The organism is Corynebacterium tuberculostearicum, from assembly GCF_032821615.1.
Lineage (GTDB): Bacteria > Actinomycetota > Actinomycetes > Mycobacteriales > Mycobacteriaceae > Corynebacterium > Corynebacterium tuberculostearicum_H.
Genome location: NZ_JAVBIF010000002.1, coordinates 1 through 110,525 on the forward strand (window position 1 = coordinate 1; position 110,525 = coordinate 110,525).

The following is a 110,525-nucleotide window of genomic DNA, read 5'->3' on the forward strand; positions in this document are numbered from 1 at the left end:
GTCATCGAGCTCATCAACGACATCCCCCACACTCAAATCCTGCTATCCATGCCAGGAATCGGACCAAAGACGGCAGCACAAATTCTCATGACCGCGGGCGATATGTCCGACTTTCCGTCAGCTGGGCACCTAGCCTCTTACGCTGGTTTATCGCCCCGAACGAATCAGTCCGGGACCTCGATCATGTCGAACTCACTGAACCGAGCCGGCAATAAAAAATTAAAGAACGCCCTATGGCAATCATCTTTTGCATCGATCAGATTCCACGAGCGTTCCCGGCAATTCTATGAACGAAAGCGCCGTGAAGGCAAGAGACATAACGCCGCAGTAGTAGCACTAGCCCGCAGACGACTCAACGTCCTCTACGCCATGATGCGCAACCACGAGCACTACCACGATCCCACACCATCACAGGAAGACCTAGCCGCCTAGACACTAAGAGTAAAGATAGCCGACCGGGTAAAATCCCAGTCGGCTAGCAGCCATGCCCGAAAACAACACGACCAAACAACCCCGCAGAGAGAATCCGCCCCCAATTTCTCCACCCGCTAGGTTGACAACCTATATAGGAACACCCCCCCACGTAGGACAATCTACAGCGAGATCATGGTCAACTGAGATCGGATGCGGCGACTGGCACACAATCGCAGTTCGACGCGACGGCACAGCCCTCGCAACTGGCAACAATCAGCGAGGGCAGACCGACGTCGCCCGGTGGACACACGTGTCCGGGGTCTTTGCCGGCTACCTGCACACCGTCGGCTTACACGAAGACGGCACCGTCGTCGCCGTCAGCGACGACAGCAGAGGCCAGTGCGAGGTGTCATCGTGGAGAAGCATCACCTCAGTGGCGGCCGGCTCCGTCCATACGCTCGCACTGAGCCAGACCGGAAGGGTCTTCGGAACGGGCGACAACCAGTTCGGCCAGTGCGATGTCCAGTCATGGACCGGCATCACAGCGATCGCAGCCGGAGCGAGACACTCGCTCGGGCTGCGGGCGACCACACCGAGCAGCAATGCAATGTCGACGCCTGGGCCGCTCGACCACAGATGAACTGAAGTCCAGCGTGCCCGATAATCGGCGGTCGATCACACGTTGAATCTAAACTCCACCGAGTTCCGGCACATAGGTACATCTGAACACGGGGTTCACGTGCTCCCCCTCCCCACGGTCAGTGCTCGCCACTGATCAGGGGACACAGGCTCACCCTCGACGTGGGTCAGCCTGCAGGACGCCACGAAGGAGGTACCGCGCCATCACGCCGGCAGGGAACCCGGCTGAGACGCCACATACTAGGGATCTGAAGAGGGCTCGACATGCCAGCGGTCGGCCCCTATTCCTTCGCGAGCACGGCGTTATCCGTCAGGCAGAAGTCATCGTTGATCTTGATGACCAGCGCAACGAGTAGGCGGAGCGCTGTTAGATACGTGTGGCGGTGAACGCGGTCGTCGTCACCGTCTGCCTGTGATCCATGGAGGTAGCGGTTGCGCAGGCTAGGTCCGTTGCTGAACTCCTTATCGTTAAGGAAGTAGTTGAAGTAGCTGACCTCCGCGGCGCTGAGCAGCGTTGATCGATGCGCCAGCCATCCGGCGCTCACCATCTCGTCAATGGCTTTCTGGCCGGCCGCCGAATGATGGAGACAGCTCGTCACCTCGTACTCCCAGAGTTCCTTGAGCACATGCAATTGTGGCGCGCTTGCAAACGCAATTCGGTCACGATCTCCGGTCAGGATGCCCTTCTCGACCAGGAAGTCGATGTTGCGCTGTTGGTACTCGTGGAACTGGTCGTAGGCGATGTCATTGGCGATGACCAAGTGGAGGAAGCTCTCTGCCTCCAGATCGCTGCTGATGTGCACCAATCCGGATTGGTCCGAGAAGAGCAGGTGCTGAATTCCTTGGATGTCCGCGTTGTTGGCAACGTAGGCGTACTTATCCACAACCTGACTCGGGATGTCGCCGTAGGAAAGCTGCTCCGATGTGATTGTCAACAGCTCCGGGTCAACCTCGCCGTAGTCGACATGCAGCGTGAACTGCTTGAGGACGCTCTCCATCTCTGAGAACAGATGGCGGCTCTTCTCAAGGTAGGTAGCGGTCGGGCTGGAGGCGCGGTACTTCAGCCCCTTGGCACCGAACTCCTGCTCAAGGTAGTCCGTGAAGAACCAAGCGATGACCGACTCGAGCTCTATACCTTCGGAGCTGAGGAAGCGCTCGTACATCAAGGTCTGGAGCAAGGACGCCTGATCCTTGAGCCTGAACACCGCCCCCGTCCGGTAGTCGCCCTTGCCCGGCGTACCCATGAACCGCTCGAAGACGCCAAGTTGCGCTCCGTAGGAAGGGAGTTCCAGGAGCATGTGGTCGTTGGCGAACTGGAACAGGTGAACAAAGTTATTCAGGATAGTCGGGTAGTCGAGGTTCTCCGTGAGCCAGGTTCGACTGTAGGAGTACTTGCCAACCATGCCGTCCAAAGACTGGACGACCTCTTCGACCTGATCGGCCGAGATGCCCACTTCGCAGCCGGTCTTGATCCCCTCCGTGGACTCGAACATCTTCTTCGTGAGCGCATCTGCCTTGCGACGAGCCTTTAGCTTCAGTCGTGCATCGACGCCGGTGTTCTTGTCAGCTCGTGCGGATGCGATCAGCTTGACGAAGTTGAGGTTGGGCTCTTCCTCATCGAGGTAGCGGTCAAACAGGCCACGCTGATCCGCGGGAGTGAAGCTCTTCGGAAGATGGATTGGATCCCGCCCCTCGGACTGGAGGAACTTCCGCGCAAGCAGCTCAGCATTGCGCGGCTCATCGAGTAGCAGGGCCCGAATCTCCTGGTCGTAGGCACGCACGAGTGCCTGGCATGAGAGCAGATCGTGCGGGTGGAAACTCTGCTCTTGAAGTGCAGCAAGCACGATCGAGTCAGTGCAGCGCTCGAAGACCTTGTTTTTTCCGAGGAGATCGAGGACGTCTGTGCGGTACTGAAAGTCAACGTCCTGAACGAGCGTTGAGAAGGTGGCGTCAGTCACTTTGCCGAAAAACCTGCCGATGACTTCCCGGATCTCGGGGACGTGCGCCAGAGGCGCGTCTCGCTCTGCTTCGGCCAGGTCCTTCGGGAGAACTTTGTGTTCTAGGAACAACGCGAGATGATGCAACTCAACGATGTCGTTTATGCCTTGATCGCCACGAGTAGCATCGAATTCACGGACGAGCTCTAGGAGGCGGTCGGCCTGCCAGAAGGTTCCGTAGTCGCTGAGGCCGAAGAACTTCAGTCTCTTCTCTGGTCCGCTTTCCGACACTCGAATCTCCCTCCCGGTAGGCGTCACTCTATACAGTTCGGGGGCGCCTAGTGGCACGAATTTGAAGTTGTTGCCTGATCGTACAGCAGTCCCCTTGGGCGGAGCCGTCGTCCACGTCGATCGTCGCGCCGGCTCCTCGTTCTGTCGTGGAAGCGAGCCGAACTAGCGGCGCATCACCCCGAGGCGGACACGACCTACGTCTCGATGGGCATAGTCCCGCGCCCCATCGGGCTCCTCCCCACCGCGGAGCGGCGCACGACGGACGATGTACAACTACGCGGGTAGGCCCCTTGCAAAAGCGCCGGGCACTAGTCCTGACTCAACACTCGACGAGAATCATCAACGAATCTCACTAGTTATTGAAACGGAACTCCACTTGGTTCAAGTCATCCGTGTGACCCCGCGGGCGACCCGCGCCGGGTTGATGTGTGCGTTGGGGTGTGCAGCGGCACAGAGTTTTGGGTGACAGCATCCTTGGCTGGCGCTCCGCGGTGATCACTGCACGGCCTAGTGTGTTGGGTGCGCTGCAACTCATTGGGGGGCTTTTGTCCCTATGAGCGTGTCTTCGATTCGTTCCGGTTTTAAGTCCGCCGCGTACCCACCGTGGTGGTGGGCACTGAGAATTACACGGAACAGGCCATTGCGGCCGGCAGCATTGATGACATGACTGGGTGGCGCGCCTATAAGCTCGGGGTGGTTACGAACCTGTCCAATCCGAAAGCACTCGTGTTCTTCGGCGCGGTTTTCGCGCAGTTTATTCGCCCCGATATGTCGCCCACGTGGACTGTTGCGGTAGCGGTGATCCTCTTGGCGATGTCTGTGACGTGGTTTTCTACCTTTGCGCTCATTGTGCGCGCGGCTTCGCGCTGGATTGCGCATCATTCCGCGGCCATCGATATCGTTTCCGGTTTCATTTTTGCGGTGCTGGGACTCGTTATGGCCGTGGAGGGCATCATCGAGCTCTTTGGTTAGTGCAGGTGGCGGATTTCTATAAAAGAGTTGATATAGGAGCTACCTAAATCACAGAACTTACCTGTTTCGCTGCAGGTGAGAGCGTCCTTATAGTGGCATGCGTTGATCCAATGGCATGCGAGTATGGAGGTGTTAGGTGGCTATTAGCGCCCTCGTGACCTTGATGGGCGTGTGGTTCGCGGCGATGGCCTCGCCGGGCCCAGACGTAGTGCAAATCATTCGCTTAGGTGCGCGTTCTACGCGTGCAGCCGTATGGGCGGCGCTTGGTAGTACCACCGGCCTTACCATTTGGACCGTGGCCTCCTTGGCGGGGCTGTCCGCGCTGATTTCTGCGCATCCTGGGATCCTCGTGGCGCTGCAGGTTCTCGGTGGTTGTTACCTGCTGTGGATGGCCTATACCGCCATTACCGGTGGCATCAAGGAGCGTCGCGCGCCCGCAACCGTCGTGGGCACCGAAACCCGCGCCCCGCAGCCGCGCGGGTTTACACCGGACGGCATCATCAAGGCGGGCACTGCCTATCGCATGGGATTTATCTGCGATCTTTCGAACCCCAAGGTGGTCATCTTCTTTGGCGCCATCTTTGCCAATTTCATCGATCCCGGCATGGGCATCGGCGCCAATCTCATGGTGGGTGCCGTATTGATTCTGGAAAGCCTCGTGCTTTTTGTCGGCGTGGCCTTGAGCACCCGCGCGGTATCGAAGTGGATGGCTAAGAACTCCGCCTGGGTGGATATTGTCAGCGGCGTGGTCTTCCTTCTGCTGGGTGTCATCATCCTTTTTGAGGGAGTGCGTGGACTTATAGCCATGTAATCTGGGGCCATGATTTTTACCACTACCAATACCGTTGATGGCTATGAGATTACGGATTATATCCGCATTATTGCCGGGGAAACGGTCATCGGTATTAATATGCTCAAAGATTTTGGGGCATCCCTCCGCAATATCACTGGTGGGCGCTCCGCCGGGTACGAAAGCGAGGCCATCAAGGCGCGTGAGGCGGCGCTCGATGAGCTGTGGCGCCGCGGGCAGGAGCTCGGGGCCGATGGCGTGGTGGGCATCGCCTTTGATTATTCGCCCATGGGGACGTCGAATGACATGCTGATGGTCACGGCTACCGGCACGGCGGTGAAGCTGCGCGCTAGTGATTAAGGTCGGCAAGAAGACATTGGCCCTGTGCGCTGGGCTATGCGCGGCCGCCGGGCTCATGGCCGGGTGCGAGGACGAGCCGCCGTTGCCGGGAAGCGTGCCGAATGAATCGCACGGCGCGGCCGACGGCTATATCACCACGCTGCCGGACCAAGGCACAACGGCCAATGGACGCTACCAGATCATTAACCTGCAAAATAACCGCAGTTTTGTGGTGCATGTGCCGTTTAATGCCGACAAGCACCATCGCTTGCCCGTGGTCGTGGCTATGCACGGCTATGAGATGGATGCCGGCAATATGTTCAAAGGCACCGATCTCTCCCAGGGCGATGCCATCACGGTGTTCGTCCAAGGCGCGGGCAAGGCGTGGGCACCGGCACCCTATGCGGTAACCAGCTTGGAAGATGACCTCAAGTACGTGGATGACACGATTGATTTCGTCCGGCGCCATTATCCCGCCACGGACACCACCTATGGCGTGGGCTTTTCCAATGGCGGCGGATTCGCCCGCGCGGTGACCTGCAAGCGGCCGGGCCTATTCGATGCGGTGGCCACGGTCTCGGCGGCAAAATATGACCGCGTGGAAAAAGACTGCGCCAGCGAGCCCACCGATTACCTGGATATCCACGGCACCGAGGATGTGCTGATGAAATATGGCGGTGGGCGCCAACACGGAGCGCACTACCACTCGGTCAAACAATCGCTGCGCGGGATTGCGAAAGAGAATGGGTGCAATCCGTTTCCACAGAGGCGTCGGAAAGAAGCAGTGGAGCACTTCACCTGGCGGGTATGTGATGCGCGCACCGAGCAGTACACCATCCACGGCGGCACGCACACGTGGAACGGTGGGGCCACGGACCATTCCGGTTTGGTGAAAGCGGAGTGGACCACCGATACGGTCCTGGATTTCTTCCATATCGCCCACCCGTAGCCAGCGCGGCGCGCGGGCTGGGTAAGCTGGGCGGCATGCTAGACATTCCTATCAACGGCGACTCCATCAAACTGGGCCAGTTCATCAAGCTGGCCAGCTTGGTGGCTACCGGCGGCGAGGCCAAAGAGCTCATCGCAGAAGGCGTGGTCACGGTCAATGGCGAACCCGAAACGCGCCGGGGCGCCACGCTCCACCCAGGCGATGAGGTGTGCATCGAGGATGCCTGCGCGCGCGTGGGCGAGCCGGACGATGACGATGATTACTTTGATGAAGCCACGGCCGACGATGACTTTGATCCGGAAAAGTGGAGGAATATGTAGATGCCAGCATTCGAAGCTGAAGTGGGCATGCCCTACTGGATTGACCTGACCACCTCGGATCCGCGCAAGTCCGCACACTTCTACGAGCAGGTGCTGGGCTGGGAGATTTCCGCCGAGTCCGCAGAGGAAAAGCCCTATCAGATGGCGCGCCTGCAGGGCCTGCCCATCGCCGGGCTTATCCCGCAGCCGGAAGAGGCACCCATGCCGGATACCTGGGTGACCTACTTCCTCTCCAAGGACATTGCGGGCGATTGCCAGCGCGCCGAGAGCCTAGGCGGGCGCATCCTGGTGGAGCCGCAGCAGGTGCAGCTGGGGCACATGGCCCTGCTTGTCGACGCCGCCGGGGGCATGTTCGGCCTCATCCAACCTGCCGGCCCAGAGCACTTCGTGGCCGCCGGCGAGCCCGGCACCCCGGTCTGGCACGAGCTCACCGCTACCTCGGGCTTCCAGAGCGCGATGGATTTTTATGGCGAGCTATTCAACTGGGAGATCCGCGCCATGCAGTCCGAGGATGAGAACTTCATCTATGCCACCGCGGAAGAAGACGGTGCACCGTTTGCCGGCCTGTGGAACGCCGAGGGGCAGTTCCCGCCGCAGGTCCCGAGCTTCTGGCAGACCTATTTGGGCGTGCGCGATATCGACGCCGCTGCGAAGAAGGCCGTGGAACTGGGTGGCGAGGTTATCCGCGAACCGTGGGATTCGCCCTTCGGCCGCATGTGCCTTTTAGCCGATTCCACCGGTGCAACCATCACCCTCGCCGAGGTCGAAGACGCCCCCGAAGAGGAACCGACCGAATCGGATGATGTGCTCGGCCTCGACCCGCAATAATTGCGATGAGTGAGTCGCCACTGGTCAAGCGCGTATTGGCGGTCGTTGCTGTAGTCCCACCCGGCAATGTCACCTCCTATGGCGAGGTGGCCAAGGTGGCCGGCTGCGGTGCGCGCAACGTCGGCACCGTGTTAAAGCGCCACGGCGGCGGTGCTGCATGGTGGCGCGTGGTCCGCGCCGATGGCGCCTCCCACGATCCCGCCCGCGCCGCGGAGTTCTGGGATCGCGAGGCCATCGCGCACGCCAACGGCCGCGTTAAAATGCACGAGCACGGAATCGACGCCCGCGAATTACAGGAGCTGATGGGGTGAGGGCCTGGGTCATTCTCTTTCTTGCGATTGCCAGCGAAGTCGTGGGCACCGTCGCCCTGAAATTCGCCGTGGATCATTTTTGGATCTATGGCGTGGCCGCTTTTTGCTTCATCCTTGCTTTCGTGCTGCTGCACCGCGTGATGCAAGAAGGTGTCAACGTGGGCGTGGCCTATGGTCTCTGGGCATCTGGTGGAGTTATTTCCACTGCTCTGCTTTCCGCCGCGCTCTTTGGCGAGCCGCTCGGTGCAGTAAAACTCGCTGGCATCGCGCTCATTATGGCCGGCGTATTCTGCGTGGAAATGGGCGCGAAACCGCACGAGGATGAAAACCGCACGGTGGAGGTGGCACCGCAATGATCTGGTTCCTGCTTTTCCTCGCCACCGCCATTGAGGTCACCGGCACGTTGTGCCTGCGCATGTCCGCGGTGACCGGCCGTCGCTTCTGGGTTGTGCTCGTCGCCCTGTGTTATGTCAGCGCCTATGGTTTCTTGGCGCTCGTGCTCAAGGCCGGCATGGACCTGGGCGTGGCCTATGGCATCTGGGCGGCTACCGGCGTTGCGCTTACCGCCATCGCCTCATACCTCCTGTTTAAGGAGCCGTTTACCTGGCTAAAATCCCTGGGCGTGGTGCTGATTGTCGGGGGAGTGCTGCTGGTAGAAGCTGGTGCGTAGCACTGACAAAATAAGCACGTTTCGTCTCTCACGGGGGGTGAAAAGGGCGAAACGTGCTTGTTTTGCACAGTGGTCGGTGGCTTTAGCGCACGAAGGCTAGCGCGTCTTCGGTGGTGCTGTGGCTGTAGCTCTCGTCAGCCTTGGCGAGCTTATTGCCACGCAGTACAAGCCACACGCTGGTGGGGTAAAGAATAAGCGCCATGACAACGGCTTGGATGATCGAGGCCGCCTCGGAATCGTGCAGGTAATTCCAGCAAAAGTGCAGGGTGAATGAGGCGGCTAGGGCGCCGAGGAAGACTCCGATGCGCCACCACCCGGGTTTGGCGGCGGCATAGAGCGCCCAGCCGATGCCCCAGCCGGCCAGCGCGGTGAGCAATACGTGTAGGCCAGGGCCGGCGATAAGGCGCAGCCCCCACATTTCAAAAAGCCCCTGGATATCGCTATCAGGATGCATGGTGGCGCCCATGGCGCCGTAGAGGATATTTTCGCAGGCCTCGAAGCCAAGGCCCACCACTGCGCCCACCATCCAGCCATGCCATGGGCGGTTGAGCTGGCGGAAGGACATGAGCACGAAGATCACGCCGGTGGCCTTAGAAATTTCTTCCGGATAGGCACCGCTCCACGACATCATGGCGTCGACCCAGCCGGAGCCAATGGCGAGCTGCATGACCGGCCCAGCGCTGATAAGCGCCAAGGCAACGGCTACTCCGCCGCCCCAAAGGAAAGCCAGCGTGGCCCATAGGCGCGCCGGGCGGGCCCACATGGGGCTGCGTTGCAGCAGGTAGATGACCAGCGCCACGAGTATGGCGGCGATGAGCAGGCTGAGCAGGCCCATCAGGGGAGAAATCAAAAATGTGCTTAGCGTCTGGAAAAAGAAGGCGATGAGTCCGATGCCGGATAGGATCCACAGCGTGGTGCGAAAGAGCTTAGACATCTAGAACATCAACTCCCCGGAGAAGTCAGCGAATTCTGCATCGGCCGCAGCGGGTAGATCCTTTTGGCCGAAGGCATGCCAAATGCGAGAGGCGGTGGCGCGGGCTTGCTCACCCTTGCCGGTCACGGTAACCACCCAATCCTTGTTTTCGTCCTCGCCGGTGCCGTCGAGGGAGAGGGCGGCGGTGGAGGAGGGGGCGTCGGCAAGCAGGAGCGCTCCGTTGGTGCCGTCGAAGGTAGGGGCATCGGCCGGCAGGGGAGCCATGGCGAGGGCGCGAACCATGCGGCGCAAGGTGGTGGCATCGTCTTTGGCATCCTCGGTAAGGGTGGCTTGTACGCTGACATCGCCGCAGTTCCAGCCGATGCTGGCGAGGGATTCATAGTCGCGCTCGCAATAAAGATCGGGAACGTCAATCTCCCAGTCCTGGCTGGGCTCGGCCAGGGTGACCTGCTCGACGTCTGGGGAAGAATCCCCCAGCGCCGCCTGCACGATCATGGGCAGGGCAAGAACCACCGCCACGAACGCAATGACGGCGCAGAAAAGGCGCCGCGGATGCGCTGGAGGAAAGCGATAAAAATTCATGGACCACACCTTATCTTGTCGCTTTGCCCTAGAGTGGCAAGCATGAAAGATCTTTATCAACTAGTCAATGGACCCTGGCTGGAAAGCCACGTTATTCCCGATGACCGCGGCGTGGACGGCACCTTTCACGCGCTGCGCGACGAAGCCGAAGAACTCGTCCACGAAATCGTGGAAAAGGACACCGGCCGACCGGGCAAGCTCTATGCCTCCTTTATGGACATCGAGGGAGTCAATGCGGCCGGCATGGCTCCATTGGATGCGGATCTGGACCGCTTGAGCGCGGCCGACCCAGAGGAATTAGCGCAACGCCTGGGTGAACTCGAGCGCACCGGTGTGGGCTCCCCGGTGACCTTTTGGGTATCCAAGGACTCTGGTTCCGAGGACGCCATTGCCTATGTCATTCAATCCGGCCTGGGCCTGCCGGATGAAGCCTATTACCGTGAGGAAGCCCACGCCGAAACGCTGGCCGCCTATGAAAAGCATGTGGCAGAGATGCTGGAGTTCCTCGACCCAGCCCGCCTTTTCGGCCTGGGCGCCGAGGTAGCCGCCCAGCGCATCGTGGGCCTGGAAAAGGAACTTGCCGCTGGCCATTGGGATGTGGTCTCTACCCGCGATGCGGTCAAGACCTATAACCCGTGTGAGTTTGGTGAGCTGCCCACCATGGCTCGCGCCGTGCTCTCCGGCGGCAACCTGCCGGAGCACCGCGTAGTCAATATGATGCCGTCCTACCTCGAGCACTTCGAGAGCCTTTTTACCTCCGAGCGCATGGCCGATTGGCAGCTGTGGGCCACCTGGCACATCCTGCGCTCCCGCGCGGCCATGCTGCCGGAGGAAGTAGGCGCGAAGAACTTTGAGTTCTACGGCACCAAGCTCTCCGGCGCCACCCAGCAGCGCGACCGGTGGAAGCGCGCGGTAGGCCTGGCTGAGTCCCTCGTGGGCGAAGAGATTGGCCAGGTATTCGTGGATAAGCACTTCCCGGCTTCCTCCAAGCGCGAGATGGATGAGCTGGTGGCCTACCTCATTGCTGCCTACCGCGAGCGCATCTCTCAGCTGGAGTGGATGACCCCGGCCACCCGTGAGCGTGCCTTGGAGAAACTTTCCCAGTTCAAGGCCAAGATTGGCTTCCCGGATTCCTGGCGCGATTATTCCGGCCTCGAGGTCTCCGGCAAGGGCGGGGACCTGCTGGCCAATGCGCGTGCCGGCTCCGCCTTTTCTCATGACTTTGAGCTGGCCAAGATTGGCAAGCCGGCCGATCGCGATGAATGGGTGACTACCCCGCAAACGGTCAACGCCTTTTATAACCCAGTGGTCAATGACATCACCTTCCCGGCGGCAATCCTGCGCCCGCCGTTCTATAACCCGAAGGCCGATGCCGCAGAAAACTTCGGCGCCATCGGTGCTGTCATCGGCCACGAAATTGGCCACGGCTTTGATGACCAAGGCTCGCAGTTTGATGGTCAGGGCAACCTGAACTCCTGGTGGTCCGATGAGGATCGCGCCGCCTTTGAAAAGCTCACCGCCAAGCTGGTGGAGCAGTTCAATGGCCAGGTACCGACGGTGCTCAAGGAGGCCGGCATCGAATCTACTGGGGTGAACGGCAGCTTTACCCTGGGCGAGAACATTGGTGACCTGGGTGGCTTGGGTATCGCCGTGGTGGCTTTTAAGAACTACTGCGCCGATAAAGGCATCGACCTGCAGGGCAAGGAGGAAAAGTTCGAGGTAGACGGTGCTGAGCCAGAGCTGGCTGAGCACACCTACAATGGCCTGCAGCGCTTCTTCCTGTCCTGGGCCCGCGTATGGCGCACCGCCATCCGTCCGGAGATGGCTACGCAGTACCTAGCCATTGACCCGCACTCGCCGGCGGAGTTCCGCTGCAACCTCATTGCGGCCAATATTGCGGAGTTCTACGAGGCCTTTGACGTGGCAGAGGATTCTGCCATGTACATTGCGCCGGAGGATCGCGTCACCATTTGGTAGACCTTTCCGCCGGTAGGCGGTGCGCGTAGGCTCGGTGGCATGACTAACGCAGATGCTAACCAGGATCCGCACCGCCCGCTGGAGCCCGGCCAAGAGTGGCACATCGGCGGTCAAGACCGCCAGATGGGGGAGAAGGAACAGCTCGAGCAGCTCGTTGCCTATATCGACGCCCACTATGACACCCCGGATTTCCGCCCACCGTGGGCTGGGGGTGGCTCCCCCGAGGCGGATCAGTATTGCGCGCTTTTGCCGGATCGCATTACCCATGCGGCAATGATGGTGCTCGGCACTGCGGTGGACCATGCGCTGCCGGGAACTGCGTACACGGATGGCATTACTGTAGAGGAATCCGGGGTGGGCGCTATTTTTCGGCCCACACAGCCCACCGGCCGCTGGGCGGTGTCGCTCCACTCGGGCGGCTGGTGGCGCGGTGCTGGCCAGGCACTAGAGATGCAATGGCGCCCCGAGGTAGCAGCCGCCGCGCAGCTATCTGGCACCACCATCATCGATGTGGACTATCCGCTTGCCCCCGAACACACCGTGGCGGAGATGGTCACTGCCGTGCAGCACGCCATCGACTATGCCCGCAAGCAGGGTGCTTCCAGCGTCACCACTTGGGGATATTCTTCCGGCGCGGCATTGGCGGCGCTTGCGCCTGCCGACGCCCTCCTGCTCACCTTCCCCGATTTCGGCGCCCTGGAAAATCTGCCGGAGGACCTCCGTGCCGGCTATGCAATTCCGGCGGACCTTTCTAAGCTCTGCCCGGATATTTTCGTCCAGACCGCGACCGAGGATGAGATTGCTGCGCGTGTTTCTGTGCCCGGCGCCGTGGCACGCGATTATGTTTCCACCCACCGCGTGTCTACCCCGGCGGTTGCCCGTCAGCGCGTGCGGGATGCGGCCGCGTTCCTGGCAAGAGAGCTAGAAAAATAACAATTGCCTGGAGGTTCCATGCTAAAAGGGAACTAGTTTCAATAGGATCGCGACTAGTTCCGCATGACCATATCCACTCATGGCGCGCTATCGCGCCTGCATAAATTCGCCGGCGTAATCATTGCGCCCTTTCTCATCGTCGCAGCGTTAAGCGGGTTTCTCTATGCCTTGGCGCCCACCTTTGAACCGTGGATTTACCACGATGAGGTGACAGCCACCGCGCAAGGCAGCCCGCGCAGCCTTGATGAACAGATTGCCGCCGCCCAGCGCCAGCACCCGGATGGGACGGTGGTTCGGGTTGAGCCTTCCGAAGACCCGCAAGAGACCACCCGCGTGCTTTTCGACGACCCCACCGCCCCCAATTCCAGCTATACCCACGCTGTCTTTGTAGACCCGGTGGACCTGCACATCACTGGCGAACTACAACAATATGGCGGCTCGCGGGCGCTGCCTTTCCGTACGTGGGCCTCTAATGGCCACCGCACCCTATGGTTGGGCGAGCCTGGCCGCCTCTATGCCGAACTTGCGGCCTCGTGGCTCGGGGCGCTGAGCATCCTCGGTCTCTACCTGTGGCTCAAGCGTAAACAAAGGAATAAGAAGAAGCGCTCCACGGTACTGGCGTTGCACGCCCGCGTGGGTGCCTGGTTGTTGCCGGGCTTCCTCTTTCTTACCGTTACCGGCCTGACATGGTCGCTGGTGGCGGGCACAGGTATTGGCAAGGTGCGGGAGGAACTTAATTGGAAGGAACCGTCCGTGGCGACCTCCGTTGCAGAAGCGGGGGCTAGTACTGGGGCGGGGGAGCATGCCAACCACGCCGGGCACGCGGGTCACGCCGGGCATACGGGACACCACGGTGCCGCAGAACTCGCCGGAGCTCAAACTGCAGAATCGACCGCCCGTAGCCAGGGTTTGACCGGAGTGCTGGAAATGACTCCGCCGGAAAAGCCCGGCGATGCGTGGGGCGTGCGGGAGGCTCGTGCGGCCTTCAAATTACGCAGCGACGCCGTGGCGGTTACTCCGAACGGGGAGGTCATCGACCGCATCAATTCGGCCGATTGGCCGCTTGCCGCGCAGCTTACTTCGTGGCTCATCCAGCTGCACATGGGTACGCTTTTTGGAATCTATAGCCAGGTTGCATTGGCGGTGCTCGCCCTCGGCCTGCTCGTGGTGAGCATTGCGGGCCTGTGGATGTGGTGGAAGAAACCGCGCCGCAGCCTGCCCGAGCTAAAAATTACCCCCGCCGTGCTGGCGGGGGTGGTGGCCTACTCAATCACCGCGCCTCTCTTTGGCGCTTCGCTATTGCTCTTTTTCGTAGGTGATTGGATCGTGCGGCGCCTGCGCGCCCCGAAGCGGGATCGGGGCGCGGCCGCTGGGGAGGTTACTCCTCGCCCTCGGGGCGAATCTTCATCTCGGAGTCTTTCCACAGTCCGGAACGGGTAACGTCCTCATAATCAATCTCGGCTGGCACTGGGGCATTGCCCTGTGAATCGGTACGCAGTTCGTACTTTTCAATGGCACCCCAGTCGCGGGCCCAATCATTATTGAGGTAGCTCGGGATCTCATAGGAGTAGTTGACCGCCTCCGCGGTGGACATGGCACCACCACCAGAGAAGGATTGGAAGTCCGTCAGCGAGGTCTGTGCCGAGGAGTCCGGCAGGATGCGATACTCCGGGATTTCCGTGACGCCGGCAAAGTGGTCAAAGGTGCGCTGGCACGGGAACTGTAGGGCTACGGCCCAGTCCAATAGCGCCGGGGTGTCCTTGGAGAACTGGTTATTGATGGTGTCCAGCTCTGGGACGCGCGGCGGAGTAAAGGCCAGCCAGTCATCCTCATCGGTGGAATCATCCGTTGCTACCAGGCGCACCACGTTGGCATCCTTTGGCAACTTATCCAGCGGTAGGCGCAGGTTGCGCCACTTGGGCGTGGCGCCGACGGCGGAGAGTTCTTCCTCGCCGGTGTTGGTGACCTTGCCGGAGTCATCGATGGTGCCGTACTCGAGGCTAAGCTTCATGCCTTCCTGCTCTACCCCGTTGACATCGTGGTGGTAGATATTGCCGGCTGCAGATACGGCGAGAACCGGGGTATTGTCCTTGACCTCTGGCAGGTTGTACCACTTAGTGGTCACCTCAGAGGTGGAGTCTTGGTCTTCGTTATAGGAACCGAGCACCGGCACCTTGGTGTAATCCAGGTTGAACGGCAGGTGCATGGTGGAACCATTGACGCCCTGGGTGCCGCGCACGCCGCCCTCAGAGGTATTGGTGGTTTCCTTGGACTTCTTTTCCTTCTTTTCCTTCGACTCCTGGGAATCGGCGGAACCGCTCGCGCCGCCGGATTCAGCATCCGCGCCGGAGGTAGCGGTCTCGGCGCTATCGGAGGAGGAATCGCTGGAGCCATCGGCGATGGCACCCACGGAGGCGGAGTTCTGGTTTTCCGGCTCGATGGATTCGGGGATGAAGTTCGGATCGAAACCAGTGTGGGTTTCGTCCTCATCCACCAGGGAATCGCCCAAGTCGCCATCCACCGGGGTCAGGAAGGAATCATTGGTATTGGTCTCCACCATGGTCTGATCCGCTAGCGCGCAGGTATTGCCGCGCAGGGAAGCCAGGTTGCCCTTGCCCACGGAGTAGGAATCCGCCTGGGAGACGGTGGCCTTGGCAAAGGAAGCACAAGAAAGCGCTACCACGATGGCGCAGGCCACGGCGATGGGCGCGGACATGATGCCGGCCGAACGCGAGACCTTGGCGGCGGCATTCTTTTCAAACTCAGCGAGCGCGCCAGCCTCTTCCGCCTGGGACTTGCGGTAGCTATGGCGCAGGGACTGCACCACGCCGATGGCGAAGATGATGAGGGCGATGGCGAGCAGCACCTTATTAGCCTCGATGGCCTTGAGCTGCACCGTGCGATCCCACCATGGAATGCCAAAGGAGGATACGTACCACCACGCGTTCCAGCCGGCGAAGGAGATGGCGAGCAAGAAGACCACCGCGGCGATGGCGAAGGTGCGAGCGCGCGGCGAACGCAGCGCAAACTGGGAGAGCACCACAGCACCGAGGGCGGCGATGACACCGGCCACGCCGGCGTAGATGCCAAAGTGGTGGGTCCACTTGGTGGGGGTGAACATGAGGAAGAACATGGACAGCGCCACGATGATGAGCAGGCGCTGGGTCGGGCCGACGGCAGCACCAACGACGCGACGGTTCTTGATAAAGGCCGCCACGATGAGCACCAGGCAGAAGAGCATGGTGAAGACCGCGAAGCGGCGGGTCAGCGAGCCATCCACGGATTCCTGGAAGAGGGTGGAGTAGCGCGCGTACTCGGCGTACCACGGCAGGGAGGGGCCGACCTCGGAGCGCACGCGGGTGGATTCCAGCACGGTGGAGAGCGTTTGGTCACCAAAGGCGGCGACCATGATGGCGGTGCCAGCGCTCAGGAACGGCGCAATGAGCGAAAGCCAGCCCAGGGCGCCACCGCCCATGGATGGCACGCGCTCGGCCATGGCGCGGAAGAGGTGCGGCAGGCTGACCAGGAAGACGCCCACGGCAAAAAGGCCGGTGGGGCCGGCGGCCAGAGTGATGGTTGCGGCGATGGTGCCCACGGCCGCGGGAAGCAGGCGGCGGGTGGCAATGGCGCGCTCGAAGGAAGCCCAGGTAAACATCACGCCGAGCGCCACGATGGGCTCCGGGCGAGTGCCGTTGTTATACGGCAGCCAGAAGGCCAGGAACATCAGCGCTGCGGTCCAGTGGGCGACCCGGCGGCCGTCGACAAGCTGGCCAAAGCGCGGCAGCATCTCGCGGGAGAGGATAAACCAGATAATGAGCCCGGAAATCAGGCCCGGCAGGCGCACGAAGACCGAGGCGGTAGAAATCTGGGAGAGTACGGCAACCAAGTCATAGTAAGGAGCGCCAAAGGGCGCCTCCGGCACGCCGTACCAGCGGTAGTAATTGGCCATGTAGGTCGCGTGATCGAAGACGCGGCTCATGGAGAAGATGAAGCCATCATCGGAGGTATTGGCGCCGAGGATGTACCAGAATCCCAAAATGGCGGCGACCACGCCATCGAGCGGGCGTACCTTCTTCCACGTCTCGGGCATGAAGCCGAAGCGGCGGCCATCGAGGCGGTCGATGCGCCACAGGCAGAACAGGGACACGACCACCATGGCGATGCCCAGCCACATGGCAATGGTCTTGAGCAACGTCGGGGACGAGGTAAAGCGGGAGTTGATATCGACGTGGACATTGAGGCCGTCGTCAAGCAGGGCTTGCACGTCAGCCTTATCGTCGATTTCGGTATAGACGCCGGTGACCTGCGGGCGCAGATCCTCCTCGGTGGTCTTTTCATGCTCGCCCACGCTCACGGAGGTGCCATCGCCCGTAGCGGAAATTTCAATCTTGGCGTCCTTGGGGAGCTTGGCTACCTCTTTGGCGTTGAGGGTAAGCAGCACCTCATCCAAGGACACAACGGACAGGCCCTCGTCATTCACGCGGACGAAAAGGCCGCGGTTGGAGGCCTTCTTGGACTCCGGCGGGACGGTGCCGTAGACCATCGACTGGCCCTCGCGCAGCTCATCGACTGCGGAGATGGGGATGCTGGCCTTTAGGTCCTCCGGGGCGACGGAAATGAGCGGCGCGTTGATGGACTGCACGGAATCATGCTGCGGCCAATCATAAGAGGACTGGGTTTGGGTCACCGGCAGTAGCGGGGTCGCTACAAAACACAGGAAACCAATCAGCCCGGCAATGATTGCGGTCCACCGCAGGCCCGCAGGGGCGGCGGTGAAGCGGGAGCCGTCAGCGGCAGGTCGCGCTTGGGTGGTATTCGTAGTGAGGCTATCTGACACGGCGATTAGTTTACGTCAGATAACCCCCTCGGCCCGCGGGCACACCCTGCCGCGGGCGGGAAGTGTGGGTGAACTTACTTGGTGCGAACGGCTGTTACAAAGGGGCCGGTTTGCTGCAACTTCCAGCCCTTATCAAAAACGTCGGCATTGAAGAAGACCGCGCGGTAGCGAATATTCGGCTGGTTGGGATAGATATCTTCTGCCAGGTGGAACTTGAAGCCATCGTCCTTGTTTTCCAGGTCGCCGCGGAAAATCATGACTTCCGGGCTGCGCCAGGGAGCAGAATCCAAGGCCTTGCGGAACTCATCCGGCTGCATATCCCAGGAATCATTGGCCCAAGTTTCAATCTGCTCGTTGCGGGTGCTGAACTCGCCCAAGGGATTGGCGTAGTGGCTGGTAAAGGCGTTAAAGCCCCAGTAGGGGTAATAAGACATGAAGGTCTTTTCATCCGTAAGCACCACCGTCTCATCCGGCGTATAGCCCTGGTCCTGAATGAAGTTGTGGATATCCAGGTAGTAGTGGGCGGAATCGCTGGTGAAGCGGTCCGCGCGCTCGCCATAGCCATCGGTATCGCTATAGGCGTGATCGATGGCGTCCTCGTTGGCCTCCGGGATCTGCTGCGCATAGAAGACGCCGGCCAGGGCCAAGATGATGCCAAAGACCGCGGTGATCTGCTTATTGGTGGTGTGGGAGAAACGCGCCGGGTAGAGGCGGTGCACGCCGAGTAGGCGAATCTCTGCCAGGGCCAGGATGCCTGCGGTGGCAAAGAGGAGCACCACAATCACCTCGAGGCGGAAGCTAAGCAGCGTGGTGCCGGCCAGCGTTGCCACCATAGACACCACGGTCCACAGGTAGGTGCCAAGGAGGGAGATGCCCAGCGCGCGTACCTCCACGTCATTGAGGCGGATGACGATGTAAATAAGGCCCATGAGGCAGAGGAAGCCCACAATGCTGAAAGACAAGAAAGGCACTGGAATTTGCGTGCCTTCCTCCGGCAGGTAGTGCTGCGCGGTGGTCTGCAGTGGCACCGGTGAGTGCATGACCGACCATACGTAGGGTCCCCAGGCGATGAGCGCGATGGCAATGGAGCCTACCGCCATGATCACCAGCCGCAGGATGGGGCGCCACGTATGCTCATAGAGCGCGGTAAATAGCGCGATGAGGCTGACTACTGTAAGTGCTGCGGCACCGGTGAAAAGGGTATAGAACGTAGCGGAAATTCCCAGGTAGAGCGTTATTCCCAGGGTGGCCAGCCAGGAGCCGCGGAAGGCGCGGGCGCTCAGTACCGCAATGGCGGGCAGCCCCATGGCAATGACCGCGGAATAGGGCTCCTCGGCCGCGATGGTGAGCGTAATTGCGGTGGTCACCAGGGCGATGGCGGTGGCGACCGGCAGGGAACTGGTCAGGCGTTGCCAGATGGGCACCAAAATACATCCGGCCACGGCAATGGAGATGAGCGCCCAGGGCTGGTAGACCTCCCAGCCCGGAATTCCCATGAGCGCACCCAAGCGGCCGCCCAACCAGAACCAGCCAATCGGATAGAAGGACGGCATGTCCTGGTAGTTCATGTCCGCATAGCCCATCTCATCCACGGAGCGGGTGAGGAACTGGGTGCGGAAGGCCTGGTCTACCTGCACGCCATCGAGCCACAAGCGGGAGGCGGACAGCGGCAGGCCCACGGCAGCCAGGGTCAACAGCGCCGGGGAGAGATAGGTGACCGCGTAGGTCAGCCAGGACCGCCAGCGCGGCCGGGTAAAGGACTCCTTGTAGTGGTCATAGAGCCACCACACGCACAGCCCGCCGGCCAGGGCCAGCGTGAGTACCACTCCCACCGTGGTCAACGCGCGGGTGACCATGGAGGTATTAAAGGACGGCAGCGAGACCGTCTTGAAGGCAAACCAGCCCAGCAGCGTTACCACGCCACCGGCCAGGGCGGCCAGCACAATACCCAGCAAGGTCGCGCGAGGGGTCAGCGCATCGGCGCGGTAGGCTTCGGTGCGGTTATCCTCGCTCACGGGCGTTGACTGGGCGGGTACAGCGGTGCTTGTCATGCCCATTAGTTTCGCATACCCAAGCCCCACAGCCCAGATTTGGCGCGGGCAGGACAGCACTTGCTTGGCGGCATCCCCCTGATACACCACCGCCCCCGTCACCTCCCTCGCCACTGGGTGCGGCGAGAGGTAGAGCGGGGGCGGGGCGGTTACGCCTACGCGGAAAGCTGCGGCGTTTAGAACGGCAGCTTGCGGAAGATGGCCTGCGGGATGAACTTGAATGCCAAAGAAACGTACTCAAATAGCGGGTGTACGAAGATGGACTGCTTGCCCTCGAGCACGGCCTTGACGGTGGCCTCGGCAACGTCGGAGACGTTGACGGTCAGTGGGGCGTCGCCAGCCTCGGCGGACATCTTGGTGCGCACCTGGCCTGGGCGCACAACCAGCACGTTGGCGCCGGTGCCGCGTAGGGCCTCGCCCAGGTTGATGTAGAAGCCGTCCACGCCGGCCTTGGAGGCGCCGTAGACAAAGTTGGAACGGCGCACGCGCATGCCTGCCACGGAGGACATAGCGATGATGGTGCCGTGGCCCTGGTGCTTGAACTTCTCGCCCAAGAGCACGCCTACGGACACCGGTGCGGTGTAGTTGGTCTGTGCGGAGGCAACGGCCTTGTCGTGGTTCTGCCACAGCTCTTCCTGGTCACCCAGGGTGCCGAAGGCAACGATGGCCACGTCGACGTCGCCGCGGGCCCAGGCCTTATTAATAACGTCCGGGTGGGAATCGAAGTCGGTGGCATCGAAGTCCAGGACCTCTACGTCAGCGCCACGGGATTCCAGGTCATCCTTGGCCTGGGCGATGCGTGGGGACTCCGGGCGGGCGGCCAGGGTGACCTTGGCCGGGCCGCGCTGCAGGAACTCGGAGACGACGCCGAGGCCGATCTCGGAGGTGCCGCCCAGAAGCAGGATGTGTTGTGCTTGGCCTACTGCATTAAGCATGGTCAGTAAATCTCCTTCAAGGTGTTATTTCCAGTGATTAGTGCAGCTCGAGGCGGCGGGACATATCGGAGGCAAAGACGCCGGTCGGGTCGATCTCGTTGCGGGTCTTCAGCCAGCCTTCCATGCCCGGGTACATCTTGTGGAAGTTCTCCGCGGAGGTGCGGGATTCCTTGGCCAGGTAGAGGCGGCCGCCGAATTCCATCACGCGGCGGTCCAGGTCATCCAGGAACTTGCCCAGGCCCGGACGGATGGGGAAGTCCACGCAGACGTTCCAGCCCGGCATTGGGTAGGACAGCGGCGCGCGGTTGCCTTCACCGAAGAGCTTGAACACGTTGAGGGCGGAGTAGTGGCCGGAGCGCTGCATATCGCGGATGATCTCCTTGAACGGCTCCACAGCCTCGGTCGGTACCACGAACTGGTACTGCAGGAAGCCCTTGGAACCGTAGCCGCGGTTCCACTCGCCGATGAGATCCAGCGGCTGGTAGAACTGCGTCAGGTTCTTGACCTGGTTCTTCGCCGGTGCACCCATGGTGTAGTATGCCAAGCCCACGGCGGAGAGGGAGAGCTTATTCATGGTCCAGGACGGGAAGATATCCGGCACCGTCATCAGCTGCGGCGCATTGAACTTCAGTGGATCCTTGGCCAGCTTCGGGGCGAGCTCTTCCAGCTGTGCCAAGGTGGCCAGCGAACCGCGGGAAATGGTGGAGCGACCCAGCTTTGGTTCTGGGGAAATGACATCGAACCAGGCGGAAGAATAAGTGTAGTTGTGCTCAGAACCATCGGAGTGGAACGCGATGGTCTCATCCAAGTTATCGGTGCGGTCCGTATCCGCGATGAAGTAGGCGGTTTCCGTCTTGGTCATGCGGATGGTGGCGCGCAAGATGATGCCGGTCAGGCCCATGCCGCCAACGGTGGCCCAGAAGAGGTCGCCGCTCGGGTCATCCGCGGAGCCCTCCGGGGTCAGGTGCAGCACGCGGCCATCGGCCACGAGCAGCTCCATGGAGACCACGTGGTCACCAAAGGAACCGGCGGAGTGGTGGTTCTTGCCGTGGATATCCGGGCCGATTGCGCCACCGATGGTGACCTGGCGGGTACCCGGCAATACCGGAACCCACAGGCCATACGGCAAGGCAGCCTTCATCAGCTGGTCTAGGGTGACACCACCATCGACGTCCACCAGAGCGGACTCCGGGTCGATGGAGTGGATCTTATTGAGTTTTTGCATGTCTATGACCAGGCCGCCGCCATTTTGGGCGGGGTCACCGTAGGAGCGGCCCATACCGCGGGCGATGACGCCGCGGCGCAGGTGGGCGGGCTTATCCGAGTTATCTTCTGCAACCTGGGCCACGGCCTTCTTGATGACGTCCACGTCTTCGGTGGCGAGAACGTGGGCGGTCGTCGGGGCGGTGCGGCCCCAGCCGTGCAGGGACTTTTCAGTAGTATGTAATTCCATCTCTTACTCTTTGCTCGACGGATTTATGTCGCTTCTCTAGCCTACCTAGCTCACAGGAGGGTGGCTGGAGTGGCGCGAGTGATATTCGGAACAAAACGGACGCTTGTACTGCCCGAATGTGACCGTTTACAGATCCATGAGCGCGCGGATCTCCTCCGGCAGTTCCTCCTGGGATTCAATAATCGGGCCGTCGTACTCCCGCAAAAGCCCATAGACGCGAGCGCGGGAGGAGGAATCCAGCATGGGCAACTCCTCTGCCATAAGCCGCGTCATGAAAGGGTTCAACGGCACATCGGTATGCTCCGTGGCCTCGAAGTGGCCGTTGCGCTTATCATCCTCTGCGCGCCCGTCCTGCGCTGCCTGCTGCGCCGGCGTCATATGCTTTGTCTTTTCCGAGTACATGCGCATTAGCTTACCGCCGCTTAAAGTAGTCGCTATGACCAACAACCGTGAGACGCACGATCAGCGCCAAGACAACTACGCCCTCGATGACACTCTGGCTGGCCGCATCACCCAGGCCGCCGCCGTGGGCATCGCGACCTCCTATCCGGATTGGATCAAGTCCAAGGGCGGTTTGATCACCGCGTATACCTTGTCTTTCTTTGGCTTTAGCGCCCTAGTGGCCTATACCAACGCGCACGCCGAGCAGGACGGCGATGAGCCGCGCTCGCCGCAGGATAGTGACGATCAAGGCCTCAAGCCGTGGGCCATTTTTGCCGCAGTGGTGCTGCTGCTCATCCTGGGCGGCTGGATGAACGTTGCCCTTTCCCGCCGCATGGTGAAGTTCCTGCGCAAGCGCGGTGCCAAGCGTCCGTGGACCCTCTTGGGTGCCATAGGCGCGGCGCTGACGTTCCTTATTAGTGAGCTGGAAGCTCGCGATATTGCAAAACTAGCTTCCTAAAATTTGCGTATGGTGGGGCTCATGAACGCAGGGGTCACCGATATCGCACAGGCGCGGGCCAAACGCGCCGATAGCGTGGTATCCCTCAAGCGCGAGCCCCTCACCATCATTTGCCAAGCCGCGAATATTCGCGCCGATGGCGAGGTGCACCGCCAGATTGGTTTTAGCGATGCCCTGACCTTCACCGAGCTGCACCGCGTACTGCGCATCTGCTTTGGCCTGCCGGAGGAGGAATCTCCCTGGCACTTTTATGAACACACCGAGGCCCGTGGCCCGCGCATCGATCCGGAGCGCCAGGCCTCCGAATTCCTCTGGCGCGAGGGCGATCAAATCGACTTCGCTTGGGGACTGTGGGACTTCGAGCTGGTAGTAGCCGAGATCTATCCCCGCGATAATGGCACCCCAGAGGCGCTGTGCGTAGGCGGCTCGGGCTCGCTCTTCCAGCCCTTTGAGCTGACCAGCGTGAACCGTGAATTGACCGGCCAAGAGGTTACCGATGAAGTCTTTTCCGCGGTATCGTCCCCCGTGCGCGATTTGATTGAGCGCACCAAACTCTATGACTTCGTCCCACTGCTGCAAGCGATGGACCTAGGCAGGGAAACCGACCTCACACCGCATACTTCCCGCGTGCTCGCCAGCTTGCCGCGGGAGGTGACCCATGAAGGCAAAGACGCCTTTTGGTCCATGGCGCTTGCCCTATCCTGCATGGGTGGCGCGGAGCTGACCGATTCCGTCGTGGAGACCACCATGGATGCGCTCGGCTGGGTCAATGACGATGGCACGGCGCTCTCCGGTGCCGACGTGCGGGAACTGTGTGCGGCGTCGTTGCAGCAATTGGCCGGGATAGGCGCCTATGGCGCCGAATCCGCCGCGCCGGTGGATCGGTTGGACATGTACCGAGCGCTCTTGCGCGGGTAGGCTACTCACTCGTGACTAATTCCGCTGACGACGCCGTAAAAGTAAAGCCCTCGTCCACCTCGCTGCACACCCAGCTGGTGCGTTTCATTTCCGTGGGCGTATTTACCGCCGCCATTGACTATGGTCTCACGCTGCTATTGACCTATCTGGGGCTGCACCGTTCCGCCGCCAAGGCCATCGGTTGGGTCTTTGGCACCATCGCTGCCTACCTAGCCAATGCGCGGTGGACCTTTGGGGCGAAGGTATCTGGCCGCACGGCCGCGACCGTGGGCATCTTGTACGCCTCTACCTTTGCGGTCCAAAACTTCCTGTACTGGGTGCTCAATGAGCCACTTATGGCCCTCGGCTTTGAGGGAGCGGTGAAAGACACCATCGCCTTCGTCATCGCCCAAGGCGTGGCCACGGTGACCAACTTTGCCATTCAAAGGGCCTTTATCTTTAAGGAAAAATAGATGGCAGCAGCCTCCCCACGGACGTGGCGCGGCGCGGCCCAGCGGGCTTCGCGCTCGACCAGCCTGCGCGCGCAAAGCGCCAAGTTCGCGGTGACGGGGGCACTTGCCGCGCTAATCGACGTCTCCTTAACCTGGTTCCTGCAGATCGGCTTCAGCCTGCTGAGTGCCGATCCGGCGCGGGCGGTGGGCTTTATCGTCGGTACCTGGGCGGCCTATCTGCTCAATCGCCGCTGGACCTTCCAGGCCAAAGCCACCGCGGTGCGCTTCGCCGGGGTACTTGCCACTTACGGGGTGACCTTCGTGGTCAATATGGTGGCCTATAAGTTCCTCTTTGAGCTTTTCGACGTCCGCTGGGAGTGGAACTCCACCTTCTCCCTCGTGGTGGCCTTTGCCATCTCGCAGGGCACCGCCACCGTGGTGAACTTTGCGGTGCAACGCTGGATTATTTTTAGGAAGGCGGGAGTCAGGGTCGTCGCCAAGCAGGATCCGTCCTAGCCCCGGTTAGGGCGGCGGAAATCTTCTTGGCGCCCGCGGTTGTGGAGTTTTAGCCATTCGATAAAGCCGGCTGGGTCGTGGCGCTGGACCAAGAAGAACCAGCCAAAACGGGCAAATTCCTGCGGCAGTAGCTTGCGCATGCCGCGCTGCCACAGCAGGTAGCCGCGATTGCGGTAGGTGAAAAAGCGCTTGAACTCACCTTCTGGGTACTGGGTATGCATTTTGCCACCCAGGATGGGCTTGAACTCATCCGATCCGTCCGGGTGCAGGTAGCTGGTGGTCAGCGCCGTGCCGAAGGAGAGCCCGGAATTAACCAGCCGGCGGTGGTATTCCACCTCATCGCCGCGGATAAACAGCCGGTAGTCCGGAACGCCAATGATCTCCATGGCCGCGGCGGAAATCAGCGCGCCGTTAAAAAGCGAGGCGATGCCGGGCAGGAAATCGCCCTCCAGCTCGTCCATCCGGCGGCGCCATACCAGCCCCTGGCGCAGGGGGAAGGCCAGGCGGCCGGGATCGTCAATATTGCATACCGCCGGGGAGACCTCATGCAGGCGGTTGGCTTCTGCCACTCGATACAGCTCCGCTAGTACCGCGTGATCGGCAGGGCGGCCGTCATCATCGGCGCACCACACGGCATCGGCGCCCAAAGACAGCGCGGTGAGAAAACCTAGCGCAAAGCCACCGGCGCCGCCCAGGTTGGTTTCCGAAGGCACGTAGACACCCCGGTCACCCGCCATGGATTCGACGAGTTCGCGCACCGCATCTTCCGCGCCATTATCCACCACGACTACCCACTGCACGGGGTGGGTTTGGTGGACTACCTGTTCAAGCGAAGCCCGCAATAGCTCGGCGCGCTGATGGGTAACAATGACGGCGGCGGTGGAACCGGTGGAAGTCAGGGTGGCAGTCATGGGTTCCATCTTGCCACCGGGGTAGGGGGACCAACGCAGAAACACTCCGTGCGGGTGAAGCGAAAACTAGATATGGCCGCAGCTTTGTGGATACTGTGAAATGTATGGAAAATATCTGGCCGCCTTTTGCGGTGACCATTCGGGCCAGCGATGATACTGGCCGTGGAGTCGACCTGCGCGTCATGCGCGATGAAGACATCGCGTGCGTGGCCACGGTAGGTGCGGCAGATATCTATGGCACCGACATTCCCGAGCACGCCTTTCCCTGGCTCTTTGATGAAAAGCGGAATACTCCCGCTGCCATGGCGCAGCACCGGTGGGAGCACCGAGCGCAGCTGCGCGCCAATAATTGGACCCTGGATTTCATTGCCCGCGACGCAAAGACCCAAGAATTGGTGGGGGTGGTGGACCTATCGGCCGAAAACTTTGCGGCCGCGCGGGAAGTGCAGACCGCATCATGGGTACTGCGCCGCTTCCAAGGCCAAGGCTATGGCACGCTTATCCGCCAAGCGGTGGTCGAGTTTTCCTTTACCCACCTCGATGCGCATTCGCTGCGTACTTGTTGGATAGAGACCAATCTTGCCTCGGCCCGGGTGAGTGAGAAGATGGGCTACCGCATAAGCACCGAGAAAAAGGAAGAGCCTGCCGGCCCAGAAAAAATTAACCGGCCGGTGGTCAGCGCGCGCCTTAGCGCCGCGGAGTATCACCGGCCGGATGGCTTGCAGCTGGAGGTAACCGGAGTGGGCGAGCAGCTGCTGCATATGCTCAGCTAGTTGCCGCTGGTGTCCTCATTTTCAAAACGCTCGCGCAGGTCGCGCACATACTCGCCCACCTCAGGGCCTTCGTATTCGCCGACGACCTCGGAAACCTCGCCCACCGAGCGGATCTCGCCATGGTCGATCCATAGCGCGGTATTACACAGCTGCGCCAAAAAGTCATTGGAGTGGGAAGCAAAGACCAGGATGCCGGAGCGCTTCACCAGCTCTTGTAGGCGTACACGGGCCTTGGCCATGAAAGCGGCGTCGACGGCGCCGATGCCCTCATCCAACAGCAGGATTTCCGGCTCAATGGACGTCACTACGCCGAGCGCCAAGCGCACGCGCATACCGGTGGAATAGGTGCGCAGCGGCATGGAGAGATAATCGCCGAGTTCAGAAAACTCCGCAATCTCATCCATCTTTTTCTTCATCTGCTTGATGGACTGGCCCAAAAAGAGGCCACGGATAATGATGTTGTCGTAGCCAGAGACCTCCGGGTCCATGCCTACGCCCAAATCAAAGACGGGGGCCACGCGGCCGCGCACATCGGCAGAACCACGGGTGGGTTCATAAATGCCAGACAAAAGGCGCAGCAAGGTGGACTTGCCGGCGCCGTTATGGCCCACCAAACCCACGCGGTCGCCCTCGCGCAGGTGCAGGTTAATATCCTTCAGCGCCTCCACCACGACGGTGTTCTGGGCATTTTTGCCAATGACGCCGCCGGCGGAAGAAAGCATGGCCTTCTTGAGCGAGCGGGATTTGGCATCAAAGATGGGAAAGTCCACGCACGCGTTATACGTATCAATCGAGACCATCAGTCTGTATCCTTTCGAGGAATCTCAGGAAGTGCAGGGCGTGGGCTTAAACCCAGTAGCTGACGCGGAAGCGCCACTTGCGCATGACCAAGCCGGCGATGAGCAGGCCAAGAACGGTGCAGCCAATAACGATCCACCAGTGGTAGGCGGCCACCGGCTCACCGATCATGGGCGCACGGACGATTTCCAGGTAGTGGTAGAGCGGGTTGATTTCCGCGATGCGGGCGCGGCTGGACACCGCACCGCCCTGGTCCTTCAAGGTATTGGTCATCCACACAATCGGGGTGACGTAGAACAGCAGCTGGGTCAGTGCTTCAAGCAGCGGAGCGACGTCACGGAAGCGGGTAGCGATGATGCCAAAGAACATCGTGACCCACACGCCGTTGACCAGCAACAAGGCCAAGCCGGGGAGGAAGAGGAAGAACTCCCATCCCAAGTTGCGCGGGAAGATAAGGATAAGCAGCAACCAGATGATGAGGTTATGGCCCAAAAACAGCGTCTGGCGCCACACCAAGCGGTAAACGTGCACCGACAGCGGGGCTGGGAGCTGTTTAATCAAGCCCTCGTTGTCAATGAAGACCGTGGAGCCTTCTTTGATGCAGCCCGAAATGAAGGTCCACATAATAAGGCCCACGGTGACGTGGGGGAGGAACTCCGCGACGGGAATCTGGAAGAGCATGGAATACAACAGGCCCAAGGCGAGGGCCATCACGCCGGTGGCGATGGTGATCCAAAACGGGCCCAGGACAGAGCGGCGGTAGCGCTGCTTAATATCTTGAATGCCCAGTTTGAACCACAGCTCGCGCTGCTGTGCACCCTGCACCAGGTCCGCGAAGGCGGCCTTGAGGGTCTCGGACTGGGACGCTGGGGTGGCCTCGCCGTCTGGCTGGGAGGTCATGCGGGCGATATCAGCGCGCAGTTGATTGTTATCTTGCACGCTCAACACCCTAGCGCGCGGGCTGGGCAAACGGGAACTACACGCCGCCAGCCTGCGAAAACAGCGATATCCAGCGAAAATTCAAATTTGGGAAACTTGGGCCAAACGCGTATACAGTAGGGAACCGACCGCCACTGTGTGGCGATGCCTAGCGCGATAAAGAAGGGGACCGTAATGCCAGCAGGAGCTTCGGCACACTACGACGTATTCAGTGTGCGCGGTTTATACACCGGGCTATCTGATGGTTGGACCTACCTCAACGCGCACGCGGTGCCCCAAATTTCTGAGCGCGTCGCCTCCGGCGTGGCGCGATCCTTCCGGATGTCCACCGCAGTGGCCACCCAGGAGGGCCCAGGCGGCGCCCACTCCGCCACGCCCGCGCCGGGCCGTTTGGAAGGCGATGGTAATTACACCGCCGCACGCATGGCTGTAGCGGATCTGACCGGGTCCAAGGCAGACCGCGTAGTGCTTGGCCCGTCCTTGCCCGTGTTGTACCAGTCCTTGGCGCAGACGGCCCGTCCGCTATTGGGCAGCAATTCCTCGGTGGTGCTCTCCAAGCTGGATCCGCCGTCTTTGTACTCGGCGTTTTCTGAGGTCAAGGCAGAAACCCGTTGGGCCCAGCCAGACTTGGGTACGGGTGAGCTGCCAGGTTTCCAATTTGCCGAGCTGGTCGATGGCTCCACGCGCCTCGTTGCCTTCTCCGCCGCGCACGAGCTTTTGGGTACGGTATCCCCGGCCGCTGAGATCATTGACACCGTCCATGAGCGCTCCCGCGCCTGGACGCTTCTCGACGTCTCTGCGATCGCTCCCTACCGCCCCATCAACTTCGATGATCTCGGCGCCGATATCTTAGGCCTCGACCTGGGATTGCTGGGCGGACCGCAGCTAGCGGCGCTTGTCTTCCGCGATACCCGCATGTTCCGCCGCCTCGACGCCCTCGATCCGGTGCATACCGGCAAGGGTTCTCGCAAGCTGGAAACACCCATTTCCTCTGGCTTGGCCGGCGGTGTCGGACCGCTCGTGGACCATCTTGCCGCCCTCGCCGGTGGGGAGAGCGGCTCGCGCCGCAAGCGCCTGCGCACCTCCATGGATGCGCTCAGCGTCTACTTGGAGGATCTGCGCGCTGACCTCTATTCCTTCTTGAGCACCCTGCCCGCCGTGCATATTCTTGGCGTGACCGGGGAGGCTGCCGCAGGCGCCTCCGACGATCGCCTGCCGCGCCTCACCTTCGCAGTAAAGGGTGTTCCGGCCGAGACCGTGCACAAGCGCCTCTTTGATAACGGCCTTGTTACCACGCTTGCCCCGCAGACCCCGTTGCTCACGGAGATGGGCGTGGAAGAAATTGGCGGTGCCGTTACTGTTGCGCTCGGCCCCTTCAACACCTATCACGACGTTGAGCATCTCATCCGCGTCGTAGCCTCGCTGGCTTAAACGGTAAGAACCAAGGTGCCGGTGACCTCGCCGCTGTCTAGGGCGGTGTGGGCCTGGGCGGCGTCGGCAAGCGGGTAAGTGGCGTGCAGCGCGTGCTTTACGCGGCCGTCTTCCAACATGGGCCACACATTTTCTACCGTGCCCGCCACAATCTGTGCCTTGTCTTCTAAGTCGCGGGCGCGCAGCGTCGTGCCCTGGACGGTCAGGCGCTTGGGCAGCATGGCGCCCAAGTTGATTTCCGCCTTGGTGCCACCCTGCATGCCAATGATGATGAGCTTGCCGTCCTTGGCCAGGCACTTCATATTCTTTTCCAGATATTTCGCGCCGATGATGTCCAAAATGACATCGCAGCTTCCCTTCAACTCTTCTACGAAGTCGTGCTCCTTATAGTTGATGAGAATATCGGCGCCTAGCTCGCGGCAACGCTCCAACTTCTCCTGTGACCCGGCCGTCACCGCCACCTCTGCGCCGAGGGCCTTGGCTACCTGAATGGCAAAAGTGCCAATGCCGCCGCCTCCGCCATGGATGAGGACGCGCTGGCCCTCGTGAAGGCCTGCCTCAATGCCCAGGTTGGACCACACGGTGCACCCGACCTCAACCACTGCTGCAGTTTCCTCGACGCTCAAACCCTTAGGCACGGGAAGCAGCTGGCCCTGCGGAACCGCGACGTATTCGGCGTAGCCACCACCGGCAAGCAGGCAGCCCACCTCGGTGCCTACCTCCCAGTTCGTATCTCCGGCATCGGCGATGGTGCCTGCTGCTTCTAAGCCCAAGATTTCCGACGCCCCCGGTGGTGGCGGATAGGCACCCATCGTCTGCAGGATATCGCCGCGGTTAACGCCTGCTGCCTGCACCTTCACAAGCACTTCGCCTGGACGCAGCTGCGGGACATCGACTTCGTGGAGCTCTAAGGACCGACGATCCTGCGGGTCGGTCTGAACGATGGCCTTCATGTGTGTTGTAGTCATGGATCCAATCTAACGAACCTGGTGTGTCCTGTGCCACGAAATTCGGAGCATCCTGCGGGGACATTCAGCACTGCAGGTGGCTTTTTGGGAAACCGGGCTATCTATTTAGTACACTGACCAAGTTGCTTCGTAGGCACGATGGGTGTTTTCGAAGAACATCATGGAGACGTGGCAGAGCGGCCGAATGCACCGGTCTTGAAAACCGGCGAGGTAATACCTCCGCGGGTTCAAATCCCGCCGTCTCCGCCGCAGGCGCAGTCCCTAGTCAGTGATGGCTAGGGACTGCGCTTTTTCTATTGCGTGCCGGCTTAATGCAGTGACGATGCCATAGCGCTACCAAATGGGAATTTCTATTACGTAAATTCTAGCCCGGTAGTTGAGCCGTCAACAGTCAAACTCGCTGTCGGATATGCGGTATTAGAATCCCCATTCGACGGCATGTATTAGTTCTTTAATACGTTTGTCTATTCAGTATTAGAAAGAGAAAGGGCCACCTAAGAGTCCTGTGAGATTATATGTCAAATCAAAGCCTGCACCACTAGGTACATTGGTGCTGGTGAACGTGCAATTAAGTGCATAGTTTGCGCTATAGAGTATGCAAATATGCAACTTAAATAGAGGGTAAGTTAAGTAGCCCTTAAGCCAATATTAGATAGAAGAGGAATAAAGGGCCTGCATACAGATCTGTAGTAGTGGCCTATGTGGCTGGTCTGGGTAGTCTGAAGTGCTTTCCCGGGAGGGGCATCTAGCTGTGGATGGTCGAGAAAATGCATAGAAAGAAATAAATTATACACTCCCCGTATGGGGGTAAAACTGCGTCTCAATATTCACAATTGTCACACGGACGGTGGTTCCAAATTTTCCAGGGGCTTCCAAATCTGTGTGTAGTGACCAGCACAAATGGAGGATTCTCCGTCCGGATTGCCTGAAAATTACCTGCCAACGCGATTGGATTGGGCTGGAAGCGAGCTTGCTTGTTGGATAGTGTCATTTCCAGCGACAAAAGCTGCACTAAATGTTGAGAATGAGAAGTTCATTCGTCGGAACATCGCTCGCGTCGCCCTACACGACGGTTATCGAAAGATAATTCTCACTGACCCAAACTCAACTCTCTTTAGGGGAAAATATGTTCAAGAACCGTGTTCGTACCGCCGCTCTCGCCGGCGCTGTTGCAGTTGCTACCGGTATCTCCGGTCTGGCTGTTCCTGCTTTCGCAGAAGACAACGCTGTTTCTAACACCATCGGTGGCGGCTTCAACGAGGCTGACAACTCCGCTGCTAAGGGTGTAGTTGCTAACAACGTTTCCGAGCGTGACCTGCTGAACAAGACCGACGCTACTGCGAACTACATCGTGAACCACAACCAGTGGTACGACCTGTACCACAACGCTGCACAGGCAGCTACCGACGGACTCGACCCGTCCGAAGAGGCTGCTTTCCAGAACCTGAAGCGCGAGGCTGAGAAGGCTGGTCAGCAGCTGGCACAGGCTGAGCAGAACGTCCAGGACGCACGTGCTTCCGTTGCTTACGCACTGGAGAAGGACGAGGCGGCTAATAAGGCTTGGGACAACGCAGACTCCAAGAAGGCTGCACTGAACGCTGCTGAGGCTGCTGCTGTTTCCGCTATCGCTCCGGCCGTACAGGCTGCTAACGCTGAGGGTCAGCAGGGCGGCCAGCCGGACCTGCAGGTTCCGGCAACCGGTTCCATTGCTGACCTCAAGGCAGCACTCAAGACCTACGAAGGCGCATACGACCACGCTGGTGAGCGTGACGCAGACCAGGCAGCAGGCGACTTCATTCCGCGCGACTACATCGGTCTGCTGGAGACCCTGATCTCCACCACCAAGGATGAGCTGGGCAAGGTAGAGGCAGCTCAGGCTGCTTACGACGAGGCTGTTGCAGCTGCTAAGGATGCTTCCCGCGAGGCTCAGAAGTCCGACGTTCTGGTTCGCCAGGGCTTCCTGAACCGTGCATTCGCTCAGGTTCGCGTTCTGCGCGCTCTCGAGGCTCGCTTCGCTGTCTCCACCCGCGAGATTGAGCTGCGTGAGTCCCCGGAGAACAAGAACGTTGTCATCGACGGTCAGACCAAGACCCTGCGTACCGCTTACGCTGAACTCATCACCGGTGGTCCTAAGGGCATCCTGAACGTAGCTATTGACGACACCACCGCTCGCCTGAAGAGTGCTGATGTCAAGGCTCTGAAGGGCTGGAACGGCGACCTGGATAACTTCGACGGCTCCCTGGCAAAGGAAGGCGAAGAGAAGGTCTACGACGCCATGAAGGAAGATGCACAGCGTAAGGCATACGAGGCCATCGACTCTGAGCGTGACTGGGAAGAGGCTGTCAAGAAGGTTTCCAACGAGGATGACAAGATCATCGCTCAGCAGCTGAAGGAGACCGCACAGGACGAGGCTCAGAAGGAGCAGGAAGAGAAGCGCGCTGAGGAGTCCGCTAAGCAGCAGGAGCTGCTGGAGCAGCTCATCGCAGCTATCAACAACAAGAACCAGGAAGACACCCCGGCTCCGGCAGAGACCGAGACCCCGAAGCAGGATCCTAAGGACAACGACAGCTCCTCCAAGCTGTCCCCGCTGGGCATCGCTGGCATCGTAGTTGGCGTGCTGGGCGCAATCGCTGCTATCTTCCCGTTCCTGGGCAAGCAGCTGAACCTGGAGCTGCCGCAGCTTCCGCAGCTGCCTAAGCTTCCTTTCTAAGTTAAAGGAGCATAGAAGCTTATAGCTTCTGAGTGAGGGAGTGCAGTATTGAGGCACCCTACCGATTCGGTAGGGTGCCTACTCACGTTTTGGGACGGATGCGCCGGGAGACAGTGAAGATTAAGTCAGGAGCCATAAAGCGTTTACATTGAGCTCCTACCTTGAGTTACGGACTTGCAAACACCGTTAACCTTGAGGCGATTATGACAAATTACATTTCCTACTTGGCCGAGGACCAGATACCGGCATCGTATGACTGGCTGTGGAGCGGGCTAGGAGCCGTCATCGTCATCGCCTTGTTGGTCTTTTGGGTGGCCTCGCTCATTTCCATCATCCGTTCGGGATATAGCGTAGGCGTCAAGGTATTGCTGGTGATGGCAGCATTTGCTTACCCATTCCTGGGGCCGCTTGTATGGTTCCTTTTTGCGCGAAATAAGGAGCATAAGACCAAAATCGACCGTTAGGCAGCGGTCCTTTCACGGAGCAATTGGCTAGTGCTGCTCGAGCCAGGAATTGATGCCGCCGCGCAAGGACACGACGTAGGGGAAGCCGCGCTTGCGGAGGACATCGACGGCCTGAGCGGAGCGGATGCCGCTGGCGCAGTAGATAACGGCCGCAGCATCTGGTTCGATGTGGGGATCTTCGCCGGCGAGGATGCGGTCGAGCTCAAAGTGCGTGGAATTGGGGATGGCGGATTGGGCACGCTCGGGGGAGGTGCGGACGTCGATAAGGGGGGCGTGTGGGGGAACCTCGCGGACCTCGGGGGCGTCGGCAGGCTGGGTGGGTTGTGCGCCGGTGGACCGGAGGGGAATGTATTCCCAGGTACCCGATAGGGCGTCGAAGTAGCCGAGCGTGCCGATGAGTGGGGTGCCTACGCCGGTGATGAGTTTGAGGGCTTCGAGCGCCATGGCTGACCCGACAACGCCGACCACTGGGCCGAGGACTCCGGCCTGCGAGCAGGAGGGAACCTCGCCGGGTGCGGGAGCTGTAGGAAAGACATCCTCGTAGACGGGGCCGTGGCCGGACCAGAAAACGCTGAGCTGTGCATCGAAGCCGAGGATGGAGGCCCATACGTGCGGGATGCCGAGCTCGTGGGCGGTCCAGGAGCTGAGGTAGCGGGCGTCGAAATTATCGGTGCCGTCGAGGATGAGATCGCAGCCGCGCAATTGTTTTAGGGCCGTCGCCGATTCGAGGCGGCCGTGGCAGGTGATGCCCACCTCTGGATTGAGCGCGCGGACGGCGGCCGCGGCGGAATCCGTCTTCGGTGTACCGATGGTGGCGGTGGTGTGGATGACTTGGCGGTGCAGGTTGGAGGGGGAGACCACGTCGTCGTCGAAAAGCGAAATGCGGCCCACACCCGCGCCGGCGAGGTAGAGCAGGGCCGGGGAGCCCAAGCCGCCGGCACCGATAACCGCTACGTGGGCATCGCTGAGCTTGCGCTGACCGTCCTCGCCCCAGAGCGCTTCCTGGCGGGCATAGCGGATGCTCATTCCAGGCCCACCCAATTGGTGGAGCCATCGCCGTGGCTTTGTTCCTTCCAGATGGGGACCTCCGCCTTGACGCGATCGGCGCATTCCTCGGCGGCACGGAAGGCATCGCCGCGGTGCGCAGCGGCCGCTACTACGGCAAAGGCCAGGTCACCGACCTTGAGGTCCCCCGTGCGGTGGGCGGCCCAGAGGCGCACTGGGTGGTTAGCCGCGACAGAATCGGTGACTTCCTGCAGCTTCTCCGGCGCGGATGGGTGGGCGCTATAGGAAAGAAGGGTGACATTCGGCCGGCCGCCATCGTGATCGCGGACGATGCCCTCAAAAGTGACGACGGCACCCATGGCGGCAGTGGCGGCCTCTTCCTTGGCAGCGGCAAGGAGGGATTCAAGGGGTTGATCGCTCAGAAGCGTGCCAATGGTGCAACCGGTTTGCTCGGCCACATAGGAGGGATCAGTGCTCATGTTTTCCTTCTAACATATCGACGATCGGAACGATTAATTCTTCCAAAACCGCGCAGCCGTCTTTTACCCCGCCGGTGGAACCGGGAAGCGTCATGGCAAAGGTGGAGTCATTGACGCCGGCGATGGCGCGGGAGGCTACCGCGGTGGGTACGCTTTCCAATCCCTTCTGCCAGAAGGCCACCGCTATGCCGGGCAGCTCGCGGGTGATATGTGGGGCGACGGCCTCTACCGTGCGGTCATCGTGCGTCAGCCCGGTGCCGCCGGAGGTCAGGATGACCGCGGGCTTTTCGGCGAAGGCGGCGGCAACGGCGGCGGCGATTTCGGCATCGGGGACGATGCGTGCGTCGGGACAGTCAAAGCCCTTGCGGCGCAAGAAATCCACCGCGATGGGGCCGGAGCGATCGTCGTAGATGCCCGCGGCGGCGCGAGTAGAGGCGACGATGACGATGGCGGTGCGCTGTGCGCTCATAGTGGGTAAACCTCCACTTCCTGGCCTTCTTCAAGGCGTTGACCGGCAGGGATGCGGATGAGATGGGTGGCGTCTGCCGCTTGGGCGAGCAGGTGGGAGCTGGCACCACCGAGGATATGGGCGTGGGAATCGACGCGCCCGCGGCGAAATTGGTCCTTGTGCGGGAGGCCCTCGATGCCCGCGGCCAGGGGGACGTGGAAAGGCTCTGGTGCCCAGCCGAGCGCAGGCGCGACGAAGAGGCGGAAACTTACCAACGTGGAAATGGGGTTTCCGGGCAAGCAGATCACTGGGGTGTTGTGGAAAGTGGCGATGCCCTGCGGGCCACCGGGTTGCTGGTCCACATGGCCGAACCAGCCATCGAGCACCTGGCGGACTACTTCAAATTTCCCGGCGGAGATTCCGCCTGAGGTAATGATGGCGTCCGGGCGGTGCTGCGCGATGGCTTCTGTGAAGGCTAGTTCTAGGGCCTGCGGGTCATCGTCGGTAGTGATATAGCCCGCGACGTCGATGCCGGCGCGGCGGGCCATTGCCGTTAAGAGTGGCGCATTGGCATCCGGAATGGCGGCGCTGCCGTGGCCGATTTCCGCGCCGCCGGTGCAGATGAGGATGCGGGCGGGGCGGTAGACCTCTACCTCGTCGATTCCTTGGGAAGCGAGGGCGGCCAAGCGCACCGGCGTGAGCTTATCGCCGCGGGCGGCGAGGAGGGCGCTTTCTTCCAGGTCCGAGCCGGTGCGGCGGATGAATTGGCCTGGCGACGTCTTTGGCACGGTGATGCGGCCGCCCGGGGAGAGGAATTCTTGTGGTTCGCAGCGCTCGATGGGCACGATTGCTGCAGTTCCATCCGGCACCTTGGCGCCGGTCATGATGGGGCAGGCGCTGGCAAGCGGGCCGTCGAGTACCTGGGCGGGCTCCGTGCCGGCCGCGATGGTGGGGCCCACCGGGTAGGTCCCGGCCGCGCACTGCGGGAGGGCGTAGCCATCCATCTGGGAGTTATCAAAGCGAGGGGAGGGGAAGCCGGCGTGTATGTCTGCAGCTAGAACCATATCCTGCGCCTGGGTGAGGGACACGGTGGTGGCTTGGCGTGCGGGCAGGGCCGCTGCGACCTCGCGCGCGTGAGTCTCGGGTGTGCGCATGGCGGCTAGTTTACCCGCGGTCTCGACATGGCATGGGCGTGCGGGGCATAGTAGAGGGCATGTTGACCGTTCACTATTTCGCCGCCGCCCGCGCCGCTGCGGGCGTGGCTTCTGAGCAGGTAGAAGCCCCCGCCACCTTGGGTGATCTGGTGGCGCAGCTGAGCGAGGAGCATACCGGCACCACCGAGGCCGGCATGAGCCTGAAAGAGGTCTTGGGGCGCTGTAGCTTTCTTATCGACGGCGCCGGGAACACCGCCATGGATTCCCCGCTGGCTGGTGTTACCCGGGTGGACGTCCTGCCGCCGTTTGCGGGCGGCTAGTCGCGCTGCCGCAGCGGGCTAGTAAAGAAGTTGATGACGCTGCTGACTATGGACAGCACGATGGCGCCGATGATCGCGGCGCCCCAGGAGTCGATGACGAGGTGGCCGATTCCCAGGTCCAGGGAATTGAGCGTCCACTCCACGATGATGAGCGCGGCGCCGTTGATGACGAGGGAGAAAAGTCCGAGCGTCAGGCAGGTCAGCGGCGCGCCGAGGACGCGCAGGACCGGCATGACCACGGCATTAATAATGATGAAGACGATGGCGATGGCGATGAAGTTGCCGGTCTCTGCTGGGGTGATGGTGATGCCGGGAATGACGGCAACTACCGCCCACAGCGCCACCGCGATGGCAAAGACATTCAGGGCAAAGTTGATGAGTGAGCGCATTTAGCCTCCTATGGTTGCGTTCCACGCCTGCAGCAGGGTGTCGGTTTCTTCTTCGGTGGTCACGGTAATGCGTATGCCTTCGCTAAACGCGCGCACGAGCACGCCGCGTTCGGCCAGGCGAGCGGCCACTTCCTGCGGGGTACCAAGGCGGGCCAGATTCGCGGCCGGCAGCCAGACATGGTTTGCCTCGGAATGTGGCACTCCCCAGTCCTGCAAGGCTTCTTCTAGGCGCTCGCGCTGGCCGACGACCTCATCGGTGCGCTCCCGCAGCGAATCCTGCGCCGCCAGTGCCGCGCGGGCACCAACCTGCGCCACGGTGCTGGCGGAGAAGGGGATGGCCACCTTATTGAGGGCCTCAATAATATTTTCCGGGCCAAAGGCATAACCGATGCGCACCCCGGCCAGGCCATAAGCCTTTGAGAAGGTGCGCAGGCACACCAGGTTGGGATAGGTGCCCACTAGCTCCGTACCCAGCGGAATGTTGGTGGCGCGGTTGTATTCGATATAGGCCTCGTCGAGGGCAACGAGGACGTCGGCAGGCACGGCATCCATGAAAGCGGCGAACTCCTCCTTGGTCACCGTGGTGCCGGACGGGTTATTGGGATTGCACACGAAGATAAGCCGGGTCTTGTCCGTAATCTTGTGCGCCATTGCCGGCAGATCCACGCGCTGGTCTGCACCTAGCGGAACCGGGATGGGGTGGGCGCCGACTACCTGGGCGAAGATGGGGTAGGCCTCGAAGGAGCGCCACGGGAAGAGGACCTCTTCACCAGGGGTGGCGGCAATTTCTACCAACTGTTGGCACAGCGCGGACGAGCCGGTGCCCACCGCTACCTGCTCGGGATCCACACCTAGGTGCGCGGCGAGGTCCTCGCGCAGCGCGGTGGCCGCAATATCCGGGTAACGGTTAGCCTTCGTCACGGCCTCCGCCATGGCCGCGGCCGCCTCCGGCAGCGGCGGGTGCGCGGCCTCGTTGGAGGAGAGCTTGAGCGCGTCATCGTTGCGCGCGCCGGCGGCGTAGGCGGGGATGGCTTTCAGGTCTGGGCGAATCATGCCTCCCACTTTAGGGCCTGCGTCTTTGCTGCGGGCGTGAAAGCAGGGGGCTAGTTTGGCAGCAGCGGGGCAGGCAGGTATTCTCAAACGAGGTTCCTTGAGAACCGTGGAGATGTGCCAGAGCGGCCGAATGGGGCTCCCTGCTAAGGAGTTGACCCTTCTGGGGTCCGGAGGTTCGAATCCTCTCATCTCCGCCATTTAATCCCGAGCGAGCGCGCTCGGGATTTTTTAATTCGCGTTTTCTATTCTCGTCGGCTCCGTGCAGCGGAGAAATCTGCTATTTGCGCTGGTACTTGGCGCAGCGGCGGAAGAGCGTGAGCATGCCAACGCCGAAGATGAAGCTTCCGGTAAAAGCCGCAGCGCGTAGGGAAGTGACCTCGTGGAAGAGGGCAGGCACCATGAGAATGGCGATAACAGAGCTAATGACTCCTAGGGCGAGGAAAGTAATCGTCACGATAGGTCCCGGTGTGGATTGCTGCGGCATGGGGGTCAGTCCTTTCATCACTCAATTCTGATGAAAATAACTCTAGGTTGCCCTCTTAAGAGCCGCAATAGGAAATTCCCAAGAGACTAAGCGGGGCCTTAGGATTCTAGGGCAGGAAAGACCTCGTCACGCAAGAGATGGGCGAGCTCGCGATCCGGGTTGGTCGGGTCTACCCACGCGATTTCGGCAATTTCTGCGGCAGCGCGGGCAAGGACGGGGCGCGGATAGGTAAAGATGCGTCCGCGCACGGTTTCTCCGGGTTCGTTGGCGGCCGGCGCGTCGAAGGTTCCGAGCGGGGAAAGCTCCGGGAGACGGACCTCCACACCGATTTCCTCTGCGACCTCGCGGGCTGCGGCCTGTGCGGGGGTTTCGCCAGCCTCAAGCTTGCCTCCAGGTAACTGGAACTTGGTGGAGGATTCCTTGCGTACGGTGAGAACATGCCCCAAGGAATTGCGGAAAACTACGGCAGCAACTTCAATCATGGGCCCGACTATAACCTCGCGGCGTGCAGGCGGTGAACTTAGATGTGGTGCCTGGTGGTGCTCCTTAATTCATGAAGCGGGGCACCCAGTCGCGTTCAGCTACGGTAAGGGCGGCGGCAATCTGTTCGTGGGTTAAGCCATGGCCGATGGTGCCGGAATCGATCGGGGCGCCGTCTATCACCGCGTAGAGGGTCCAGCCATTATTATGTTCAAAATCCACGCGTAGCTCATCCGGGTGGCCAGCTAGGCAGGTGCCGGAGCTTTCCAATTGAGCGGGACTCGGCAGGCCCGTGGCGCTCAGGCCTTCTACTATGTCGGTGCCGCCATCGGGGCGCAGCACCATGAGGCAGGTGCTGTACATATAGGTGGTCTTGCCGTTGCTGGTTTCGGAACCGCGTTTGACCAGGTTTCCTACTAGGGCCGGGTAGAAGACTAGCCAGTTATTATCCCAGGCCTGCTGGATTCGCTTGCGGTACGACAATGCGCGGCGGATACCCCAGATAGCTGCACAAAGGATTATCCCGAGCAAGGAGAATCCAATAAGGGGCGCACGGGCAGCCAGCAGCACCAGAGGAAAAGCGGAGGTGAGGATGCCAGTTAGCCCGAAGACCATCCCTACGACCATAAAGAGGGATAGGGAGGCATTGCGTCCGGGCGCCGGACCGGCGGCGGCAATGGCCTCACGCAGGGCCGAGCGCTTGGGGTGTGGGTGTGGTTTGTGTACGCCCGCGATGCGGGCGGCACGCGCGAAGCGCAGGCCCGGCGAGGTATCGAATTGCAGGGGGCTTTGGGGCAGGTACATAGCGAGGTGCTCCTTCGCGTAGGGGCTGGCCTGCACTGTTGAGAATACGGGAGGATGCTGCGCAGTGCGCCTTTATTGGGACTCAAACCGAAAATGAATATAAGGTGGTGGACATGAGTGACTCGAGGTTTCCCCGCTCGGTGTTTGCGGTTGGCACCGACCCTGATCCGCGTTTCACGCTCGCTAATGAGCGCACGTTCTTGGCTTGGATCCGCACCTCCTTGGCGTTGATTGCTGGCGGCGTGGCGCTCGAGGCCTTTGACGTTCCCCTGCCGGCCGAATTGCGCTCTGCGGTGTCGGTATTCATGCTGGTCGTCGCTATTATTCTGCCGCTGGTGGCATGGGTGCACTGGAAGCAGTCCGAACGCGCGATGCGCGAGGAACGCCCGTTGCCCTTTAGCTTTGCCATCCCGGTGCTCGTCGTGGCGATCGTGGTGGTCGCGGGTGCGCTCGTAGTAGGCGAATTCCTTGGCTAGCCCACTTTTTGATCCCGGCCTGCAGCCCGAACGCACCCGCCTATCGTGGCAGCGCACCCTTTTGGCGTTGTCTTTGGTGGTGCTGGGGGTTATGCGGGCGGTAAGCGTGCACGTCTTCTTGCCGTTGGTCTTTATCGCTGCGGGCGTATTGGCATTGGCCTTGGCGGTGTGGCAGCGTGCCTCGCTTGTCGACGCCGCCTTGTCCACCCACCGTTCCCTCCCTCACGCCATCATCCTTGCGAGCACCGCGGGGCTCGTGTCCCTGCTGGCTGCCTTCGCGCTCTGGGGGCTTTTCTCCTAGGTTTTCGCCCAGCTCGGGAAGCCGCAGCGCTGTATATTATGCCTATGTCTAAACCCCTATCTCTCCCTCTTGCCGTCCTCGCGGTGACCGCCGTTGCCGCCTTGAGCGGCTGTTCCAATTCCACTGACTCCACCGAGGCCGCGGATAAGCCGAATTTCACCGGCACTGCCCCGAGCTCCTCTGCGGCGGCCGCGTCTGAAACAGAGGCCGAGTCTCAGTCCTCGGCCACGGACTCCCCGGCAGAAGAAACCACCACCAAAGCCGCAGCGGATAAAGATGAAAACGATGCAGACAAGGACGCCGAGGGCGGCGGGGAAAATAAAATCATCCCGGTAGAGGCCCTCGATTCCCTGTGGGTTCCGGCGTTGTGCAATAACCAAGCGGGCAACTTGGAAGGCGGCCAGCTGCCACAGCATCTTAAGACCGGGATGCTCTTTGACGTCGCCGCGGCGGGCCTGAAGCTGAATCAGGACGATACGCCAAAGGGCGCCTACGCGGATATCAACGGCGATGGCAGGGACGAAGCCGTCATTACCTACGTCTGTAATCAGGGCGGTACGGGATGGCCGGATAACCTGCTTATCTATGACAACGATCTGAACTACATCACCAAGGTGGATGATTGGGAGCGCGAGGGAATGCCACCAGCGCGCGGGCATATCCAGCAGCTGCAGTGGACCAAAGACACGGTCACCGTTACCTGGCGTGCCTATGCTGACGATGACCCAGCCTGCTGCGCTACCCAAGAATTCACCGGAAACCTCACGCTGGACGGGGATACGCCGCACCTTGAGGTAACCGGTCACCGGCAGGTTGCCAGCTAGCGGCATTCCCTGCAGTATGGCGTAGTCTAAATGGGCTGTAATTAATACTCAGGGAGCTCAATCCCAGAGGAAAGAAAGGCAGGGGCAGCGCGATGGCGGAGACCACCGAGCAGGCTAGCGATATCGTCGAAGCGTGGCTGAAGCAAGAAGACGCCATCGATCCACAGAAGGCCCCGCGCCTGCAAGAACTTTTGGGTAGGGTGCCGCTGCAGGATCTTATCGCCGTCGTCGAGCGGCAAAATGCCATCCGCGCGGCGCTGGCCCTGCGCCTGTTGCCGCGCCAAAAGTCGATCGCCGTCTTTGATGCCCTCGATGCCAAGCACCAGGCGGATATCATCGATGAACTGGGCAATGCCGATGTTTATGAGTTCTTTGATGAGCTCGACCCGGAAGATCGCGTGGCCTTGTTGGACGAGCTGCCTGCGGAAATTGCGGACCGCCTGCTGCGCTCGCTGACCCAATCAAAGCGCGATGTCACGGGCGTGGTGCTGGGCTATGACAAGGGCTCGGTGGGCCGCCGCATGTCGCCCGAGGTTCCCGTCATCCACCCAGAGATGAGCGTGCGGGATGCCCTGTACAAGCTGCGGGAAATCGCGCACGAGCTAGAGACCATTTATACCGTGCCCATTACGCGCGAGGATCGGCGCTTGGTGGGCGTGGTCAGTCTGCGCGAGATTTTTACTGCCGATGCCGCTCTCACCATGGCCGATATTATGCAGGAACCCGTCTTTGCTCAGGCCGGCGATGATGCGGAGGAAACCGCGCGCTGGTTCCTGCCGTTGGATATGCTGGCGCTGCCCGTTGTGGATGAGTCGCACCGCCTTGTCGGCCTGCTGACGTGGGATGATGCTACCGATATCGTGGAGGAAGAAGATAGCGAGGACTCCGCTCGCGCCGGCGGTACCGAGGCCCTCCAGCAGCCGTACCTGTCCACGCCGCTGCTCAAGCTGGTGCGTTCGCGCATCGTGTGGCTGCTCGTGCTGGCCGTCTCTGCGCTGCTGACGGTGCAGGTACTCGATTCCTTTGAAGACACATTGGCCAAGGCCGTGGTCCTGTCCCTCTTTATTCCGCTGCTGACCGGCACCGGTGGAAATACCGGCAACCAGGCGGCTACCACGGTGACGCGTGCCTTGGCGCTGGGCGACGTCCGCACGCGCGACCTCCTCGCCGTCATGTGGCGCGAGCTGCGCGTCGGCATGCTGCTCGGCGCCGTGCTGGGACTCGCTGGCCTGGCGCTGGCCACCCTGGTCTATGGCCTAAGTATCGGCCTCGTCATCGGCTCGACGCTGTTTTTGATCTGTTCCATTTCCGCGACCGTCGGCGGGCTTATGCCCATCGTGGCTAAGACCATCGGCGCCGATCCGGCGGTCTTTTCCAACCCCTTCATCTCTACCTTCTGTGATGCCACGGGCCTGATTATCTACTTCCTGATTGCCAAAACCGTGCTGGGCATCTAGCACGCCTCCCTGCGGTTCGGGGGTGGGGAAGTGGTGGGGACATTTCCGGTTTCGGGCAGGTGCGATGTGTGCTCTATGGGGGTGCGGGGGTGCTTGCGTGTGGCGGGATATGGTTTCTGCGTCACATGTTTTGTATGGTCAGTGCATGCTTCGCAGTGAACTGGATAACTTTCGGTCTGCTGCCTCGGCCTAGCTAATAAACTGGGAAATACGGAGCATAACCCACAGCACAATCCCCTCTATGTGAAGGAGCGCGCGGTATGACCACCCCGCATACTCACGAATCTACCGCCCACACCGAAGGTGACGAGGCCCCCGGGGCGCCGCGCAGCGAGTGGCGCCGCCAGTTCATCGGCCTTTTCATCGGCTTGGGTTTGGCCGTACTGGTCTTCTTTATCTTTCCCTCGAATGCGATCGAGACCGTACAGGGCTCTGCGGGTGCAGATCCGGAAGCCGAGTACACGCTCAGCGCCATTCGCACCGTCGCTGCCGTAACCATCTTGATGGGCGTGTGGTGGATGACTGAGGCCATTCCGCTCGCCGCCACCGCGCTGCTGCCGCTGGTCATCTTCCCGCTCGCCGGTGTGGGCACGATTAAAGAGGTGGGTGCCCCATACGCGTCCGCCACCATTTTCTTGTTCATGGGTGGCTTCCTTATTGCGCTTGCCCTGCAGCGCTGGAATTTGCACCGCCGCCTAGCGCTGTACGTGGTGAAGATCATCGGTACCTCGCCCAAGCGCCTGATCTTGGGATTCATGCTGGCCACCGGCTTTTTGTCCATGTGGGTATCTAATACCGCTACGGCAGTGGTGATGCTGCCGATCGGCACCTCGGTGCTGGCACTGACCGCGGAAACTGTAGGCGGCTGGGATAAACAGAAGAAGTTTGCCACGGCACTGATGCTGGGTATCGCGTATTCCGCCTCCATCGGTTCGCTGGGTACGCTCATCGGCACCCCGCCGAATGCCTTCCTCAACGCATATATGGCCGATACCTGGGGCGTTACCCTTGGCTTCGGGCGGTGGATGGCGGTCGGTGTGCCGCTTGCAGCAATCTTCTTGCTGATTGCCTGGGCACTGCTCATCACCGTTTTCAAGCCGGAGATGAAGGATATTCCAGGCGGCCGCGAGCTTATCAACGACGAAATTGAAGCCCTCGGCCCCTGGACCCGCCCCCAAATCATGACCGGCATCATCTTCATCCTCGCCGCCGCAGCCTGGGTTACCCTGCCGCTGGTGCTCAAGGAATTTGAGAACTACGACGATGCCATCGTGGGCATTGCCGCCGGCATCCTGCTCTTTATCCTCCCCGCGGATAACCAGCGCCGCATCCGTTTGCTGGACTGGAAGACGGCCAATGAAATGCCGTGGGACGTCCTCCTGCTCTTCGGCGGTGGCCTGTCGCTGTCCTCGGTCTTTAATTCCTCCGGCCTGTCCCTGTGGATTGGTGAAATGGCCAAGGGGCTTAGCGTCCTGCCCGTTGTCCTCATCGTCTCTGCCGTGGCTGCGCTGGTGCTCTTCCTGACGGAGATCACCTCCAATACGGCGACGGCGGCTACGTTTATTCCGATTATGGGTGGCGTCGCCGTGGGTGTGGGGCTTACTGCCGATGGCGATATCAACGTCCTTCTCCTCACCATTCCGGTGGCCCTCGCGGCAACCTGCGCATTCATGCTCCCAGTTGCCACCCCGCCGAACGCCATTGCCTATGGCTCTGGCTACGTCAAGATTGGCGAGATGATCAAGGGTGGCCTTGGTCTCAATATCATCGGCATCGTCCTCATCACCCTGACGGTGTACTTGCTGGCAGTGCCAATCTTCGGCCTGTCCATCTAGTTCCAGAGCGGAGTCCGTAGCCATTCCCTAAAGAGCACCAGCGTCATTAGGGAATGGCTACATCCGTTACTGTGCTGGCTGAATTTTTAGATAGCGGGAAAACCGATCCTAACCGCCCTCATTCCAGCCAGGTAAACACCGGGTGAACAGGCGATTTGTTAGTTTTCCGTACCGTGGGTATAGTAAATTCTCGTTGCACAGCAGAGCACACGCACTGCTTACCAACGGTCTGCGCCCGTAGCTCAACGGATAGAGCATCTGACTACGGATCAGAAGGTTGGGGGTTCGAATCCCTCCGGGCGCACAAAATCAGCCGCCTTCGGGCGGCTTTTCTTGTATCTCAGCCCGTCCCACCCAGGTCTCGATCTATGAAGTCTTCCGCCCTCGTCTCCGGCCTCATCGCCGGTGTCATCCTTGGCCTCATGCTATGGCTGGGGTCCGGCATTTTCTGGCTCTTCCTGGTTGGCCTAGGCATTGGGGTCGCTGCAACCCCGCTCCTAAAACTGGCCGCCGATCCTTCTCGTTCGCGCAAGCGCCGCGATAGTTCCTTCCGCGACTAGGTCCGCACCACGCCGCTCCTCACGGCACCCGCATAAGTCAGGCACAAGTCTCACGCAATCCACTTATAAAATGCAGGACAAGTATAAAATATTCGCAGCAACCTTCCAGACAGACTTAGTAGAAAAAGAAAGTCTTTATTAACAAGGGGAGTGCGGCGACGCGTTCCCCTCCGTCTTGAAGGAGAACGCTAGGTGTTAGCACCCTCGCGCATTGTAGGGCTCGATATAGCCCGTTCACTTGCGATTATCGGCATGATAGTTCTGCATATGGCCTCCTTGGTGTGGCATACCAAGGTCATTTTAAATGGCCTGCCCGCTGCGCTTTTCGCCGTTCTAGCCGGCGTCACGTTGATGCTTATGTCCCGCGATTTCACGGCGACGACGTTCCTGCGCATCATCGCTCGCGGCTGCATAATTACGCTTATCGGCCTCGCCCTGCTGCCCGTGGGCGGCGAGATTCAGATCGTCCTCGTGGTCATCGGCATCACGATGATCCTGGTGTCCTGGGTCCCGCCGCTGCGCTGGTGGTGGAAGCTCCTGCTCCTCGCCACTGCCACCGCCGCCGCGATCATAAAATATGCGCCGCTGACCCTTCCGCAGGTCTATCCGCTGCTGGCCTATTGCGCCTATTTCCTCGCTGGCATGCTGCTCTATGAGGTCTATATCCGCAGCTCCCGTGCCGCTGCCCAGTGGGTGTCCACTGGCATCGCCGCCGTGGTCGCCGCTGCCGGCTTTTACTTCCGCTTTGCCCCGGACATGCCTGGCTGGCTGCGCTTTACCGGCCACACCGGCGTGCTGGGAGAGATTGTCCTATCCATCGCCGTCGCCGCCATCGTCCTGCACTTATGCCTGCTTATCGGTCGAGCAGTGCCTAAGCTGGCGTATCCCTTTGCTGCGCTGGGGGCAATGTCGCTGAGCATCTACATCCTGCATGTGCTCACCGCTTACTACTGGCAGAGCCACGTCTCCCTCCACAATACCGGCTGGGCCTGCGCGTTCATCGCCCTCTTCCTCGTCTTCGCGAGCCTATGGCGCCGCCTGATAGGGAAGGGGCCGGCCGAATGGGCCGTCGCCAAAGTTATCGCCATCGCCGTTCCTGCCGGAAAGAAGGACTAATCATGCAGCACAAAATCTTCCCTGCCTTGCTCGCCGCCAGCATCGTGGCACTGACTGCCGCCCCGGCCACTGCACTCGAACACGGCGAACCAGCTCCGGACTCCCCGGAAGCCCGTACCGTCGCCCAACTCAAGATAGGACGCGTGGGCAGCTTCGGCGATTGCACCGGCACCCTCGTGGCCGCCCAGTGGGTGCTCACCGCCCGCCACTGCCTCGAGTCCGTCAATAACGAGGGCACCCAGGCCCGCATCAATGGCACCACCTACGACGCCGATTCGTGGGCGCTATCCCCGCTTTCCGACGCCGCCCTTCTCCACCTCACCACCCCCGTCACCGATACAAAACCCGCAGAGATTTCCACCCAAGTTCCAGAACCTGGCCAGCGCGGCACGCTTTACGGCTGGAGCAGCAGTTCCTCCATGGCGCGCCGCGGCCAGCTGCCGCAGGCGGAGATGGAAGTGGCTGAGCTCCTCGGCGCCGGCCCTGCTGGCCCCGCTAGCTCCACCGAACCAGGCGCCGCAGACGCGGCCGAGGATGGCGCCGAGGACGCCGCTGGCGGAGAAAGCATTCCCGCGGCCGAGGCCATGCCGGGACTTAAAATGCCGGAGGGTACGGAAAGCGTGCCAGCCAGCGAGGCGATGCCGGGTGGGGCGCCAGATGGCCCGATGCCACTAATTGAAAGCGCCATCCTCGACGTACACTCCACCGACCGGGCCGGCATGCAGGGCGGCGACTCCGGCGGTCCTTTCTTCGTAGACGGTAAGCTCGCCGGACTCGCCACGGCGGGCACCGCGAACGGGGATCCGGACTTGCCCTCGCCAAGCGCGGCAATCACCACGCTGGCCGGCACCAAGGACTGGATCGAGGGAGTAGTGAGCGGACGCGATAAGGAAGCGATTCTCACCGCGGAAACCACTCCCAAACCGCCGAAAACCCCGCAGACCAGTGCAGATCGTGCGGGGCTCTATGTGGGCATAGCCGCCATCGGCCTGATCGCTGCGGTGGTGCTGGCGCGGATTCCCCGCCTGCGCAACCGCGGCCGTGAGGACTAGAAAATCTCGATGCGCCCGCCCAAGGACTCGGACTGGCGCAGCTGTGCTACCCACTTCGGGCCGCCTGGATGCAGGCGCAGCACCGGGCGGGAAGAAATCTTGATCGGGGAGACCGATTCCTTGCGCGCGCCGGAGCGGGCATCGATGCGGGTGCGGGCGCGATAGCCGGCGTCGGAAAGCTCAGCGATGGAAGGTTCGGGGGAGTCGAGCTTCTCGCGGGCATCGCGCAGCAAGTCCAAGGCTTCGTCCAATGCTTCCACCAACGCCGGCGCATTGGTCTCGCACATCTGCTGCACCAGCTCTGGGTGCGTGCCGGCCACGCGGGTAGCGTCCTTGAAAGAACCGGCAGACAGGGACTGTGCCAGGATTCCGCCGTTATCGCCCACCACGGCGAGGATCTCCGCAAAGACGTGCGGCAGGTGGGAAATGCGCGCCACCGCGGCATCGTGATTAGCCACGCGGATAGGAACCGCCTCTGCGTGCACCATCTGGGTCATGCGCACGACCTCGGTGAAGGTCTCAATCCACTGCTTCGGAATCTTTTCCCCGCGCGCCTCACACTCGGCGGCGTAGTCATAGGTAATGCCCCACGCCGCGCGGCGGAACAGGTCCTTCTGCGAGTTATCCCAACCGGACTTGGACGTGCCCGCCATCGGGTGGCCGCCCACGTAGCGCGACTCCATTCCGCGCTCCAGTACCTGCTGGCGTACGGCCGTCTTAACGGAAACGACGTCCGTAATGCCGCAGCTCGGCGCGTGCTCCTGAATGGCGTCGAGCACCTCGCCCACCGCGTTCATAGGCACGGCTATGACAATGAGCGCGTTCTCCGTCTCCGCGCGGGTCAAAATCGTCGGAAGATCATCGGTGACGTCAAAACCCTGCTTTACTGCAGTGCGGGCGCCAGAAGTGGAGTGGTTGTAGCCAAAAACGGGGTGATTGTATCCGGCGAGATCGCGCAGCAAAGAGCCGCCGATGAGGCCGAGGCCAATAATGCAGATAGGGCGTTGAACATCTTGAGAACTCACGATGACAATTGTGGCACAACACGACTAATCTCACGAGGTATGAGCAACGAAAATTACTCCTTCGCAGTAACCGTCGCCCGCAACGCGGGCCAATGGCTGGTGCGCAGCTTCAACGATGACTTTGAGGATCCGCAGGCCTCCATCAATGCGGTGCGCAGCCTGCGTTCCGAGGGCGCTGCGTTCGCGCTGCTGTGCGTGGAGGATGCCTATTTTATTGCCGTGCGCCCAGTGCCGGGCGGGGTAAAGATGCTCATCTCGGATGCCACCTACGGCGTGGACGATGACTTCGCCGCCGATTTCATGGATATCAACGATCATGAAATCCCGGATGTGGACCCCGAAGAGGCCGATCCTTATGGCGAGGGGGATTTCGATATCTTCGCCGACCTTGGTCTATCCGAGGACCAGGTGGGCTACATCATTGACAATGATGAGGACTGGCCTTCCGATATGTTGCTGCGCATCGCCGGCGAGCTCGGCTTTGGCGATGAGTTGGAAGACGTCATTGATAACGCCTGAGCCCTTGCTGCGCGCGGAGGCTCGGATGCGCCGCGCCCTCGACGTCGCCAAGCATGCGCCGGCCGGCGACGTCCCCGTGGGTGCGGTACTGTACGACGCCGCCGGAACCGAACTTGCCACCGGCGTCAACCGCCGCGAAGAGCTTGCGGACCCCACCGCCCACGCCGAGGTCGAGGCCATTCGCCAGGCCGTCCGCGTGCACGGCGATGGCTGGCGGCTTTCCGGCTGCGAACTCGTTGTCACCCTAGAACCATGCGCCATGTGTGCCGGTGCGCTGCAGGCCGCGCGGGTGTCTTCCGTGGTCTTCGGCGCCTTTGAGCCCAAGACGGGCGCGTGCGGCTCGCTTATCGATGTCCTCCGTGCCCCCACCGCCCCCTTTACCCCGCAGGTCCGCGGCGGCGTCCTCGAAGGCGAGTGCGCTGGGTTGCTCCGAAACTTCTTCGACGGCCTGCGCTAAACGTGCGTACACTGGTGGTCATACAACAACTGTCTACTCAAAGGAGTGATTATGGGCGATTTGGAAAACAAGAAGGATGGCCTCGTAGGCAAGGCAAAGGAAGCCTACGGCGAAGCTACCGACAACAAGGACGTAGCTAACGAGGGCAAGGCCGACCAGGTCACCTCCGAGGCTAAGGACAAGCTGTCTGACGCCGCTGAAGGCATCAAGGACAAGGCCAACGAGGTTATCGGTGGCCTGAAGGACGACTAATCCTCGTCCCTCGTTTCCGCATCTCGCTGCGCTGGCACCCCGCCGGCGCAGCGATTTTGTCGCTCGGGCCTACTCCCGTAATCTGGAACGCGGTGGCGTGTCCGAGCGGCCGAAGGTGATCGCCTCGAAAGCGATTGTTGGGTAACCCCCAACCGCGGGTTCAAATCCCGCCGCCACCGCACTTGTCATGAGTCGCGACATGTTTGACAGATGAGTCGCGACATCGTTGACAAACCGGCATCTCAGTTGCTTTTTGTTCTGGGGTGCCGGTTTCTTCGATCAGACGAACCTTTCAAGCACTCATCGTTCCGAGCAGCAGCGCCAAGTCGCCGCAATGAGCACTTACGATTGGCGGCCGGAGCCCACCCCTCTCAGACTCTAAAAGGTGCCTTAGGTGCTGCGTGGCCTCGCTTTGTATCGACGCCACCGGGCTGCAGTATTGATGGCGTACAGCTTTGACTATGGCCATATTGCGGTGGGGACTATTCGTAGTGTCAAACATGTCCCGACTCACCAGTCAAGCATCACCCGACACGGTAAGGTAGCCCTAAGCGTCAAATATGTCGCGGCTGATCTGTCAAGCATCACGACGATTCCCTCAGGCACAGACTGTCAAATATGTCATGAATTCAGACAGCGGGCACGGTGGAGGCGGGGGCGGCGTAAAGCATGTCCAAGTCGTACTCGACGCTGGTGGACATGTATGACCCGGGCGACGCGTTTCTGTACTCGGAGCTGGTGAAGGTGCATCCGCACGTGTTGGCTTGCCGGCTGTTTGCGGTCAAAAACTATGTGTTGCGCTTCACTCAACTCGCCTTTATTCTTAGCAAACCAATTAGTTCAGGCTCGCGGAGCCTAGTCGGCAATTCTTGGAGGTACTGATGACTTCTTCAATAACGTTGATCTCGCATGAAGGTGCTCAGTTCGCTTCACCGTATGGCGAAGGCATGATTCGTTTCGGTGACAGTGCTGAGCAGGTGGTAGCGGTTCTCGGGGAACCGGAGAACCACCGGAGCGAAAGCACCTTGTACTACTCCCAATCAAATATTCAGGTTCATTTCGGTGACAACGGTGTCGAATTCATCGAGATTGCCACCAACCCTGAAAAAGACGGTGTCACGGTGGAATGGGAAGGCCATAACCTCTCCCACATGAACGCGATCGAGTGCGCCGAGCTGTTGAAGGGGCTCAACGACGGGGCTCGGCTTGACGATGAGCGAGCTCCAGAGGCTTATGCTTTCGAGAAACTGGGGCTTTCCGTATGGCAACCGTACGCGCTTGCTGATGCTCGCGAGGAACTCGAGGAAGAGCGAGCTGGGGGCGCCGAGGGTGACGAACTTGAGTACTTTGAAGAAGAAGTCAAGATGGCAGAGTGCTTTGACGCGATCGGCCTGGGTTCTCGCGACTACATGAACGAGTACTTCTAGGCCGCTTTTCTCCAGGCCCACGTCCCGCTCCATGGAGGACGGCCAGCGAGAACGTACGAAATTGTTGCCTCACCTAACGTCGAACGCATGGTTCCACTGCGGGAAACCGATCTTGTGCTCGAGCGACTCTTGTAACTCGTCAAGGGAAATGAGCGATCACAAGTCGTTGGTGTTGAGCTCGCGTCAGTACAAGTGCTCGAGAACCGCAATCCGGAGATCCAACAGCAGTGAACGATGCGAACGCAGCGTGTTGATGAGCTCGTTAACAGCGGCCGGGCCTGACCCCCGACGTGTTTACTTTCCGGGGGTCAGGCCCGTTGGCGCTATTCATTTGTTAACAATGTCGCGACTTCGGACACCGCCGCCACCGCACCGAGATCCCGGTCTGTTTGCGCAGGCCGGGATTTTCTTTCGCCCGATCCGGCTCCGGGCGTGGGGGGAGGAGGCTGGCTGGCCGCCAGCTGTGAAAACTGGGACGCAGGTGGCTTCGCGATAGGGGATTAGAGGGTATGGCCACTACACTAGGGCAAAGTTCAACCCGTCCCCCACGCGAATGCGAAGGTACATCTACCCGTGGCTAAACTGCTTTATCGTCTTGGGCGCTGGTCTTTCCTCCATAAGTGGAAGGTCATCGTGGCATGGCTGCTGCTGCTCGCCGCCGTCGGCGGTGCCGCCGCCTTGCTGATGAAACCGATGACGAGCGAGTTCTCCATCAAGGGAACCCCGTCCATCGATGCCACCTACAAGACCATGGACCTCTTCCCAGAGGGCGGAAACCCTGCAAACTCGCCCTCGGTCAACGTGGTCTTCAAGGCCCCAGACGGCCAGAAGCTTTCTGATCCCGCCAACCGCGAGGCCATCGACGCCACCATCTCCTACCTCGAGGACAACCTGGAGATGGGCGATACCACGCGCTTTGGCAACCCGCTTGAGGTCTCGCCTCGCCTGCAGGACCAAGTGATCCACCAGTTCACGGACATGGGATTGCCGGAAGCATCTGCCCGCGCTGACGCGGATAACCTCGCCATGGTCAATGATGACGAGACCATTGCCTATACCACCTTTAATTTCGACGCCGAGTCGCCCTATAGCGTGGAGCAGGCCGATAAAGACACCGTTACCGAGGCAATGAATATTGCCCGCGACCGCGGCCTCACCGTAGAGGGCAATGGTGCCGGCTTTGGCGATGAAATCGCGGTCAATTCCACCTCTGAGATCATCGGCCTGGGCGTTGCCTTTATCGTGCTCATCTTTACCTTCGGCTCCCTGGTGGCCTCGGGCATGCCTTTGGTGTCCGCCGTCATTGGCGTGGGACTAGGCGCGCTGGGCATGCTCATTGCCACCCACTGGATTGAGCTCAACAATATGACCCCGGTCCTGGCCATCATGATTGGCTTAGCCGTGGGCATTGACTATGCGCTGTTTATCCTTTCGCGCTACCGCGCCGAGCGCCGCCGCATGGACGGGCCCGATGCCGCAGGCATGGCGGTGGGAACCGCCGGCTCCTCCGTGGTCTTTGCCGGCGCGACGGTCTTTACCGCGCTTTTTGCGCTCCTCATTGCGCGCATCGGCTTCTTGACGGCCATGGGCTTGGCCGCCGCCGGCACCGTCGCCATCGCCGTGTTGGTCTCGCTTACGCTCATCCCCGCGATGCTTGGTCTGCTGGGTGATAAGGCCTTCAACGGCCGCATCCCCGGCGTGGCCGGCAACCCGACCTGCAAGGGCAAGCGCCGCCGCGGGCCCACCATGGGCAACCGCTGGGTGCGCCTAGTCCAGAAGGTCCCCGGCCTGGCCATGGCGCTGGTTGTGCTCTCCTTGGGCGCTATGACCGCGCCGGTGCTCCACATGGAACTCGCCCTTCCGGCCGATACCACCTCCAATCCCGATACCACCCAGCGCAAGGCCGCCGACATCATGTCCGAGGGCTTCGGCCCCGGCGTCAACGGCCCCTTCCTCGCTGTGGTCGATGCCCACACGGTCAACGCGGAGGCCGGCGCCCTCGCCCCGCTTGTCGACGCCCAATCCCAGCCCGAACCAGCCCCCGCACCAGACGCGGAGGACGCAGCCCCTGAGCAGTCGCAGCCGGACCAGCCCGCGGCCGAGGCCGAGCCGGAGATTGCCCCGGCCGCCGAGATAGTAGACACCTCCGCAGACGCTGCGGACAATTCCTCGCCGGAGGATAAGGCTGCGCTCGCGTCCTTCCTATACACCGCGGACCAGCTCAAGGGGCTGGGCGGCGTGAAGCACGCGCAGATCGTCGGCCTGAGTAAGGACCAGCGCGCCGCGCAGATCATGGTCACCCCAGAAACCGCGCCGACGGACGCCGCGACGGTCAACGTCGCGCACGCGCTGCGCTCGGCCACCAGCGAGATCGAAGACGCCACCGGTACTGACATCGGCCTGACCGGCCTGACCGCCGTGCAGCTCGATATCACCGAGCGCCTCGAGGAAGCCATGGCGCCGTACCTGGCCATCGTCGTGGGCCTAGCCATTGTGCTACTGCTGTTGGTCTTCCGCTCCATCCTGGTGCCGCTGGTTGCGGGCCTGGGCTTCCTGCTGTCCGTCGGCGGCGCCTTCGGCCTGACCGTGCTGGTTTGGCAGGAAGGCCTGTGGAACCTGGTTCCCGCGCCGGGCCCGCTGATTTCCTTCATGCCCATCTTCCTCATCGGCGTGACCTTCGGCCTCGCGATGGATTACCAGGTCTTCCTCGTCACCCGCATGCGCGAGCACATTTCTCGCCACCCGGAGGGCACCGGCGGGCGATATAGCGCCGTCGACGAGGCCACCATCACCGGCTTTACCCAGGGCGCCCGCGTGGTCACGGCCGCGGCCATCATTATGATTTCGGTCTTCGTGGCCTTTATTAACCAGCCGTTGCCCTTCATCCAGATTTTCGGCTTTGCCTTGGCAGCCGGCGTGCTTTTCGACGCCTTCTTTATTCGCATGACCCTCGTCCCCGCCACCATGTTCCTCATGGGCCGCGCGACGTGGTGGATGCCGAAGTGGTTGGCGAAGATTCTGCCCACCCTGGATATCGAAGGCACCGCCCTGGAAGAAGAATGGGAAGCTAAACACGCCACCCCGGCCCCCACCCCTAGCTCTGCACACAAGGAAGAAGAATAATCATGGACTTGAGTTTCGACGTCGGCAAGCGCCTGCCCGAAGGCCCCGGCAAGCACGGCCGCAGCGGTGTCATCCACACCCCGCACGGTGATATCCAGACCCCGGCTTTCATCCCGGTGGCCACCAAAGCCACGGTGAAGACGCTTACCCCGGAGCAGATTCGTGCCACCGGTGCGCAGGCCATCTTGTCGAATGCGTACCATCTCTATCTGCAGCCGGGCCACGACATCGTGGACGAGGCCGGCGGCGTGGCCGAGTTTGAAAATTGGCATGGCCCGACCTACACCGACTCCGGCGGATTCCAGGTCATGTCGCTGGGCGTAGGCTTCAAAAAGGTCCTTGCGATGGACATTGCGGATCTCAGCGAAAAGGACATCCGCGCCGCTAAAAAGGAACGCATGGCGCAGGTGGACGAGGACGGCGTGGATTTTAAATCCGTTATCGACGGCTCCAAACACCGCTTTACCCCCGAGAAATCCATGCAGATCCAGCACGGGCTGGGCGCAGACATCATGTTTGCCTTCGACGAGCTGACCACGCTCGTTGATACGCGTACTTACCAGGAAGAATCGGTCGCGCGCACGCACCGCTGGGCCAAGCGCTGCCTAGATGAGCACGATCGCCTGACCCGCGAGCGCGCCCACCGCCCGAAGCAGTCGCTGTGGGGCGTTGTTCAAGGCGCGCAGTACGAGGACCTGCGCCGCCAGGCCACCCGCGGCCTGCTCGACCTCGACCGCGCCGCCCGTGAGGACGGCAAGCGCGGCTTTGGCGGCTTCGGCATAGGCGGCGCGCTGGAGAAGGAAAACCTGGGCACCATTGTCGGATGGGTCTGCGATGAGCTACCCGAGGACAAGCCGCGCCACCTGCTCGGCATCTCCGAGCCGGACGATATCTTCACCGCCGTCGAGGCCGGCGCCGATACCTTCGACTGCGTGGCGCCCACCCGCTTGGCGCGCCGCGGCGGCGTCTACACCCTTGACGGCCGCATGAACCTCACCAATGCGCGCTTCAAGCGGGATTTTGCCGGCGTCGACGAGGAATTCGGCGGCTACGTATCCGAGAATTACTCCCGCGCCTACCTGCACCACTTGCTCAAGGCGAAGGAATTCCTTGCCGGCACGCTGTGCACCATCCACAACGTGGAATTCATGATTCGGCTGGTGGATAATATCCGCGCCGCCATCGACGGCGGCTACTACGAGGCCTACCGCGATGAATTCCTCGGCCGCTACTATGCCGGCAAGTAATCCTCGCGCTTTTTCACCCATTTGATGACCGCGGCCGTCACCGGCAGCATGACGGCCTCCATCAGGGTCTTCCACACGAAGCCCACGATGACGTAGTTAATAAACCCGCCCACGGTGTCCACGCCGATGACCGGCGCGGCGATGGCGCAAAACAACAGCGTATCGCCGAATTCGCCCACCACGGTGGAGGCGATGAGGCGCGCAAAGAGGCCCTTTTCGCCGGAGCGCTTCTTCATCGCGGTCAGCGTCCAGGCGTTGAGGAGCTGGCCCACTAGGTAGCCGGCCAGCGAGGCGGCCAGGATCTGCGGCATCAGGCCGAGCGTGGCGGCGAAGGCCTCTTGGCCCTCGTAGAAGTCGGCCGCCGGCAGCCAGATGGCGATATAGAAGCACACGGCCGCCAAGATGGCCATCGCGAAGCCGATGTAGACCGCGCGCCGGGTGGATTTAAAGCCATAGCACTCGGAGAGCACGTCGCCGACGATATAGGCCAGTGGGAAGAGAAAGAAGGCACCGTCGGTCACCAGCGGGCCGAGCTGGACGCCTTTGGTGGCGTTGATATTAGAAATCAGGAAGGTCACCACAAACACGGTGACCAGCCAGGGGTAGAGAGTAGAGCGGACGGGAATGAAGCGCACTTCAGCGCCGTTCGTTTTTTCCATGCCCGCCATTGTGCCAGTCCGTAGACTATGGGCATGAATTCCGCGACCACCGGCGCCGGCCGCTACGCGCCGAGCCCCTCGGGCGATCTGCACTTCGGCAACCTCCGCACGGCGCTGCTGGCGTGGCTTTTTGCCCGCTCGACGGGCAGGCGCTTTGTGGTGCGCGTGGAGGACATCGATAAGCAGCGCTCCTCTCAGGAGTCGGCCGAGCGCCAGCTCGCGGATCTGCGCGCGCTCGGGCTGGACTGGGACGGCGAGGTCATCTACCAGCACGATCGCGACGCCGCCTATGAGCAGGCCCTGGCCCAGCTGCCCACCTACGAGTGCTATTGCTCCCGCAAGGATATCCGTGAGGCCTCCCGCGCCCCGCACGCCATTCCCGGCCAGTACCCGGGCACCTGCCGCAACCTCACCGAGGACCAGCGTGCGGCCAAGCGCGCCGAGCTTGCGGCCCAGAATCGCCAGCCCGCCCTTCGCCTGCTTGCCGACGTCCCCACATTCACCATCCACGACGCCCTCCACGGCACCTATACAGGCGACGTCGATGATTTCATCCTGCGCCGCGGCGGCCAAGACACCGGCTGGGCCTATAACTTGGCCGTCGTCGTCGACGATGCCTACCAAGGCATCGACCAAGTGGTCCGCGGTGATGATCTGCTCTCCTCCGCGCCGCGCCAGGCCTACCTCGCCTCGCTGCTCGGCATCGAACCGCCGGAGTATATCCACGTCCCGCTCGTGCTCAATGCATCCGGCGAGCGCCTGGCCAAGCGCGATGGGGCGGTGACCATGCGGGAGATGGGGGAGGAGGGGGACGTCGTCAAGCAGCTGGCGGCCTCGCTGGGGTACGAGGCTCACAGTGCCGCGGAGTTGCTCGCGCAATTCGCGCCCGATCGACTCAGCCCTGAGCCTTATATCTGGCGGGGGTAAAATCTGGGCCCATGGAAGTTCTACTGGTGCTCATTGGGCTCATGCTGCTGACCGTGTTCGTCGTCGCCATCGGTGACAAGATTGGGCTGCCGTGGCCGGCCCTGCTGACGATTATTACCGCCTGCGCGGTCTTCGTGCCCGGCCTGCCCCAGTTCGAGCCGCCCACCGAGCTCATCCTGCCCATCTTCCTGCCGCCGCTGCTGTGGGCGCTGGCCCGGCGCACCTCGTGGGGTGTTATCCGCGAGCAATGGGTGACCATCTTGAGCCTGTCCGTGCTGCTGGTGGTCGCTACCACGCTGGCCGTAGGTTTTACGGCCTATGCCTTCCTGCCCGGCATCAGCCTGGCCGCGGCCATCCTTATCGGTGCGGCCATCGCCCCACCGGATCCCGTCGCCGTCGATGCCGTGGCCGAGCCCGCCGGCATTCCGCGCCGCATCATCACCACCCTGCAGACCGAGGGCTTGTTTAACGACGCCGCCTCTATCGTCGCCTTCAATCTCGCGCTGACGGCCGTGACCCAAGGCGATGAGCTCTCCTTCGGCGGCGGCGTGCTCAACTTCTTCTACTCCGCATTCGTCGCGGGCGGCCTCGGCTGGGGCGTCGGCCGGCTGGTGGCGCTGTTTATTACCCACGTTCACGACGTCACCGCGCGCAACGCGTTGACCTGGGTGACGCCGTTTGCGGTCTACCTCATCTCGGAAGAACTCGGCGCCTCCGGCGTTATCGCCGTGGTCATCGCGGCCGTGGAGCTTAATTCCCGTGCCGATATCCAGGCCGAGGACCGCCTGTCCGGCCAGTCTTTTTGGGAGACCGTTGAGTTGCTTTTTACCGGCGTGGCCTTCGGGCTCATTGGCCTGACAGTCAGTACCGCCATTGGGGAAGTGGGTTCGGACCTGTGGCACTCCGTGGTGGTGGGCGTCATCTTGTCCCTTGTGGCCTTCGTCGTCCGCTTGGTGTGGATGTACATCTATTACCGCATCAACGTCTCCCGCGGCCGCCCGCGCGTGGCGCCGCTGCGCCTGCAGGAGGTGCTGCTGATGACGTGGTCCGGCATGCGCGGCCTCGTCACCCTGGCGCTGGTTTTGTCCATCCCGGCCGGCGTGTTCAGCTTCCACCACGAGCTCGCAGTCATCGCGCTGACCGTGCTGCTGGTCACTATGGTGGTGCCCGGCCTGCTCTTGCCGTGGCTGATGGAGCGCCTCGACCTCACGGAGGCCTCCCAGATTGCCAGCGATAAGATGCGCGCCGCCGTGGTGAGCCGCGCGCGTGCGGCCAGCATCGAGGCCTTGTCACACTTCCGGCCCGACGGCCACATTACTGCCGACGCCGAAAAGGTCGACCCCGAAATTTCCGCCAACGTGATTCAGTGGTTTGAGGACCGGCTCGGCGATGGCGAGGATGTTTCCGATGACTCCCGCAAGCAGCGCGCCTGGCAGGCCCGCCACGTGGCTCTGGAGGCCCGCCGGACCGCTTTGGCGGCGGCGCAGGAGGAGCTGCTACGCATGCGCGGCGATCGGGCTTATAACCCGGCCATTGTGGACGAGGTGCTCGAGGAGATTGACCGCATGGTTCTAGGCGCCAAGCGCCACTAGGCTGGGCGGCATGGATCCCTTCGATTATGCGCAGCTTGAGGACGCGCTGGATTACCTCTACGACTTCCTCGACCAGGACCTAGCGGACCGCGTGCGCGCCGAGCGCGAATATGTCCCGGCCGGGCTGGAGGGCCTGCTTGCCGACGACTCCCTCGACGACTACGTCTGGCTCTGGATCAAGGACCCAGGCCCGAATGGCTTCCGGCAATACCTGCGCGATGGGGGCTATTCCGAGGCCGAGGTCTCCCAGGCTTTCCTCTGGGCGCGCACCGAGTGGGGGATGAATACGCCGCCGCACGTCGAGTGGCTGAAGGCGGATGGCTACGAGCCGCCGGTCATCGATTAGCGGCCAGTGCGGCCGAGCGACTGTGCATAATAAAAATCCCGGCTCCGTGCGGTGAAGCAGGAGCCGGGATTTCCCTTGGCGGAGGATGTGGGATTTGAACCCACGAGGGGCGTGAACCCCGCACGCGTTCCAGGCGTGTGACATAGGCCGCTAGTCGAATCCTCCGAGAAGAAACATTAGCAGCCGTGGCAATTATTTTACCAATCGCCAGGTCAGGGCCTATTTCTGGCGATCTAATGCCGTTTGTGTCGGATGGTCCTTGGGTTGCGCGCCGGTGGGCGGTGGTAGCCCGTGCGACCGGAGGCCCATTTGGCTAAACCGGCGCGCGGGCGTTAAAGTATGGGACAGGATTCCGCGTGGCGTCCATCCTCTGAACTCCCCCAGGGCAGGAATGCAGCAAGGGTCAGGAGGCTCTGGCGGGTGCGCGGGGTCCCCTTTTTGTATGGCGTGCGTTACTATTGGGGGCTAAAAGTCGCCCTATACATGGAAGGTAGACATACGCATGTCGCTTCTTACTTTGGAATCGTCCGAACTCGCGGAGCTCGCCGCCCAAGTCCGTAAGGACTACGAGGACCTTAAGTCTAAGGGCCTGAAATTGGACCTGACCCGCGGAAAGCCGGCCAAGGCACAGCTGGACCTCTCCAATGATTTGCTGGCGCTGCCCGGCCTGGGCCACTACACCGATGCGGCCGGAAACGACCTGCGTAACTACGGCAACCAAAAGGGCATCAAAGAACTGCGCGATATCTGGGGCAAGCTGACCAACATGGACCCAGAGCTGCTGGTTGCCGCAGACTCGTCCTCGCTGAACATCATGTTCGACCTGATTTCTTGGGCGTTTCTCTTCGGCACCAATGATTCCGCGAAGCCGTGGAGCAAGGAAGAAAAGCTCAAGTGGATTTGCCCGGTGCCGGGCTACGACCGTCATTTTGCCATCACGGAGCAGTTCGGCTTCGAGCTGGTTACGGTGCCAATGGAGGAGGACGGGCCGGATGTAGAGGCCGTCGAAAAGCTGGTGGCGGATCCGGCAGTCAAGGGCATGTGGGTAGTGCCGATGTTCGCTAACCCCACCGGCGCCGTGATTTCTGAAGACAAGGCCCGCCGCCTCGCCCGCATGGAGGCCGGCGCACCGGATTTCCGCATCGTGTGGGATAACGCCTACGCGGTGCACACCCTGACCGAGGACTTCCCGGAAATCCTGCCGATTCTGGATATCGCTGCGGAAGAAGGCAACCCGAACCGCTTCTGGGCCATGTCCTCTACCTCGAAGATCACCTTCGCGGGCGCGGGCGTGGGCTTCTTCGGCACCTCGGAGGACAACCTCGAGTGGTACCTAGAGCACGCGGGCATCCGCGGCATCGGCCCCAATAAGATTAACCAGCTGGCGCACCACGAGTTCTTCGGCTCCGCCGAGGGCGTGCGCGCCGTGATGCGCCGCCACGCCGCGCTGATTAAGCCCAAGTTCGATGCCGTGCTGCGCATCCTAGAAAAGCGCCTCGGCGAGTACGAGGTGGCGCAGTGGACCAACCCGAAGGGCGGCTACTTCATCTCCCTCGACGTCGTCGACGGCACCGCCAACCGCGTCTGGGAGCTCGCGCGCGATGCAGGCATCCTCCTCACCCAGGCCGGCTCCGCCTTCCCTTATGGCCAGGACGACAATGACCGCAATATCCGCCTCGCCCCAACCCTGCCGCCGCAGGAAGAGGTCGAAACCGCGATGGACGGCGTTGCCACCTGCGTCCTGCTCGCCGCCGTGGAGAAGCTGGGGGCCTAAAATCAACGCCGACGAGTCTGCCCTGTGGCTGAGCGAGCTTATCCCGGCGCCGCTGGAGTTCCGCTACGTCGATGAGCGCCGGCTAGGCCTTGCCTCGCTTGCCGACGCCCAATCGCTCGCCCTCACCACCACCTTCAACACCACCGACACCGGCCTGCAAAGCCAGGACGACGGCACCGATGTGCGCTGCGAGCTGCTCACGGTGGCGCGCACCGGGCAGCCCGAGGTGGCCGCCGCCATCAACGCCGCGGCTGACACCTTCGAAAAGGCCGACGGCCTGTTGCCGGCGCAGCCGGGCGTGATGCTGCCGTCCATCCTCGATGTCCCTGATATCACCGTGCACCACGGCCTGTTCATCGCGCCGTACCTGTGGGGCGGGCAGACCCCGCAGTTTCGCGAAGAGGGCCGCCTGACCCTCATCTTGCAGCTGGTCATGCTGACGGATTCGGAATATGCGTTTGGGGTAGAAGAGGGCGTCGGCAAGCTGCAGGCGGCGGTGGCAGAGCAGGGCATTGACCTGCTGGACTGGTCGCGCGAGGGTTAGCCGGTAAACTGGCTAACCGTGGCTTTATACCGGAAATATCGTCCAGCAACGTTCGCGGAGGTCGTGGGCCAAGAGCAGGTCACCACGCCGCTATCCGCCGCCCTTGATGCAGGGCGCATCAACCACGCCTACCTCTTTTCCGGCCCGCGCGGCTGCGGCAAGACCTCCTCGGCGCGGATTATGGCCCGCTCGCTCAACTGCGAGCACGGGCCGACCTCGACGCCGTGTGGCAAGTGCGATTCCTGCGTCTCCCTCGCCCCCGGCGGCCCTGGCAACCTGGACGTGACGGAGCTCGACGCTGCCTCGCACAACGGCGTGGAGGACATGCGCGAGCTGCGCGACCGCGCCTACTACGCGCCGGCCGAATCGCGCTACCGCATCTTCATTATTGACGAGGCGCATATGATTTCGCCCTCCGGTGCGAACGCGCTGCTCAAGGTGGTGGAGGAGCCGCCCGAGCACGTCATTTTCATCTTCGCGACCACGGAGCCGGAGAAAATCATCGGCACCATTCGCTCGCGTACCCACCACTATCCCTTCCGGCTGCTGACCCCGCCGGCCATGAAGGGCCTGCTGCAGCGCACCGTCGAGTCCGAGGGCGTGCAGGTCGAGGACGCCGTGTACCCCATGGTCATTGAGGCGGGCGGCGGTTCCCCGCGCGATACTTTGTCCTTGCTGGACCAGCTGCTGGCCGGTGCCGGGCCCGATGGCCTGACCTACGACCTTGCCCGGCCGCTGTTGGGCGTCACCGATGTCTCGCTGCTTGACGACGCCATCGAAACCCTCGCCAACCAGGACAAACCCGGCCTCTTCGCGATGGTCGACCACGTCATCGAGGCCGGCCACGACCCGCGCCGCTTCGCCGTCGATTTGCTCGACCGTTTGCGCGATTTGATGATCCTGCAGGCCGTGCCCGGCGCCATCGATGCTGGCCTCGTCTCCGCGCCCACCGACCGCGCTTCCGTGCTCACCGCCCAGGCGCAGCGCTTTTCCGGCCCGCAGCTGACCTACCTGGCCTCCACGGTCAACGACCGCATCAGTGACCTCACAGGCGCGACCTCGCCGCGCCTGCTGCTGGAAATTATGTGCGCGCACCTGCTTATCGGGTCCACCGGTCCGGCTGCTGCCGCGCCTGCACCTGCAGCGGTTTCCGCTCCCGCCCCCGCCCCTGCTGCCAATGCTGCCGCGGTCTCGCCCGCGCCGGCTGGCCCTGCGACCCCGGGCGGTGCTCCCGCGGCCAACTCTGCCGTCGCCGGTGCCCAAGACCCCCAGTCCGCCGCTGCTGCCATCATCGCTCGCCGCCGCGCCAAGTCCCAGGAGCAGCAGGCTTCTGCCCCGTCTTCTGCTCTAACCTCTGCACCGGCCGCTCAGCCGCAGCCGCAGCCGCAGGCCCCGTCCCAACCGGAATCGCTGCCGGACGCGCAGCCGAAGGCGCAACCTGAGCAGCCGGAGGCCGCAGAGCCGCAACGCACGCAGAAGCCTCAGGACCAAGAGCCGCAACCGCAACGGGACGAAGCGGCTGTGGCAAAACAGCCGGCAAAGCAGGAACAGCAGCAAGAGGCTGGGGACCCGTGGCAGCGTGAGCGGCAAATCCCGCAAGCAGAAGCGCCCGCGCAGCAAACGCCGCAGCCGGCACCGGCCCAGCAGGAGCGTCGCGAGCCACTGGAGAAGCCTGTGCCGGCCCGCGCGGAGCAATCCGCCACGGAAACTGCGCCGGAACCTGCCGCGCAATCGCAGGCGGCGGAGGAGCCGGCGGGTGACTTCGCAGAGGCCGTGAGGGAGAAATGGGTGGCGTTGAGGGGGAGCGTCGGAAAGCGGAATAAGGTGGCCGAAATCATGCTGGCCGAAGCCCACGTGCTTGGCTTCCGCGATGGCACCCTGACGCTGGGACACACCACCGGTGCGCTGGCCGAGCGCATCAATGCGCCCGCGAACAACGCCGTCATAGTGGAGGTGCTCAAGGAGGAGTTCCAGCGCGATGTGGCCGTGAACTGCGTGGTGGGCACCGACCCGAAGACCGCCGGTTTCGATGCCCCGCGGCCGCCACAGCGCAAGGAAGCGTGGACGCCGAATCAGCCGGCGCGCGAGCCGGCCGACGACCAGGAGGCGGAGAGTAAGCCGGAAAGCGCGCCCGGGTGGCGCTCGCGCATCGCACGGGCGACGCAGGCGGCCAAGCAACGCGATGAATCGCAGTTCAGCAATGGCGTGCCGCTTCCGCCCGAGCCTGAGCCGGACTTTGGCGCTCCGCCCGAGGAGCCCCCGGCCTATACCCGCGACGACGAAGAGCGGGACATGATGGAGGCTGCGCAGTCTACCGGCGAGATGGATCATCGCAGCGCTACCGAGGTAGCTATGGAGCTGCTGGAGCGCGAGCTGGGCGCACGGCGTGCCTAACCGGCAAGCACGGTACACTCGGGCGGTAGCGAAATTTACAGTTGAATTAGAAAGGAAACGACATGGCTGACCAAGACCCAATGCAGCAGGCAAATGACATGAACGACCTCATCGCGCAGGCCGCGCAGGTGCAGGCGGACCTGCAGAAGGCGCAGGAAGAAATCCTCGCCACCAACGTCGAGGGCCAGGCAGGCAACGGCCTGGTTAAAGTGACCATGACCGGCGGCGCCGAGCTCGTGGACCTGCAGATCGATAAGTCCGTCGTGGACCCAGAGGACGTTGATACCCTGCAGGATCTGGTCATGGGCGCGTTCAAGGAGGCCCACGCTGCGGCCGGCCGCCTGGCACAGGAGAAGATTGGCCCGCTGTCCCAGGGCATGGGTGGCCAGGGCGGCCCGTCTTTTGAGGATGTCTTCGGCGGCAACCAGTAGCCCGCGCGATACGATAAAAGGCCGTTGCCCCGAGTTGGGGCCGCGGCCTTTTGCTGATTTTGGGAGTAATTGATGTTTGAAGGACCTCTGCAAGACCTCATCGACGAGTTTTCGCGCCTGCCGGGCATCGGCCCGAAGTCGGCGCAGCGCATCGCGTTTCACGTTTTGCACATGGAGCCTGAGGACATCGAGCGGCTGCAGAACGCATTGGGTGCGGTGCGCGATGGCGTGACTTTCTGCCGCATCTGCTGCAATATTTCCCGCGAGGATGTCTGCCGCATCTGCATTAACTCGCAGCGCGACGCCTCGACCATTTGCGTGGTGGAAGAGCCGAAGGATATCCAGGTCATCGAGCGCACCGGCGAGTATGAGGGCCGCTACCACGTCTTGGGTGGCGCGCTAGATCCACTGGCGAATGTGGGCCCGCGCGATTTGAATATTTCCACGCTGCTACAGCGCCTGGGTGGCGTGCTGCCGGATCGCGAGCTGGCGGATTCCACCCCTGAAGCCCCGCTTTACGACGCCACCCCCACCATCCACGAAGTCATCCTCGCCACCGACCCCAATACGGAGGGCGAGGCCACCGCCGCATACCTGGTGCGGTTGCTGCGCGACTTCCCTGATTTGAAGATCACCAGATTGGCCTCCGGCATGCCGCTCGGAGGCGATCTGGAGTTCGTGGACGAGCTCACCTTGTCCCGCGCGCTTTCTGGCCGCCTGACCATTTAGCGCGGGTGAGCGCGCGAGCGCGGACTAAGGCACGGCGGCCGTGGGCCCGGTTCGCCCGCGGCCGGTGAACACTGGCGGCCCGTGTGCTTTGCTTGCCGTCCCGTTATCTGCGCTGCTGTGTAAACCGCTGTGGCCGCTATGCATGCTGCTTGGCGAAGCGTTGTGCCGGCTGGCGGGCGGAAGCCAGGCGATTCGGCCGTTGACGCGGGCCATGCGTCCGCGGCCCGGCAGGCCGTTAATGGAGTTGTGATACGGGCAGAGCAGCGTCATGTTTTCAGGGTGGGTGAGGCCGCCGCGGGAGTATTCGAAGAGGTGGTGGGCTTGGCATTCGGAGGCGGGGCGTCGGCAAGCGGGCCAGGCGCAGCGGGCGCCTTCGGCCTCGAGCATGCGGCGCTGCTTCGCGGAGGCCTGCCGGGTGCGGTAGAGGTTGACGGGGCCGCGCTCGGGGTGGATGAGCGTGAAAAGGCCGGCGCCGGCTAGGGTGCGGCGGACGAGTTCGGCGCCGGTGATAGTCGCGCCGTTGGTCATGGCGAGGCGGATGTCGTCGCCGTCGCCGGCCAGGATTTTCAGGTAATCCGGCAGCTCGATGATGACATTGGTGGTCACGGTCGCGGGCGCGGCGGCGCGGGAACCGGTGAGCCAGGCCAGCGGGTCGGATTTGGCGGCGGCCCAGATATCGGCCATCTGCGCGGCGGGGCCGGTGAAACTCAGGGTGGTTTTCTCGCCGTGCATGATGCGGCGGCCGCCGTCTTCGCGCTCGGGCGGCGGGTTGATTTCGCGCAGCAGCCGAGTGGCCGCGCGCGAGACTTGCGCGGTGGTGCCGGCGGTGGCGCATAGCTTCTCGCGAAATTGCCAGCGTTTGGTGGGGTCAGAAATGCCGCGCGAGCGGCGGGCGATGAGCGCGAGGGTCTCCAGGCTGTGCTGGTTGCGGCGCGCGGCGGCCAGGGCGCGGGATTGGTAGCGCGAGTGGCTGGTGGGTGAGAGGAAGGCCGCGGCGGTGCGGCGCACGGTGCGCGCTTGGTCCGCGGGCAGGGGCAGGCTGGAGGCGGCGTGGGCCTCTTCGAGAAGGTCCACGCCGCGCTTTGCGATGTCGCCCAGCTGCTCCAATAGCGTCATGCCCCGCAGCCTATGGGTGGGGGCAAGCCGCTACAAGGGGAAGAGGCCGAGCCTGTGGATAACTTGGGGGTTGTGGGGCCGCCGGGCGAAGTTATCCACAGGTGTGGGCCTATCTTTGGGAGCGCGGGGGCTCGGAGGCGTTGAAACGTTCGACGCGCAGGCGGTCGACGGCCGGGATCTCAATCGGCTCGAGGTCCGCGAGGGCCACGCCCATGGCCTGGGCGAGGAGGAGATCCGCCAGCTGCGGGTTTCGGGCCAGCGCCGGGCCGTGCATATAGGTGGCGATGACGCTGTCTTGGACGGCGCCTTCGTAGGTGCGCTGGGCGGAGCCGTCGCTCAGATCGGCGGTGGCGGCCTGGTCGGCATTGCCATTGCCGCGGGTGAGCGTGCCGAGCGGCTGCGCGGAGGGGCCGAGGATGGTGGCGCCTAGGTGGTTTTCAAAACCGGTCAGCGGCTCGGTGAGGTCAGCGGTGACACCGGCGCGGGTGGGCTCGGAGGCTACCTCGCCGATGGCGCGGTCCTGCATGCCGGCCGTGGTGGCATCGAGCAGCCCGACGCCGTCGACGATGCGGCCGGAGGCGCGGAAGGATTCGCCCAGGACCTGCAGGCCGGCGCAAATGGCAAAAATCGGGCGGCCGGCGTTAGCGGCGCGGGTAAGGCCGCCATCGGAAATGAGGTGGTCCGCGGCCAGGATCTGCGCGGTATCTTCGCCGCCGCCGAGGGTGTAGATATCCAGTGTCTCGGGCACGGGTTCGTCCAAGCGGATGGGGTGAATCTCCGCCTCGAAGCCGCGCATGCGGGCGCGCTGGCGCAGGACGAGGGCGTTGCCGTCGTCGCCATAGGTGCCGAGGACGTCGGGAAGCACTAGGCCGATATTAAGCATTGGTGGCCTCCTTGGAAAGCGCCTTCTTCAAATCGCGGAAGGCGGTGTAGTTGGCGAGGACCTCGATGCGGCCCTCCGGGCAGGCGGCGAGCGCGTCCATCGGGTCCGGGATGAGCTCGTGGGAAATATCGGCGTAGACCAGGCGCACGGCCAGGTCGGTGCCGCGCTCGCCGGCGGCCTTGACGCTTAAGCCATTGAAGCCTTCGAATTTCACGTCCCACAGCCAGGACATGTCGATGCCATCGGCCACCTGGCCGTTGGTGGCGATGACCAGGCCATCGGCGCTGCGGTCCACCATGGACAGGGCTTCTTGCCAGCCGGCCGGGTTCTTGGCCAGCAGCAGGCGAATTTCGCGGCCCTTCCAGTGGATGGTGGAGTAGCGGCCGGCGACGTCGTCGATGCCCTCGGCGGCCGCAATGGCCTTATCGAGGTCCACACCGAAGCCCTGCACGGCCGCGGCGATGGCTTGGGCGGCGTTGCCCCGGTTCGCGCGGCCGGGCAGCGCCAGGTTCAGCGGGCGCTTGGCGGTCGGGGTGATGATGCCATGCTTATCGACGCCCCAGGTAGGCTGCGGCCGGCGGAACTCGCGGCCGTCGGCAAGCGGCTTAACGGCGTACCAGTCATCCTCGGTGCGCACGACGTGCCCGCCGGTGCGCGGGCAGGTGACGGAATCGCCGAGCCAGCCGGCGCCGGCCGAGACCCAAATGACATTCTTGGCGTCATAGGCCACGGAGGTCATGAGCACGTCGTCGCAATTGGCGATGACGAGCATGTCCGGGTGAGCCTCCACGGCGCCGCGCAGGGCGCGCTCAATCTTGTTGATTTCGCCCACGCGGTCCAGCTGGTCGCGGGTGAGGTTGAGCAGAACCAGCGCCTGCGGGTTGAGGTTATCGGCCACGTGGGGCACGTGGAGCTCGTCTACCTCGAGGACTAGGTGCGAGGCGTCTTTGCCGGCCATGAGCGCGGAGATGATGCCGGCGTCCATGTTGTCGCCGCCGTCGTTGGTGGCTACGGTGTGCTCGGCGCGGACCGCGGCGGCCAACATGCGGGTGGTGGTGGACTTGCCGTTGGTGCCGGTAACTAGCACGGCCGGGCGCCCACCGCCCAGGTTGGTCATGATGGAAGGGTCAATGGCATTGGCGATTAGACCACCGATCATTCCGCCGGCGCCACGGCCGGTGGCGCGGGAAGCGGTGGTGGCCAGCTTCGCGGCGGTAGTGGCGGTGGTGGTGCGCAACTTCTTCAGCGCACCCGGGACTCTAAAACTCATGTCCCCTAGGGTAGTCGGGCGGGCGGCTTAGTCGTTCTTTTTCGCCGCCGAGCCGCCAGAATTTCGTCGGCCTCTGCCGCGACCACCGCGGCCGCCGCGGCGCCGGCGCCGCTTGTTGTTCTTCCCGCCGCCCTTTTTGTTGTGCTGCGGCGAGCGTTGGGCGCGCGGCGCAGGCTTAGCGGATTCGGGTTCGGGCTCGGCGTCTTCGATGCGCGTGAGGGCGTCAAGAAACGCGGCGTCCGACATAAGCGGGATGCCCTTGCGATGGGCATGCATGGGCTTTCCCACCAGATCCGTGGTGACATTGCAGACCACCAGCGAGGACTCACGGGTAAGCTTTTCCGAATAATTGAGCTCCTCGCGCATGAGCGCGGCGATGATGGTGTCCGGGTCCTCGAGGATTTCCGGTGCGACGACGATTTCCATGCCGCGGCGCAGCTCCTTGCCCGGCTCGTACTTGCCGGGGTTGTGGTGCTGGACGGGGGCCTCGGCGGCGTCGACACGCACGTGGGAGCGTTGCAGGCCGAAGCGATCGGCGCGCACGTCCTCCGGTGCATAGCTGCGCACCGTGCCGCCTTCTTGCTTGCGGTAGAGCGCGATGAGCAGCTCGGTGTCCTCGCGCGAAGTCTCCGGCTCGGGGCGGGCGGCGCGCTCCACCGAAGCCTGCGGCGTGGCGTCTAGGCCGCTCTGCTTGGCGACGCCCCCCAGCCGCACATCATTTGCCCGCACCTGCTGCGCATAGGAGGTGGCCAAGGTATCGATAATGCGAACCGGCGTGGGGACGTGCCCGACCTTTTGGCGGCGCCGGCGGCCCTTATTGCGGCCGCGGTTGCGCGCACGGTTTTGGCGCGCGGCGGCCATCATGGCGCGGCGGGCCTCGGCGACGAGAAAGCCCCAGGTATAGGGGAGATCGTGGACGATGAGCGTGCGGCCGTCGATAAGCTTGTCCAGCGATTTAAGGATCTTGCCAAAAGCCGGTGCCTGCTCAATATCGGTGGTGCTCAGCCCGTGGAGGTGGCGCGGCCCGGCGTCGATATCGGGCTTGAGGACGGCGTGGAAGAGCTGGCCTTGTTCGCCGGCGTCGTTGAAAGCAACGGCGTCGATAGTCACGATGCGCCCGGTGCTGGGATGGATGCCGGTGGTCTGTAGGGTCAGCGCCACGTAGGGGTAGTCGGCCGCATCGGTGGATGAGTCGGCCTGCTGCGGCTGCTGCGGCTTCTTGTTAGCCGCTTCCGGCGTGGCAGGCCGCTCGTGACGGGCAGGTGGGTGCGGCTTCGGCTTCGGTTTTGGCTTGGGTTTTGCGGCGTCTGGTTCACCGGACGGCCGCACCGCGCGGCGCGGCCTAGCGCGTCGCTGTTCTGCGCCCGGTTTGGGCGCTGTGGACCTGGCCGCGTGGCGCGAAGCCACGGTCGCGGGCGACGGCGCTGGGGCCGGCGCCGGCGTGTGCTGCGGGGAGGGGCCAGGTGTGTTGTTCATTAAACTCAGTGTAGTATCCTGCATTTCGCGCAGGGGGACAGGGCGCGCTGCTTATTTTTCCAAGTCGATGACAATGACCTTCGGCGGGGTCGTTGGCTCCTCGGACTCCTCAGGGCGCCCCGGTGCTTCCGGCTCTGCGGGCTCTGCTGGCTCTGCCGGTTTCTCCGGTTCTTCCGGCTCTTCCGGCTCGGACGGTACCAGCGGCACCTCCGGTTCGAGCTCTACAGTGATCTCTGGTTCGGGGGTGGGGTCGATTTCTGAGCCAGGGATCGTCGTCGTAGGAGCAGTAGTCTCCGGCTCTGGCGTCGGCTCGAGCTCGGAACCTGCGATAGTGGTGCTTGGCGCGGTGGTAACCGGCACCGGCTTAGGCTCAGGCTCGGACTCCGAGGTCAGCAACGGAGACGTCGTGGTAGGTGCGGTCGACTCCGAGGGCTTTGAATCCGAGGACGCAGGCTCTGAAGATTCGGGCTCGGGCTGTGCCGAAGTGGACGTAGAGGACGCAGAGGTAGAGGTAGACGTAGACGAGTCTGCAGCCTGGGTCGGCTCAGACGTTGGCTCGCTCGTGGCAGAACTGGTGGCGGAGCTGGAAGGCTCTGCGGTCTGCTTTTCCGTCGAGGCTGCGGTGGTAGTTTCAGCTGTCGTTTTCTTGGAAGTTGTCTTTTCCGAGGTAGACGTGCTTGAGGTCGGCAGATCGGACGGTTCGGCAGGCGAGGATGCCTTAGAGGACGGCTCTGCAGATGTCGTGCTCTTCGTGGACTCGGTGGTCTGGGAAGGCTCTGCGGTCTGCTTTTCCGTCGAGGCTGCGGTGGTGGTTTCAGCCGTCGTTTTCTCGGAAGTTGTCTTTTCCGAGGTAGACGTGCTTGAGGTCGGCAGATCGGACGGTTCGGCAGGCGAGGATGCCTTAGAGGACGGCTCTGCAGATGTCGTGCTCTTCGTGGACTCCGTGGTCTGGGAAGGCTCTGCAGACTGGGAGGACGAGGAAGTTGCGGTCGGCGCCTTGGCCGCTACCTGGGGTGCGGGTTCAGAGCTGGAGGATGGCGTCGAGGCAGACGTGGTTTGAGGCGTTGCCGGTACCGGTGCCGGGGCTGAGGTTCGGGCTGAGTCGACGTTGTCGGCTGCGGCACTGGCGGCAGCAGCGGCGGCGGAGGCGGCGCGAGAAATCGCGTGGGAATTGTCGCCGTGGTGGCTGTCGCGGGGTTCGCTGTGGTGGCCACGTCGGTTGTCGGAGGCAGGGGCGTGGGTCTGGGCACGGTCAGCGTGAGGAGAGTGCGTCGCGCTGGTCTTTTTCGTGGTCTGCGAAGGGGAGGTGTGGTGGTGCGGTGCTGGAGAAGAGGGGGCGTCGGCAAGCGGGGGCTGAGCCGAGGTACCGCTGGTGGGGCCGGCGTCGTGGATGCGCGGCGTGGCGGGGTGCGCGGGGCGCTTGGGACCATTGCCGTCGAAGTGGGAAGAATCGAGGGAGGAATGGTTGTCTTCCGGAGCGGGCGCGGTGGAATGCGCGTTGGTGTCCGAAAGGGCTTCGTCGTCGCTCAGCAGGTTGGTGGCCACGGTGGCACCGCCACCAACGAGCACGGCGACGCCGGCTGCGGCCAGCAGGTTCGAGGTCACGGCACCGGATGCGCCGGCGGCAGAGGCGACGCTGAAACCGCCGGTTGCGGAGGTGCCGGCGGTAGAGGCACCGGCAGCGGGGCCGCCGGGCACAGTGGATGCGGCCTGAGCGCGGGCTGCGGTAGCGGCGGACATGACGGCGGTGCCACCGGCGACGACACCCAAAATTAGGCCGGCGTGGTGCCTATTGGCGGCGTTGTGTGCGTAGACGGTGGCGCGGGGCGGTCATCGGCGTTGTAGTGGAAGTAACCGTGGGCAATGGCGAGGCGGCCGGTCTTGGTGCAGTCGAGCACGGCAGGGGCGATCTCGCGGGCGGCCTCCCGGGGAAGGGAGCCCAAGAAGGTGCTATTGATATAGACGTCGACGGTATTGCGGCGCAGGAAACCGCGGGTGCGCAAAGAAACGAGGTAGTGCTCGTCGGTTTGCGGAAAGGCGGTGACGGCCTTGGAAAAATCCGTCATCGTGGCGGTGGTCTCGCCGGGCAGCATGGTCCAGCGCTGCGCCGGCGGGTTATTGGCGGGAATGCACAGGTGCGGCGCCGGCAGCAGCAGGTTGAGCGTGGGCCATTCTTCCCCAGCGGCATCCGTCATGCTCACATGGGCGGTGGCGCGCGGGTGCAGGCCGGCGCTGAGAATCCAGTCAAAGAGGGCATAGGCCTGGGAATCGGCGGCGCTGAGGTGGCCCACAAGGGAGTCACCGATCCGAACCGCGAAGCCTTCCTCGGCGGTGCGGGGGCCGAGCTCCGCGGAAAGGTAACCGTTTTCCGCGGCGGTGGACTCGAGCAAGTCGCTGAAAATCTCCGGCGACACATCCGCAATAGGCAGCTTATGGATCACGCCAAAACCGTGGTCAGGGACCACGTAGGTGGCGGAATCCAGCGAAGTCATTGGGGCCTTTCCATGCAAAACAATAGTTAATTTGCATTCTAAGCGTCTCTAGGGGCGATTTCCAATTTCCCAACCCGACGAGAAAGGGGTGTTATCCTGCCGAAAAGTTTCTAGAGAATAAAAATAAGTACGGCGATAAGCGCTGCAATTACCAGTAGGGCAATGAGGGTGGGCCACCACTGCCGGCGGCGCGGTGCGGCGTCATTGACGTTCACGGCGCGGAAGCTCGTGGTTTCGAAGGTTTCGGTGGCGGCGGGGGAGGTAGGGGTGGCGTCGGCAAGCGAGGCTTCCTTTGAATCCGGCAGCGGCGCACCCGCATAGATGCTGAGCACGCGGCCGGTGCTGCGCGGCGCATGGTAGGCATGGGCCAGGGTTGTGCCCTGCTTGGCGACGTCCACCCCATCCAGCCGCCCCACCCACTGCGGGCCCAAATAAGCATCGGCGCCGGATCCGGTGGTGCTGGGCGAAAGCGTCACCAACACGTGCATGCGCGCGTGGGCGGGAATATCCAAATCCGCGGGCAGGTCGGTGATATTGATGGGCGGGGCATAGCCCAGCATCGTCCACGGTCCGGCCGGCGGGTTATTGGCCGGCAGGCAGAGGCCCGGCCGGGGCAATAGCAAGGACAGGGATCCATCGGGCTGCCGCGCGGCCGTGGCTGCAGGGGTGAGCCCGGCGCGAAAGAGCAGATCTATCTCGGGGTACTCGGCGCGGTCTGCGCTGGTGATGTGCCCGATGGGGGAGTCGGTGCGCACCTCCAGACCACCGTCCTGGCGGGGTGCCAAGGTGACGGTGAACTCCTGGTTTTCCTTCGTCTGCGCACCATAGACGGGCAGGGCCTGCACGGCGCCCAGGCCGCGGTGCGGAATGAGGTAGGTAGAAGAAGGCATACCCACCCTTCTACCACGCCGAGGTCCGGCACTGGTGTGCAGTGCCGGCGAGCAGGCTTAGGCCAAGGCGCGATTGACGGCGGAGTTAATCGCGTTAATGGAAGCCCGCGTGGTGGATCCGGCGATGCCGGCACCCCACACCTTGCTCTGGTTGACGTCGGCAGCGATATAGCAGGCGGCCTCGGCGTCGTCGCCAGCGGAGCGGGACTGCTGGGAGTATTCCATGACCTCGAAGTCGATACCCAGGGATTCCAGCGCGTTGGCATACGCCGCGATGGGGCCATTGCCGGTGCCGGAGACGGTGGACTTTTCTCCTCGGAAGGCCACCGTGGCGGTCACGGCGACGTCACCGTCGGTGGTCGGGGAGTTGTCCATGTGGAAGGCCTCCACGGCCAGCGGGGTCTCGCGGTCCAGGAATTCGGTGGCGAAGATATCCCACATATTCTTGGAATTGACCTCGCCGCCCTCGGAGTCAGTGATTTCCTGCACCACGGTGGAAAACTCCGCTTGCATGGCGCGCGGCATATTGATGCCGTGGTCGGTCTTCATGATGTAGGCAACGCCGCCCTTGCCGGACTGGGAGTTGACGCGGATGACCGCCTGGTAGTCGCGGCCCACGTCCTTCGGATCGATGGGCAGGTAGGGAACCTCCCAGATGGCCTCGCGCAGTTCTTCCCACGAGACCTCGGTATTGTTCGCGCCGGGGCGGATGGTGGCCGCCAGCGCATCCAAGCCCTTGTTGATGGCGTCCTGGTGGGAACCGGAAAAGGCGGTAAAGACCAACTCGCCGCCATAGGGGTGGCGCTCCGGCACGCGCAGCTGGTTGCAGTATTCGACGGTCTCGCGGATCTGCAGCAGATCGGAGAAGTCAATCTGTGGGTCCACGCCCTGGGTGAGCATGTTCAGGCCCAGGGTGATGAGATCGACGTTGCCGGTGCGCTCGCCGTTGCCAAACAGGCAGCCCTCGATGCGGTCCGCGCCGGCCATGAAGCCCAGCTCGGCAGCGGCGATTCCCTCGCCGCGGTCATTGTGCGGGTGCAGCGAGAGCAAGATGTCCTCGCGGCGGGCCAGGTTGCGGTGCATCCACTCGATGGAATCGGCGTAGACATTGGGTGAAATCATCTCCACGGTGGAGGGCAGGTTGATGATCATCGGATTATCCGGGGAGGGGTCCATGATCTCTACTACCTCATCGCAAACCTCGCGGGCGAAGTCCAGCTCGGTGCCGGTAAAAGATTCGGGGGAGTACTCCCAGCGCCACGTGGTGTCTGGGTAGTCCGCGGCGATGGATTTGATGAGTGCGGCGGCGTCGGTAGCCAGCTTCTTGATGGCGGGCTTGTCCTTGCGGAAGACCACTCGGCGCTGCAGCTTCGAGGTGGAGTTATAAAAGTGCACGATGACGTTCTTGGCGCCCTCGCAGGCCTCAAAGGTGCGGCGGATCAGGTGCTCGCGGGCCTGGACTAGGACCTGGATGGTGACGTCATCGGGAATCCTATTGCCCTCGATGATTTCGCGGACGAAGCTGAAATCCGTTTGGGAGGCGGACGGGAAGCCGACCTCGATTTCCTTGTAGCCCATCTTGACCAGCAGGTCGAACATGCGGTGCTTGCGCTCTGGGCTCATGGGATCAATGAGCGCTTGGTTGCCATCGCGCAGATCCACCGCGCACCACTGTGGGGCGTGCGTGATTTTCTTGCTGGGCCACGTGCGGTCCGGCAGGTCGATGTCTTCCGCCTCGACGGCGAAGGGCTGGTAGCGCTCGTGGGGCATGGCGGAGCCGCGCTGCTTATTCCACGCGGGCTGTCCCTCGCGGCGTGGGCCGTTGGGGGTGGTGATATCGCGAGGGGCGCTGATAAAAGAGTCAGTGGGGGACATGGTGCGGTTTCCTTGTCTGTGGTGTCTATGGGGAGACGGCCAGCTGGGCTTGGGCAGCCGGACTCCGCGACGGGGCGCTGGCCAGTGCTTAGGCCGAAATCCCGCCGCGGCAGATAAGGAGTAGGTCAATCCGCTGTGTCATATCGGTCACACTACAGGCTCTCTCACTATGTGACAAGAGATTTCATTCAATGAGACACGGCGGCGGTACGGTACTATGCCTTTCGTGTCTACAGCCCGCCATGCCGCACCCACCTCACCGTCCTTACTGCGCTCCTTGTGGGCGCCTGCCGCGCTCGTTGCGCTCATCGGCGCCGCACTGCGCGTGGGCGTGCTCGCGGCCGTGGCCGCCGTGCAGGACGATAAGCTCTGGGGCCTGCTTAATAAGTGGGACGCCAAGCACTACGTAGAAATCGCCCGCGGCGGGTACTTCGGCGCGGATATCTCAACGGATGGGCCGGTCCATGAGACGACCATGGCCTTCTTCCCGGGCTTTCCCTTCCTGGTGCGTGCGGTGAGCGGCATCCTGGGAACCGGCGAGGCCGGCACTGCCATCGCGCTCAACGTGCTCTTTAGCATCGCGCTGGCCGCCGGGGTGATGACCCTGGCCGCGCAGATGGGCATGGGGAAGTGGGCCCAGGTACTCAGCGCCGTAGTGGTAACTAGCGCGCCGATGTCCATCGTGTTTTCTATGCCGTATACCGAGGCGCTTTTCGGGGCACTGGCTATCTGGGCGGTGGTGGCGCTGGTGGGCGAGCGCTGGTGGGCCGCCGCGGCGTATATCTTTGTGGCCGGGCTCGTGCGCCTTACCGCGGTGGACCTCGTTGCGGTCTTTGGGCTTATGGTGCTGCTGCGGGCCCGAAAGGACTGGCGAGCCTGGGCCGCGGTGGCGTTTTCGGTCGTGCCGCTGGTGGGCTATTTGTGGTGGTCGAGCAGCCACTTGAAAGATGTCGGCGGCTACTTTGGCATTCAGAAGGAACATTGGAATTCCGGCTTCGATGGCGGCAAAGCCACGGCCATTTGGCTGTGGGAGACACTCACCGGGGCCACCAATGGCGGCTACCTGCTCAGCGCCGGCGTAATGATCGCTGCTCCGGTATGCCTGGTGCTAGCGTGGCGCCGCCTGCCGCTGGCGGCCTGGCTATTTTCCGCCGTTCTCATGGCCAACGTGTTGCTTTCTGATGGCATCATGCACTCGCGGCCCCGGCTGCTCCTGCCGGCGGTGATCGTGTTGTTGCCGTGGGTGAAAAAGGGGGCGTCGGCAAGCGTGGCGGTTATTGCCTGGGCCCTGTTTGGCGCGTGGTTTTCGGCCTATATGCTCGGCGTATTTGAGTGGGCCATTTAGCCGCGCTGGCTCACCGGGCTGCGGGAGAGCACGATGGTGGACAGCACCATGACGGTCAGGGCGATGAGCATAATTGCCCAACCGACGGCCGTATCGATGAGGAATTTCTCTCCCAGAACCATGTATCCCAAGCCGAAGGCCACGATGGGTTCAAAGATGGTCATGGCCGGCAGGGAATGGGCCAGGGGGCCGGCGTTGAAGGAATATTGCTGGACCACCGTGCCGGTGAGCGCGAGGCCGATGAGGCCGTAGAACTGCCAGCTGGCTAATAGTGTGGTGAGGCCTTCGTGGGTGAAAATATCCACCACAGCCTTCGAGAGCAGGGCGACGAAGCCATAGATAACGCCGCAGGCCGTGCCCAATGCTAAGGGGCGCTGATCTGGTAGCTTTGCGGCCGAAGCGCCGAGGATTGCGAGGGTGGCCAACCCCACAAGGAGCGCCGGCCACCAGTCGCTCCATTCGGGGCGGGGATTGCCGGCAACCGGCCGGCCGTAGATGACCATGATGCCCACCGCGATGGTCAGCGCAATGGACCAGAAAACTTCGTGGAAGGGCATCTTGCGGCCGGAGTACCACGCCGATAGCGGCAGGGTAAACATCAAGGACAGCACCAAGATGGGCTGGACCACCAGCAAGGTACCGAAGCCGAGCGCGATAACCTGCAGGCCGTAGGCGCCAATTGCGGCCGCGGTGCCCACCCACCACAAGGGGTTAGACATGGCGGCGCGCATGACCGAATCATCGGCGTCGAGGGCGATGCGGTGGCGGATGACCGTGCCCCAAGCAACCGTCAGCGCGGATGCGAGCGCGAAAAAGATGGCGAGGAGGTTGCTTAACACCCGCTCAACGGTAGTAAAGATTCCTGTTATATGCATATTCTCCGCTGCGGGGCGCGCGTTTTCCTCTATGGGGGCGGCCGGCGCATGGCGCGCTTTATGCTCGGGGCGTGTGAATAAAAAGCAAGCATTGTCTAGGAATTATGATGAGGACTAGACCCCTGCGGGGTAGCATGGGTATTTGACTAGTGACCGACAGGTATTTCTGGCGGTGTGCAGACGCGCGCCAGGGGTGCCTTGAAAGACGAAAGGCGGCATCCTTACCGTGGCCCTGATCGTGCAAAAATATGGCGGTTCATCCCTCGAATCCGCAGACCGCATTCGCGCCGTTGCGGAGCGCATCGTGGCCACCAAGAAGCAGGGCAACGACGTCGTCGTGGTGTGCTCCGCCATGGGCGATACCACCGATGAGCTGCTCGACCTTGCCGCCCAGGTCAACCCCGTGCCACCACGGCGCGAAATGGACATGCTGCTGACCGCGGGCGAGCGCATCTCCAATGCGCTGGTGGCCATGGCCGTGGAATCCTTGGGTGCCCATGCCCAGTCTTTTACCGGCTCCCAGGCCGGCGTGCTTACCACCGAGCGCCACGGCAATGCCCGCATCGTGGATGTCACTCCGGGCCGCCTGACTGAAGCGCTGGATGAGGGCAAGATCTGCATCGTCGCCGGATTCCAGGGAGTTAATAAGGAATCGCGCGATGTCACCACGCTGGGCCGCGGCGGTTCCGATACCACCGCGGTGGCGCTAGCGGCCGCGCTGAATGCGGACGTGTGCGAGATTTACTCCGATGTCGATGGCGTGTATACCGCAGACCCGCGCATCGTCCCGGACGCGCAGAAGCTAGACAAGCTCTCCTTTGAGGAGATGCTGGAGATGGCCGCGGTAGGTTCCAAGATTTTGGTTCTGCGCAGCGTGGAGTACGCCCGCGCGTTCAATGTACCGTTGCGAGTTCGCTCGTCTTATTCAAATGACCCCGGCACCCTAGTGACCGGATCGATGGAGGATATTCCTGTGGAAGAAGCAGTACTCACTGGTGTAGCAACCGATAAGTCCGAGGCAAAGGTCACTGTCCTGGGCATCCCGGACCGCCCGGGGGAGGCCGCGAAGGTCTTCCGCGTCATTGCCGATGCAGAGATCAATATCGACATGGTCTTGCAAAACGTCTCCTCCCTGGAGGATGGCACCACCGATATCACCTTCACCTGCCCGCGTGCCGACGGCCCACGCGCCATGGAGCTGTTGACCGAGCTGAAGTCCGAGGGCGGCTGGGCCAATGTGCTTTACGACGACCAGGTGGGCAAGGTCTCCCTCGTTGGCGCCGGCATGAAGTCCCACCCAGGCGTGACCGCCGAGTTCACCGAGGCCCTGCGCGACGTCGACGTCAATATGGAGCTCATCTCCACCTCCGAAATCCGCATCTCCGTGCTCACCCGCGAGGCTGACCTAGACAAGGCCGCTCGTGCGCTGCACGATAAGTTCCAGCTCGGTGGCGAAGAAGAAGCCACGGTTTATGCTGGAACCGGACGTTAAATACCCAAAAAGCAACTACAGAGGATTTTTAAGTCATGACCACTGTTGCAGTCGTAGGCGCTACCGGCCAGGTCGGCCGCGTTATGCGCTCCATCTTGGAAGAACGCAATTTCCCGGCGGATAAGGTGCGCTTTTTCGCCTCGTCTCGCTCCGCGGGCACCGAGCTGGAATTTCGCGGCGAGCAGATTACCGTAGAAGACCTCGCTGAGGTCACCGAGCAATCCGTTGCCGACGTCGATATTGCCTTGTTCTCCGCCGGCGGCTCCACCTCTAAGCAGTGGGCCCCGGTATTCGCCGCGGCCGGCGCGACCGTGGTGGATAATTCCTCGGCTTATCGCAAGGACCCAGAGGTTCCCCTCATCGTTTCCGAGGTCAACCCCGAGGCAGCCAAGAACACCCCGAAGGGCATCATCGCAAACCCGAACTGCACCACCATGGCGGCCATGCCGGTGCTGAAGGTCCTCCACGATGCCGCTGGCCTGAATAAGCTCCACGTGTCCTCCTACCAGGCGGTGTCCGGCTCCGGTCTGGCTGGCGTGCAGGCGCTGGCCGCACAGGTCTATTCCGTTGGCGAGCACAATGTGGGCTTGGTTCACGATGGTTCCGCGCTTAATGACGAAGACTTTGGCCCGTACGTGGCACCTATCGCCTATAACGCCCTGCCGATGGCCGGCAACCTCGTCGATGACGGCTCCCTGGAAACCGATGAGGAACAAAAGCTGCGCAACGAATCCCGCAAGATCCTGGATATTCCGGAGCTGAAGGTAGCGGGCACCTGCGTGCGCATCCCGGTCTTCACCGGCCACACCCTGACCATTCACGCCGAGTTCGATAAGCCCATCACCCCAGAGCAGGCCACCGAGCTTTTGGGTGGCGCTCCGGGCGTTACGCTTGCCGACGTCCCCACTCCGCTCGCCGCCACCGGCATCGACGAGTCCTTGGTCGGCCGCATCCGCCAGGACCAAACGGTGGACGATAACAAGGGCCTGGTACTCGTCGTGGCCGGCGATAACCTGCGCAAGGGCGCTGCTCTCAACACCATCCAGATTGCAGAGCTGCTCGTTTAAACAAGCGCCGCTTCGCCACCTGTTGCACTACAAAGCTCGGCGCCCTCCTTTCCCCATAGCAAGGGAAGGAGGGCGCCGAGCTTTTGGTTTATTAGCCGTGGACGAGGGAGCTAGTCCTCAGAAACCGGCTTGGCGGTGCCAGTGCCGGAGTCGGCACCAGTACCCTTCTTGCCAAAGTCGAGGTCGCTAGTGGACGACGGAACCTCCGGCTTGGTGTGCTGCACGTAGGTCACGGACGGCTCCGGATCTTCGCGGTCGTACTCAATATCCTCATCATTTTCGAGCTCCTCGTGGATCTCTTCTGCGATATTGGTGACAAACTCGGTGGTTTCCATATTGGATGCTGCAGCCAGCTTGCGCAGCTCGCGCTCGTTCTTCTTGGTAAAGCGCTTGCGCGGGTCCAGGCGGCGGGACACCAGCTCGTGTGCGCGCATGCGGCGGTCGGACTCATCTGAGAGCTTGCTGCCGTTCTTGATGCGGTTGAAGACCATCACCACGATCATCAGCAGTCCGAGGTAGCCCAGGATCGGGTAGACGTTGCTGACCAAGGCCTGGAAGCCCACGAAGGACAAGATGAAGCCGATGATGCAGGCGCCGGCATAAACCGGGTAGAAGCGCTTGGGGTTATTGCGGGTCAAGCGCTTGCCCAGCGCGTAGAACATGCCGATGGCGGTATTAAAGACCATGCCATAAATGACAAAGGTCATCAGTACGCCGAGTACCGGGTGGATGCTGGTAATCAGGCTTAGCACCGGCATATCCTGGCCGTTGACGGTCTCGGCCTCGAAGAAGAGCGCAAAGACCAGCAGGGCCAACAGGATTAGGTAGAGCAGGCCGCCAATGAGGCCACCGATGCCGACTGCACGGTTATCCAGGAAGTTACCGCCAATAACGATGGACATGGATACTGCCGTCATCACGTTCAGGCCGGTGTAGTTCAGTGCGGCTAGCCACCAGTTAGGCAGCGAGGTATCAACATTGTTGACCGTCCAGTCATTCATGGCAGAGAAATCAACGTCTGCAGTCAAGATGGTATAGCCGGTGGCAATCACCACAAAGATGATGATGAATGGGGTGATGGTACCGATGACCGCGGTTACGCGGTCGACATCCATCAGGCCGACGAGCAGCACCAAAATCAGCATGGCGGTGGCGCCCACCCACACGGGGATGGACGGGAACTGCTGGTTGATATTCGCACCACCGCCGGCAAACATGACGAAGCCGATGGCGAACAAGGTCACCAGGGTGGACCAGTCCAAAATCTTGGCGGTAAATGGCGATGCGACCTTGTCGTAGACAGCGGTGTGCTCCTCGGCTTGGAAATACGAGCCGAGCTGCAGGATGGAGATGCCGGTGATCATCATCAAACCAGCGGCTAGGGCGATACCCCACAGGCCCCAGTTACCAAAGGCCACAAAGTACTGCATGGCCTCCTGGCCGGAGGCGAAGCCTGCGCCCACGACGACGCCGATAAACGCCATGGAAATTCCGATTGCGCGTTTTAACATGAAAGGGAGAAACTCTCTTACTCACACGCGCCGGGCCCGCCATTGGTATCGCGCGGGCCCGGATCGACGGTCGATTTATCACGTGTGTTCACATCTAATAAACCACACATCGGACAGGTATTTCGGGCAAGAATCGCCACAACTGTGGTCTCGTTCACCCCGGCCGTAGTACGCAAAGTGCAGCTAAGTGCCAAATTTTGGGACCCGTGGGGCGAAAGGTAACCGTTGCCACAACATCCAGGAGTCCAATTGTTTCATGCCGATTTAGAGCACTACTTAGCCATTGTTGAGCGGGTTTATGTTGCGGTGCAGCGGAGTGGAAGGCATAAACGAGAATGTTGACATCAGGAATGATCATCGAGTACCGCCCACACAGCTTCTTTGTTGCTGAGATCAACTAGAGCCGGTCCGCCGCAATCGAAGGAGGGCAGGTTAACGGGGGTGTCTTCGGTACTGATGCGGGCTTCCTTCTTGAGGGCAGCGCGGACCGCCTCTTCGACGTATGAGCTCAAAGTGACATTGTTGGCTTTGGCTTGGACCTTCGTTTCTTCAAGGAGTTTCGGCGGGAGGTTTATCGTCGTGCGCATACCTTTAGGGTAGAAAGCATCAAGTCATCATTCAAGAGGTGCAATGATGTATCTGCCTTCAGGAAGCCGTGAAAGGTTGACTGGTGTCTTAATTCAGTGCGAGCGTCAGGATCAGTACTCCGATGGAGAATGCGAGCATGCCTAAGCAGTTGATCCAGAATGCGCTACCGAGGAAGTGGGCGCGGACATGGGCTGCTGCGGCCGCGCAGAAATAGGCGATGACTCCAATCATGGCTGTGATTCCTACGCCGGGGAACCAGAGGCCGGCAATGAGTCCTACGGCGGCGAGGCACTTGATGACAATGAGCGCCCACCACCAGTCCTTGGGGAGTTTGACGCCGCTGAGGCAGGCTTCGATGAAGGGGACTGGTTTGAGGGAGAGGGCGGCGTCGCCAAGCAGAATGGCTGCTAGTAGAAGGGAGGGCCAGGCTGGGGAAGATTCTAGGATCATTGGGTTACTCCGAATGCGGTGTTGAGGCGTTCGATCGATGAGGCGGCTTGGGATGTGAGGTGCTCGGTGTCGTAGATTCCGGCGGCCCAGCCGATGAGTAAGCCGAGGTAGACGTTGTACAGCAGGTCGGCGTACTCGGCCGCATCGGCGCTGCTGAGCCTGGTGCCGAGTCGCAGGGTGATTTCATCGGTCAGGAGCGTTTTGAGTGCGGTGAGCGCTTCGCCTTGATTGCCTTGTTGGATGAGTGCTGCGCCAAAGGCGCGGGAGAGCTCTTCGTGGCCGGTAAACATCTGGAGGAAAGGTCTCAGGACATCGAGAAGGCTATCGGATTGTCCCCGGATGTCATCGTGGAGTTCTGAAATGTGTTGGCCAATGGTGCGGATGAGCAGCGTTTGTTTGTCGCCGACTCCCATGACGGTTCCCACGCTAACGCCAGCTTCGGATGCGATAGTCCGGATGCTGGTGGTGGCGTAGCCCTGAGTGAGGAAGAGTTCGTAGGCGGTGGCTAGGACCTTGCTGACGGTGCCAGCTTTGGCGGCCGAGCGCGATGAGTGAACGTGTTCAGTGAACATGTTCAAAAGGGTAGCTCTTGATGGTTTCGAGGTCAATGACGCCGAAGTGTTGACAGTTGGCGCTAGGCCAGCGTGGGGAAGACGCGGTCGCGCAGCAGGTGTGCAAGCTCGCGGTCGGGGGCTGCTGGGTTGACCCAGGCGGTGTCGCCGATTTCGGCGGCGGCATGGGGTTCGTCGGCGGTGACGGTGCGGGTGTAGGTGAAGATGGTGCCGACGACGACCTCGCCCGGTTCGTTGGCGGCGGGAGCGTCGAAGGTGCCGAGTTTGTTGAGGCTCTCGGCGTCGAGGGTGAGGCCTACTTCTTCGGCAACTTCGCGCAGGGCGGCGTCGACAAGCGCCTCGCCCGCCTCGGGCTTGCCGCCGGGCAGTTGGTACTTGGTGGAGGACTTCTTGCGCACGGTAAGCACGTGGCCTTGTGGGTTGCGGATGACGACGGCTGCTACTTCAATCATGGCTGCTGATTGTAGGCGGCCTAGAGCAGCGGCAGGAGCACGAGGGCGAGATTGAGTGCGATGACCAGCGCGGCAAGCGTCCAGCCCACGGCCATAGACCAGGGTTTCGCGGCGAACTCACCCATGACGTCCCGGGAGCCGGCATAGCGGAAAAGCGGGATGATGGCGAAGGGGATGCCCAGGGAAAGAAGTGCCTGGCTGACCACCAGTGCCATAGTGGGGTCGACCCCGCAGCCGATGATGACCAGCGCCGGGATGAGCGTGACCAGGCGGCGGACTAGTAGGGGGACCTTGATGTGAAGCAGGCCGTCCATGATTTCGGAGCCGGCGTAGGCGCCCACTGACGTCGAGGCGAGGCCGCTGGCCAGCAGGCCGATGGCGAAGAGAACGCCGGCCAGCGGGCCGAGGTGGCTGGCAATCGCCGTGTGGGCCCCGGAGATGGTCTCTGTGCCGTCCACGCCGTAGAGGGCCGAGCCCGCCAGGACCAGCAGGCCCACGTTGACGAGCCCGGCGATGGACAGCGCCACGGCGATGTCCGCGCGGGTGCCGGCCAGCACGTGGGGGATTTCCAGGTCGGGGTAGCGCTGCTTGGTCAGGGAGGAGTGTAGGTAAATGGCGTGCGGCATGACGGTGGCGCCCAACATGGAGGCGGCCAGCAGGATGCTGTCCTTGCCCTCTAGGCGGGGGATGAGGCCGCCGGCCACGTCGGCGGGGTCGGGCGGGGCGATGGCGAGGCCGGCAAGGAAGCCGATGCAGATGACCAGGAGCAGGCCGATGACAAGCCCCTCGAACCACTGGTTCTTCTTCTGGAAGATGAGGAGAATGATGGAGACCGCGCCGATGATGAGCGCGCCCGCGAACAGGGGGAGGTTGAAGAGGAGTTGCAGGGCAATGGCGCCGCCGATGACTTCGGCGAGGTCGGTGGCCGCGGCGATGAGCTCGGCCTGGGCCCACATGCCTAGGCGCGCGCGGCGGGAGAGACGCTCGCCCATGATTTCCGGCAGGGAGCGGTGGGTGACTAGGCCCAGTTTGGCGGAGTGGTACTGGATGAACATGGCCATGAGGTTGGCCACGACGAGTACCCACACCAGGAGGTAGCCGTAGTGGGAGCCGGCGCTGATGTTGGCGGCTACGTTGCCGGGGTCGACGTAAGCCACTGCAGCAACGAAGGCGGGGCCGGTGAGGCTGATTAAGGTCTTACGCATAGGCATCTCCATACCAAAAGTTCAACTACTTGAAGTCTAGTTTTCATCGCCATATGTTCAAGCCAGAGCGTAACAATTTGGGAGTGAAATTAACTCCGCAATCGCAGGGGGCTAATTGGGGGTATTATCCTGTCCCCGCGATGAGATCTTTGCGGGCGCGCGCCACACGGGAGCGGATGGTGCCCACGCGCACGCCGGCAATCTTGGCCGCCTCCTCATAGGTATAGCCCAGTACCTGGGTAAGAATGAGGGCTTCGCGGCGGTCGGCAGGGAGGGCGTCGATAAGCGTACGGGCGTCGATCCACTCGCTCCACGCCGCGGATTCTTCCGGCGCCGCGCCCATCGCGTCTTCGTACTCCGTGGCAGACTTTCGCGGCCGGGCCATATCGTGGCGAATATTATCCACCCACACGCGCCGGGCCAGGGAGAGTAGCCACGTGCGCGCGGAGGAACGGGCGGCGAAACGCGGCAGGGCGCTGATGACACGCAGATAGGTCTCCTGGGTGAGATCGTCAGCACCCTCGGGCCCGCCCAGGTGCGCCAGCAAGCGCCACACATCATCCTGGGTGGCCTTGATAAACTCCGTCAGCGCCGCGCGGTCGCCGCGACCGGCCCGAAGGGCGAGGTCGGTGACGCGGGCGTCGTCTGCTGCGGAGTGGTGAGTCACCTGAATGAATCTACCAGCACCCCTTACTCTCTTTGGCGAGCCCTGACAACCGTGCAAAGTTTTGCCACACTGGAGTCAACTGACCCCGAATTGCCAGGAGGCATAAATGACTGATTTCACCGCTGATGACATCCTGAACAAGGGCCAGCGCCCCGCTGGCAAGGGAAATACCACCCGCCCCTCGGGCCAGCCGGTGCCGTCCGAGAACACCTCGGTGACCGCCGGCCAGCAGGGCCCGGTGGCGCTCAATGATATCCACCTCATTGAAAAGCTCGCGCACTTCAACCGCGAGCGCGTGCCGGAGCGCACGCCGCACGCTAAGGGCCACGGCGCCTTTGGCGAGCTGCACATCACGGAAGATGTGTCTGCCTACACCAAGGCCAAGGTCTTCCAGAAGGGCACCGTCACCCCGATGATGGGCCGTTTTTCCACTGTGGCCGGCGAGCAGGGCTCCCCGGATACCTGGCGCGATGTGCACGGCTTTGCCCTGCGTTTCTACACTGAGGAGGGCAACCTCGACATCGTGGGCAATAACACCCCGGTCTTCTTCGTTCGCGATGGTCAAAAGTTCCCAGACTTCATCCACTCCCAGAAGCGCTTGGGTACCAATGGCCTGCGCGATGCCGATATGCAGTGGGATTTCTGGACCCGCAACCCGGAGTCTGCACACCAGGTCACCTATCTGATGGGTGACCGCGGCACCCCGAAGTCCACCCGCCACCAGAATGGCTACGGCTCCCATACCTTCCAGTGGGTCAATGAAGAAGGCGAGGCTTTCTGGGTCAAGTATCACTTCAAGTCCCGCCAGGGCGTGGAGAACTTCACCGATGAGGAGGCCACTACCACCGCCGGCCAGAACCCGGATTGCCACCGCGAGGATCTCTACAACGCCATCGAAGAGGGCAACTACCCGATCTGGGACGTCAAGGTGCAGATCATGCCGCTGGATGAGGCGGAGAATTACCGCTTCAACCCCTTCGACCTGACCAAGGTCTGGTCCAAGAAGGACTACCCGCTGCACGATGTGGGCTACTTTGTGCTCAACCGCAACCCGCGCAACTTCTTTGCCCAGATTGAGCAGGTGGCGCTCGATCCTTCCAATATTGTGCCGGGCGTTGGCCTATCCCCAGACAAGATGCTGCAGGCTCGCGCCTTTGCTTATGCTGACCAGCAGCGTTACCGCATCGGCGCGAATTACAAGCAGCTGCCGGTTAACCAGCCGCAGAACGTGGACGAAGTCAATACCTACGAGCACGAGGGCAGCATGCAGTTCCTCTTCAATGCTCCGGAGGATCCGGTCTACTCGCCCAACCGCCATGAGAAGGGTACGGGCGTGCTTGACGACGCCGCTGTAAACGACCGCTCCCAGCTCGAGACCACCACCGCGGCGGAGCTCTACATCAATCCGGAGTCCCACGGCAGCGACTTGGTGCGTGCACCGTATGTTAGCCACGCCGAGGACGATGACTTTGTGCAGGCGCGCGACCTGTACGAGAACGTCTATGACGATGCCGCCAAGGAGCGCCTGGTCACCAATATCACCAACGCGATGGCTGGTGTATCCGAGGAGACCGAGCAGCGCGTCTACGAATACTGGACCAACGTGCACCCAGCCCTTGGCCAGCGCGTGCGCGAGGTCTACGCCGAGAAGAAGTAATCTTTTCCCGGCAGCGCTTGTGCGCTAACGGCGCCGCCCCCGTACCAAGTTGCATTACTGCTCGGTACGGGGGCGGTTTCTTGCTGTGCGGCTAGTCGCAGCGGCGCATCTTTTCCGTAACAAAGGCGGGAGCGCCCTCGGCGGCCCACTTATCCACGTCGTAGCACGGGGCGGCCATTCCGGAGGTTGCCTCGCCAATGGATTCAATGGCTACCCACTGGCCGCCCTCGTAGCGCGCCCAAGCAGTCCAGTCTGTGCTGTCTTTGCCAAAGTGGGCCCACTGGCCATCGCAGTTATTGACTCGGATGTTGGTCATGGTGGGAGCTGCGGGTTGCAGCGCTTCTGGGGAGCAATCGCCGCGGCCGGTATCGGCGGGTACGGCGGCCGGGGCTTCGCTTTCTGCGTTGCCGGATTCCGCGGTGTCCTCAGCGGGAGCTGCCTCCGCAGAAGTGGGCTCGGCCGCCGCGGTCTCGGTGGCGGTGTCTGCGGCTTCCGAGGTAGCGGGCTCGCTCGTGGTTTCTTCGGACGAGGTCTCTTCGGCCGAGGAGCTAGCGGCGGTGGCGTCGGAGAACTCCGGTTCTGCGGAAGTATCGGCATCGTTGGAGCAGGCAACAAGGCTGAAACACAGCGGTGCGATGACCGCAGCGGCGAGGTAGCGGGAAGGGGCTAGGGAATAATTGTGGGACATGCCATATATCGTAGAGGAACAGCCATTGCGGGGGTGCTCGGCGCGCCTGCAACAGGGGAGTGACCTGCAAGGATAGGTTCAGTATCATGACCTCACGCCTTGCCTCTCCAGACGCTGCGTCCCCCTCCCGGTGGCGCAGTGTCCTCTTGATCCTCCTGCTCGCCCTGCCGCTCATTATCGGCGCTGCTGTGGCGGGCCTTGCGCAGTGGGAACCCGCCCACACCTGGTCAAGCGCCGCGCAGCCATTTGGAGCGCCGCGGGAAAATTCCGCCTCGCCAGAGGTGAAGGAAGCCGCCGAGGCGGCCAGCCGCGCGCAGGCGCAGGCGAGCATGCTTAAATCGGGTGCCACGCAGCTTGACGACGGCACGGGAGAGCTGAATAAGGGGGCGGATGAGCTCGGAGGGGGCGTCGACAAGCTGGCGACGGGCTCCCAAGAACTGGTAGCCGGCCTCAATCAGCTGCAGTCCGGAACTAATACACTCGGTGGCGGTGCAACGGAGCTGGCCAATGGTGTCGGCGGTGCCGTGGACCAGGTGGTGGGCCTCGGTGCCGTCCAAGGGCAGATTCTGCAGGCCATCGACGGCACGATGCGCGACCTGGAAGGAAATAAGTCCAAGGAAGCGAAGGAAATTCGCTCGCAGCTGGGCGATCTCCGTGCGCAGGTGAATAATTTCCGCCTGGATAATTCGGTGACCGATCAGCTCAAGAAGCTCAAGGACGGCTCGCGCGATCTATCCAATCAACTGGCGGTCAACGGCTATGCCTATCACGATGGCGTGAACCAGGCCGTATCCGGTGCGCAGGAGCTCAACGAGGGAATTGCGGAGCTGAACAAGCGCGTTGGTGAGGCGCAGGAGGGCGTGGACAAGCTTGACGACGGCGCCGGCAAGCTCTCCACCATGGCGGCCCAAAACCAGACCAATGTGGGTGAAATTCAGCGTGCCCTGCCGCCGGTGCATACCGCGACCGACGGCCCGGCACATCTGCTCAGCCCTATTGTGGCGATGCTGGTCTCTGCTTTGGTCCTGCTCGCAGGCGCCGCGTCCGGTGTGGCCTGGCAGGTGGGGTTCCGCCCATGGTTGACGGTCTTCGGCGGCACGCTGGCCGCGGTTGCCATCGGGGAAATCCTCCTCTTTGTGCTTGCCACCGGATTTACCCCTGTGGCGGCGGTGTGGGCCGGCGCGGCGCTCCTTCTAGGCGCGCTGTCCATGGCGGCCATCACCCGCGGCCTACTCGGGCTATGCGGTATTACTGCCGGCAGCATCCTCGCGGCGCTGTTTGGCATCGGCCAGACCGCGCTGGTGGGATGGCTGTGGAAATCCGCGGCAATTGCCGGTGTTTCTAAGGTTTGGCAGATTGTTTCTAATCTTTTGCCGTTGAATTGGACTACCGCGGCCGTCACAACGGCGGGCAACGAAGGCGAGCCGGCCATCCTGTGGACCGGCGTTGCGATATTGCTCGCCATCACTCTCATTGGGCTGAGTGCAAAGTGGTGGGCTCCATCCACAGGAAAATTCAAACCTACGGTTCATTAGGTCTGAAAAAGCACACCTAAGAAAAAGAAATATTGGTGGAAACTGGGAATCTTGATTCGCGCTACCGTTTGCATTGTGCGAGTGCTACAGTTGGTCTTGCTCACAAAGCCTACTTAGGGGGTAGGCGAACGGTTTCTCCAATCCGTTGTGAGTGATAGGGAATAGGGACGACGCGGCGCTGTAGGGGCACCGCGTCGTTTCCCATATGTGGGTAGGAGTAAAGTAGCGGGAAGTGTGTCTGGTTTCAGGAAAAGTACTGATAGACCTATATAAATCGAACTTGAATAAGGTTTCGTAAATCGTTCAGGGTTTATTTTCGCTCAAGACCCTGTGAATCGTTTTGGGTGTAGTACCGCTTGTTTTACAACCCTGTGTTGATGGGTTGGGCGAGGCGGTACTCGGTTTCTATTTCCTGTGGGGGTGGTTTAGTCCAAGACTGCGTGGATATGCTTTGTATTGCATCAATGCACCCACCGCAAGGCAGCAAGTTCGGCTTCTCCCACTGAAGTCCACGGGCCTTGGGCGTGAATAAGTTCAGCTTTGTAGTGGTCCTTGACTATCTCAGCTAAAGTGCTGTCATCAGAATCGTCGACCGTTTCTACACGCGGCTGGACTCCGAATTCAGCCAGAGCCGTGGAATACTTCAGTGACACGTACTGGCTGTCTCGATCGCTGTGGTGGATCAGCTGATTTTCACGGATTCGCCCCGCAGTGGTTAATACATGCTCTAACGCTTCCACGGGCGGCGCATCGGTGCGGCATCGTAGAGCGTGTGGTAACACCGACGATTTTCCGACTGAAGACATCCCACAACAAACGTTGTGTAGGCGAATCCCGAAAGGGGGGCGAACGAAGTTGTCGGCAACCGAAAGCCTGCCTGGTGCTTGTATACGGAAGTTTCGCTGTATTACGTCTGGGCGATGATCCCGTGTCTTCAGGTTAATAATTCTCACTGGGGTACGCCCACGTTTGCGGCCGGAAACACCTGCTAGCTTCATGAGACGTGCGGGCTTGTCGCAGCCAATATGAAAGCCTTCACGGTTGACCACGTGCTACATTCCACGCATGTACACGGTGAATTTCTGGGATGAGGAGGCTATTGATTAAAGCTCTCGCACTGGGCACGCGAGCGGTGGCCTTTCGGCTGCTGCGTGAAGTGATGAAATCACGATCTGCCTGTTCATGAATTGACAGATGGTCTCGACCCTAAACTGATTTTGTACGCGTCGATGTAAGAGCTCATTTGGTCGTGAGTCGGTTGAGATTCGCTGCTATAAGCCGAAGAAGTCTCAAGAATACCGTTTGCTCGTTTCAGCTCGCGGTTTTCGGCGCAGGCACTTGAGTTCTTTTCCATTGCTATGCCGCCTGACGCGTCAGCATTATCTCGCACTGACTCGCTGTCGCGGTACCAAGCCCGCAACGTGTGGGGAGATACCTCAAGGAGTTCGTCGACCCCTATATAAGTGCGTTGCAGTGAGCAGGACTCCTAGCGGACCATTTCGATGGTCTAATGGACCGCCTTCTCCTTGAGCTCGATGGAATACATTCTAGGAATAGTGTCTAATCCTTTCTTCGCTGGGGCAGGAACCAAACCTGGCACACTTCAGGAGTCAGGTCTCCGTAGCTACTTAAATAGAGAAAATCTCAAACAAGCACTTGGGGATGGATCTATTCTTATATTCAGCAAAACAACGTTCTTATTGACCGAGGTGAAACGTATGAGTATTCAGTTGAATGAAGTAAAGCTCTCGGAGCTTGCCTGCTTTAGTCATGATGCCGATGTTATGGAATTGCAGACTGAGACCTTCATTTTTGGGGTGAATGGAACCGGAAAGTCTTCAATCGCCCGAAAACTGAAAGGGCAAGCAGATGCGAATGGGGTGTTGGCCTACCTTTTCGATCAGAGGTACATAAGGGATTTGATTCAGCGCGAAAACCTGGAGGGCGTATTTCAAATACGAGACGCTTCAGAAGACGTGCAGAAGCGGCTTTCGGAACTTGAAGGGGATAGCGGTGAAATTCATAGGAAGAGGGGATTGCTGGAAAACTGGGGGGAGGTTCGACAGGTTAAACAAGACGAAATCCATCAGATCAAGAATAATTTCAGAGAAAGTGTTTGGGCCCTAGCAAAGTCGTACGAAAGGGCATATCCAGGTGCGTCAGATCTTTGTTTCAAAGGTTTTAAGCGGAAGGAGCTTCTTGAGAAAGAATGCTTGCGTCGATACGAGCTAACGAAAGCTTCCAAGTATGAGGAGCCCCAAGATTTGGATTTTGAGACCCGCATAAAATCGTTAGATCGTGAGAACCCTCGTATACCAGAGGTTAGCAGTCAAGTTGCCCTCTTTTTTCAGTTTAGTGAGGAGGAAAATCAGGTAGCTAAAAAGGAATACCGACTAAATGAAGACAATCCTTTGAGTGAGTACGTGACTCGGCTGGATATCGATCTTTGGGTCAGAGAAGGTGTTCAGCATCTTAATGAATCAGAGTCAGAAATTTGCCCACTATGTCAGCAGAGTTTATCCGCGGAATTGAAGAAGAACCTCGAACTGCTGATTAGTCGAGACTATGAAAAAGCGGAGAATTGTCTCGAATCTTTAGGCGATCGCTTGAAACGAGCTGAAGAAGAGTGTGAGACTCTCAAAGAGAAAGTGAGTGGTCTTGAGGGCTTTGAAACTACTCAACTCCAGAATTCACTTGGCAAACTGCAGCTGGAATTCGTGAGATTACAGCGGAAGGTGAAAGAGAAACTACTGAGTCTCCAGACAGTCATTTCTCTAGATTTTGACTTTAGCGTGCTAGATCAGTGTAGTGATGATCTGGATTCTCTAAACGAACGGATTCGCTGGTATAACGAATCGATCAGTGATCGGAAGAAAGCAAAGCAATCCCTTATAGAGGATTTCTGGTCACACTTTATCCACCATAAAGTCAAAGAAGCACTTATCAAGAGAGATAGTGCTTTGGCAGGACCGAAGAAAGCTCAAATGAACCTTTCGGCGCGCATTGACTCTACCAATGAAGAGCTAGCAGATCTTGAGGAAGAGCGCCGGCAGCTACTGAGCAAAGTGACTTCATCGGAACCGGTAGTTGAAGAGATCAACGCGACTCTCAGGGATCTGAACCTTCGGAGCTTTAGCCTGAAAAAACTGAATGGTGTTGATCAATACTGTGTGATACGCGAGGACGGGTCAAGAGCGGAAAACGAGAGTCTGAGTGAGGGAGAGAAGACATTCATTTCCTTTTTGTACTTCTATCATTCAGTAGAAAAGAGAGCTCGAAACTATTCAGAAAGGGATAAGATCATCGCGATAATCGATGATCCAATTTCTAGTCTGGATTCGACCACTTTATTTGCTGTAAGCTTACTGTGCCGTAGACTTCAGGAAACTGTAGAGGATCCGGCTTCTTTGCTAGAGCAAATTGTTTTTTCGACTCACAATGCCTACTTTTTCAAAGAATTAGCCTTTGTGCCTCCGCGTAGAGAAAAGTCCGCGAAGCGTACCTTCTATGTTCTTTCTAAAACCTCGGAAGGAAAGAGCACACAAAGACAATTTGATTCTAACCCAATACATTCTGCCTATGAACAGCTTTGGACAGAAGTTCGTGTTGCGGCTAGTCAAAATGAGATGGCATCACACTCCTTGCAAAATTCGATGCGACGAATTCTGGAGAATTACTTTACGCTTACTGGAGGAATGAAAACAGATTTTACGGCTGGAATGAATGCTGGTGAAGCGCTGGCTGCAGAGTCACTTCTGTCCTGGATGAATGATGGTTCCCATAGCGTACCGTGGCAAATTGATTATTCGTTCGATGGGACGGACGCCAAGGCGTTGGTGGAGGTTTTCCGGAAGATCTTCGTAGCAGCAAACCAAGTTCAACACTTTGAACTGATGATGAGGCAAGAGAACTGAGATTGTAAAGCTAAGCTTTTAGTCTTTGCTTTGTTTAGTTCAACCCAGACCAAGAAATGTGAGTGTCATTTAGGGGGATGCGGAAACCCTTCAGGATTTCTTCCGCATCCCCTTTTTGACCCTTAACCCCCATCCAAGGCACAACAAAAACCGAAAAATCTCGAGACATCATAGGAACGATGTCTCGAGACTTCACAATGGTCGGGATAACAGGATTTGAACCTGCGACCTCTTCGTCCCGAACGAAGCGCGCTACCAACCTGCGCCATATCCCGGCGTTCCGCCTTGAAAAGCGGTACCTGGATACTTTAACGCAAGCTGAGCATAATCAACAAAACGGCAGGTGGCTGGGTTTAGTCCACCTCGGTGATTTTCAGCAGAGTGGCGGAAGGGCGGCAGAAGATGCGTACCGGGGCGAATTTGGAGGTGCCCAGACCATTGGAAACATGCATCTTCATCGGGCCGAAGTCGTGGAGGCCCTGCACGCGGTCGCGGTCGATGCCGCAATTGGTAACCAGTGCGCGGGAGCCGGGCAGGCAGATCTGGCCGCCGTGGGTGTGGCCGGACAGGGAAAGTTGGTAGCCATCGTCCGCAAACTTTTCCAGTACGCGGGGCTCGGGGGCGTGGAGAAGCGCCAGGGACAAGTCGGCGTCCTCGTTGGGCGGTCCGGCGATTTCGGAGTAGTCATCCAGATCGTGGTGCGGATCGTCCACGCCGGCGACGGCAAGGCGGACATTGCCCACCTTGAATTCATGCCGGGCCTGGTTGGCATCGCGCCAGCCGTGCTCCAAGAAGGCGGCGCGCATACCGCGCCACGGCAAGTCCACATAGGAGGGCTCGCGCTTTTTGCCCAGCAGGTACTTGAAGGGATTGACTGGCTGCGGTGCCCAGTAATCATTGGTGCCGAAGACGAAGAGTCCGGGGCGGGCCAGCAAAGGGCCGAGAGCGCGCAACGTATCGGGAACGGCTTGCTGATCGGAGAGATTATCGCCAGTGTTGACCACGAGGTCCGGCTCTAGGGCGTCGAGGGCAGAAACCCAGGCAATCTTGGTCTCCTGGCCGGGGATCATATGCAGATCGGACAGATGCAGCAGCCGAAATTCCGGCTTACCGCGCAGCGTGCCCTTGGGTAGGAGGGGGAGCGTATATTCCTTGAGCTCGAATTTGGTCAGTTCGCTATAGCCCCATGCCGCGGCGCCCAGGCCGGCAGCGGTGAGGCCGCCAAGAATACGTAAAAGTTTCACGGCTACCACACTACCTGGCGTACATTGATAGGCATGAGCGAGCTAAAGCAAACCATCCGTGCAGATCTGAAAACCGCAATGAAGGCCAAGGAGAAGCAGCGCACCAGCGCCATCCGCGCCTTGCTGGCTGCCATCCAGGCCGAGGAGACTAATGGCTCCCGGCATGAGCTGGAGGACGCCGATATCCTCAAGGTGATTGCGCGTGAAATCAAAAAGCGCCGCGAGTCCGCCGAGGTCTATGAGGAAAACGGCCGTCCGGAGCTGGCGGAAGCCGAGCTTGCCGACGTCCCCTTCTTCGAGGCCTACCAACCCCGCCAGCTGGACGAGTCCGAGCTTAAGGCCCTAGTGGAGGAATCAATCGCAGAGGTTGAGGCCGAAAACGGCGAAGCACCCACCATGAAGCAGATGGGTGCAGTAATGAAGGTGGCCAATGCCAAGGCCGCCGGCCAGGCGGATGGCAAGCGCCTGTCCGCTGAGGTCAAGTCCCAGCTGAGCTAAAGCGGCCAGACCGCAACCGGCGAGGCTTAGCGGCCGAGCAGACTGCGGACGTCGTTGGCAAAGTTATCGATGTCCTCTTGGCGGATGCCAAAGTCTTCCGGCGAGAACCCGCCGCCGTTGCCCGTTCCGCCGCCTGTGCCGCCAGTCGAGCGGCTCGGGCTCGTAGCACCGTCGGCATTACCGCCGCCGGTGCTATTTTGTGCGCCGGTGGAGTTGGCGTCGGCCACGCCGGAGGAGGGGGATTGGGAGGCCCCGGCGCCGTCGGAAAGCTGCAGCGTAATCTCCGCGCCCTTCTTCTTGCCGTCCTTGCCGGTAATCGCGCGAACCACGCGGCCATAAGGAACATTTCCGCCAATGACCCGGGAGGTCTTGACCACGTAGCCCTTGGACTCCAAGGTCTGGCGGGCCTCGGCCTCGGACTTGCCGCGCAGGCTATCAAGGGTCTTATCGGCCGTGGTGCCGTTGTCGTACTTCTTGTTGTAATTCGGCAGCCCGGCCTTGGTCGCTATCGGCAGCTGCGTAGCCATGCTGAAGAAGGTCTGCGCCGGCTCCAAGCCGCCGTAGAGGTTGCCCCAACCCGCGCACTGGCGCACCGGCCCGGTACATAGCGGGACGGTGGAGGTGCCATCGTTATAGATATACGGCGCGGCGGAAATACCCTCGTTGAATCCCAAGAATGCGGAGGACTGGTTGGACTCGGTGGTACCGGTCTTGGCCGCGATTGGGCTGGAGTAACCGGCCGCTTGGGCGGCATCCTTGGCGGTGCCTTGCTTGGCGTCCTCAGACAAGGCATTGCTCATCGCGCGGGCTACGTCCTTATCAACGGCCTGCTCACACGGGGTTTCCTTGAGGTAGACCTCGTTGCCTTCCTTATCCGTGACCTGGGAGATGGGGTTGGGCTCGCACCACTTGCCATCCGCGGCCAGCGTGGCACCCACATTGGAAAGCTCCAGCGGGTTGACCTGGTCCGGGCCCAAGGTGAAGGAGCCGGAGTTGGCCTCCTTGGTGTGCTGGGCAATCGAGGTGTCTTTATCAAAGCTGCCCTTGTCCTCGTAGGAGCGCAGGCCCAAACGCACGGCCATATCGACGATGGGTGCCACGCCTACCTGCTCCGTGAGCTTGATAAACGGCGTATTGGGGGAGTGCGCCAGCGCTTCCTGCAGCGTCATAGTGGCCTTATAGGCACCAGCGTTTTCCACGCAGTAGCGGTTCGCTGGGCAGCCGGCGGCGCCACCATGGCCTAGGCCCTCCGCCTCGTAGCGGGTGGGCACATCCACGGTGTTTTTGATGCCATAGCCCGCTTCGAGCGCGGCCGCGGCGGTAAAGACCTTAAAGACGGAACCTGCGCCGTTGCCCACCAAGGAGTAGGGCTGCGGCAGGATGGTCTCATTCTTATCAAGGTCCAGGCCGTAATCGCGCGAGGAGACCATGGCCAGTACCTTGCGGTCCGACCTGCCGGGCTTGATGACGTTCATGACTTCAGCCACGCCCGGGGCATCAGGATTGGTATGGCTTTGGACGGACTCGAGGGCCTTATCCTGCACCGTTGGGTCCAGGGTGGTCTTGATGGTGTAGCCACCGCGCGCCAGCTGCTCCTCGCTAATGCCCTTCTTATCCAGGTATTTCAGCACATAATCACAGAAGAAACCGCGGTCGCCGGCGCCGATGCAGCCATTGGCTAGCGTATTGGGCTTCTTGCCGACGCCCAGCTTCTCCCCCTTATACTTATCCGCTTCCTGTTGCTTGATATAGCCGTTATCCGCCATGGATTGCAGGACGAGGTTGCGCCGCTCGGTCACTTCCTCGGCATTGGTATAGGGATTGAGGCGCTCAGAGGATTGGACCATGCCGGCCAGCATCGCTGCCTGCGGCACCGTGAGCTCGGAAGCATGCGTGCCAAAGTAGGTGCGGGCCGCCGCCTCGACGCCATAGGCATGGTTACCAAAAGAGACCAGGTTGAGGTAGTTGGTGAGGATGTCATCCTTTTCCAATTCCTCGTCCATCTTGGTGGCCATGCGCATCTCGCGCAGCTTGCGGGCCGCGGATTGTTCGGTGGCCGCGGCGCGTTCTTCATCGGTGGTGGCAGAGACCAGCAAGAGGTAGTTCTTCACGTACTGCTGATCGATGGTGGAGGCGCCCTGGGAGACGCCGCCCGACGTCAGGTTTGTCCACAGCGCGCGGAAATTGCCTTGGAAGTCCACGCCTTCGTGATCATAAAAGCGCTCGTCCTCAATGGAGACGATGGCATTTTTCATGGCCTTAGAAATCTTCTTGCTCTCCACCGGGTGGCGGCGCTGGCTGAAGACATAGGCCATGTCCGTGCCCTTGGCGTCTTTGATCGTGGTGACGCCTGGGATATTGCCGGCAGTCAGATCTTGCAGGTCAGATTGCATGGTTTCGTTAGTACGGGCAATCGCCACGCCGGAAATGCCCGCGAAGGGGGCAAGAGCCAGGGCGATGAGCGCGCCTACCAAGACCGTAGACAGGGCTATCTTGGCCAAAGATTTGATGACAGTCACGCCCCATACCCTACGTGGTCGCCCTTGGTAGGTGGAAGATCACTCGCACCCCCTAAAGTGTGACGTGTTAGACAATCTTCGACCCGGATGAATAGACTTAGATGCGTTACATAGTATTCCGTCTGGGAAGGAGCACACTCACCCATGACCGTTCGTGTGAAGACTGCTGGAATGTCTAATACAGCCCGAAATCCCGAGCGTGGTGAGTGGGTCACCCAGGCCAAATGCCGCAAGGGCGACCCGGATGCCCTCTTCGTTCGCGGTGCGGAACAGCGCAAGGCGGCCGTCATTTGCCGCCACTGCCCGGTACTGACCGAATGCCGCGCCGACGCCCTGGATAACCGCGTCGAGTTCGGTGTATGGGGCGGGCTGACCGAGCGCCAGCGCCGAGCCCTGCTGCGCAAGAACCCCCACATCACGGATTGGGCTCACTACTTGGCCCAAGGTGGCGAGCTCGTCGGGATTTAGGAATTTAGACGGCGTGGGGCGTATTTAATAGTTAGAATGGGCCCATGACTAAATGGGAATACGCAACCGCACCTGTTCTTACCCACGCCACCAAGCAGATCCTCGATTCTTGGGGTGAAGATGGCTGGGAACTGGTCACCGTCACCCCGGGTCCTAACCCGGAAAACGTCGTGGCCTACTTCAAGCGCGAGGTGGCAGAGTAAATGGGCTTTCATGCTCGCTTGCGGGAGCTGGGGTATGAGCTACCGGGCGTCGCCAAGCCGCTAGCGTCCTATGTGCCGGCCGTGCGCGTGGGTGATCAGGTCTGGACCTCTGGCCAGCTTCCCCTCGTGGAAGGCGCCCTGCCGCTCACCGGCAAGGTTGGCGCCGAAGTCACCACGGAACAAGCCCAGGAACAGGCACGCATCGCGGCGCTGAATGCGCTTGCCGCTATCGATGACGAAGTTGGCCTGGACAATATCTCCCGCGTGGTAAAGATCGTAGGGTTTGTGGCCTCCGATCCGTCCTATGAGGAGCAACCGGCAGTAATCAATGGTGCCTCCGATTTCATCGGTGAGGTCTTTGGGGATGCTGGAAAGCATGCTCGCTCCGCCGTGGGCGTGGCCGCGTTGCCTAAAAACGCCCCGGTAGAAATCGAACTAATCGTAGAAATTACTGCTTGATCGGATAGGCTAGTAACTATGGAGCACCCCGCATATAGTCAATTGCGTCCCGTCAGCCAATCCGTTGGCGTAGTCCTTTGTGATAACCCCAGCTACACCGCCCTTGAGGGTACGAATACGTGGATTATTCGCGCCGCTGAAGACTCTCGGGCGATCGTCGTAGATCCGGGTCCCGAGGATGAAGGCCATCTCAACGTTGTGCACCGCAACGCAGGTGAGGTGGCTTTGATTTTGATTACCCACCGCCATGATGACCACGCTTCGGGCGCACAACGCTTGCGGCAGATGACCGGCGCCCCCATCCGCGCCTTCGATCCGAGCTACTGCAATGGTGCCGAGGCCCTTCAGGACGGCGAGCACATCTCCCTCGATGGCATCACCCCAAGTCTCGAGGTCGTGCACACCCCAGGCCATACTGCGGATTCCACCTGCTTCTTTGTGTGGAGCGAGGAGGTAGGAAATTCCCGCCTCGAAGGCATTATCTCTGGTGACACCATCGCCGGCCGCCACACCGTTCTCCTTTCGGAGACGGACGGTAACTTGGCCGATTACCTGCACACCCTCGACACCTTGGAAGAGCGCGGCAAGGATATTGCGCTGTTCCCAGGGCACGGTCCGGACTTGGATGACACCTCTCAGGTGGCCCGCAAGTACATTGACCGCCGCCACTACCGTCTTGACCAGATTAAAGAGATTCGCTCCCGCCTAGGCGATGATGTGGATTTGAATACCCTGGTCAACGAGATGTATGACGATGTGGACCCAGTGCTGCGCCACGCTGCGGAGCAGTCCACGCGCACCGCGCTGAAGTACTTGGACGGCGAGGCTAAATAAGCCTATCTCAGTTTGCCCCTCTTCCTCTTTGGTGGGAAGAGGGGCTTAATTGTGCTGTGGGCTGAGGCAGGAGGCGCGCAGTGCCGACGTATGGCCGCGGTGGGGCCCGCAGGCGGTGCGGAGTGGAGCGTACCGTGGCCACAAGTGCGGTGCGGAACTGGTTAAAAGGGGGTAAAACCAGCGAAACCCCGCCGGAGCGGGGTAGCGGGCTGGCGCGGTCTTAGCGAGCGCGGCGGGCGAGGTGCTCGGTATCGACGATGAGCACGGACTTGCCCTCGAGGCGGATCCAACCGCGGTGTGCGAAGGTGGCCAGCGCCTTGTTGACGGTCTCACGGGAAGCGCCCACCAGCTGGGCAATCTCTTCCTGGGTGAGGTCGTGGTTTACGCGCAGGGCGCTGCCTTCCTGAACACCGAAGCGGTTAGCCAGCTGCAGCAAGGTCTTTGCCACGCGGCCCGGAACGTCGGTGAAGATGAGGTCAGCCAGGTTGGCGTTGGTGCGGCGCAGGCGGCGTGCCAACACGCGCAGCAGCTGCTGGGCGATTTCGGGGTGGTCACCAACCCACTTCTTGAGCAGCTCGGAGTTCATGGTGGCGGCCTGAACCTCGGTCACACACACGGCGGAGGAGGTGCGCGGGCCCGGATCGAAGATGGACAGCTCGCCAAACATATCGGATGGGCCCATGACGGTCAGGAGGTTTTCGCGGCCATCCGGGGCGTGGCGGGCGAGTTTAATCTTGCCCGAGGTGATGATGTACAAGCGATCACCGGGCTCGCCTTCGTCGAAGATGGTGGTTCCGCGCGGGTAGCGCACGGTCTCCATCTGCTCGATTAGGTGCTGCACTGCAACGGGATCAACGCCTTGGAAGATTCCGGCGCGGGAGAGGATGTCCTGTACGCCTTCCACGTTTTACTCCTTGGATGTCGACTACGAAAGTCCATAGATGAGCCTGCGCCACATCTGGGTGCGGTCTTTCATGCACTCGACAATGCGGAACAAGCGGGGTCACTGTGTAACGCGTTTCATCTTACAGTGTAATTGGTCACTTTTGGTACTTCAGTGAAATTTTGTCACACTATAGAAACTCTACTCGTGCTAGTGCACGGTTCAGGCCAGCAGTTTTGCGGCCTAGTCAGCAAAAACGACTGCCTCGAGCTTTTCCATCAGGAGGGCGAAAAGGGCGATGGCAAGTGGTACCAGAATCACGAGTGAAATCATGTTTTCCTAGTCTACTAAGCTAAACCCCATGAATTCAGCACTGTCAGCGGCCAGCGCGCCGGAGCTGCGCGCACCGGAGGTAAATCGGCGTTTGGCGCAGGAGTATCCGGATGCACGGTGTGCCTTGGATTATGACTCCCCGCTGCAGCTGCTCATTGCCACCGTTCTTTCCGCACAATGCACGGATGAACGCGTGAATTCGGTGACCCCTGAACTCTTTGCCCGCTACCCCGAGGCGGCGGATTATGCTTCCGCGCAGCGCTCCGACTTGGAGAGAATCCTGCGGCCGTTGGGCTTTCAGCGCGCCAAGGCGGGGCACCTTGTGGGTATTGGGGAGAAGTTGGTGGCAGATTTTCAAGGCGAGGTCCCGCGCACGGTCAAGGAACTGACCAGCCTACCCGGTGTTGGTCGCAAGACCGCACTGGTGGTGCTCGGAAATGCCTTCGGGATCCCCGGGCTGACCGTGGATACGCACTTCGGCCGCCTCATGCAGCGGCTTGGGCTGACGGGGGAGAAGACTCCGGTCAAGATTGAGCGGGACATCGCTAAGCTCGTGCCGGAAGAAGAGTGGACGATGTTTTCACACCGTGTCATCTTCCACGGGCGCCAGGTATGTTATGCGCGCACGCCGGAGTGCGATGCATGCGTTCTGCGGGATATGTGTCCAGCCGCTCGTGGGCGCTAGGCTAACGGTATGAAGAACTACGTCCTTGGCACGGTGATTGCCGCGATCCTCATTGCCGTTATTGCGGTCGTGGGGGTCTCGCAGTTGCGGGGTGGGGACGGATCCGAGGAGGCGTCGCCAAGCGAGGCTCCCCAGCAAGAAGTCCCGCAGCGCCCGGACTGTCCGGCCGGCACCGTGGCAGGAGTAGAGCTGGGGTGCTTGGGCGGTGCGGCCACCGGAAAGCCTGCCGATGAGGGCGTAGCCGTGGTTAACGTGTGGGCGTGGTGGTGCGAGCCGTGCCGCGCGGAACTTCCCTACCTGCAGGACGTGGCGGAAGCACATCCGGACTGGCAGGTCGTGGGCGTGCACGCGGATAAGAACGCGGGAAACGGTGCAGCTTTCTTGAATGACTTGGGCGTCGAGCTGCCGAGCTTCCAGGATTCGGATAATAAGTTTGCCGGTGAGCTGGGCCTGCCGGGCGTGGTGCCGGTGACGGTGGTACTCAAGGACGGTGAGGTGCGCAAGCAATTTGCGCAGCCGTTTAGCTCCGCGGCAGAGATTGAAAAGGCCGTGGAGGAGGCGATTGCGGCATGAGTCAACTCCTTCCCGAGCGCACGCCAGAATGGCTCAAGCCGGCGCTGGGGGTAGACCCCAGCCAGGTGCAAGAGCTCATTGGCAACCGCCAGGCTTCGTCCCTCAACGGCACCAATGTGCAGGTGCCGGTCAAGCGGGAAGCAGCCGTGCTCATGCTGCTGAGCGGCGAGAGCGCGGAGGAGGCCAGCATCTTGCTCACCCATCGATCGCCGTCCATGCGCTCGCACTCGGGCCAGATTGCCTTTCCCGGCGGCCGCCGGGATCCCGCGGATACTTCCCTGGTGGATACCGCGCTGCGGGAAGCCTGGGAGGAAACGGACCTGCAGCGCAACTCCGTGACCCCGCTGGAGCAGTGGGAGCAGCTGCATATCCGCGCCACCGGCAATCCGGTGAGCCCCATTTTGGCGCATTGGACCCAGCCGGGGGAGGTCTATCCCGCCAGCCCCGATGAAACCGATGACGTGTTTCTCGTGCCTATCCGGGAGCTGGTCGATCCGCGCAACCGCTTCATGGTGGGCTTTAGAAAATGGCAAGGACCAGCATTTCACGCCAATGGTTACGTCATTTGGGGCTTTACCGCCGGCGTGCTCTCGGCACTATTGCAGCACGCCGAGTGGACCGTTCCATGGGATAACAATTCGGTCATGGACCTGCGTGACTCCCTCATAAACTCCCGCAATAATGAGAAGATGTCCTAACCGCTGGTGCCGCGGTACGTATACGTCTTAAACCCCAGATAGAAAGAACCCATAGCCATGACTCCTGCGCTCATCGTTGACGGCCTGATCGTGGTCGCCGTCCTCATAGCGCTCCTGAGCGGGTGGCGCAATGGCGCACTCGCGGCGATATTGGCCTCCATTGGTGTGGGCGCTGGGGTAGTGCTAGGCATTGCCGTGGCCCCGGCCGCTTTGCGCTTGGTGGATCAGCCCTCGTTGCGCTTGCTGCTATTGGTGGGAATCCTGGTGCTTTTTGTGGGCATCGGGCAGCTCATCGGATCCTCGTTGGGCGGCAGCGTGCGCGATCGCATGAAGGCGCGCAAGACGCAGCGCCTCGATTCCGCCGTGGGCGCGGTTTTTCAAGCCTTTGCCGCCTTGGTGGTTATATGGCTCATTTCTATCCCCGTGGCCACCAACCTAGGCGGTGCGGCTGGTGAGGGCCTGCGCGATTCCCGCATCTTGAGCAACCTTAATTCGGCCGCGCCAGCGCGGGTAGCGGCGCTGCCCAATGGCGTGGCGGCGATGCTCAATGAGTCCGGCCTGCCGCCGCTAGTCTCGCCGTGGCAAAACTCGATGAGCACCGAGGAAGTAGAAGAGCCGGACCCAGACGTGGAGGATCCGGATCTCTTGCTGCGTATGCGGCCGTCTATCATTCACGTGCTTGGCGACGCCGAAGAGTGCTCCCGCCGCCTCATGGGTTCCGGCTTCGTGGCGGCCGATGACTACGTGATCACCAATGCCCACGTAGTAGCCGGCACACAGACCGTGCGTTTGGATACCAAGGTGGGCCTCAAGGACGCGACCGTGGTCTACTACAACCCGGATGTGGATGTGGCGGTGCTGCACTCGCGCGACCTGGGCATCGATCCGCTGCCGTGGGCCCAGACCCCGGCCCAAACGGGCGATGATGCCATGGTCATGGGCTTCCCGCACTCCGGGCCTTTCGACGCCGAGATGGCGCGCGTGCGCGATCGCATCACCATTTCCGGCCCGGATATCTATTCGCACGGGAATGTGGAGCGCGATTCCTACACCGTGCGCGGCAAGATTCAACAAGGAAATTCCGGCGGGCCGCTGGTTAACACGGCCGGCGAGGTTCTCGGCGTGGTCTTCGGTGCCTCGGTGGATGATTCCGAGACGGGCTATGCCTTAACCGCCGATGAAGTCAACGCCCAGATCGGAGACATCACGCAGCTTACCCACCCGGTTGATACCGGGGAGTGCGTGGCGCACTAGCAGTGTTCTTGTAGCCAGGCCGCTAGCGTGGAAACGAAATCCGCCGGTGCTTCCAGGTGCGGAAGGTTCTTCGCGCCGGGGATGGTCGTGGTGGTAAATCCGCGGCGGGCGCGCGAGGCGGCGCGGCGGACCACGGGGTTCCACAGTCGCTGCTGGGCGTGGATGAAGAGCACGGGGCGCTCTACTGCTAGTTCCACCCAGGTCAAGGGAACCACGGCGGTGCGCATGCGGTGGTTCCACAAGATTCCACGGCGGACGCTGCCGATGCGGGAGGCGCGCAGGCGGAGATCGAGGATGCGGTCTAGGGTGGCGTCGGCAAGCAAAGGCCCCGTATCCAGCTCCAGCTCTTTGCGGTAGGCGCGCGGGCTAAGTAGTAGGTTCTGGGCGCGGGTAACGCGCGGCAGGCGGCACAGCAGCGAGCGCAGGTTAATCCAGCCAAAATCCCACGGCCGGGCGGCAATCGCGCGGCGCAGATCTACCGGGTGGGCGGCGGAAATGGAGGCCAGGCCGCGCACCCGCTCAGGGCGTTCTGCGGCCAAACACCATGCCACGGCGCCACCCGTATCGGCGCCCACCACAAAGGCATCGTCATGGCCCAAGGCCTGAATGAGCCCGCTAATATCGCCCACCAAGGTGCGGATATCCTGCCCCGCATCAATGGGCGGCTTATCGGACATGCCAAAGCCCCGCATATCCACGGCCGCGACGTGGAAGCCACGTTGGGCAAGCGGCGCTATGACGTCCTGATAGTCGAACCACCCGCCAAAAGCGCCGTGGATGAGCACCACGAGTGGCTGCGTGCTATCGCCCGCCGTGGCGACGTGCAGGCGGATGCCGCGGGTGTGGACGAACTCATGCGCATAAGGTCCATCGAGCTCCACCGTTGAGGGAGGCAGGGGTGCGAAGGCCATGGTGCCGCCTTTCTATAGTTGGGGCAGAAACGGTAGAGAAAAAGGGGAGGAAGTACACAAAACCCGCCCCAGGCTAGCTAGGGCGGATAGAGGGGTGCACGTACGCGTGGCGCCTGCCGGTTTAGGTGTAGAGGCCGTGGGTGTTCTTACGGTCCAGGGACTTCTGTGCCTTGCCCGGAACCAGGTTCTTGAGCTCCTTGGTGGAGTCAATGGTCTTCTGTGGGGCCTTGACCTGCTTGACGTTCTTCAGGCCAACGAAGGCCAGAATGCCGGCGAGGACGATCATGATCAAGAAAACGATCAGGAACGCTGCCCAGCGGTCCAGCCAGACGGCGAGAAGCTCGGCCAGGAAGAAGAAAAAGAAGAAGGAGCTATACAGTGCGATGGTGCCTGCGCCGCCGAAGAGGCCTGCACCGATGCCGCCCTTCTTAGCGGACTCTGCCAGCTCGGTCTTGGCTAGCTCCACCTCGGAGCGCACGAGCTGGGACATCTGCTCGGTGGCGTTGGAGACCAGCTGGCCTACCGAGGTCTCGGACGAGGACGTATCCACGTCACTCAAAGGGATAGAGTTCACCTTCGGTGCAAATTGATCAGTACCGTCGGTAAAAAGTCCGTCGTTGCTCACGATTAATTCTCCTCGCGTTTATCTAAACCTTGTAATGTCCCCAATAATAATGGAATCACTATTATCCCATGGTGCCACGCATACTTAGGGACTTCCACGGCTATCCTAATGGATATGTCAGAAAATGACGCGTTATCCCCGCTGTTTCGCCTGCCGGGGGTGAAAGAAGGTGCAGAAAAGGCCGCCGCTGCCATCGCCCGCGCACACCGCCGACCTGCAGGATTGCGCAAGTTTGAGGTTATCTCTGCGGAGTCCCTCATGCGCGGCGCCCGTGCCAGCGTGGCGCTGGACGGCCACGCCATCCCCCCACATCCGGGACCGGAAGATATGGAAGAAGGGCCGCTGGCCAGCGCTGTTAGCGCCTATTCCGTGGCCGCCCCGGAACTCTTAGATGCCACGGTGCGCTCCTTTGCCCGGGCACCGCTGCAGGTGCTGGCCCGCATCGATGTCGCGGCCGGCGGTACCGGCATTCCGGCCGGCGAGAGTGCGCGCTTGCAAGGGCTGGGCCGGCTCATCGCGCAGGGTGGCGGTCCTGCCTTCGATCTCTTGCTGCCGAGCGTGGTCCATGCCGAGATTGCCGCCGGCGAGTTCTTTGGCCCTCGCAGTGGCCTCGTCGCCCGCGTTGCCTCCCGCCTCGCCGCGGTGCATACGGGCTTTGACCCGCGCGGTTTCGCCGTGCCCGAGGTCTACTACACCCGCCACCGCGCCGAGTATGCCGCAGCGGTGGGCAATTACCGCACCGCGCTTGCCGACGCCCTCTTAACCCACCTCGCCGCCTGGACCGCCGGCGGCAAAGAAGCCGACGCGATTGCCCGCGCGGCCTAGGAGGCTCGCCGTGGGCCCCGCTTGGGCGGGCCGGGGCGGCCCGGGTGCTGGGCGAGCCACAGGCCAGCGCCGATAACTGCCGCGGTACCTGCCAGAACGGAGGCGCCGATTCCAATTTCCTTGGCGGTCGGCGCAGGCAGGAGCGGCACCGGGTCCTTAAAGGAGCGGATCTCCCAGTGGTGGGCGAGGGCGTGGCGCTTTAGCTGCTTGTCCGGGTTGACGGCGACGGGGTGGCCTACCTTTTCCAGCATCGGGATATCCGTCGCGGAATCCGAGTAGGCGTAGCTGGCATGAAGGTCGAGGTTTTCTGCCGCTGCGGTCCGCTCCAGTGCCTCTGCTTTAGTGGGACCCTTGCAATAGAAGAGCACCTCCCCGGTAAAGCGCCCGTTTTCCTCTGCCAATTCGGTGGCGATGACGTGCTCGACGCCGAGTTCCTCTGCGATGATGTCCACCAGCACGGCCGCGGAGGCAGAGACGATGACCACGTGGTGGCCAGCGGAGCGGTGGGCGCGGATGAGTTCGCGGGCCTCGGCATAAATGGAGGGCGTGACCACGTGGTGCATGGTCTCGCGGGCGATGGCGCGCACCTCGTCCACGGACCAGCCCGTGACCAGTGCGGTGAGCTGGTCGCGGGTGGAATCCATGCCTTCGCTGGTTAGACCAGAAAACATATAGGTGGCCTTAGCAAGTGATAGCTGCAGTGCTTCGGCCGGCGAGATGAGCCCGTTGTGGAGGAATTCGCGACCAAACGCATAGGCCGAGGAGGTGGCGATGATGGTCTTGTCCAGATCGAAAAACGCCGCGGTGCGTGCGGGGTCGCCGCCAGCGCGGGTGGTGTCGGCGCGGCGGGGATGACGGGGCTCGCGGGAAGTAGTCATGATGTGCTGCCGAGTGTAGCTGCCCTAAGCGCTTGCTGGTGTAGAAGTGACTGATGTTAACGGTGATTTGTATGCCACTAATGTGGGATTGGGAACCCGCGTGGGGGTGGCGCTGAGTGAACATGCATTCGGTGCAGGTCAGCGCCGTGGCCGTGGAAATCTGCTGTTAGCTGTTGTGATTGGGTGGCGAACATGTCATAATAATGCGTGCAAGGCCCCGATATACTGTGCGGCCTGCCCCGGCTCACCCCCCCGAGGCCGGGTTACTGACGGCCCGCGCGCACACCCCCCCCCGATGCGCGGGCCGTCACCTATATCTACCGCCGTGCGGAGCGGGTTATCCACAGATTTTTGGTTGAAACGACAACCAAACTAGGTCCACATGGTGACTTCTGGCGGGTTATCCACAGCACTGCCGCCGGAGCCTCGCTGCGGTGGCGCGAATGCTTCAGGCTATGAGGCATGAACGCACTACACCCTGATTCCGCCGTCATCGTCGTCGCCATTGGTGACGAAGCGCTGCGCGCCGAGGCCGTTCACGCCGCGGCTGCGACCAGCCACGATGTGCTGACCGTAACCGATCCCCGCGATATCCCACGCAGCCTGCCCGGCGCTTATGCGGTGCTGGTTGATTCCTTGATGGCCCGCGTGGTGGCAGCAGCGCAGCGCACCCACACCGCGCCTGCGCCGGTGCTTTTCCTGGCCGCGGACCCCGGGCCGATTGATTATGAGGCGGCGCTCGCCTGCCACGCGGAGAGCGCCTTTATCATCCCCGCCCAGGTTAAGGAGCTGCTGGCGAGCATTGCCGCGGCGGGCGCGCCGCAGGAAGCGCGGCCGGACAGTGCGACCATCGCTGTGGTTGGTGCGAGCGGTGGGGTGGGCGCTTCTACCTTTGCGGCCGCGTTGGCCCGCACCCAGAGCGCAGTCGACGGTCGCGCACTGCTTATCGACGCCCACCCATACTCCGGCGGCCTCGACCTCCTGCTCGGCGTAGAAGCGGAACCGGGGGCGCGCTGGCCGGAGCTTACCGTGGGCGATGGCAGCATCGATGCCGCTGATCTCTACCGCGCGCTGCCATCCACGCCTGATGGGGTAGCGGTGCTCTCCGCCGCGCGCAGCACCGTCGCGGATCCCTTCCGCCTAGAAAAGGATCTGCTCGCGCGGGTGGTAGGCGCGGCCCAGGCGGGCGAAGGGATATGCGTGGTGGATTGCACCCCGGAGACCATCCCGGATGCCTGTACCCACGTGGTCATCGTGGTGGCCGCGGAGGTGCGATCGGCCGCGTCGGCCGCGCAGCTCCTGGCGCGTCTCGATGCCGCGCGGCGCAGGTGCGTGGTGGTGCTGCGGCAACGCCAGTGGGCGTCGTTAAGCGCGGCGGAAGTAGAACGCATCGTCCACGGCACGGTGCTGGCAGAATTGCCGACGCTCCGGGGCCTCACCCGCGCGGTAGAAATCGGCGGCCTGCCGCAGCGCCTCCCCGCACCCTTGCGTAAGGCCGCCCGCGCGGTTCTCGAGGAGGTCGGCGCATGAGCGAACACACAGCAGCACAAGAAACGCTAGAAAAGATGCAGCGCATCATCGCCGCCGAGCCCAACTTGGTGAATGATGCGGCAGCCCTGGCCCGGCGCATTCGCGCAGAAGCCGGCGTGATTAGTGACGTCGCGGTGCTCGACCTGCTGCGCCGCCTGCGCCAAGACGCCACCGGGATGGGCCCGCTCGATGCGGTGCTGGGGCGCGAGGGCGTTACAGACGTCGTAGTCAACGGGCCACACGCGGTATTCATGGACCGCGGCGAAGGCCTTGAGCGCACCGATATCACCTTCCGCGACGATGCCGAGGTCCGCCAGTTGGCCAGCCGGCTTGCGGCAGCCTCAGGCACGCGCCTCGATGATGCGCAGCCCTTTGCCGATGGCCGCGTCACTCGCCCCGATGGTGTCGTGTTGCGCGTCCACGCACTGCTGAGCCCACCCGCGGTTGCCGGGACTTGCCTGAGCTTGCGCGTATTGCGCCAAGCGCAGACAACCCTGCCCCAGCTGGTAGACAATGGCACGCTGCCAGAAGACATCGCGGCACTGCTGCGCGCCGTGGTAGACAAGCGGATTTCCTTCCTCGTCATTGGCGGCACTGGTTCCGGCAAAACCACCCTGCTCTCCGCGCTTTTGGGAACCGTCTCCGAGCGCGAACGCATCCTCGTCATCGAGGACACCGCCGAGCTCTGCCCACACCACCCGCATTGCGTCAGTGTGGTCTCGCGCCGGGCCAACGCGGAGGGAAGCGGCGAGGTCACGATGTCACAACTGCTGCGCCAAGCGCTGCGCATGCGGCCGGACCGCATCGTGGTGGGCGAAATCCGCGGCCGCGAGGTGGTGGATCTCCTCGCCGCGCTCAACACCGGCCACGACGGCGGCGCCGGCACGCTGCACGCCAATTCTCTCTTTGAAGTACCAGCCCGCATGGAGGCTCTCGCCGCCCTCGGCGGCTTGGACCGGGCGGCGCTGCACTCGCAATTGGCGGCGGCTGTGCACATGGTGCTGACCATGGAGCGCACCCCGCAGGGCCGCCGCCTCGCCCATATCGGCCTGCTCGAGGGAAACCCAGTGACCCCGCGCATCATCTGGAGCGCCGAAGATGGCCCGGCGGACGGCTTCGCGGAATTCTCCGCGCAGCTGCTGGGAGAACAGGCCGGGGAGGCCAGCCGTGCTTAGTTACCTCATCCTTGCCGCTGCGCTGCTTATACCCGCGCCCTCGAGTGCCGGCCGCCTGGTCTTGGCCACGCGCCGGGCACAGACCAGCTCCGTGGTTATCCTAGGTGCAGTCTTTTGCGGCAGCCTGGTCTTCTACTCAGTGGGCCGCATCAGCATCGCCATCGCCGCCGCCATTATCGCGTGGTGCGTGTCCTGGTACGTCAAAGACCTAGTGGCCGCGCGGGCAGAGCGGCGCGGCCGCGAGGGACTGGCCGCCTACCTGGGCGTCGTCACCGCGGACCTGCGTGCGGGGGCAACGCTAGCTG

Annotated in this window: 110 protein-coding genes, 6 tRNA genes, 1 other RNA gene and 1 pseudogene (1 of these 118 running past the window's edge); 69 read left to right on the forward strand and 49 right to left on the reverse strand. The window is 61.7% G+C overall.

What is annotated here, in order from left to right; genetic code table 11:
* Nucleotides 1-432: transposase (locus tag RAE09_RS02795; RefSeq protein WP_316980883.1), on the forward strand; the 432-nt coding region annotated here is incomplete at its 5' end.
* A gap of 52 nt (nt 433-484) precedes the next feature.
* Nucleotides 485-1,054 carry an RCC1 domain-containing protein gene (locus tag RAE09_RS11895; protein ID WP_394371983.1) on the forward strand — a complete coding sequence of 190 codons (570 nt, stop codon included), beginning with the start codon at nt 485-487 and terminating at the stop codon, nt 1,052-1,054.
* A 280-nt stretch (nt 1,055-1,334) separates the two neighbouring features.
* On the opposite strand, the gene RAE09_RS02800 is transcribed toward RAE09_RS11895, so the two are convergent.
* Nucleotides 1,335-3,338, reverse strand: coding sequence for a hypothetical protein (locus tag RAE09_RS02800; RefSeq protein ID WP_316980884.1), 2,004 nt, complete (start codon nt 3,336-3,338; stop codon nt 1,335-1,337).
* A gap of 552 nt (nt 3,339-3,890) precedes the next feature.
* On the opposite strand from RAE09_RS02800, the gene RAE09_RS02805 reads away from it, so the two are divergent.
* The 9 genes from RAE09_RS02805 to RAE09_RS02845 all read left to right on the forward strand — a co-directional run bounded on the left by RAE09_RS02805 (nt 3,891) and on the right by RAE09_RS02845 (nt 8,460).
* A complete protein-coding gene (locus RAE09_RS02805) occupies nt 3,891-4,253 on the forward strand; it encodes a LysE family translocator (RefSeq protein ID WP_316980885.1) in 363 nt (120 codons plus the stop codon).
* Nucleotides 4,254-4,389: 136 nt separating this feature from the next.
* Nucleotides 4,390-5,064: a LysE family translocator gene (locus tag RAE09_RS02810; protein ID WP_005323229.1), complete on the forward strand. Its 675-nt coding sequence runs from the start codon at nt 4,390-4,392 to the stop codon at nt 5,062-5,064.
* Nucleotides 5,065-5,073: 9 nt separating this feature from the next.
* A complete protein-coding gene (locus RAE09_RS02815) occupies nt 5,074-5,403 on the forward strand; it encodes a YbjQ family protein (protein ID WP_316980886.1) in 330 nt (109 codons plus the stop codon).
* Nucleotides 5,396-6,331 carry an alpha/beta hydrolase family esterase gene (locus RAE09_RS02820; protein WP_316980887.1) on the forward strand — a complete coding sequence of 312 codons (936 nt, stop codon included), beginning with the start codon at nt 5,396-5,398 and terminating at the stop codon, nt 6,329-6,331. The genes RAE09_RS02815 and RAE09_RS02820 overlap by 8 nt, the downstream gene beginning before the upstream one ends.
* 35 nt (nt 6,332-6,366) lie before the next feature.
* Nucleotides 6,367-6,651: an RNA-binding S4 domain-containing protein gene (locus tag RAE09_RS02825; RefSeq protein ID WP_150851437.1), complete on the forward strand. Its 285-nt coding sequence runs from the start codon at nt 6,367-6,369 to the stop codon at nt 6,649-6,651.
* Complete coding sequence (locus tag RAE09_RS02830) at nt 6,652-7,479, forward strand: VOC family protein (RefSeq protein ID WP_316980888.1); 828 nt, start codon at nt 6,652-6,654, stop codon at nt 7,477-7,479.
* A 5-nt stretch (nt 7,480-7,484) separates the two neighbouring features.
* Entirely contained in the window at nt 7,485-7,790 is a 306-nt protein-coding gene (locus RAE09_RS02835; RefSeq protein WP_316980889.1) for an MGMT family protein, read from the forward strand.
* Entirely contained in the window at nt 7,787-8,146 is a 360-nt protein-coding gene (locus tag RAE09_RS02840; RefSeq protein ID WP_316980890.1) for a DMT family transporter, read from the forward strand. The genes RAE09_RS02835 and RAE09_RS02840 overlap by 4 nt, the downstream gene beginning before the upstream one ends.
* Nucleotides 8,143-8,460, forward strand: a complete 318-nt coding sequence (locus RAE09_RS02845) for a DMT family transporter (protein ID WP_239206325.1) — start codon at nt 8,143-8,145, stop codon at nt 8,458-8,460. Before RAE09_RS02840 ends, RAE09_RS02845 begins: the two co-directional genes overlap by 4 nt.
* 82 nt (nt 8,461-8,542) lie before the next feature.
* Here RAE09_RS02845 and RAE09_RS02850 read toward each other — a convergent pair whose 3' ends face one another.
* Entirely contained in the window at nt 8,543-9,394 is an 852-nt protein-coding gene (locus RAE09_RS02850) for a PrsW family intramembrane metalloprotease (protein WP_316980891.1), read from the reverse strand.
* Nucleotides 9,395-9,976, reverse strand: a complete 582-nt coding sequence (locus RAE09_RS02855) for a hypothetical protein (RefSeq protein WP_316980892.1) — start codon at nt 9,974-9,976, stop codon at nt 9,395-9,397.
* A 42-nt stretch (nt 9,977-10,018) separates the two neighbouring features.
* Between RAE09_RS02855 and RAE09_RS02860 the strand changes: the two genes are divergently transcribed.
* The 3 genes from RAE09_RS02860 (at nt 10,019) to RAE09_RS02870 (ending at nt 14,326) form a co-directional block, all read left to right on the forward strand.
* Entirely contained in the window at nt 10,019-11,953 is a 1,935-nt protein-coding gene (locus RAE09_RS02860; RefSeq protein WP_316980893.1) for a M13 family metallopeptidase, read from the forward strand.
* A 39-nt stretch (nt 11,954-11,992) separates the two neighbouring features.
* The gene (locus RAE09_RS02865) at nt 11,993-12,886 is read left to right on the forward strand and encodes an alpha/beta hydrolase fold domain-containing protein (protein ID WP_316980894.1); all 894 of its coding nucleotides are present in this window, start codon (nt 11,993-11,995) and stop codon (nt 12,884-12,886) included.
* Between the two features lie 63 nt (nt 12,887-12,949).
* Nucleotides 12,950-14,326 carry a PepSY-associated TM helix domain-containing protein gene (locus RAE09_RS02870; protein ID WP_316980895.1) on the forward strand — a complete coding sequence of 459 codons (1,377 nt, stop codon included), beginning with the start codon at nt 12,950-12,952 and terminating at the stop codon, nt 14,324-14,326.
* On the opposite strand, the gene RAE09_RS02875 is transcribed toward RAE09_RS02870, so the two are convergent.
* The 5 genes from RAE09_RS02875 to RAE09_RS02895 form a co-directional block, all read right to left on the reverse strand.
* Nucleotides 14,265-17,723, reverse strand: coding sequence for an arabinosyltransferase domain-containing protein (locus RAE09_RS02875; RefSeq protein ID WP_316980896.1), 3,459 nt, complete (start codon nt 17,721-17,723; stop codon nt 14,265-14,267). The two genes, RAE09_RS02870 and RAE09_RS02875, sit on opposite strands and share 62 nt — an antisense overlap.
* A gap of 74 nt (nt 17,724-17,797) precedes the next feature.
* Nucleotides 17,798-19,774, reverse strand: coding sequence for a galactan 5-O-arabinofuranosyltransferase (locus RAE09_RS02880; protein WP_316980897.1), 1,977 nt, complete (start codon nt 19,772-19,774; stop codon nt 17,798-17,800).
* Between the two features lie 176 nt (nt 19,775-19,950).
* Nucleotides 19,951-20,709 (reverse strand): decaprenylphospho-beta-D-erythro-pentofuranosid-2-ulose 2-reductase, encoded by a 759-nt coding sequence (locus tag RAE09_RS02885; RefSeq protein WP_250413170.1) that lies wholly within the window; start codon nt 20,707-20,709, stop codon nt 19,951-19,953.
* A gap of 37 nt (nt 20,710-20,746) precedes the next feature.
* Nucleotides 20,747-22,162 carry an FAD-binding oxidoreductase gene (locus RAE09_RS02890; protein WP_284836009.1) on the reverse strand — a complete coding sequence of 472 codons (1,416 nt, stop codon included), beginning with the start codon at nt 22,160-22,162 and terminating at the stop codon, nt 20,747-20,749.
* A gap of 126 nt (nt 22,163-22,288) precedes the next feature.
* Nucleotides 22,289-22,564 carry a hypothetical protein gene (locus RAE09_RS02895; RefSeq protein ID WP_316980898.1) on the reverse strand — a complete coding sequence of 92 codons (276 nt, stop codon included), beginning with the start codon at nt 22,562-22,564 and terminating at the stop codon, nt 22,289-22,291.
* Nucleotides 22,565-22,598: 34 nt separating this feature from the next.
* Between RAE09_RS02895 and RAE09_RS02900 the strand changes: the two genes are divergently transcribed.
* Genes RAE09_RS02900 through RAE09_RS02915 form a run of 4 tightly spaced genes read left to right on the forward strand, consistent with a single transcriptional unit; the run spans nt 22,599 to nt 24,928 of the window.
* The gene (locus RAE09_RS02900) at nt 22,599-23,063 is read left to right on the forward strand and encodes a hypothetical protein (protein ID WP_005329751.1); all 465 of its coding nucleotides are present in this window, start codon (nt 22,599-22,601) and stop codon (nt 23,061-23,063) included.
* Between the two features lie 9 nt (nt 23,064-23,072).
* On the forward strand, nt 23,073-23,981 hold the full coding sequence (locus RAE09_RS02905) for a hypothetical protein (protein WP_084771687.1): 909 nt from the start codon (nt 23,073-23,075) through the stop codon (nt 23,979-23,981).
* 11 nt (nt 23,982-23,992) lie between these two features.
* Nucleotides 23,993-24,433 (forward strand): GtrA family protein, encoded by a 441-nt coding sequence (locus RAE09_RS02910; RefSeq protein WP_316980899.1) that lies wholly within the window; start codon nt 23,993-23,995, stop codon nt 24,431-24,433.
* Nucleotides 24,434-24,928, forward strand: a complete 495-nt coding sequence (locus RAE09_RS02915; protein WP_316980900.1) for a GtrA family protein — start codon at nt 24,434-24,436, stop codon at nt 24,926-24,928.
* On the opposite strand, the gene glfT1 is transcribed toward RAE09_RS02915, so the two are convergent.
* Complete coding sequence (gene glfT1 / locus RAE09_RS02920) at nt 24,925-25,848, reverse strand: galactofuranosyltransferase GlfT1 (RefSeq protein WP_316980901.1); 924 nt, start codon at nt 25,846-25,848, stop codon at nt 24,925-24,927. The two genes, RAE09_RS02915 and glfT1, sit on opposite strands and share 4 nt — an antisense overlap.
* A 95-nt stretch (nt 25,849-25,943) precedes the next feature.
* On the opposite strand from glfT1, the gene RAE09_RS02925 reads away from it, so the two are divergent.
* Nucleotides 25,944-26,612, forward strand: a complete 669-nt coding sequence (locus tag RAE09_RS02925; RefSeq protein WP_179387259.1) for a GNAT family N-acetyltransferase — start codon at nt 25,944-25,946, stop codon at nt 26,610-26,612.
* On the opposite strand, the gene wzt is transcribed toward RAE09_RS02925, so the two are convergent.
* Together wzt and wzm are read right to left on the reverse strand one after the other, a co-directional pair.
* A complete protein-coding gene (gene wzt / locus RAE09_RS02930) occupies nt 26,609-27,412 on the reverse strand; it encodes a galactan export ABC transporter ATP-binding subunit Wzt/RfbE (RefSeq protein ID WP_316980902.1) in 804 nt (267 codons plus the stop codon). The two genes, RAE09_RS02925 and wzt, sit on opposite strands and share 4 nt — an antisense overlap.
* Before the next feature lie 46 nt (nt 27,413-27,458).
* Entirely contained in the window at nt 27,459-28,310 is an 852-nt protein-coding gene (wzm, locus tag RAE09_RS02935) for a galactan export ABC transporter permease subunit Wzm/RfbD (RefSeq protein ID WP_179387609.1), read from the reverse strand.
* Nucleotides 28,311-28,523: 213 nt separating this feature from the next.
* Here wzm and RAE09_RS02940 point away from each other — a divergent pair, with 213 nt between their 5' ends.
* Nucleotides 28,524-29,780 (forward strand): aminotransferase class V-fold PLP-dependent enzyme, encoded by a 1,257-nt coding sequence (locus RAE09_RS02940; RefSeq protein WP_005329740.1) that lies wholly within the window; start codon nt 28,524-28,526, stop codon nt 29,778-29,780.
* Here the strand turns inward: RAE09_RS02940 and RAE09_RS02945 are convergent.
* Nucleotides 29,777-30,733: an NAD(P)H-quinone oxidoreductase gene (locus RAE09_RS02945; protein WP_316980990.1), complete on the reverse strand. Its 957-nt coding sequence runs from the start codon at nt 30,731-30,733 to the stop codon at nt 29,777-29,779. The two genes, RAE09_RS02940 and RAE09_RS02945, sit on opposite strands and share 4 nt — an antisense overlap.
* 177 nt (nt 30,734-30,910) lie before the next feature.
* Here RAE09_RS02945 and RAE09_RS02950 point away from each other — a divergent pair.
* From RAE09_RS02950 to RAE09_RS02960, 3 genes are all read left to right on the forward strand, one after another.
* Nucleotides 30,911-30,994 (forward strand) — tRNA-Ser (locus RAE09_RS02950).
* Between the two features lie 880 nt (nt 30,995-31,874).
* Nucleotides 31,875-33,458, forward strand: coding sequence for a hypothetical protein (locus RAE09_RS02955; protein ID WP_316980903.1), 1,584 nt, complete (start codon nt 31,875-31,877; stop codon nt 33,456-33,458).
* Between the two features lie 203 nt (nt 33,459-33,661).
* Nucleotides 33,662-33,922: a hypothetical protein gene (locus tag RAE09_RS02960; protein ID WP_005329736.1), complete on the forward strand. Its 261-nt coding sequence runs from the start codon at nt 33,662-33,664 to the stop codon at nt 33,920-33,922.
* A 27-nt stretch (nt 33,923-33,949) separates the two neighbouring features.
* Here the strand turns inward: RAE09_RS02960 and RAE09_RS02965 are convergent, their stop codons facing one another.
* From RAE09_RS02965 to RAE09_RS02980, 4 genes are read right to left on the reverse strand one after another with little or no spacing between them, the layout of a single operon-like run.
* A complete protein-coding gene (locus RAE09_RS02965) occupies nt 33,950-34,948 on the reverse strand; it encodes a ThiF family adenylyltransferase (RefSeq protein WP_316980904.1) in 999 nt (332 codons plus the stop codon).
* Nucleotides 34,945-35,406 (reverse strand): molybdenum cofactor biosynthesis protein MoaE, encoded by a 462-nt coding sequence (locus tag RAE09_RS02970; RefSeq protein ID WP_005323197.1) that lies wholly within the window; start codon nt 35,404-35,406, stop codon nt 34,945-34,947. The genes RAE09_RS02965 and RAE09_RS02970 overlap by 4 nt, the downstream gene beginning before the upstream one ends.
* Nucleotides 35,396-35,875, reverse strand: coding sequence for a MogA/MoaB family molybdenum cofactor biosynthesis protein (locus tag RAE09_RS02975; protein ID WP_005323196.1), 480 nt, complete (start codon nt 35,873-35,875; stop codon nt 35,396-35,398). The genes RAE09_RS02970 and RAE09_RS02975 overlap by 11 nt, the downstream gene beginning before the upstream one ends.
* Nucleotides 35,872-37,008: a molybdopterin molybdotransferase MoeA gene (locus tag RAE09_RS02980; protein ID WP_316980905.1), complete on the reverse strand. Its 1,137-nt coding sequence runs from the start codon at nt 37,006-37,008 to the stop codon at nt 35,872-35,874. Before RAE09_RS02980 ends, RAE09_RS02975 begins: the two co-directional genes overlap by 4 nt.
* 59 nt (nt 37,009-37,067) lie before the next feature.
* On the opposite strand from RAE09_RS02980, the gene RAE09_RS02985 reads away from it, so the two are divergent.
* Nucleotides 37,068-37,328 (forward strand): MoaD/ThiS family protein, encoded by a 261-nt coding sequence (locus RAE09_RS02985; protein WP_005329732.1) that lies wholly within the window; start codon nt 37,068-37,070, stop codon nt 37,326-37,328.
* On the opposite strand, the gene RAE09_RS02990 is transcribed toward RAE09_RS02985, so the two are convergent.
* Nucleotides 37,325-37,717 carry a phage holin family protein gene (locus RAE09_RS02990; RefSeq protein ID WP_005323193.1) on the reverse strand — a complete coding sequence of 131 codons (393 nt, stop codon included), beginning with the start codon at nt 37,715-37,717 and terminating at the stop codon, nt 37,325-37,327. The two genes, RAE09_RS02985 and RAE09_RS02990, sit on opposite strands and share 4 nt — an antisense overlap.
* Nucleotides 37,718-38,770, reverse strand: coding sequence for a histidinol-phosphate transaminase (hisC, locus tag RAE09_RS02995; RefSeq protein WP_316980906.1), 1,053 nt, complete (start codon nt 38,768-38,770; stop codon nt 37,718-37,720).
* Nucleotides 38,771-38,878: 108 nt separating this feature from the next.
* Here hisC and RAE09_RS03000 point away from each other — a divergent pair.
* Nucleotides 38,879-38,967: transfer RNA gene (locus tag RAE09_RS03000), tRNA-Ser, on the forward strand.
* Nucleotides 38,968-39,047: 80 nt separating this feature from the next.
* Here the strand turns inward: RAE09_RS03000 and RAE09_RS03005 are convergent.
* From RAE09_RS03005 to RAE09_RS03015, 3 genes are all read right to left on the reverse strand, one after another.
* Complete coding sequence (locus tag RAE09_RS03005) at nt 39,048-39,272, reverse strand: hypothetical protein (protein ID WP_034668758.1); 225 nt, start codon at nt 39,270-39,272, stop codon at nt 39,048-39,050.
* An 80-nt stretch (nt 39,273-39,352) separates the two neighbouring features.
* Nucleotides 39,353-39,736, reverse strand: coding sequence for an NUDIX hydrolase (locus RAE09_RS03010; protein WP_005323190.1), 384 nt, complete (start codon nt 39,734-39,736; stop codon nt 39,353-39,355).
* A 64-nt stretch (nt 39,737-39,800) separates the two neighbouring features.
* On the reverse strand, nt 39,801-40,538 hold the full coding sequence (locus RAE09_RS03015) for a hypothetical protein (RefSeq protein ID WP_005329725.1): 738 nt from the start codon (nt 40,536-40,538) through the stop codon (nt 39,801-39,803).
* 113 nt (nt 40,539-40,651) lie between these two features.
* On the opposite strand from RAE09_RS03015, the gene RAE09_RS03020 reads away from it, so the two are divergent.
* The 9 genes from RAE09_RS03020 (at nt 40,652) to RAE09_RS03060 (ending at nt 48,159) form a co-directional block, all read left to right on the forward strand.
* Complete coding sequence (locus RAE09_RS03020; protein ID WP_236882844.1) at nt 40,652-41,014, forward strand: YidH family protein; 363 nt, start codon at nt 40,652-40,654, stop codon at nt 41,012-41,014.
* Nucleotides 41,007-41,315 carry a DUF202 domain-containing protein gene (locus RAE09_RS03025; RefSeq protein WP_150851118.1) on the forward strand — a complete coding sequence of 103 codons (309 nt, stop codon included), beginning with the start codon at nt 41,007-41,009 and terminating at the stop codon, nt 41,313-41,315. The genes RAE09_RS03020 and RAE09_RS03025 overlap by 8 nt, the downstream gene beginning before the upstream one ends.
* Nucleotides 41,316-41,359: 44 nt before the next feature.
* Nucleotides 41,360-42,139: an LppP/LprE family lipoprotein gene (locus RAE09_RS03030; protein WP_250413159.1), complete on the forward strand. Its 780-nt coding sequence runs from the start codon at nt 41,360-41,362 to the stop codon at nt 42,137-42,139.
* 92 nt (nt 42,140-42,231) lie between these two features.
* The gene (gene mgtE / locus RAE09_RS03035; protein ID WP_250409780.1) at nt 42,232-43,596 is read left to right on the forward strand and encodes a magnesium transporter; all 1,365 of its coding nucleotides are present in this window, start codon (nt 42,232-42,234) and stop codon (nt 43,594-43,596) included.
* Nucleotides 43,597-43,856: 260 nt separating this feature from the next.
* Nucleotides 43,857-45,431 carry an SLC13 family permease gene (locus RAE09_RS03040; RefSeq protein ID WP_005323181.1) on the forward strand — a complete coding sequence of 525 codons (1,575 nt, stop codon included), beginning with the start codon at nt 43,857-43,859 and terminating at the stop codon, nt 45,429-45,431.
* A gap of 231 nt (nt 45,432-45,662) precedes the next feature.
* A tRNA-Arg gene (locus RAE09_RS03045) sits at nt 45,663-45,735 on the forward strand.
* Between the two features lie 64 nt (nt 45,736-45,799).
* On the forward strand, nt 45,800-45,991 hold the full coding sequence (locus RAE09_RS03050; protein ID WP_005323180.1) for a hypothetical protein: 192 nt from the start codon (nt 45,800-45,802) through the stop codon (nt 45,989-45,991).
* A gap of 252 nt (nt 45,992-46,243) precedes the next feature.
* A complete protein-coding gene (locus RAE09_RS03055; protein ID WP_394371984.1) occupies nt 46,244-47,107 on the forward strand; it encodes a DUF418 domain-containing protein in 864 nt (287 codons plus the stop codon).
* 2 nt (nt 47,108-47,109) lie between these two features.
* Nucleotides 47,110-48,159 carry a trypsin-like serine protease gene (locus tag RAE09_RS03060; RefSeq protein WP_316980908.1) on the forward strand — a complete coding sequence of 350 codons (1,050 nt, stop codon included), beginning with the start codon at nt 47,110-47,112 and terminating at the stop codon, nt 48,157-48,159.
* Here RAE09_RS03060 and RAE09_RS03065 read toward each other — a convergent pair.
* On the reverse strand, nt 48,156-49,184 hold the full coding sequence (locus RAE09_RS03065; RefSeq protein WP_005323177.1) for a prephenate dehydrogenase: 1,029 nt from the start codon (nt 49,182-49,184) through the stop codon (nt 48,156-48,158). The genes RAE09_RS03060 and RAE09_RS03065 overlap by 4 nt on opposite strands.
* Nucleotides 49,185-49,223: 39 nt before the next feature.
* On the opposite strand from RAE09_RS03065, the gene RAE09_RS03070 reads away from it, so the two are divergent.
* From RAE09_RS03070 to tgt, 7 genes are all read left to right on the forward strand, one after another.
* Complete coding sequence (locus RAE09_RS03070) at nt 49,224-49,703, forward strand: tRNA adenosine deaminase-associated protein (protein WP_316980909.1); 480 nt, start codon at nt 49,224-49,226, stop codon at nt 49,701-49,703.
* Nucleotides 49,704-49,728: 25 nt separating this feature from the next.
* On the forward strand, nt 49,729-50,160 hold the full coding sequence (locus tag RAE09_RS03075) for a nucleoside deaminase (RefSeq protein ID WP_250411820.1): 432 nt from the start codon (nt 49,729-49,731) through the stop codon (nt 50,158-50,160).
* 51 nt (nt 50,161-50,211) lie between these two features.
* Nucleotides 50,212-50,412, forward strand: a complete 201-nt coding sequence (locus RAE09_RS03080; protein WP_005323174.1) for a CsbD family protein — start codon at nt 50,212-50,214, stop codon at nt 50,410-50,412.
* Nucleotides 50,413-50,503: 91 nt separating this feature from the next.
* Nucleotides 50,504-50,591, forward strand: a tRNA-Ser gene (locus tag RAE09_RS03085).
* Nucleotides 50,592-51,293: 702 nt separating this feature from the next.
* Nucleotides 51,294-51,839, forward strand: a complete 546-nt coding sequence (locus tag RAE09_RS03090; protein ID WP_301432427.1) for a hypothetical protein — start codon at nt 51,294-51,296, stop codon at nt 51,837-51,839.
* A 573-nt stretch (nt 51,840-52,412) separates the two neighbouring features.
* Nucleotides 52,413-54,962: an MMPL family transporter gene (locus tag RAE09_RS03095; RefSeq protein ID WP_316980910.1), complete on the forward strand. Its 2,550-nt coding sequence runs from the start codon at nt 52,413-52,415 to the stop codon at nt 54,960-54,962.
* A 2-nt stretch (nt 54,963-54,964) separates the two neighbouring features.
* Nucleotides 54,965-56,209 (forward strand): tRNA guanosine(34) transglycosylase Tgt, encoded by a 1,245-nt coding sequence (tgt, locus tag RAE09_RS03100; RefSeq protein ID WP_316980911.1) that lies wholly within the window; start codon nt 54,965-54,967, stop codon nt 56,207-56,209.
* Here the strand turns inward: tgt and RAE09_RS03105 are convergent.
* Entirely contained in the window at nt 56,194-56,868 is a 675-nt protein-coding gene (locus RAE09_RS03105) for a queuosine precursor transporter (RefSeq protein WP_394371985.1), read from the reverse strand. The two genes, tgt and RAE09_RS03105, sit on opposite strands and share 16 nt — an antisense overlap.
* A gap of 33 nt (nt 56,869-56,901) precedes the next feature.
* On the opposite strand from RAE09_RS03105, the gene gluQRS reads away from it, so the two are divergent.
* The 3 genes from gluQRS to RAE09_RS03120 are packed head-to-tail and all read left to right on the forward strand — an operon-like array spanning nt 56,902 to nt 59,733.
* Entirely contained in the window at nt 56,902-57,795 is an 894-nt protein-coding gene (gene gluQRS / locus RAE09_RS03110; RefSeq protein ID WP_150851312.1) for a tRNA glutamyl-Q(34) synthetase GluQRS, read from the forward strand.
* 11 nt (nt 57,796-57,806) lie between these two features.
* A complete protein-coding gene (locus RAE09_RS03115; protein WP_316980913.1) occupies nt 57,807-59,387 on the forward strand; it encodes a cation:proton antiporter in 1,581 nt (526 codons plus the stop codon).
* A gap of 10 nt (nt 59,388-59,397) precedes the next feature.
* Nucleotides 59,398-59,733, forward strand: coding sequence for a hypothetical protein (locus tag RAE09_RS03120; protein WP_316980914.1), 336 nt, complete (start codon nt 59,398-59,400; stop codon nt 59,731-59,733).
* Nucleotides 59,734-59,809: 76 nt separating this feature from the next.
* On the opposite strand, the gene RAE09_RS03125 is transcribed toward RAE09_RS03120, so the two are convergent.
* A tRNA-Ser gene (locus tag RAE09_RS03125) sits at nt 59,810-59,898 on the reverse strand.
* Nucleotides 59,899-60,076: 178 nt separating this feature from the next.
* Here RAE09_RS03125 and ffs point away from each other — a divergent pair.
* The 6 genes from ffs (at nt 60,077) to recR (ending at nt 65,605) form a co-directional block, all read left to right on the forward strand.
* Nucleotides 60,077-60,175: signal recognition particle sRNA small type (ffs, locus tag RAE09_RS03130), an RNA gene on the forward strand.
* Nucleotides 60,176-60,235: 60 nt separating this feature from the next.
* Nucleotides 60,236-61,507 carry an aminotransferase class I/II-fold pyridoxal phosphate-dependent enzyme gene (locus RAE09_RS03135; RefSeq protein WP_316980915.1) on the forward strand — a complete coding sequence of 424 codons (1,272 nt, stop codon included), beginning with the start codon at nt 60,236-60,238 and terminating at the stop codon, nt 61,505-61,507.
* Nucleotides 61,461-62,051: a hypothetical protein gene (locus RAE09_RS03140; protein ID WP_316980916.1), complete on the forward strand. Its 591-nt coding sequence runs from the start codon at nt 61,461-61,463 to the stop codon at nt 62,049-62,051. Before RAE09_RS03135 ends, RAE09_RS03140 begins: the two co-directional genes overlap by 47 nt.
* 18 nt (nt 62,052-62,069) lie before the next feature.
* Nucleotides 62,070-64,445 carry a DNA polymerase III subunit gamma and tau gene (locus RAE09_RS03145; RefSeq protein WP_316980917.1) on the forward strand — a complete coding sequence of 792 codons (2,376 nt, stop codon included), beginning with the start codon at nt 62,070-62,072 and terminating at the stop codon, nt 64,443-64,445.
* Between the two features lie 62 nt (nt 64,446-64,507).
* Nucleotides 64,508-64,876: a YbaB/EbfC family nucleoid-associated protein gene (locus tag RAE09_RS03150; protein WP_005327377.1), complete on the forward strand. Its 369-nt coding sequence runs from the start codon at nt 64,508-64,510 to the stop codon at nt 64,874-64,876.
* Nucleotides 64,877-64,948: 72 nt separating this feature from the next.
* On the forward strand, nt 64,949-65,605 hold the full coding sequence (recR, locus tag RAE09_RS03155; RefSeq protein ID WP_005323161.1) for a recombination mediator RecR: 657 nt from the start codon (nt 64,949-64,951) through the stop codon (nt 65,603-65,605).
* 24 nt (nt 65,606-65,629) lie between these two features.
* Here the strand turns inward: recR and RAE09_RS03160 are convergent, their stop codons facing one another.
* From RAE09_RS03160 to leuA, 8 genes are all read right to left on the reverse strand, one after another.
* Nucleotides 65,630-66,721: an HNH endonuclease signature motif containing protein gene (locus tag RAE09_RS03160; RefSeq protein ID WP_316980918.1), complete on the reverse strand. Its 1,092-nt coding sequence runs from the start codon at nt 66,719-66,721 to the stop codon at nt 65,630-65,632.
* 109 nt (nt 66,722-66,830) lie between these two features.
* On the reverse strand, nt 66,831-67,604 hold the full coding sequence (locus RAE09_RS03165) for a type 1 glutamine amidotransferase (RefSeq protein WP_316980919.1): 774 nt from the start codon (nt 67,602-67,604) through the stop codon (nt 66,831-66,833).
* The gene (locus RAE09_RS03170) at nt 67,597-68,874 is read right to left on the reverse strand and encodes a Mur ligase family protein (RefSeq protein ID WP_005323158.1); all 1,278 of its coding nucleotides are present in this window, start codon (nt 68,872-68,874) and stop codon (nt 67,597-67,599) included. Before RAE09_RS03170 ends, RAE09_RS03165 begins: the two co-directional genes overlap by 8 nt.
* A 27-nt stretch (nt 68,875-68,901) precedes the next feature.
* A complete protein-coding gene (locus RAE09_RS03175; RefSeq protein ID WP_394371986.1) occupies nt 68,902-70,203 on the reverse strand; it encodes a DNA polymerase III subunit epsilon in 1,302 nt (433 codons plus the stop codon).
* A 198-nt stretch (nt 70,204-70,401) separates the two neighbouring features.
* The gene (locus RAE09_RS03180) at nt 70,402-72,090 is read right to left on the reverse strand and encodes a hypothetical protein (protein ID WP_316980921.1); all 1,689 of its coding nucleotides are present in this window, start codon (nt 72,088-72,090) and stop codon (nt 70,402-70,404) included.
* Nucleotides 72,091-72,122: 32 nt separating this feature from the next.
* The gene (locus tag RAE09_RS03185) at nt 72,123-72,842 is read right to left on the reverse strand and encodes a hypothetical protein (RefSeq protein ID WP_316980922.1); all 720 of its coding nucleotides are present in this window, start codon (nt 72,840-72,842) and stop codon (nt 72,123-72,125) included.
* Between the two features lie 110 nt (nt 72,843-72,952).
* Nucleotides 72,953-73,732: a hypothetical protein gene (locus tag RAE09_RS03190; protein WP_316980923.1), complete on the reverse strand. Its 780-nt coding sequence runs from the start codon at nt 73,730-73,732 to the stop codon at nt 72,953-72,955.
* A gap of 57 nt (nt 73,733-73,789) precedes the next feature.
* Nucleotides 73,790-75,607, reverse strand: coding sequence for a 2-isopropylmalate synthase (gene leuA, locus RAE09_RS03195; protein WP_316980924.1), 1,818 nt, complete (start codon nt 75,605-75,607; stop codon nt 73,790-73,792).
* A 217-nt stretch (nt 75,608-75,824) separates the two neighbouring features.
* Between leuA and RAE09_RS03200 the strand changes: the two genes are divergently transcribed.
* Nucleotides 75,825-76,952 carry a mannosyltransferase family protein gene (locus RAE09_RS03200; RefSeq protein ID WP_316980925.1) on the forward strand — a complete coding sequence of 376 codons (1,128 nt, stop codon included), beginning with the start codon at nt 75,825-75,827 and terminating at the stop codon, nt 76,950-76,952.
* On the opposite strand, the gene RAE09_RS03205 is transcribed toward RAE09_RS03200, so the two are convergent.
* The gene (locus tag RAE09_RS03205) at nt 76,949-77,827 is read right to left on the reverse strand and encodes a DMT family transporter (protein ID WP_316980926.1); all 879 of its coding nucleotides are present in this window, start codon (nt 77,825-77,827) and stop codon (nt 76,949-76,951) included. The genes RAE09_RS03200 and RAE09_RS03205 overlap by 4 nt on opposite strands.
* Nucleotides 77,828-78,053: 226 nt before the next feature.
* Here RAE09_RS03205 and RAE09_RS03210 point away from each other — a divergent pair, with 226 nt between their 5' ends.
* On the forward strand, nt 78,054-79,319 hold the full coding sequence (locus tag RAE09_RS03210) for an aspartate kinase (protein WP_316980927.1): 1,266 nt from the start codon (nt 78,054-78,056) through the stop codon (nt 79,317-79,319).
* 35 nt (nt 79,320-79,354) lie between these two features.
* The gene (locus tag RAE09_RS03215; RefSeq protein ID WP_284769173.1) at nt 79,355-80,386 is read left to right on the forward strand and encodes an aspartate-semialdehyde dehydrogenase; all 1,032 of its coding nucleotides are present in this window, start codon (nt 79,355-79,357) and stop codon (nt 80,384-80,386) included.
* A gap of 110 nt (nt 80,387-80,496) precedes the next feature.
* On the opposite strand, the gene RAE09_RS03220 is transcribed toward RAE09_RS03215, so the two are convergent.
* The 7 genes from RAE09_RS03220 to RAE09_RS03250 all read right to left on the reverse strand — a co-directional run bounded on the left by RAE09_RS03220 (nt 80,497) and on the right by RAE09_RS03250 (nt 85,831).
* Nucleotides 80,497-81,897, reverse strand: coding sequence for a YkvI family membrane protein (locus RAE09_RS03220; RefSeq protein ID WP_316980928.1), 1,401 nt, complete (start codon nt 81,895-81,897; stop codon nt 80,497-80,499).
* A 344-nt stretch (nt 81,898-82,241) separates the two neighbouring features.
* Nucleotides 82,242-82,484 carry a ribbon-helix-helix domain-containing protein gene (locus RAE09_RS03225; RefSeq protein ID WP_005292604.1) on the reverse strand — a complete coding sequence of 81 codons (243 nt, stop codon included), beginning with the start codon at nt 82,482-82,484 and terminating at the stop codon, nt 82,242-82,244.
* 88 nt (nt 82,485-82,572) lie between these two features.
* Nucleotides 82,573-82,935 (reverse strand): DoxX family protein, encoded by a 363-nt coding sequence (locus RAE09_RS03230; RefSeq protein ID WP_005292602.1) that lies wholly within the window; start codon nt 82,933-82,935, stop codon nt 82,573-82,575.
* Nucleotides 82,932-83,507, reverse strand: coding sequence for a TetR/AcrR family transcriptional regulator (locus RAE09_RS03235; protein ID WP_005292598.1), 576 nt, complete (start codon nt 83,505-83,507; stop codon nt 82,932-82,934). The genes RAE09_RS03230 and RAE09_RS03235 overlap by 4 nt, the downstream gene beginning before the upstream one ends.
* A gap of 62 nt (nt 83,508-83,569) precedes the next feature.
* Nucleotides 83,570-83,959, reverse strand: a complete 390-nt coding sequence (locus tag RAE09_RS03240) for an NUDIX hydrolase (RefSeq protein WP_005292595.1) — start codon at nt 83,957-83,959, stop codon at nt 83,570-83,572.
* Between the two features lie 20 nt (nt 83,960-83,979).
* Nucleotides 83,980-85,164, reverse strand: coding sequence for an Nramp family divalent metal transporter (locus tag RAE09_RS03245; RefSeq protein WP_011272788.1), 1,185 nt, complete (start codon nt 85,162-85,164; stop codon nt 83,980-83,982).
* A 124-nt stretch (nt 85,165-85,288) separates the two neighbouring features.
* The gene (locus tag RAE09_RS03250; RefSeq protein ID WP_005323148.1) at nt 85,289-85,831 is read right to left on the reverse strand and encodes an RNA polymerase sigma factor; all 543 of its coding nucleotides are present in this window, start codon (nt 85,829-85,831) and stop codon (nt 85,289-85,291) included.
* A gap of 106 nt (nt 85,832-85,937) precedes the next feature.
* On the opposite strand from RAE09_RS03250, the gene RAE09_RS03255 reads away from it, so the two are divergent.
* Nucleotides 85,938-87,488: a catalase gene (locus RAE09_RS03255; RefSeq protein ID WP_316980929.1), complete on the forward strand. Its 1,551-nt coding sequence runs from the start codon at nt 85,938-85,940 to the stop codon at nt 87,486-87,488.
* A gap of 91 nt (nt 87,489-87,579) precedes the next feature.
* Here RAE09_RS03255 and RAE09_RS03260 read toward each other — a convergent pair whose 3' ends face one another.
* Entirely contained in the window at nt 87,580-88,176 is a 597-nt protein-coding gene (locus RAE09_RS03260; RefSeq protein ID WP_316980930.1) for a hypothetical protein, read from the reverse strand.
* Between the two features lie 86 nt (nt 88,177-88,262).
* Here RAE09_RS03260 and RAE09_RS03265 point away from each other — a divergent pair, with 86 nt between their 5' ends.
* Complete coding sequence (locus RAE09_RS03265; RefSeq protein ID WP_316980931.1) at nt 88,263-89,711, forward strand: hypothetical protein; 1,449 nt, start codon at nt 88,263-88,265, stop codon at nt 89,709-89,711.
* A gap of 361 nt (nt 89,712-90,072) precedes the next feature.
* Here RAE09_RS03265 and RAE09_RS03270 read toward each other — a convergent pair.
* A pseudogene (locus RAE09_RS03270) lies at nt 90,073-91,209 on the reverse strand (IS3 family transposase).
* 58 nt (nt 91,210-91,267) lie between these two features.
* Here RAE09_RS03270 and RAE09_RS03275 point away from each other — a divergent pair.
* Nucleotides 91,268-93,625: an AAA family ATPase gene (locus RAE09_RS03275; protein WP_316980932.1), complete on the forward strand. Its 2,358-nt coding sequence runs from the start codon at nt 91,268-91,270 to the stop codon at nt 93,623-93,625.
* 198 nt (nt 93,626-93,823) lie between these two features.
* Here RAE09_RS03275 and RAE09_RS03280 read toward each other — a convergent pair.
* Together RAE09_RS03280 and RAE09_RS03285 are read right to left on the reverse strand one after the other, a co-directional pair.
* A tRNA-Pro gene (locus tag RAE09_RS03280) sits at nt 93,824-93,900 on the reverse strand.
* 78 nt (nt 93,901-93,978) lie between these two features.
* Entirely contained in the window at nt 93,979-94,869 is an 891-nt protein-coding gene (locus RAE09_RS03285) for a metallophosphoesterase (RefSeq protein ID WP_316980933.1), read from the reverse strand.
* Nucleotides 94,870-94,902: 33 nt separating this feature from the next.
* Between RAE09_RS03285 and RAE09_RS03290 the strand changes: the two genes are divergently transcribed.
* The gene (locus RAE09_RS03290) at nt 94,903-95,367 is read left to right on the forward strand and encodes a GatB/YqeY domain-containing protein (protein WP_316980934.1); all 465 of its coding nucleotides are present in this window, start codon (nt 94,903-94,905) and stop codon (nt 95,365-95,367) included.
* A 26-nt stretch (nt 95,368-95,393) separates the two neighbouring features.
* On the opposite strand, the gene RAE09_RS03295 is transcribed toward RAE09_RS03290, so the two are convergent.
* Nucleotides 95,394-97,886, reverse strand: coding sequence for a transglycosylase domain-containing protein (locus RAE09_RS03295; protein ID WP_316980935.1), 2,493 nt, complete (start codon nt 97,884-97,886; stop codon nt 95,394-95,396).
* Between the two features lie 144 nt (nt 97,887-98,030).
* Here RAE09_RS03295 and RAE09_RS03300 point away from each other — a divergent pair, with 144 nt between their 5' ends.
* The 4 genes from RAE09_RS03300 to RAE09_RS03315 are packed head-to-tail and all read left to right on the forward strand — an operon-like array spanning nt 98,031 to nt 99,850.
* Nucleotides 98,031-98,354, forward strand: a complete 324-nt coding sequence (locus RAE09_RS03300) for a WhiB family transcriptional regulator (RefSeq protein WP_005323132.1) — start codon at nt 98,031-98,033, stop codon at nt 98,352-98,354.
* Nucleotides 98,355-98,398: 44 nt separating this feature from the next.
* On the forward strand, nt 98,399-98,557 hold the full coding sequence (locus tag RAE09_RS03305; RefSeq protein ID WP_005323131.1) for a DUF4177 domain-containing protein: 159 nt from the start codon (nt 98,399-98,401) through the stop codon (nt 98,555-98,557).
* Entirely contained in the window at nt 98,558-99,016 is a 459-nt protein-coding gene (locus tag RAE09_RS03310) for a RidA family protein (RefSeq protein ID WP_005323130.1), read from the forward strand.
* Between the two features lie 18 nt (nt 99,017-99,034).
* Nucleotides 99,035-99,850: an MBL fold metallo-hydrolase gene (locus RAE09_RS03315; RefSeq protein ID WP_040424920.1), complete on the forward strand. Its 816-nt coding sequence runs from the start codon at nt 99,035-99,037 to the stop codon at nt 99,848-99,850.
* Between the two features lie 220 nt (nt 99,851-100,070).
* Here RAE09_RS03315 and glxR read toward each other — a convergent pair whose 3' ends face one another.
* Nucleotides 100,071-100,754: a CRP-like cAMP-activated global transcriptional regulator GlxR gene (glxR, locus tag RAE09_RS03320; RefSeq protein ID WP_005323128.1), complete on the reverse strand. Its 684-nt coding sequence runs from the start codon at nt 100,752-100,754 to the stop codon at nt 100,071-100,073.
* A 340-nt stretch (nt 100,755-101,094) separates the two neighbouring features.
* On the opposite strand from glxR, the gene nth reads away from it, so the two are divergent.
* From nth to RAE09_RS03340, 4 genes are read left to right on the forward strand one after another with little or no spacing between them, the layout of a single operon-like run.
* Nucleotides 101,095-101,751, forward strand: coding sequence for an endonuclease III (gene nth, locus RAE09_RS03325; RefSeq protein WP_316980936.1), 657 nt, complete (start codon nt 101,095-101,097; stop codon nt 101,749-101,751).
* Between the two features lie 9 nt (nt 101,752-101,760).
* Nucleotides 101,761-102,324, forward strand: coding sequence for a TlpA family protein disulfide reductase (locus RAE09_RS03330; protein ID WP_316980937.1), 564 nt, complete (start codon nt 101,761-101,763; stop codon nt 102,322-102,324).
* Nucleotides 102,321-103,022 (forward strand): NUDIX hydrolase, encoded by a 702-nt coding sequence (locus RAE09_RS03335; protein ID WP_316980938.1) that lies wholly within the window; start codon nt 102,321-102,323, stop codon nt 103,020-103,022. Before RAE09_RS03330 ends, RAE09_RS03335 begins: the two co-directional genes overlap by 4 nt.
* A 57-nt stretch (nt 103,023-103,079) precedes the next feature.
* The gene (locus RAE09_RS03340; RefSeq protein WP_316980939.1) at nt 103,080-104,276 is read left to right on the forward strand and encodes a MarP family serine protease; all 1,197 of its coding nucleotides are present in this window, start codon (nt 103,080-103,082) and stop codon (nt 104,274-104,276) included.
* Here the strand turns inward: RAE09_RS03340 and RAE09_RS03345 are convergent.
* On the reverse strand, nt 104,273-105,187 hold the full coding sequence (locus RAE09_RS03345) for an alpha/beta fold hydrolase (RefSeq protein WP_316980940.1): 915 nt from the start codon (nt 105,185-105,187) through the stop codon (nt 104,273-104,275). The genes RAE09_RS03340 and RAE09_RS03345 overlap by 4 nt on opposite strands.
* Nucleotides 105,188-105,308: 121 nt before the next feature.
* Nucleotides 105,309-105,812, reverse strand: a complete 504-nt coding sequence (locus tag RAE09_RS03350; RefSeq protein ID WP_005323120.1) for a phage holin family protein — start codon at nt 105,810-105,812, stop codon at nt 105,309-105,311.
* A gap of 108 nt (nt 105,813-105,920) precedes the next feature.
* Here RAE09_RS03350 and RAE09_RS03355 point away from each other — a divergent pair, with 108 nt between their 5' ends.
* Nucleotides 105,921-106,637: an oxidoreductase gene (locus RAE09_RS03355; protein ID WP_316980941.1), complete on the forward strand. Its 717-nt coding sequence runs from the start codon at nt 105,921-105,923 to the stop codon at nt 106,635-106,637.
* Here RAE09_RS03355 and RAE09_RS03360 read toward each other — a convergent pair.
* Complete coding sequence (locus RAE09_RS03360) at nt 106,634-107,515, reverse strand: HAD family hydrolase (protein WP_316980942.1); 882 nt, start codon at nt 107,513-107,515, stop codon at nt 106,634-106,636. The genes RAE09_RS03355 and RAE09_RS03360 overlap by 4 nt on opposite strands.
* 462 nt (nt 107,516-107,977) lie before the next feature.
* Here RAE09_RS03360 and ssd point away from each other — a divergent pair, with 462 nt between their 5' ends.
* The 3 genes in view from ssd to RAE09_RS03375 are tightly spaced (each overlapping or abutting the next) and all read left to right on the forward strand, a layout consistent with a single transcriptional unit that may run on beyond the window.
* On the forward strand, nt 107,978-109,045 hold the full coding sequence (gene ssd, locus RAE09_RS03365) for a septum site-determining protein Ssd (protein ID WP_316980943.1): 1,068 nt from the start codon (nt 107,978-107,980) through the stop codon (nt 109,043-109,045).
* On the forward strand, nt 109,042-110,220 hold the full coding sequence (locus RAE09_RS03370; protein WP_316980944.1) for a TadA family conjugal transfer-associated ATPase: 1,179 nt from the start codon (nt 109,042-109,044) through the stop codon (nt 110,218-110,220). Before ssd ends, RAE09_RS03370 begins: the two co-directional genes overlap by 4 nt.
* A protein-coding gene (locus RAE09_RS03375) for a type II secretion system F family protein (RefSeq protein WP_005323115.1) crosses the window boundary here: on the forward strand, nt 110,213-110,525 show its beginning. The gene runs 476 nt beyond the window's last position; only the first 313 of its 789 coding nucleotides appear in the window; the start codon lies at nt 110,213-110,215; its stop codon lies beyond the right edge, outside the window. The genes RAE09_RS03370 and RAE09_RS03375 overlap by 8 nt, the downstream gene beginning before the upstream one ends.

What these genes read in the sequence shown, in the direction of transcription:
- recR (WP_005323161.1), top strand. Translation starts at nt 64,949, where the DNA reads ATGTTTGAAGGACCTCTGCAAGACCTCATCGACGAGTTTTCGCGCCTG.
- RAE09_RS03305 (WP_005323131.1), top strand. Translation starts at nt 98,399, where the DNA reads ATGACTAAATGGGAATACGCAACCGCACCTGTTCTTACCCACGCCACC.
- RAE09_RS03355 (WP_316980941.1), top strand. Translation starts at nt 105,921, where the DNA reads ATGGATATGTCAGAAAATGACGCGTTATCCCCGCTGTTTCGCCTGCCG.
- RAE09_RS03180 (WP_316980921.1), bottom strand. Translation starts at nt 72,090, where the DNA reads ATGTCCGCCGCTACCGCAGCCCGCGCTCAGGCCGCATCCACTGTGCCC.
- RAE09_RS03345 (WP_316980940.1), bottom strand. Translation starts at nt 105,187, where the DNA reads ATGGCCTTCGCACCCCTGCCTCCCTCAACGGTGGAGCTCGATGGACCT.
- RAE09_RS03245 (WP_011272788.1), bottom strand. Translation starts at nt 85,164, where the DNA reads ATGCGTAAGACCTTAATCAGCCTCACCGGCCCCGCCTTCGTTGCTGCA.
- RAE09_RS03075 (WP_250411820.1), top strand. Translation starts at nt 49,729, where the DNA reads ATGCGCCGCGCCCTCGACGTCGCCAAGCATGCGCCGGCCGGCGACGTC.
- RAE09_RS03205 (WP_316980926.1), bottom strand. Translation starts at nt 77,827, where the DNA reads ATGCATATAACAGGAATCTTTACTACCGTTGAGCGGGTGTTAAGCAAC.
- RAE09_RS03260 (WP_316980930.1), bottom strand. Translation starts at nt 88,176, where the DNA reads ATGTCCCACAATTATTCCCTAGCCCCTTCCCGCTACCTCGCCGCTGCG.
- RAE09_RS02830 (WP_316980888.1), top strand. Translation starts at nt 6,652, where the DNA reads ATGCCAGCATTCGAAGCTGAAGTGGGCATGCCCTACTGGATTGACCTG.
- RAE09_RS02870 (WP_316980895.1), top strand. Translation starts at nt 12,950, where the DNA reads ATGACCATATCCACTCATGGCGCGCTATCGCGCCTGCATAAATTCGCC.
- RAE09_RS03015 (WP_005329725.1), bottom strand. Translation starts at nt 40,538, where the DNA reads ATGTACCTGCCCCAAAGCCCCCTGCAATTCGATACCTCGCCGGGCCTG.
- RAE09_RS03165 (WP_316980919.1), bottom strand. Translation starts at nt 67,604, where the DNA reads ATGCTTAATATCGGCCTAGTGCTTCCCGACGTCCTCGGCACCTATGGC.
- RAE09_RS03315 (WP_040424920.1), top strand. Translation starts at nt 99,035, where the DNA reads ATGGAGCACCCCGCATATAGTCAATTGCGTCCCGTCAGCCAATCCGTT.
- RAE09_RS02915 (WP_316980900.1), top strand. Translation starts at nt 24,434, where the DNA reads ATGGCAGCAGCCTCCCCACGGACGTGGCGCGGCGCGGCCCAGCGGGCT.
- RAE09_RS02965 (WP_316980904.1), bottom strand. Translation starts at nt 34,948, where the DNA reads ATGAGCATCCGCTATGCCCGCCAGGAAGCGCTCTGGGGCGAGGACGGT.
- RAE09_RS03060 (WP_316980908.1), top strand. Translation starts at nt 47,110, where the DNA reads ATGCAGCACAAAATCTTCCCTGCCTTGCTCGCCGCCAGCATCGTGGCA.
- RAE09_RS03255 (WP_316980929.1), top strand. Translation starts at nt 85,938, where the DNA reads ATGACTGATTTCACCGCTGATGACATCCTGAACAAGGGCCAGCGCCCC.
- RAE09_RS02955 (WP_316980903.1), top strand. Translation starts at nt 31,875, where the DNA reads ATGTTCAAGAACCGTGTTCGTACCGCCGCTCTCGCCGGCGCTGTTGCA.
- RAE09_RS02895 (WP_316980898.1), bottom strand. Translation starts at nt 22,564, where the DNA reads ATGTACTCGGAAAAGACAAAGCATATGACGCCGGCGCAGCAGGCAGCG.
- RAE09_RS03135 (WP_316980915.1), top strand. Translation starts at nt 60,236, where the DNA reads ATGTCGCTTCTTACTTTGGAATCGTCCGAACTCGCGGAGCTCGCCGCC.
- nth (WP_316980936.1), top strand. Translation starts at nt 101,095, where the DNA reads ATGAATTCAGCACTGTCAGCGGCCAGCGCGCCGGAGCTGCGCGCACCG.
- RAE09_RS03055 (WP_394371984.1), top strand. Translation starts at nt 46,244, where the DNA reads ATGATAGTTCTGCATATGGCCTCCTTGGTGTGGCATACCAAGGTCATT.
- RAE09_RS03340 (WP_316980939.1), top strand. Translation starts at nt 103,080, where the DNA reads ATGACTCCTGCGCTCATCGTTGACGGCCTGATCGTGGTCGCCGTCCTC.
- RAE09_RS03240 (WP_005292595.1), bottom strand. Translation starts at nt 83,959, where the DNA reads ATGATTGAAGTAGCAGCCGTCGTCATCCGCAACCCACAAGGCCACGTG.
- RAE09_RS03160 (WP_316980918.1), bottom strand. Translation starts at nt 66,721, where the DNA reads ATGACGCTATTGGAGCAGCTGGGCGACATCGCAAAGCGCGGCGTGGAC.
- leuA (WP_316980924.1), bottom strand. Translation starts at nt 75,607, where the DNA reads ATGTCCCCCACTGACTCTTTTATCAGCGCCCCTCGCGATATCACCACC.
- gluQRS (WP_150851312.1), top strand. Translation starts at nt 56,902, where the DNA reads ATGAATTCCGCGACCACCGGCGCCGGCCGCTACGCGCCGAGCCCCTCG.
- RAE09_RS03215 (WP_284769173.1), top strand. Translation starts at nt 79,355, where the DNA reads ATGACCACTGTTGCAGTCGTAGGCGCTACCGGCCAGGTCGGCCGCGTT.
- RAE09_RS02980 (WP_316980905.1), bottom strand. Translation starts at nt 37,008, where the DNA reads ATGCGCACACCCGAGACTCACGCGCGCGAGGTCGCAGCGGCCCTGCCC.
- RAE09_RS03070 (WP_316980909.1), top strand. Translation starts at nt 49,224, where the DNA reads ATGAGCAACGAAAATTACTCCTTCGCAGTAACCGTCGCCCGCAACGCG.
- RAE09_RS03010 (WP_005323190.1), bottom strand. Translation starts at nt 39,736, where the DNA reads ATGATTGAAGTTGCTGCCGTAGTTTTCCGCAATTCCTTGGGGCATGTT.
- RAE09_RS03370 (WP_316980944.1), top strand. Translation starts at nt 109,042, where the DNA reads ATGAGCGAACACACAGCAGCACAAGAAACGCTAGAAAAGATGCAGCGC.
- RAE09_RS02975 (WP_005323196.1), bottom strand. Translation starts at nt 35,875, where the DNA reads ATGAGCGCACAGCGCACCGCCATCGTCATCGTCGCCTCTACTCGCGCC.
- RAE09_RS03265 (WP_316980931.1), top strand. Translation starts at nt 88,263, where the DNA reads ATGACCTCACGCCTTGCCTCTCCAGACGCTGCGTCCCCCTCCCGGTGG.
- RAE09_RS02970 (WP_005323197.1), bottom strand. Translation starts at nt 35,406, where the DNA reads ATGAGCACTGATCCCTCCTATGTGGCCGAGCAAACCGGTTGCACCATT.
- RAE09_RS03090 (WP_301432427.1), top strand. Translation starts at nt 51,294, where the DNA reads ATGACTTCTTCAATAACGTTGATCTCGCATGAAGGTGCTCAGTTCGCT.
- RAE09_RS03200 (WP_316980925.1), top strand. Translation starts at nt 75,825, where the DNA reads ATGCCTTTCGTGTCTACAGCCCGCCATGCCGCACCCACCTCACCGTCC.
- mgtE (WP_250409780.1), top strand. Translation starts at nt 42,232, where the DNA reads ATGGCGGAGACCACCGAGCAGGCTAGCGATATCGTCGAAGCGTGGCTG.
- RAE09_RS02835 (WP_316980889.1), top strand. Translation starts at nt 7,485, where the DNA reads ATGAGTGAGTCGCCACTGGTCAAGCGCGTATTGGCGGTCGTTGCTGTA.
- RAE09_RS03040 (WP_005323181.1), top strand. Translation starts at nt 43,857, where the DNA reads ATGACCACCCCGCATACTCACGAATCTACCGCCCACACCGAAGGTGAC.
- RAE09_RS03300 (WP_005323132.1), top strand. Translation starts at nt 98,031, where the DNA reads ATGACCGTTCGTGTGAAGACTGCTGGAATGTCTAATACAGCCCGAAAT.
- RAE09_RS03150 (WP_005327377.1), top strand. Translation starts at nt 64,508, where the DNA reads ATGGCTGACCAAGACCCAATGCAGCAGGCAAATGACATGAACGACCTC.
- RAE09_RS03080 (WP_005323174.1), top strand. Translation starts at nt 50,212, where the DNA reads ATGGGCGATTTGGAAAACAAGAAGGATGGCCTCGTAGGCAAGGCAAAG.
- RAE09_RS03105 (WP_394371985.1), bottom strand. Translation starts at nt 56,868, where the DNA reads ATGGAAAAAACGAACGGCGCTGAAGTGCGCTTCATTCCCGTCCGCTCT.
- RAE09_RS02815 (WP_316980886.1), top strand. Translation starts at nt 5,074, where the DNA reads ATGATTTTTACCACTACCAATACCGTTGATGGCTATGAGATTACGGAT.
- RAE09_RS03230 (WP_005292602.1), bottom strand. Translation starts at nt 82,935, where the DNA reads ATGATCCTAGAATCTTCCCCAGCCTGGCCCTCCCTTCTACTAGCAGCC.
- RAE09_RS02885 (WP_250413170.1), bottom strand. Translation starts at nt 20,709, where the DNA reads ATGCTTAATGCAGTAGGCCAAGCACAACACATCCTGCTTCTGGGCGGC.
- RAE09_RS02985 (WP_005329732.1), top strand. Translation starts at nt 37,068, where the DNA reads ATGTTGACCGTTCACTATTTCGCCGCCGCCCGCGCCGCTGCGGGCGTG.
- RAE09_RS02905 (WP_084771687.1), top strand. Translation starts at nt 23,073, where the DNA reads ATGGTGGGGCTCATGAACGCAGGGGTCACCGATATCGCACAGGCGCGG.
- RAE09_RS03120 (WP_316980914.1), top strand. Translation starts at nt 59,398, where the DNA reads ATGGATCCCTTCGATTATGCGCAGCTTGAGGACGCGCTGGATTACCTC.
- RAE09_RS02855 (WP_316980892.1), bottom strand. Translation starts at nt 9,976, where the DNA reads ATGAATTTTTATCGCTTTCCTCCAGCGCATCCGCGGCGCCTTTTCTGC.
- RAE09_RS02860 (WP_316980893.1), top strand. Translation starts at nt 10,019, where the DNA reads ATGAAAGATCTTTATCAACTAGTCAATGGACCCTGGCTGGAAAGCCAC.
- RAE09_RS03335 (WP_316980938.1), top strand. Translation starts at nt 102,321, where the DNA reads ATGAGTCAACTCCTTCCCGAGCGCACGCCAGAATGGCTCAAGCCGGCG.
- glfT1 (WP_316980901.1), bottom strand. Translation starts at nt 25,848, where the DNA reads ATGGAACCCATGACTGCCACCCTGACTTCCACCGGTTCCACCGCCGCC.
- RAE09_RS02945 (WP_316980990.1), bottom strand. Translation starts at nt 30,733, where the DNA reads ATGAAGGCCATCGTTCAGACCGACCCGCAGGATCGTCGGTCCTTAGAG.
- RAE09_RS02990 (WP_005323193.1), bottom strand. Translation starts at nt 37,717, where the DNA reads ATGCGCTCACTCATCAACTTTGCCCTGAATGTCTTTGCCATCGCGGTG.
- RAE09_RS03235 (WP_005292598.1), bottom strand. Translation starts at nt 83,507, where the DNA reads ATGTTCACTGAACACGTTCACTCATCGCGCTCGGCCGCCAAAGCTGGC.
- RAE09_RS02940 (WP_005329740.1), top strand. Translation starts at nt 28,524, where the DNA reads ATGCCAGCAGGAGCTTCGGCACACTACGACGTATTCAGTGTGCGCGGT.
- RAE09_RS03170 (WP_005323158.1), bottom strand. Translation starts at nt 68,874, where the DNA reads ATGAGTTTTAGAGTCCCGGGTGCGCTGAAGAAGTTGCGCACCACCACC.
- RAE09_RS02890 (WP_284836009.1), bottom strand. Translation starts at nt 22,162, where the DNA reads ATGGAATTACATACTACTGAAAAGTCCCTGCACGGCTGGGGCCGCACC.
- RAE09_RS03115 (WP_316980913.1), top strand. Translation starts at nt 57,807, where the DNA reads ATGGAAGTTCTACTGGTGCTCATTGGGCTCATGCTGCTGACCGTGTTC.
- ssd (WP_316980943.1), top strand. Translation starts at nt 107,978, where the DNA reads ATGAACGCACTACACCCTGATTCCGCCGTCATCGTCGTCGCCATTGGT.
- RAE09_RS02925 (WP_179387259.1), top strand. Translation starts at nt 25,944, where the DNA reads ATGGAAAATATCTGGCCGCCTTTTGCGGTGACCATTCGGGCCAGCGAT.
- wzm (WP_179387609.1), bottom strand. Translation starts at nt 28,310, where the DNA reads ATGACCTCCCAGCCAGACGGCGAGGCCACCCCAGCGTCCCAGTCCGAG.
- RAE09_RS03225 (WP_005292604.1), bottom strand. Translation starts at nt 82,484, where the DNA reads ATGCGCACGACGATAAACCTCCCGCCGAAACTCCTTGAAGAAACGAAG.
- RAE09_RS11895 (WP_394371983.1), top strand. Translation starts at nt 485, where the DNA reads ATGCCCGAAAACAACACGACCAAACAACCCCGCAGAGAGAATCCGCCC.
- RAE09_RS03050 (WP_005323180.1), top strand. Translation starts at nt 45,800, where the DNA reads ATGAAGTCTTCCGCCCTCGTCTCCGGCCTCATCGCCGGTGTCATCCTT.
- RAE09_RS02880 (WP_316980897.1), bottom strand. Translation starts at nt 19,774, where the DNA reads ATGACAAGCACCGCTGTACCCGCCCAGTCAACGCCCGTGAGCGAGGAT.
- RAE09_RS03005 (WP_034668758.1), bottom strand. Translation starts at nt 39,272, where the DNA reads ATGAAAGGACTGACCCCCATGCCGCAGCAATCCACACCGGGACCTATC.
- RAE09_RS02845 (WP_239206325.1), top strand. Translation starts at nt 8,143, where the DNA reads ATGATCTGGTTCCTGCTTTTCCTCGCCACCGCCATTGAGGTCACCGGC.
- RAE09_RS02960 (WP_005329736.1), top strand. Translation starts at nt 33,662, where the DNA reads ATGACAAATTACATTTCCTACTTGGCCGAGGACCAGATACCGGCATCG.
- RAE09_RS02825 (WP_150851437.1), top strand. Translation starts at nt 6,367, where the DNA reads ATGCTAGACATTCCTATCAACGGCGACTCCATCAAACTGGGCCAGTTC.
- RAE09_RS03185 (WP_316980922.1), bottom strand. Translation starts at nt 72,842, where the DNA reads ATGACTTCGCTGGATTCCGCCACCTACGTGGTCCCTGACCACGGTTTT.
- RAE09_RS03220 (WP_316980928.1), bottom strand. Translation starts at nt 81,897, where the DNA reads ATGTTAAAACGCGCAATCGGAATTTCCATGGCGTTTATCGGCGTCGTC.
- RAE09_RS02900 (WP_005329751.1), top strand. Translation starts at nt 22,599, where the DNA reads ATGACCAACAACCGTGAGACGCACGATCAGCGCCAAGACAACTACGCC.
- RAE09_RS03190 (WP_316980923.1), bottom strand. Translation starts at nt 73,732, where the DNA reads ATGCCTTCTTCTACCTACCTCATTCCGCACCGCGGCCTGGGCGCCGTG.
- wzt (WP_316980902.1), bottom strand. Translation starts at nt 27,412, where the DNA reads ATGGTCTCGATTGATACGTATAACGCGTGCGTGGACTTTCCCATCTTT.
- RAE09_RS03020 (WP_236882844.1), top strand. Translation starts at nt 40,652, where the DNA reads ATGAGTGACTCGAGGTTTCCCCGCTCGGTGTTTGCGGTTGGCACCGAC.
- RAE09_RS03360 (WP_316980942.1), bottom strand. Translation starts at nt 107,515, where the DNA reads ATGACTACTTCCCGCGAGCCCCGTCATCCCCGCCGCGCCGACACCACC.
- RAE09_RS03310 (WP_005323130.1), top strand. Translation starts at nt 98,558, where the DNA reads ATGGGCTTTCATGCTCGCTTGCGGGAGCTGGGGTATGAGCTACCGGGC.
- RAE09_RS03290 (WP_316980934.1), top strand. Translation starts at nt 94,903, where the DNA reads ATGAGCGAGCTAAAGCAAACCATCCGTGCAGATCTGAAAACCGCAATG.
- RAE09_RS03030 (WP_250413159.1), top strand. Translation starts at nt 41,360, where the DNA reads ATGTCTAAACCCCTATCTCTCCCTCTTGCCGTCCTCGCGGTGACCGCC.
- tgt (WP_316980911.1), top strand. Translation starts at nt 54,965, where the DNA reads ATGGACTTGAGTTTCGACGTCGGCAAGCGCCTGCCCGAAGGCCCCGGC.
- RAE09_RS02865 (WP_316980894.1), top strand. Translation starts at nt 11,993, where the DNA reads ATGACTAACGCAGATGCTAACCAGGATCCGCACCGCCCGCTGGAGCCC.
- hisC (WP_316980906.1), bottom strand. Translation starts at nt 38,770, where the DNA reads ATGATTCGCCCAGACCTGAAAGCCATCCCCGCCTACGCCGCCGGCGCG.
- RAE09_RS02850 (WP_316980891.1), bottom strand. Translation starts at nt 9,394, where the DNA reads ATGTCTAAGCTCTTTCGCACCACGCTGTGGATCCTATCCGGCATCGGA.
- RAE09_RS03330 (WP_316980937.1), top strand. Translation starts at nt 101,761, where the DNA reads ATGAAGAACTACGTCCTTGGCACGGTGATTGCCGCGATCCTCATTGCC.